Raw genomic sequence first — 115,343 nt, forward strand, 5'->3', positions numbered from 1 at the left:
TATGAATAATACAGGCATAAGTGTTTTTGTTATTCTTTCAATTCCATTTTTAACTCCTGCAATTAAGATTATTGAAACTACGCTGAGAACTATAAACTGCCATACTATTGGAGACAGTGGTCCAATTAAGGTTGACATGAATTTTGCCGAGGCAGTACTAGAAGTAACCTTCCTAAAATCGCCCTTTATTGCTTTGAATACATAGGAATAAACCCATCCTGCAACGCAGCTATAAAAAAATGCAATTAGAAAGGCTGTAGCTGACCCCATAAATCCAATAGTTTTCCAGCCTTTAGCAGCATTTAATTTTTTAAAAGCTCCAACTGCATTTTTTCTTGATTTTCTTCCAATGTAAAATTCACATGCCATAATGGGAATACCAACTAATACAACACATAAAAGATATACTAAGAGAAAAGCTCCTCCACCGTTAGTCCCTATTAAATAAGGAAATTTCCATATGTTACCTAAACCTACGGCTGAACCTAATGTTGCAAAAAAGATTGCAAAGCCTGTAGAAAACATCTCTCTTTTATTTTTCTCTGCCACTGCATATCACTCCTCTTAATATCTAGTGTAGCATATGCTACACTAATTGATTTTATTTTTATTTAAACAATTATTTGTATTACAAATTAGAGCACTATTAAAATGATATCAAATTTACATAAGTGGTAAACTTAATTTGTATTATTGAAGTTATACTTACTTTAACACTTTAGCACGTACATTTTAATATATCAATAAAAAAGTATTATGACAGAACATTATTTTTATTATTTCTCTTGTTTTCGTATATATTCACATTCTTATGAAGTTGTACAAATAAAGTAAATAAAGATAGAACCAAAATATAAAAAGTAAAACAATATGATTTTACTTGTTTATATAGTTAGTATATGTTTAAGAGTAGTGAAAATATGATAATTTTTAAGGGAATACAAATGCCTTACCTTAATTCACATATAGTAATGCTTTTAAAAAAACACTAAATTTTTTTAGAATAAAAACAAATAATTATAAAATTTAATAGAGAATATAAATCATAACTGTTTTTTACAAAACACATAATTTTCACATAAATAATTTAAAATGTTTTGAGAATTCTATGATAGAATATAATCTAATGAATATATATGGGATGCAATTAATTGAATTATTTTTATAAACTATAGAATTTAGTATACAATAAGTCGGGGGTGATACGTTTGTCAAAGAAAGTATATCTTGTTGAAGATGAAATAAGTTTAAATCTTTTGCTGGAAAAATATCTACAACGTGAGGGTTATGCCGTAACTACTTTTTCAAATGGTAATTCTGCAATAGAAAAAATTGAAGATTCACCAGATCTTTGGATACTAGACATAATGCTTCCAGATATTGATGGTTATCAAATTATTAAAGCTATCAAATCTTACAATAAAAATACACCTGTCATTTTTATGTCTGCAAGAAATGAAGAGCTTGATCGCGTGGTGGGACTAGAGCTAGGCAGCGATGATTATTTATCAAAACCATTTTTACCTAGAGAGCTTATTATTAGAACTAATAAACTTTTAGAAAGAATTTATGGAATATCTAAAGAGGATGCCACTCAAATAAGTGATGACTTAAATATGGGAGGATATTGCATTAGCAAGAAACAAAGAACGGTTTTTATAGGAACTGTAGAGGTTATTTTAACTAAAAAAGAATTTGAACTGCTCTATTATTTTATTGAAAACAAAAACAATTTAGTGTCTAGAGAACAAATACTAGATACTGTATGGGGAGATGATTACTTCGGTTCAGATAGAGTAGTTGACGACGTTATAAGAAGACTAAGAAAAAAGATAGATAAATTCACCATAGAAACTGTATATGGGTATGGCTATAAACTAGTGTACAAATCATGAGGAAACTTAAAGTTAAGTTCAAATCACTAACCATGAGAATATGGACAACATTTACAATCATAATACTTATAATAATTTCTAGCATTTCGTTTTTTTATCTCGTTGCTTTTAAAACCATAAATGAGAATGCTAGAATTCATGACCTAAAAGTATCTCATGATTATTTAATAAATACTAAAAATTTTACTCAGCCTAATAGATTTGAAGAGATGAAAAATCTATTAGGTAGCGATTATTATATTGTTAATGTGCATGAAAATAATAACGCTGAAATTATAAATATAAATAAAGGGCGAGGTTTGCCACCAGGTGATCCTAAAGATCTTAGCGTACCTTTTAGTGTAAATGATAAAAATATTAAACTGTGGATGTCAAGCTTTATTACACCAGGCACTCTTAATCAAAAAGAATTTAAAAAATCATACAATAACACAAAATTTATTTTCATAATAAGTTCAATCCAATATGGAAGGTCTGGAAAGTCATATTTAATAACCTACATGCCTGAAATCGAAGATAATAGGTTGCTTTATATGGTGATTTGGGTAGGAATAATATTTATAGCTATTGGTTTTTTAACTTCTAAATTAGTTGCATATTATATTTCAAAACCACTTAAAGAACTTGAAAATTGTACGGTTAGAATAGCACATAAAGATTGGAGTAATCCTATCAATGTTAAAACTGAAGATGAGATTGGAAGACTCGCAAACTCAATGAATATGATGCAAAAAGAATTAAAACGTACTGATGAAGAGGAAAAAATGTTCTTGCAGAGTATATCTCACGATTTAAAAACACCAGTTATGGTAATTATGAGTCATGCTGAGGCTATTATTGACGGTGTTTATGTGGAATCAGTTGAGAAAAATGCTGAAATCATAAGAGATGAAGCTTTGAGCCTAGAAAAAAAAGTTAAACAAATATTATATTTAAATACCCTTAATTATGTTTTAGAGAATAACATTGAGAGTATAGATATTAATTTACATCGCTTACTTATCCATATTATAAAGAGATTCGAATTAATTAATAATAATATTAAGTGGGATTTAAACATTGAGGAAGCTATTATATATGGAAACGTGGATAAAATACAGGTTTCTATTGAAAACATATTAGATAATTCCATTAGATACACTAAGAGTAAAATATGCGTAAGCTTAAAAAAAGAAGGTGCTTTTGCAGTAATCAGCATATATAACGATGGGCCTAATATTCCTGGTGAACATTTGTCTCATATTTTTGATAATTTCTATAAAGATAAGACTGGGAAATTTGGTCTGGGCCTTGCTATTTGCAAGAAAATTATAAATTATTACAATGGTGAAATAGAGGTTACAAATAGGGATATTGGTGTTAGTTTTTCAATTAAATTTCGTCTATAAATAAAAGCAATCAACAGAAATGTTGATTGCTTTTTGTGATTTGCACCCAATCACATAAAGCTCACACAATTATTTGATACTGCTACTACAATTAATGAGTATAATCTTATATATCGAGATATTCGTACTATACGTTTCAAATAATAGTAAATTTATATTCAAATAAAATGGGGGTGAAAAAATATCAAAACATTAAATAACTTTATAAATTATATTTTAAATGGAAAGCTCAAGCATATATCTAGGTTTTCACTAGTAGGGATAGCAAATACTTTAATAGATTTTTTAATATTTACACTGTTTCATGGATTAATTGGCCTAAATTACATTGCAAGCCAGATAATTGGGTATAGCTTTGGAGTTGCTAACAGTTTTGTGCTTAATAAAAAATGGACTTTTTCTACAACTAATTCCAATAAAAAAACTAGTCATGAACTTTTTCAATTTATTGTAGTTAACTTAATTTCGCTTATTATAACCCTTTTAACAATGAATTTTTTAGTAAAGAGCTTAAGTATTAACATATATATATCTAAAATAATTGTCACCTTTGTGGCTCAAATAACAAATTTTCTGTTTTATAAGCTATGGGTATTTAATAAAGTAGCCAGCAGAAATATATAATCTCAAATCAATTATGAGCATGCCTGTTATTATGGCTAATACTTATTCTAAAAAAGGAGCAAATTAAAATGAATAAATTAAAACTTTCAAAAGAAAAACTGTTATTATCATTAATATTATTATTGTCTGGAATATTAAATTTTACTAACTTAAGCATAGAGGGATATTCAAATCTGTATTATGCTGCTGGTGTAAAAAGTATGACTATGAACTGGAAAAATTTCTTCTTCGTATCTTTTGACCCAACTAGTTTTGTAAGTATTGACAAACCGCCTCTAGGTTTTTGGATTCAAGCAATCTCTGCTAAAATTTTTGGATTTAGTGGATGGAGCATTCTTCTTCCACAGGCTCTTGCAGGAGTAATCTCCATTTTAATAATATATATTATTGTTAAAAGATCCTTTGGAACTACAGCTGGTCTTCTTTCAGCATTATTTCTTGCAGTAACCCCAGTGTTCGTTGCATTGAGCAGAAATAATACTTGCGATAACTTGCTTGTTTTAACTCTACTACTCGCATGTTGGGCTATTTCTAAAGCAGCTGAGAAAGGCAAACTTAAATATCTACTTTTAAGTTTAGCTATTGTGGGTATTGGTTTTAATATAAAAATGCTTCAAGCTTATATGGTGATTCCAGCTATATATATAACATATCTTTTATCAAGTGCAGTTTCATTTAAAAAGAGGATAATTCATCTTATTTCAGGAACGATGGTTCTACTTGTTTTTTCATTCTCTTGGGCTATTATAGTAGATTTAATACCTACTGCAAACAGACCTTATGTGGGAAGTAGCACAAATAATTCAGAATTAGAACTGATAATTGGACATAATGGACTCGAAAGGCTTGGAATTGGAAGTAGTACCACCGATGGTATGGGTGGTGGTAAAACCCAAGGTGGAACTCCTCCAACTGGTAATGATGCAGTCACAGATGCTTCAAAAAACACTACCAATGATAAAAACGCTGAAAAAGGAATGCAAGGAGGTACTCCTCCTACAGATAATGGACTAGGTGGCACTCCCCCTACGGATAATGGACAAGGTGGCACCCCTCCTACAGAAGGTAGTCAACGTGGCACGATGCCAACGGGTGATGTCGGTCAAAGCGGTCAGTCTCAAAGAGGAAATGCTGGCGGCGGTAGCATGGGTGGCAGTGAACAATCTAGCATTACACGATTGTTTTCTAACAATAGTATGTCTGATCAAATAATTTGGCTATTCCCTATTGCTGTTTTCGGCTTTATAGCAGCTGCAATAAAAGAAAAACTTAAACCTGCTTTTGATAACAAGAAAAAATTAGCTTTAATTTTATGGTCAATGTGGTTACTACCCGAATTTATATATTTCAGCTTCACAACAGGTTTATTTCATCCTTATTATTTAACAATGCTTGCTCCACCAATCGCAGCACTCGCCGGAATCGGAATTGTGTCTATGTGGGAACTTCATAAAGAGGCTGGATTGAAATCTTGGATTTTACCATTAGCACTTGTTGTAGATGGATTAGTTCAGTTACTAATTTTATCTTATTTTTACAATAACTCAAGTATCACTAAGATTTTAATGATTTCGATGTCTGTTTTATGTTTTGTTTCGTCGATTATACTTGTTATTCTTAAACTGATAAAAAACGAAAATATAAAGTTAAAAAAGCTATTAGTAGCTACTGCTATAACAGGGCTTTTAATAACACCTACAATTTGGTCTGGAACTACTATATTTAACACTATGTCTGGAACATTCCCATCTGCAGGACTTAGTTTAATCTCTAGTTCTCAAAAGGGAGATTCAAAAATGAATGTTTCTAATAATACTAGTAGTTCAAAATTAATAGAATTCCTTATAAGTCATAAAACAACTGAAAAATATATCCTAGTTACATCATCTACCAATGGTAATGCAACAGATATAATACTTAAAACTGGTGAATCTGTAATGACAGGGGGCTTTTTCGGAACTGATAAAGCAATAACACTCGCTCAGTTTAAATCCCTAGTGAGTAAAGGAGAAGTTAGGTACGTAATGATAGGAGGCCAAGGTGGCGGCTCAAGTAACGAAATCATGACCTGGGCTAAAAAGGCCGGTAAAATCGTTAAAGAGAGTGAATGGAAAGATCCTACAAATTTAAAAAATCAGCAACCTGGTGGTGGAAGTTCCGAAGAGTTATATGATTTAAAAGCTGCTGATACTACAAAATAATAAACTTATGTTTAGGATAACGCCATAAACCAAAAAAATATTTTCTAGTTTTAATCCACCATTTACTATGCAGTAAAACTGTATAGTAAATGGTGGTTTTTATTCTTATACACTCCAACAGTAACTGGCTGCTTTTCTTAGGTAGCCTTTTTATATAACTTATCACATAAAGTTCACATATTAATTTGATACTGCTGATACAATTTGCCCTTATAATTTTAATTATGGAGAAACATTAAATAATTAAAGTGAAGGGAATGATAATAATGAGTAATGGAATTATTTATTCTGTAATAGTGCCTTTGTATAATGAAGAACTTGTTATAAATGAGAGTTACAAAAGATTAAAATCCGTTATGGATCGTACACTTGAAAATCATGAGATTTTATTTGTTAATGATGGAAGTAGTGACTCAACTGGGGATAAAGCAGAAAATATATGTAGAAAAGATAAGAGTATAAAACTTATAAATTTCTCGAGAAATTTTGGACACCAAGCTGCAATAACTGCAGGAATGAATAAGGCCTTAGGTGATGCTATTATTGTAATAGATGCGGATCTTCAAGATCCGCCTGAAGCTATTTTAGATATGATTAAAAAATGGAAAGAAGGCTATGCGGTTGTATATGGCAAAAGGGTTAAGAGAGTGGGTGAAACCTTTTTCAAGAAATTTACTGCTAAATCTTTCTATAGATTACTAAAAAGTATGACGAGTATTGATATTCCAGTTGATGCTGGAGATTTCAGACTTATAGATAGAAAAGTATGTGATGCCCTAAATTCATTACCAGAAAAAAATAGGTATATAAGAGGTTTAGTTAGTTGGGTTGGATATAAACAAACCTTTGTAGAATTTGTACGTAAAGAAAGATTTGCTGGTGAAACAAAATATTCTCTAAATAAAATGATGAAATTAGCTTTTGATGGGATAACCTCTTTCTCTTATAAACCATTAATGATTACTGGCTACTTTGGAGCATTTGCAGGTTTAATAGGTACTATTTTATTAATTAGTAGTATTACAACCTCACTGTTTAACCAAAGCAATATATTAAATTTAGGTCTAATACTTTCCATTAACTTAATTATGTTTGGCATTATGTTTTGCTTTCTCGCTATTATAGGGCAATATATTGGAAGAATATCTGATGAGAGTAAAGACAGACCTTTATATATAATTGCAAGTACAATAAGTTACAATGAACTTAAAAATAGTGTGATTTTTAAAGGTAATTGAGGATAGTATTGTAGAATATATAGAAGAAGGTATAAAAAGAGGAGCTAAAATAATCTCCTATGGAGAGCCTGTTGGCTCAATCAATATGGTTGGACCTAAGGTATATAAAGACATGAGCGGGGAAATAACTTGCAATATTTTAAAAAGAACATAAAAATCCCCCAAATCATAGTTTTCTTATCCTACAATTGGGGGGATTTTGTAATGTTCTTTTTTAGTGGTTCAGTTCATAGGCAAGGTAGGTTGTCCAACTAATATTGATTTTTTCTATGAAAGTTTATCAGTATAAAGAAAAGTTTTAGACACTTGACTACCGTTCTTATACATTATTCTAAAGACAGTTACCTTCTTGCCTGCAACTTCATTAACAATTTTATATTTTTCATCATTAAGAATTGAATTTGAGTAGATACTAAATGTTACATTTTTGTTATGTACTGCAGATTCTATATATATAGGATAAGAATTAGTATTTTTAAACCTATAATCTAGAAGGCCGTAGGCAACCGTAGCATCTAATCCTGCACCAATATAGCTAGAACGCATTGTATGTGGGTGTCTTTCTAGAGATGTTAAATTAGTTCTAAGTACTGCATTATAAAGTGTAGTTGAAACTTGGCATACTCCACCACCTATGCCATCTACATATTTATCGCCTATAATTTCTTTTGATGTTTTATATCCTCGTTCAATAGTTCTATCACCTACTACATCATTAAAACTAAAAATATCTCCTGGCATAACTATTTTCCCATTTATAGCACTAGAAGATAACCTAATATTTTCTGAACGATTTTCATTTGAATTTCTAAAGTTAGTTGTAACACTAGATATTTGAGCATTTATACCTTTTAAATCATTTTCTTTAATTTTAGGTTCAACTTTCTTTAATTTAGATTGGATTACTAAATCTTGATCTTTTTCAATATTATTAACTTTATTTATTATAGCTTTTTTTAAACTGTCAGAATCAACACTAAGACCATATTTATCTTCTGTTACAATTAATTGACCTGAATTGTTTCTGAAAATAGTTGCATCTGTTGCGTTTTTATTGTTGTCTTTAGCAATATCTTTAAGTAGTGTATCTACAATGGCATAATTGTAGGTATATTTAACATCAAAAGTTTGCTTTCCAGGGGACGTTATAGCAAAATAGTTTTTAAATAAATTGTCGTTTCTGCCGATATTGTAAGCTTTATCAATGACAGCATTATAATCATGTTTTATATCAAGTTTTGATGTATGAACGGTATATTGTTTGTCATTAAGGTTTATTGTTATATCTTTTTTAGCAATAATATTATTGCGATTTTTAATAACAGCATTTTTCGCTTCATCCTTAGTCATGCCACCTAAATTTATATCTTCTACCCACACCTCAGGATAGATTTTTAAGTCGTATTTTGATATAGTAGAACACATAATAAGCAATTGTATTCCTAGTAGAGACACAATTATTCCTACTATAATTAAGTTTCTCCTTAATCTTTTTTTTCTTTTTTTACTTGCTTTTGATACAATATTTAAACTCATGTTCTTTGCACCTCTCCTTACAATTATTGTGTTTCGACTATACTTGGTATATTAGTGCATATTTTGTTGTAACTAAGTATATTATAACTGATTTTTGAAAGAGAGTTATTACAAAGAAGTTACTTTTTTAAATAGTTTAGATTCAGATGTTAGGGATCTGAATATTATATCAAACTAATTTGAGTTATTAGAAAAGCTCAAAAGTTTCTATAAATAGATAATGAAAGGATGTATTTACATATAGTTATAAGATTCCTGTTGTAGAATAATTATAGATTGTTACAAAAAAAATAAGCCCACACAAGGGCTTGTATTTTTGATTATATTGTACCATTATTTTATATTAAAATTTCCTAAAGTTTGTTTTTTTACATTTAGGACAGGGAGGTAAAGTATCGGTATTATCATCTAATACTACCTTTTGACCGCAAATTTTACAAACATATTTACCATTTCCAGGTTTTTCACCAGTTGAGTATGCCATAAACAATTCACCTCTTTTTTTTATTAAATTATTGTTAATATAATTTTAGCATAGTAGAATTATTTTAACAATACTAGAAGAGGAAGTCGTCAATGCAGCTTCTGCGAAGCTGTTGCAGCTCCGCATGAGATGATTTAATTTATACGGATGTAACTTTACCATTTTCTCTAAGTTTAGCCCAGGTAACAAGTAACAATATCAATATTATTGCAGAAATACCTGATAATATGAAACAAGTGTCAGCACCGTATTTTTCAGCCACAAACCCTGAAAGAAGACTTCCAAGAGGGGTGAATCCAGCAAATACAAGTGAATAAACACTCATAACTCGTCCTCTGTATTCATCCTTAGAATTTAGTTGTAACATGGAATTTGCGGTGGTGGAAAAAAACATATTAAATATTCCTGTTACAGCTAAACTTAAGGCAGTAAAATAATATAAATTACTTATGCCTGTAAAAATTAACATTATGCCAATTCCAATAGAGCTACCAATCATAAGAATTTTATTTGGACCATTTTTACTTTTGAAAGACATGAGAAGTGCTCCAATGAGAGAACCTGCTCCAAGTGAAGAAAGTAAAATTCCATAGGTTTTTTCCTGCATATGTAGTACGGTTTTTGTAAATACAGGGATTAGAACGTTGTAGTTAAAAACAAATATTCCCATAATACTAATTAATATCAAGGTTTCGAGTAATATAGATTTGCTTTTTATATATTTAAGGCCATCCAATATTTCTTTAAGCATGCCTTTTTCAGAAGTTTTCTTTCTAACATAATTGATTGCTTCAATATGAACCAGCCCATAGATAACTGCCATAAAGCTAAAACCATTTAATAAAAAACACCATCCTGCTCCGAGATATCCCATAAGTAGAGCTCCAATAGCCGGTCCAATAATTCTTGCTAAATTAAAAGTGGCTGAGTTTAAAGCAATGGCATTCATTAAATCGTCTTTTCCTACTATTTCAACATTAAAGGCTTGCCTAGTTGGCATATCTAAAGTATTACAAAATCCAAGACATAAAGCTAAGGCGATTAAATGTTCATACTTTAACGTATTTGTAAATACTAATGCTGACAATATAAAAGCTAATATCATCGATACGCTCTGAGTGAAAATCAGTATTTTTTTCTTTGGAAACTTATCAGTTAGTACCCCAGCAAACAATGAGAAAAAGGTTATGGGTAAAAACTGCATTGCTCCGACAAGTCCAAGTAAAAATGGAGATCCTGTTAGAGAAAGTACTAGCCAGGATTGCCCTATATTTTGTGTCCAGGTACCTATTAAAGAAAGACACTGACCCATCCAAAAATATCTATAATTTTTATGTGTAAGAGCATGAAAGTTACTGTTGATAATCCTTTTAGTAGTAAACGCTATGTTTATTTTTATCATCTCCTAATGAACTGCATCATTGTTAAAATAATCATGTGTGTAAGTTGTGGCATTTTCTCCCATTCTTTCGAGTAGTGCTAAGGAGGTTTTCTTTTCATCTTCACTAAATCCTGAGAATAAAATATCCATCCAATCCATCATGGCTTTTCTAACCATAGGTTTTAGTTTCAATGATTTCTCAGTAAGATAAACATTATATGCTCTTTTATCTTTTGCATCTATTTTTCTAATGATATACTCATCATCTTCTAGCTTTTTTATAGCCTTTGCTGTGGTACCCTTATCAATTTTAAGGTAATCTGATAATTGTTCCTGACGTACTCCATCTTTTTTATATAATGCATTTAAAAATGTATACTGACCTTTACTTATATTATATTGCTTAAGTTGCCTTCCCACGTATACATGACCATGTCTATGCAAAAGAGAAATCCATCTTCCTAATGAGTTCTTATTTTCATCCATTGTCGCATTCCTCCTAAATTAGTTGCAATTCCTACTAATTATATAATAGAACAATATAGTTGCGAATGCAACTATATTTTATAATAGTACTGTAGTATGATTTAATTAAAGCGTTTTAAAATTTAAGGGCAACCTCTAGTTGACAAAAATGTTATGTTTAATTGGTAGCAATATGGTCGTTTTATTAGTAGACTTATGTAGGGGTGATTAAAAATGAGTTTTCAGGAACAATTGCAAATTCTTAGAAAAGAAAAAGGATTATCACAAGAAAAATTAGCTGAAATGCTAGGTATATCAAGACAGGCAGTTGCAAAGTGGGAAGTTGGACATTCATATCCTGACATTGCAAGACTAATTGCATTAAGTGATTTCTTTAAAGTAAGTATTGATAAACTAGTTAATGATTATGAAGAAAATTGCCGTTTATGTATAGAAGAGAATAAAGTTGCTTCTATAAATGAAAAAATAATAGAATTTTTATGTACTGCAAAGAGATCTACATATGCAGGAAAGGGTGCCGAGATCCAATCTTCAAGACCTAATTCACATGATTTAGAGTATGTAGAAGGAAATCTAAAATATATTGATACCTATTTAGGGGGAGGGCAATTCGCAGGAGAAGAGGCTTTATGGAAGGATGATATTCCATTTTGGTCAATGAATTATACAGGCAGAATTATAGGTGAAGGATTTTCAGGAAACTTTTTAAAAGAAGCCTTGAGCTTAGTACCAAAGGAAAATCCATATCGTGGACCTATGGTATATCAAAATGGACAATATAAATATCATTGCATTGTTAATGGAGAATTTAAATGGTTTCAAGGATATGAGGAAATTTATTTTGATGATACAAAGGTATATGAGTGCTTTTTTCATGGTGGAACTATTAAATAATAGATTAATACTAATATAGGAGCTACTAAACTGCTTAAAAAATCTAAATAATTTCAAACAAAAGTGAACATATTTAGTTGTTCATGCAGTGAACGTTGCTTTCAAGCTTAAGTGAGTGTAGCATCTGAAAAGATTGTAGCACGATGAACTACGTGAAATGACAGGTTAAAGACGTACCTTTAGATGTACTTCAGTCTGATGCTCTACGATAATGAGGAGGAAAATAATCTAAGGTTTTGCTACGGCTTAATTATGATTAGACACACCGAAATTCAGTGCACCATCATTTTACATTGGCAAGAAGAAAAATTTCCCGTAAGGAGGTTGACTAGAAATGGTCGAATATTCATTTGTACTGGACTTAGCTGGCAACAGACTAAGCCCATGCAACAAAAATAAAGCTTATTACCTTATTAGAAATAAAAAAGCAAAAATGCTTAATAAATTTCCGATGGTAATACAATTGTTTAAAATAGTTAAGGAGAATAACAATAATAAAACTAAAACCTATCTTGGAATTGACGATGGGAGTAAACATGTTGGACTAGGAATAATCCAAGATTGTAATAACAAAGTAAAACCAATTTTTAAGGGGACTATAGAACTTAGACATGACGTTTCTAAAAAAATGGCTATAAGAAAAGGGTATAGGACATATCATAGATATCATAAAAGGTATAGAGAAAAGAGATTTGATAATAGGAAATCATCTAAAAGAAAAAGTAGACTTGCTCCAACGATAATGCAAAAGAAACAATCCATTTTACGAGTTGTAAACAAAATAACCAAATGGATTAAGATAGATTCGATATATTTAGAAAATGTGTTAATAGACATACGAGTTCTAACTGAAGGTAGAAGGCTATACAAATGGCAATATCAAAAATCTAATAGACTGGATAATAACATTAGGATAGCGGCACTCGTGAGAGATAACTTTACTTGTGTTGATTGTGGTTCTAAAGAAAATCTACAAGAACACCACATTAAACCAAGACGTGCTAAAGGAGCCGACAGCATACATAATGTTGTAACATTATGCAAGTCATGTCACACAAAAACCTTTGGCAGAGAAATCGAGTTAATAGATCAATATTTAGCTATAATAAAAGGTAGAAAATTAAATCTTAGTGATGCCTTGCATGTTATGCAAGGTAAAAAAAATTTACAAACTGAACTTAAGAAAATAGCCCCATTATATTTAACTACGGGTGGCGATACTGCAAACCATAGAAATGATTGGGATATAGAAAAAACACACTCAAATGATGCTTTAGTTATATGTAACGTAGATATCAAAAAAAATAATATTGATATCAAAGACTGGCAAATATCACCTTTACGTAAAAAATCTAAGGGTGACGCGGAGCTAATTGTAAAAGGATTTAAGCATAGAGATTATGTAAAGTATACCAAGAAAAATGGAACCGAGTATATTGGATATATTACAGCATTATACCCAAATAAAAATCAATTTAACATGACACAAACAAATGGTGAGATATTAAAAAGATATGGTCTAAAAAGCTTGAAACTATTATCAAGACCAAAATGTATACGGTGGATATAATATTAAAAATAAGGAGGTGAACTGGTTAATTAAATCAAATGTACAATTATGTTCAGATTTAATTAACCAGGATGTATATGATTTTAAATAGAAATGATAAATGCTGGTGTGGAAGTGGACTAAAATATAAGAATTGCCATTTGGACTTTGATAAAAAACTAGAAACCTTGAAGAAACAAGGCTGCATAGTTCCAACAAGAAATCTTATTAAGAGCAAAGAGCAAATTGAAGGAATAAGAAAAAGTGCTAAAATTAATAATGCTCTTTTAGATTTAGTTAGTGAGAATATTAAAGAAGGAATGACCACAGAAGAAATTAATAAACTAGCTCATGAATATACAATATCCAAGGGTGGAATTCCAGCTACTCTTAATTATGATGGGTTTCCAAAAAGTATTTGTACATCTATCAATGATGAAGTGTGTCATGGAATACCAAGTAAAGATGTAGTACTTAAAAATGGTGATATTATAAATGTCGATGCAACTACTATACTTAATGGATATTATTCAGATGCATCAAGAATGTTTATGATAGGAGAAGTAAGTAATGAAGCTAAGAAGATAGTAGAAATAACTAAGGAATGTTTAAATAAGGGAATAGAATCAGTAAAACCTTGGGGCTTTCTAGGTGACATAGGAGCAGCTATTCAAAAATATGCAGAAAGTAATGGGTACTCAGTAGTTAGAGATTTTGGCGGACACGGAGTTGGGCTAAATATGCATGAGGATCCATTTGTTTTTCATTTTGGAAATAAAGGAACAGGTATGGTTTTAGCACCAGGAATGGTATTTACGATTGAACCAATGATAAATGGCGGAAGTCATAAAATATATATAGATGAAGATAATGGATGGACAGCGCTTACAGCTGATGGATCTCTTTCAGCACAATGGGAGCATACAATGCTTGTAACTGAGGATGGTATAGAGATAATATCAAAATAAATAATAATCAAATCATCTCCTGCTAAGCTGCAATATTAACGTTAGCAGACCATGGTGGTTATTAAAAAAGCTCTGATTTTCTTAAGAAAATCAGAGCTTTTTAGGAGAATCTAGGTAGCGTACGAGATACTAGTTAAATATTTCGTTTCTCAAAGACTAAATAACCTGCAAAACAGAATATTATAGAATATATAGCGGATACACCAATAGCAAATGCAAGTGTTGTGCCAACGATGAATGATTCGATATTATCATCGTAAAAGGCATCATAGTTCTCTGGGAGGGTTAACTCCCTTTGAGAAACGATATTCTAAATAATTAATTACACACAAGTGTTACAATTTTGCTTGACCATGTCAAGGGGAGCAATGGTAGTTCGATTTTGGAAAATAGTCAGTTGCAACTAAGGACACTCGGAAGGGTGTCTTTTCTTTTACATTAAAATATGGGTGTTACATAATGGCAGACAAACCTCTACCAATTTTCGCTATAATTGGTAGAGAAAGGAGGGGAATTATGACACAATTGGATGAAATATTACAACAAATTGAAAAACACAGAACTTTATTGCATCAGTTAATGGATGAAAAAGAAACCTTAACTGATCCCAGATTAGTAGTACTTAGCCAAGAGTTAGATGAACTACTAAATGAATACGATAAGCTATTAGATTAAATTTAATAGCTTATCGTATCAAACCAATTAAGGAGCCTAAGGGCTCCTTTTCATATTAAAGCCAGTGACAAGTATATGAATAGATCATAATATATGGTAATATTTTAACGATGGCCTAGTTAAGCTTCCTTCAAGAAATGTATCCATGAAAATGTGATACATGGTAACAAAATATCAAGCAAAAATGAAAGCGTAAAAGCGGAACTTTCAGATATTCATTTATAATTTTGAGGTAGTCGGGTGAAATATTTGTTGAATAATTATATTTGTAAGATTTCATTAATAATTTGAATGTTTTTCTTTAATTTTTCTTATGTATTATAGAATTAAGGAAAGGATGTAATTATATGTGGCTTAAAAAGTTGAAAAAGAAGAAACTTCAATGTTTTTTAATAGGAGTGTTATTATTTTTATCCTCTTTAATATTTACAAGTAGTTTGTCCATGTTAACTTCTATTCAAGGGTATGTTAATAAATTTTATTCTAATGATAAATTTTACGATATAATTTGTTATAACGCTAATGAAAGTTCTACAAATGATGTACTTAAGTGGGGTATGCGTAATTCAGAGGCTAAGGATGTTAAAGCTATCGAGGCATTCACCTCTGGTAATGACCTTTATCACAATGGTGAAAATTTAAAGATTTCAATGTACGATGTTGTTCCAATAGAAGATAGCAAAAATCTTCCCTTTGGCTTAAATAAGGGTAACACATCAAATAATGACAGTTGTCCTAAAGAAGGTGAAGTGTGGATTACTAAGATGCTCGCAGAAATTCATAATATTCACCTTGGAGATAGCTTAACCATCAAAACAAAGACAAAGGACGTTACTTTAAAGGTTTCTTCCTTAATTAATGACTCTCTTCAGCCCTCTTCTACTATGGGTATAATTAATCTATATACCAATAAGAATAGTGAACAGGAATTTTCTTCATTAAGGAAAACATCATTAATTTTTATAGATGTTAAAAGTGGGACTAATGTAGCTAATGTAGAAAAGGATTTGACAACTTCTATAAAAGTTGGTGGATTTGTATTTGATAAAGATTTGTTAATATTAAGTTCCACTATGGCTTCGTCTATGATGGGGGGCATTGCAACCTTAGCTTCAATTCTAGTGTTTATTGTTTCAGTATTTCTTATGCGATTTATTATATGGAATAATATTTTAAAAGAATATAAATCTATTGGAATATACAAAGCTCTTGGTTTTTCTAAAAGAGAAATCCTCAAATTCTATATTATAGGTTACTCAACAATTGCATTTATTGGAAGCATCCTTGGGGCGCTATGTAGTATCCCTATATTAAATTACACAGCCTCTAAAGTTTTAAAGTATATTGGTGATTTTCGAGGTGTAAGTATTAATGTAAGTGTTATTTTATCTACAATAATTTCATTTACATTAGTAGTAATTATTAATTTGTATTTTGTAATTAGAAAAACTAATAAGATCACCCCTGTGGAGGCTCTTAGAACTGGTATTACTTCTTCAAGGAAAAAGTTAACAAAATCATTGATCAAAAATAACACATCTCCATTAGCCTTAGCAATAAACGATGTGTTTAAATATAAAAAGGTTACCGCATTTATAACTTTAACCTTAACATTATCCCTAACTCTTGTACTGCTCTTTGGTAATGCAAATGCGTCTATGTCAAAGATGAAGGAAAATGCTCCTATTTGGTTTGGAATACCTAAAAGTAATGTAACCATCAGTGCTCCGCTCATGGTTAGCCCATCAGGAGTTTTGAAGAAGGTTTTGAATGATGTAAAGAAGGACAAAAGAATTAAAAATTATGTTTATGGATCTATGATGCTAACGGATGTAGTAGAACTGGACACTAAAAAACACCCTATAATGAGTACATTGTACGATGTGTTTGCAATGAATTCCTATAATAGCTCTTTAGGATTTACTATCATAGATGGGCATAATCCCAAAAATTCTAAAGAAGTAGCTGTTTCTTTAAAAATATTAAAAGATGCAGGGTTATCCTTAGGGGACTATATAGAACTATCTATAAACAATAAAAAAACAAACTATTTAATAGCAGGCTCATATAACTCAATGCTGAATAATGGATATGGTATAAGAATATTAAATTCTGCAATAGAAAAGAAAATTCCTGAATTTATAGGTAGTGAAATTTTTGTAAACCTTAAAACAGGTACTGATATAGAAGATTTTAAGAAAGAGATTAATAATAAATATCCGAACTTAGATGTCAGTGATATTCACCCTATGCTTAAAGATACTACAAGCTCTATACCTGGAACAATACTCCCAATTACAAATTTGTTAATTGTGGTATTTATAGTCTTTTGTTCAATAACAATACTAAATATTATAATAATGAATATTAGGGATAATAGAAGACACTTTGGAATAATGAAGGCACTAGGATTTACCTCTAAAGAAATAAGAAACAGATATCTATATAGGATATTAATATTAACATTATTTAGCACTATTATAGCTATCATATTTAATTTAACGATAGCAAGACCCATGATTGCTGCAGCAGTTAGTAAATTAGATGTGTTAATAATATCTCCAGTAACAATGTTGTTACTAATAATCATTATGGTTATTTTAATATTAGTAACAACACTTATATGCTGCAACTCTATAAAAAATACTAAGCCTACTGAATTAATGGAGGAGTGATTTGATGAAAAAAACAGTTATAGAAGCTAATAACCTTTGCAAATCCTTTGTCACAGGTAAAACTGCTCTTAATGTGATAAAAAATTTAAGTTTAGACATCTATGAAGGGGACTTTACTGTAATTATGGGAAGCTCAGGCTCTGGTAAATCTACATTATTATATACTTTAAGTGGTATGGACTCACTTACAAGTGGCAGTGTCAATCTCTTAGGCAATGATATTAGTTCAATGAAAGAGGAGGAACTTTCATCAATTAGAAAGAAAGATATATCCTTTGTATTTCAAAGTATAAATTTACTGCCGGACATAACGGTTTTTGAAAATATAGCTTATTGTGGTTATGGAGTAAATAAAAATAAAAAAGAAGTCAATGAGAAAACCTTAAAGCTTCTTGAAACCCTCAGTATAAAAGATGCTAAGAAAAAATACCCCTCAGAAATTTCTGGTGGTATGCAACAAAGGGCAGCAGTGGCAAGAGCTATAATTACATCCCCTAAAATACTATTTGGAGACGAGCCCACAGGAGCACTTAACTCCACTGCGGGAGAAGAGGTTCTAGACATATTATCGGACTTAAATAATAATGGTCAAACAGTAGTTGTGGTTACTCATGATTTAAAGGCTGCTGCTCGTGCTTCCAGATTAATATATTTAAAGGATGGTAGAATAGATGGAGAACTTGATTTAGATAAATTCTCTAAATCAGACGATGGAAATAGAGAGGGTTTAATATTTGAATTTTTGAAAGAAAGAGGGTGGTAAACTCTCTTTTTTATGATTTTATGGTAAAATGTAATTACAAAGTATTTGGAGGTATATTATGGCAAATGAAAAAATCCTTATCATTGAAGATGATATAGACATCAGGAATATATTAAAAGATTATTTAAAGAGTGAAGGGTTTATAGTTGATTATTGTGATAATGGAGGAAATGCACTTGCTGTTTTTAACTGTTTTAATCCGGATATTATTGTTTTAGATATAATGCTTCCTGAGGTGGATGGCATCGAAATCTGCAGAATTATTAGGAATTCCTCTCTAATACCTATAATAATGCTTTCTGCTAAAAGTGGAGATATTGATAAGATTTTATCCTTAGGGGTTGGTGCTGATGATTATATAACTAAACCTTTTTCCCCCATGGAGATAATAGCTAGAATAAAAGCTCATCTTAGGAGATATAAAACCTTTTCAATTCCATTAAAAGATGTTTATCCTTCAAAGAAGTATGCTTCTGAAATAAAAGAGTTTGGTAAGTTAGCTGTAGATAGTAAAAGCTATAAAGCAACCTTTAAGGGAAAAGAGATTCACTTAACCTCCAGAGAATTTGAAATAGTAGATTTTTTATCTGATTATCCATGTCAAGTATTCTCTAAGCAGCAGCTTTATGATAATGTTTGGGGAGTAAGCGACTTTGGAGATTTAAATACAGTTGCTGTTTATGTAAACCGAATTCGCGAGAAATTTTCTTTGAACAATATTAATTTTATTAAAACTGTTTGGGGAGTTGGCTACAAATGGGAGGAAGCAATAGATGGATAGGCAAAGCATAGCTTTGAAAGTAAAAGTTTTCGCTTTATCTGTAATTGTATTAGTAGCATTTGTAATTATTTATTCAACAAATCTTATATATAATAAAAACAGCTTTTATCCTACAGTTAATAAGGGAAGACTTTTAACAAGTTCCATAAAAATAAGTGTAGAAGAAACATTAGTAAGTAATAATTCTAAATTTCCTTTGAAAACTGATTTCCCTTATACTGTTATAGATTTAAATGGAAAGGTCTTGTACTCTTCTATAAGTATTTATAAAAAAGATGCTGTAGCTAATTTAAATGAATTTATGGAGTACGATAATAAAGCTTCTTTAGCCCAGCCGGGATTAATTAAATATTCTACTCCACTAATTGTAAATAGTACTCAAATTGGTACGGCAATTTTTTTAATTCCTAAGGAGGACTTTGTATCTACTTCACCTAAGTTAGTTACATTTATAGATGTACTGCCTATTATAATATCTTTATCTACAATAATTATACTGATAATCTTCACTTATATTTTACTGAAAAAGGATATTTTATTGCCCTTAGATTCTCTTCATGAAAGTGCCCGGAGAATTTTAAACGGTGATTTCACATATGAAATTCATTATGACTATGATACAGAAATGGGTCTTTTTTGCCATGATTTTGAAGCCATGAGAGACGAGCTTAAATTTTCAAAGGAAAAGGAAATGTCAATAAAGGTAAGTGAAAAGGAGCTTCTAGCTTGCTTATCTCATGATATTAAAACCCCTCTAACTGCCATTCACGGATATGTGTCTGGTATTAAGGATGGTATTGTTAAAGATAAGGCAGGTATTGAAAAATATTGTACAATAATATTAAATAGAGTGAAAATGTTATCTAAGCTTCTAGAGGATATACTAGAACATTCAAAGGCAGAGCTTAATAAAATGGACATATCATTAGTTGAGTTCTATTGTGGTGATTTTTTTAAGGATATATTAGAAGATTTATCTGTAGAGATAACTAGCAAGGAAATTAATTTTATTTTCCCTGATAAAATACCTAACCTTTTGTTAAATGGTGATAAGAAAAGACTTTCTCAAGTAATGTACAATTTAGTTTCAAATAGTATTAAGTATTCAAGAGAAGATGGAGCCATATCAATATATTTTGAAAACACTGGTAGGTATCTTAATGTATACATAAAAGACACCGGAATAGGGATATCCTCAGCTGATATTCCTTATATATTTAGTAAATTCTACAGAGGCGAGAAATGCAGAAATCAAAATATTCCCGGCTCCGGTCTTGGTCTCTCCATTTCTAAATATATTGTTGAGGCTCATGGTGGCTTTATAAATTGCGTTGAATCTTCATTAAATGGTACGATTATTTGCTTTGGAATACCAATATAAGACCAGTAGGGATCGCTACCCAGGGGGTTATATTTTCTTGACAATATAAAAATAAAAACAGTATAATATATATAGACCAATTGTTATAATTTAAGATAGAGGATGTGAGTAGATGAATAATAAAACTGATTCAAGAGAAAAAATACTTACTACTGCTTCTAGGCTTTTTCAGCTTAAAGGTTATAATGCCACAGGCTTAAATCAAATTTTAAAGGAAAGTGGTTCACCTAAAGGGTCTCTATATTACTATTTCCCAAATGGTAAGGAAGAGCTAGCTGTAGAGGCTATAAAACTAGCAAGTGAAGCTATAGAAAAAAGTATACGAACTGCACTCGGAAAGTATTCAAATCCAGTTAAGGCTATGCAATACAATATAAAAAACATAATAGAAGAATTGAATAGTGAAGGTAAGCTTCAGGATATTTCTATTAGCTTGTTATCTTTAGAAACATATCTTTTAAGTGAGAAGCTAAGGGAGGCTTGCAACGAGGCCATTATAGTTATGGAAAATGTATATGCAGAAAAGTTAATCCAAAGTGGGTTTAATAAAGAAAAAGCTAAGGAGCTAGGTATGGTCATTAATTTAATGATTGAAGGTGCAATTACTGTGTCTGTAACTAAGAGGGAAGTTTCCTCGCTTTTAGCAGTAAGTAAAGAAGTAGAAATATTATTAAATAATTAAATTCTTATAGTATATATTTTATGTGGGAGTTATTTTGAACTAAATATATAGACTGGTCTAATTAAGAAAAAGGAGAATACAATTTATGGAATTAGAAAGAGGTAATTTTGAAAAAGATAAGAAGTATAATGTAAAAGCCATTATGGCTGTATTGCTATTTGGAGGTTTTTTATCGCTATTTAATGAAACCATACTAAATGTAGCATTACCTAAGCTTATGGAGGAAATGCATGTAACTGCTACCACAGTGCAATGGCTTGCTACTGGTTACGTACTAGTAGTTGGTATTCTTATACCAATTACAGCTTTTCTTATTCATAGCTTCAATACAAAGCCGCTATTTTTAAGTGCAATGATATTATTCTTAGCAGGAACACTATCTGCTGTATTCTCTACTTCTTTCCCGGCCCTGCTTATTTCAAGAATGATACAAGCAACAGGAACAGGAATGCTAATACCTATAATGATGAATACAGCTTTGGTAATAAATCCGCCGGAGAAACGTGGCTCAGCCATGGGCTTATGTGTCTGTGCAATTTTAGTTGGCCCAGCATTAGGTCCAATAGTCTCCGGTACATTATTACATTTTTTTAATTGGCAATCCTTATTTATAATGTTGATTCCATTATCTCTTATATCAATAATTACTGGTGCACTATTTTTAGAAAATGTTTCTGTAATAACAAAGCCTAAAATTGATTACTTGTCTATTGTACTATCAACTATAGGCTTTGCTGGAACCATATATGGTATAAGTTCTATAAATGATTTAGATGCAAGTAAATTAACTATTATTATATCCTTTGCTGCTGGAATAATAGCATTAATTTTCTTTAGTAGGCGTCAATTATCCTTAAAACAACCAATGCTCGAAATACGTGTTTTTAAGAATCCTTTATTCACGTTATGTATAATGCTTCTTGTAATTACACAGATGATACAGTTCTCCATGAATATGATACTGCCACTTATATTGCAGAATGGGTTAAACACTTCATCTTTAACCGCAGCCCTTGTTTTACTTCCAGCTGCTATAATTGACTGCTTGATTACACCAATAGCGGGCAGATTTTTTGATAGGTTTGGAGGCAAGATACTAATACCTGTTGGTTTATTTATAATATGCATTTCCATGTGGTCATTATCTCATATTGGAGTATCTACATCTGTAGAGACAATTACCATATTATATTGTTTTGTATGCTTAGGAGTAGCTTTATCACTGTCACCTAGTCAAACAAATGCACTTAATCAATTATCAAGCGCGCAACAAGCGGATGGTGTTGCTATTACAAATACAGCAATTCAGATAGCCGCAGCAATTGGCTCAACACTATTTATAGGTCTTATGACGGCAGGTCAAAACAGTTTTTTTAATAATACACGCAATGGAGATACTCTTGAAATCAAGGTACAAGCGCTATATAGCGGTTTTCGTTATTCAATGAAAGTTGCAGTTATAATTGTTGTAATTGGTTTTATACTGTCCTTATTTTTAAGATATAAAAAAAACAAGGCTAAATATATGCAACGCCAAATATAAATTAATCACTATAGTAGCCTAAAATATAAGTTACTATAGTGATTATCTTCCCAATGATAGGTTTACGCATTATAAGCTTGCTATAGATTGGAAAAACGCATTACAGTGAATACTCATGACTTAAGTCACGAGTGTTCACTTCTGTACTATAAAATCAATTATATCTGAAATAAGTTGAATGTAATATTTTAGGCAAAGCGCAATTTGGGAAAAAACTTTACATTAATAGAAGATACATACCAACCAGAACAAGATAAACGTTGGGTGGTAGTGTCTCCACCAAGTTCGTCAGGAACTACAATATTGCTTGCAAGAGCTTCCAAACCTGAACAATTATCATTTATTGGGAATCAGGCAGGAGGACGAGTTTTCCTATTCCTTGGAACAGATGATTTTTGGAGAGACTATAACGAAATGATAGTAGAAGATATAGAATTCGTAAGAGAACCTAAAGAACAATCATAGGGTACAGTTGCAGTATTCAAAGATTTATACGGCAACTTATGGGATTTGGAGCAGTTTAAAGAGAACCATCCAATTGCTCAACGAGTAAAATAATTATAATCATAAAAATTATGAATTTGAGAATTCTTAGTCCATAATTATCTATCAAAAATAAATGAATTTATTACGGCTAAATACTCCCGAACAAAACAAGTAGGCACCAGAATTGGATGAAGTGGTGCAGGATACCCATATACTTTTAATCCCTGCCTTTCTGCTAAGAACTTAGCTCTAAACATATGGAAATTATTTGTAACAATAGTTACTTCTATATTTTCTTTTTTATCTAATCCTTTTAAAAGCGCTGCCGTAAATTTAAAGTTTTCTAAAGTATCGGTTGACTTTTCCTCCTGTATTATCTGCTCTTTTGCCACTCCATGCTTTATTAAAAATCTTTTCATAGCCGCTGCTTCCGTAATACTTTCACCAGGACCTATTCCACCTGAAACCACTACCTTAACATTAGGATTTAATTTAATATATTCTAAACTGGCATAAAGCCTTTGATAAAGTGCCGTTGAAGGAACTTCTCCTCTAATACCAGCCCCTAAAATAACTAGATAATCCGTTTTTTCTCTATGCTTTGATATAGCTGATTGAATTATGCAACCTTCAATAAATACAAAAGAAGCTAGTCCTATAAAAAAGCATATTTTTATCGCTGTTCTAATCTTTCCTGGTTTTATTAAAATATATTCACTTTTGCTTTTCCGTTTAATTAATCCTAGGGATATTAATAATACTCCGAGGCCTAGATAAAATTCTGCAAAAGTTACTCTCCCGCCAAATATTATAGTTCCTATAAAATAGACTTCACATAATACACCTAAAACTACATAAACATTGCCCTTATTTTTCATATTTTTGTAGCAAGGATACTCCCACTTCTAAAGCGGGGGAGGAATTGCTACTTGCTGATAAGCAACTCTCAACCTTGCTTTACCTCCTTTCTATTTTCTATTAATAAACTTTTTGAACTTTGTAACAATTTAAGTTCTGAAAATTTCGCACTCTTGTGGATTGAAGTACCATCTAATAACCTTATATCAAAATATCCAGTTGAACGTCTTCCAAATACAAAGCATTCAATATCTTTAAATAACACCTTATCAAATAGTCTGAAACCTTTTACCTCATAAGGTGATTGATTGTTTTTTCTTATTCCACCTTTTAGAATTTTAGCTTTGTGTATTTGTCTATTATGTTTTCTTACTTGTTTGATGTAATACCAATAGTCTAAAGATTTAGCCAATGGATTTCCAGTTATACATTTTGCATCTATTCTATGAGTTTTATGCAAATTGTTTATTATTCTAACATTCTTAGTTATATATCCATAAGAATTTTTCAAATTGGAATATATTCCTTTAAGTCTATTATAAAAAGTCCACCTCATTATCCCCATAAAAGTAGCATCTCTAAAACTTTGACATTTTGCAAATTTAACTTTTAATTTCCCTAAGTGATAATTGTTGTGACATTCTTTACATAATGTTATAAGATTACTAGGACTATCTCCACCAGTTTTTCTACTTTCTATATGATGAACATTAAGTATTTTGTTAGTACAACCTTTTTTACCATGACATTTATGGTTATCTCTAAATAATACATATTCTCTTATATTCCAAAAATCCATCATTTCACCTTGTTGATATTCTTCCCCTTGTATATTAGGATTTTTAATTTTTTGGATATCAAAACTAGCTGTTTCAACTATTATTTTGGTTATAGGCAAAATATTATGCAATTTATTGACTATTCTAATATGAGTATCTATTCTATTTTCTATTGAAGGAGCTAACCAACCTTTATGTTTAGAACTAACTCTATTTAGAAATCTAGCTTTCCTATATCTAGTTTTTCTATTTCTCCTAGTCCTCCTGTATTGTCTTCTATCTGCTAATAATTTTACTATATCAGTTCTTAACTGTAGTTCTGCTGAATATAATTCTTTTTCTTTTGTAGTAGCTGATAACCCAATATATTTACTTCCTGCATCTACTCCTAAAGTTATTTCTTGTTTATAATTACTAGAACCGTATAAAAGTTGAATTGTAAAAGGTTCTCTTTTGATTACTTTTGCTTTATTTGTTTTCAATAATTTTCTTGATTTTTGTGGTTTGCAAGGCATTAAAGCCTTTCCATCTTTGTTAATAACGTAAACTAACATTTAAGTTTACCTCCTTTCAGAGTTGTTAACCTTAGACAATGTTATCTAAACTTTTTACACTTAATACACTATTCCTACCCTCAGAATTGTTTAATATTAAGCAATAGAGCTACAAACTAGGTTAAATATTCGTAGGTATTATGATTTAGATAGCGTAGTAATTTAACACTTAGTCTAGTCAATCAAGGCTTAGAGTTTTATCTCCAAGCTCCACTTCTATAAGTGGGGGTTATTGACGATATCTCCTAGCCTGCTGTGTGCAGATAACACTTTTATTTATATAATATCATAAGTTGTCATATAAACGGTGTAATATTTATAACAATGTTACTCTGAAACTTAAAATGCTTTCATGTTTTTAACTTTGACCTTATTAATAGCAAACATTATGTCATCAGCATATGATGGAAGGAGTCATTATTGATTATACAAGGCTAAGTTGTAAAATGAAATGACCATAGAACAAAAAATAAAGACTCAAGAGAAAAAATCTTGTACAATGTTAAGTGACTAAACCAACACAAGTACAGGAGGATTTCAAATGAGTCAATTAAATTTTATCACAGAAAACAAAAAAGGTAAACACCTAACATATGAGGATCGTATAAAGATAGAGACATTATACAAAATGGGGCTAAATTCAAGCTGTATTGCGGAGCAAATAGGTGGACGTTCAGAGCGTACAATAAGGCGTGAAATTGCTAAAGGAATAGTAGAATTATTGAATAGTGATTTAACCACTCGAATGGAATATAGCGCAGAAATTGGGCAGTCAGAACATGACAGACAAGGCACAGCAAAAGGGCCTGCATTGAAAATAGGGAAAGATCACAAATTGGTGAAGTACTTAGAAAAAGCCATTGGTAAATATGGCGAATCTCCGTATGCAGCTATTCAAAATATAATAAATAAAGATCTACAATTCGAAACAACTATTTGCTTCAAAACTGTGTATAACTATTTGGATAATAATTTATTCTTAAACATAAGTAACAAAGATCTGCCTGTTAAAAAGAATGCCAAAAAGAGAAACTATAAAAAAATAAGGCCGGCGTATAACAATACCAAAGGGACAAGCATATCAGAAAGACCTACAGCGGTAGCTGCACGTGATGAGATAGGGCACTGGGAAATGGACACCGTAGTAGGAAAGCAGGGTACAAAGACTGTATTAATGGTGTTAAGCGAAAGAGTAACTCGCAAGGAGTTAATCTTTAAAATACCTTCTAAATCACAGGTCGCTGTTGTGAAGGAATTGGACAAATTGGAGCGTAAAATGGGAATGGCATTCTCAAAAACATTTAAAACAATCACCTGTGATAACGGCTGTGAGAACCTTGATTTCGAGGGTATTGAGACCTCAGTAAGGAATAAACGAAAGAGAACTAAAGTATATTATGCCCATCCATATAGTTCATGGGAACGAGGCACAAACGAGAATATCAATAAAATGATACGACGATTTATCCCAAAAGGTGTGGATATTTCAGCATTCTCTAAAAAACAAATTATGCAAATACAGCACTGGATCAACAATTATCCAAGAAGGATTTTTAACGGTCTATCTGCTAATATGATGGAACAGAAAACCATTATAACTTAACATTATATTTTTCTTGAAAATTTCGGACATTTTATATTGCAATCTACATTTCTTGTAATTTAGGAGAAAAACTATTGACAAAATAGGGTAAACGTTTTAAGATAAAACTATACCAAATGAATATACTTTAGGGAGAAATACAATATGAAAATAACACAAGAAGCAGATTACGCTCTTAGAGTAGTAATTTACTTATGCAAATTAGGCTATGGTGAAAAGATAGAGGCAAAAGTAATTTCAGAAAAAGAGGGTATACCGCTAAGATTTCTTTTAAAACTTTTGAGAAAACTTATTCAAGCAGATATTCTAAGATCTTATAGGGGAGTCAAGGGTGGATATGCTATAAATAAATTGCCAGAACAAATAACGTTAAAAGGTGTTATAGAAGCAATAGACGGTCCAATATGTGTCAATAGATGTGTAATTGAACCAAGCTTTTGTAATTTGAATAAAAGTGGTGTATGCATTGTGCATAGAGCTATGGCAAAAGTACAAAAGAATTTAAACGCGGAATTAGAAAGTATAAATTTTAAGCAACTAGTAGAGGGAGAAGTTTAGGTATGCATGACTAAGCGTACCAATGAAACTATACCGGAAAGGTGTAATATAAATTTAATATTAATATGTACATCAAAAGGGACCTGCTCATGAATTTTACCCATGAGCAGGTCCCAAATTTATATTTTTCTAAAATTACTTCATTGACTCGATAATGCTATCAGCAACGGCATCCATTGAATCCGCATCATCTTCTTTCATGCTGGAGTTCAATGACATCTCATTGTCTAAAATAGTCATTTCTTTCATCTCATCCAAAAGTTGACGCATCAATTTGCCGGATTGAGGAGCCCATGAGCCATTTTCTATAAGAGTGAAAGTTCTTTTTTGAAGATTTAATGATTTCATATCCATTATATAATTAAGCATCGGTGGATAAATCTTCAAATTGTAGGTTACAGAAGCAAGAACCACATGACTATATTTGAATGTCTCAGAAATCAAATAGGAGACATGAGTTTTTGAAACATCATACATAACCACATTCGTCATTCCCTTTTCCACAAGCCTTGTTGCCAAATCGCTTGCAGCAGCCTCCGTATTGCCGTACATTGTTCCATAAACGATCATTACGCCATTTTCCTCAGGCTCATACCTGCTCCACTTGTCGTACTTATCTAAGAAGTACCCCAAATCATTACGCCATACCGGTCCATGTAGCGGGCAGATGATCTTGATGTCGAGAGTGCCCGCCTTCTTCAAAAGATTCTGAACATGAGGACCATACTTTCCTACAATGTTTGTATAATATCTTCTGGCATCGTCAATCCAATCGCGGTCAAAGTTCATTTCGTCATTAAACAGCTGACCATCTAAGGAGCCGAAAGAGCCGAAGGCGTCAGCGGAAAATAGTACTCCATTTGTAGTATCAAATGTCACCATAGCTTCTGGCCAATGTACCATTGGAGCAGCCACAAATGTAACGTTATGTTTACCAAAGGACATTGTATCGCCTTCACTAACTTCTATTACTTTGCCATCAGTGCAGAAACCGAACTGATGCATGAACAAGGAAGCTTTTTGGGTGCATACAATTTTCACATCCGGATAACGAAGAATAATCTCTTCAATGCATGCTGCATGATCAGGTTCCATATGGTTAATTACCATATAATCTAAAGACTTGCCTTTTAGGATCGATTGAATATTCAGAATGAACTGACGGCAAATTGACCAGTCTACTGTATCAAAGAGTACTGTCTTCTCGTCCATTAGCAAATATGAGTTATAAGAAACTCCTCGTGGAATTGGATGAATGTTTTCGAAAAGGGAAAGGCGACGATCGCTTCCACCAACCCAATAAAGATCCTCAGTTATATTTCTAACACAATACATATATATAATCCTCCTTTATACTAAAAACACATTGTTATATTTAATTATTTAAAAATTAGACTTCTATAAACATATTTTTTTCTTCATAACAAGAAGGGCAAGTCCATTCTTCAGGTATGTTTTCAAAGAGAGTGCCTTCAGCTATTTCGCCTTCGGGATCACCCATACCAGGATCGTATTCATAACCGCATCCGTTACATACATAATGTTTCCAAGTTGGAGTAACTTTCTTAGGAGCGGTCGACTTCATCTTCACCATTGGTGGAGCCTCTTTCTTTGCTTCTCCATTATCTAAAGCGGCAGTTAGTAATGGTAATATCTCCATTAAATCGCCAACGATACCGTAGTCTGAGTTTTTAAAAATTTTCGCTTTGGAATCAATATTTATAGCAACTATTGTAGCAGCATCCTTTATGCCCTTCAAATGCTGACCTGCACCTGAAATACCACAAGCAATATAAAGATTTCCTTTAAATTTTTGACCAGACATACCAACATAACGATTGAGTGGCAAATATTTAAGCGTTTCAGCTACTGGACGCGAAGATCCTATAGCTGCACCAGCTTGAACTGCCAAGTCTTCTATAAGCTTCATATTTTCTTTTGCCCCTATACCTAGTCCTACGCTGACTACTCTTTCAGCCTTAGTTATAGGAGTGTCCATTGGAATTCCAACTGTAAAATCATATTTATCTGCCTTAAGAGCTTCCACAAGAGCATGTACCCTTTCACTCGCAGTTCCTTCATTGAAAATCACTTTCTTGCGGTAACCTGTAGCGGGTCCACGCTTAGCAGCTTTACCTGCACGCTCATTTTTTGGCATCTTGCCTATGATATGAGCAGCGATAACGACACGTTGAATCTCATTAGTTCCTTCATATATTGTACAAATTTTAGCATCTCTGTAAGCACGCTCAACTTCCATACCTTTCAAATAGCCGTTTCCACCAAATATTTGAAGAGCGTCGTTCACAATCTCAAGGCAAACGTCTGAAGCGTATTGTTTCGCCATAGCAGCTTCCATACTATAATTCTCATGATTTTCTTTAAGCTCTGCTGCACTGTAAATAAGTAATCTAGCTGCTCTAAGTTTTGTCGCCATATCAGCCAACTTAAAAGAGATAATCTGTTGCTGACAGATAGGTTTACCAAATTGAACCCTTTCTTTTGAGTACTCTAAAGCATTTTCATAAGCGCCTTGAGCTATTCCTAGAGCCTGAGCTGCAATACCAATACGACCACCATCCAAAGTTGCCATAGCAATCTTGAATCCGTCACTTTCATTACCTAGTAGATTTTCCTTAGGGACTTTCACATCATTGAATATTAGCTCTGCAGTTGCAGATGATCTAATACCCATCTTGTCGTAATGCTTACCGAAGGTAAATCCTTCTGTGTCTTTTTCCACAATAAATGCACTTATACCATGAATACCTATATCCGGTGTAGTAATTGCAAAAACAACGTAAATATCAGCCTTACCAGCATTTGTGATGAAGATTTTTTCACCATTCAAAATGTAATTATCTCCATCGAGTACTGCAGTGGTTTCCGTACCACCAGCATCACTACCAGCATTTTCTTCGGTGAGACCGAATGCGCCAATTTTCTCTCCCTTTGCCAATGGAACCAAGTATTTTTGTTTCTGCTCATCTGTTCCGTAGGCAGCAATTGGGTATGTACCCAAAGATGTATGAGCGGAAAGAATTACGCCTGTACCACCATCCACTCTTGATAATTCCTCGACGGCAATTGCATAGCTCATTACGTCCAGACCTGCTCCGCCGTATTCTTTTGGATATGGGATCCCCATCATCCCCATTTCACCTAACTTATTAATTGCTTCCGTAGGGAATTTATTTTCCTGATCCAACATAAATGCAATAGGTTTAACTTCCTCTTCTGCAAATTCCCTGATCTTTGTCCTCAAATTTTCATGTTGCTGCCTAGTCTTAAAAAACATAAATATACCTCCTTTTAATTAATGCGGTTTCATGAATGTCATTCTGTGAAATCTGTAAACCATACTAGTGAATATCTTTTTAAAAGTACACCTAAACCGTATACTTTTAGTATATACATAAAAGATATACATTACAAGCTTAATTCTAACCTTTTTTTCGTCATGATTCCCCATAAAAACGTGTTGTTTGTTATAAGGGTATAAGCCTTTAATTTTCTTAAGGCTACTCTGGAATGGCTGTTAGGAGTCATTCTAGTTTGCAGTAATTATCAGGTTTTAGACATTATATCTATTTATAAAGGGTTAGGAAAATTTTATGTGACACCATAATATTATTAGTGGTAAACTAAAAGTATGCACGGATTTCATTAACAAATGTTTTTAAAATATTAAACTAGGGAGAAATAAATATGAAATACAAAATATATATTGTAGAAGATGATTTATCAATAAGTACTTTATTACAAGAATACATAGCTAAGTATGGGTTTGAGGTAACAGTAGTAAAAAACTTTGAAGAAATAATGACAGGCTTTAATGAGTGTAATCCAGACTTAGTATTATTAGATGTTAATTTACCTAAATTTGATGGATTTTGTTGGTGCAGAAAGATAAGACAACAATCAAAGATTCCTATAATATTTATATCTGCAAGGGATAGCGGAATGGACCAGGTTATGGCCTTAGAGAGTGGAGCAGATGATTATATAACCAAACCATTTTATTTTGATGTTGTTATTGCAAAGATCAAAAGTCATATAAGAAGAGCCTTTGGAGATTATGCACCTAAGGTAGAGGAAAGAATAGTTGAGGCCTATAGTCTTAAGTTCTACCCAGAAAGGTCAGAAGTAGAATTTAATGGTGAAAAATTAATTATCACTAAAAGGGAAGGCGTACTACTAGAATGTCTTATGGAAAAGTATCCCAAGGTAGTTAGTAGAGATTTCCTTTTAGAAAAAATATGGGATGATATTGAGTTTGTAGAGGAAAACACATTAAGTGTAAATATTAGTAGAATAAGAAAAAGGTTGCAGGGTCTAGGAATAGATATGGGTATAGAGACTATAAGAGGAGCAGGTTATAGATTAAATAAAACCTGGTAGTGGAATGATGTGAAATTATTTTTAAAGGATAATAGAGGTTATATTTTTATATGTTTATTAAGTGTAGCTCTTACCGTTATGTATTGTAATACTATGGGTTTTATAGAATTCGGTGAAATCATTTATATATTGGTATTTAATACATTTATTCTGGTATGCTTTTTAGCTTTTAGATATTATCAAAATAGACAGTTATACAAATTGTTAAAAAATGGATTAGCTTGTCTGAATGATGCTTTCTTGGAACTTGATAGTTCGGATTTGAGTCAAAATATTTCTGAAATATTAAAGAAACAACATAATTTATATCAAGCTGAAATACAAAAGTGTAACAAGAATCATAATGAGCATTTAATTTTTATAAATCAGTGGGTACATCAAATGAAGACACCTCTTTCTGTAATACAACTTCTCCTTCAAGAATACGCGGGAGAAGAAAAGGCTCAAGATATAGAAGAAGAGGTTAATAAATTAAATAAAGGTTTAAATATGGCAATGCATTTTGCAAGGATAGATTCTTTCCAAAACGATTTCGTAGTAGAGCGAATTTCTTTGAGGCAGTTAGTTCTTGATACAGTGAATGAAGAAAAGAAGATTTTTATAAAAAATAGAATAATCCCTAGAGTTGAAATAGATGAAGATATTGAAGTATATAGTGATGTAAAGTGGATAAAGTTTGTATTAGATCAACTTATTATTAATGGTGTAAAGTATTCAAAAGGCACGGGAAAAGAATTGATTATAAAGGCATGGAAAGATGGAAAAGAAATTAAATTAAGTGTTATTGATGAGGGGATAGGAATCCCAAGGAAAGATATTAAAAGGGTATTTGACCTATTTTTTACTGGAGAGAATGGGCGTAGATATGGAGAGTCAACGGGTATGGGATTATATATAGCCAAAGAGGTATGTGTAAATTTAGGCCATAAAATAGAGATAGAATCTACTGTGCATGAAAGAACAGTGGTTACAATAAGATTTACAAAATGAAAAATAGCTTTATATATAGATTATAATGGGGTGGAATATGGATAAAAGAGCTAAGATTTTAGTAGTTGAAGATGAAAATGATGTTAATAAATTACTTTGTAGTATTCTTGAAAATAAGGGTTATAGAGCTCGCGCAGCTTTTTCAGGGACAGAAGCTTTAATGTGTGTAGAAAATGAACGTTGGGATATGATTTTATTAGATTTGATGATCCCAGGGATTAGTGGAGAAGAAGCTATATTAAAAATTAGAGAAATCACAAAAGCTCCAATAATTGTAGTAAGTGCAAAAACATTTAAAAAGACTAAGATAGAATTATTAGAAAGTGGAGCTGATGATTTTATTTGTAAGCCATTTGATCCAGATGAAGTGGTTGCAAGAGTAAATTCTAATTTGAGAAGATATTTAGAATTTTTCACCGATGAGGGAAAGAAAAATAGAGATAATATTTTGTGTTATAAAGATATTAGTTTAAATATAGAAAGTAAGGAAGTAAAAGTGGGACAAACTATTCTTACGTTAACTGCAAAAGAATTTGCATTACTAGAACTATTATTAACAAATCCCAATAAGGTATACAGTAAATCTAATATTTTCGAAAGTATATGGGGAGAAGAATTTTTGGGTGATGATAATACTGTAAATGTACATGTTAGTAGATTAAGGAATAAGCTATCTAGTGCAAATAATAGTGAAGATTACATAGAAACAATTTGGGCTATGGGGTATAAATTAAGAAAAATTAAGACTTTTGAAAGACTTTAGCAAAGTTTTCTTATGAAACATTAGTTATGATAAAATAATGATTCATAAGGAGGTAATAAAAATGAGTGAGTATGTAATTAGAGCTAGTAATATTACAAAAACATATGGTAAGCATAAAGTTTTAGATGATTTGTCCATAAAGATAAAAAAAGGTGATATATATGGAGTTATAGGAAAAAATGGTGCTGGAAAAACAACTATGATTAGAGTGCTTACAGGACTTGTTATACCTAATGCTGGACAAGTTGAACTATTTGGACATAGTGATGAGAAAGAGATTATAAAGGAAAGAAGTAGAATTGGTACATTAATAGAATCACCAGCTCTTTATCTTAACATGACTGCTAAGGAAAATCTTGAACTTGTTAGAATTCAAAGAGGAATTCCAGGAAACAAATGTATTAATGAGACTTTAAATTTAGTAGGACTTAAGGATGTAGAGAAAAAGAAAGCTAAAAATTTCTCGCTAGGAATGAAACAAAGACTGGGAATTGCTATGGCATTATTAAGTGAGCCAGAATTTTTGGTTTTAGATGAACCTATGAATGGATTAGATCCAATTGGAATAAAAGAAATAAGAGAGCTTTTAATTAAATTAAACAAAGAAAGAGGAACAACTATTCTAATATCAAGTCATATGTTATCTGAACTTACTCATATTTCCAATAGATATGGTTTTATAAATGATGGGAAATTAATTGAAGAAATGACGTCTAATGAACTTTCAAACAAATGTAGAACTTATCTTCATTTGAAAGTAAATGATTCTTCAGATGTCTCGGTTATTTTAGAAAATGAGATTGGAATAAAAGATTTTGAAGTTTTTCCGAATAATGTCATAAGAATATATGATGAATTTGATGGGGAAAAGATTACTATGGCTCTATCTAAACATAACATAGGAGTTAAAGAAATAATGCAAATGGGTGAATCTCTGGAGGATTATTTTACTAAGTTAGTTGGAGGAGAAGATAATGAGTAATTTAATTAGAGGAGAATTTTATAAATTAAGAAAAAGCAGATATTTTATTGGAATGATATTTATGGCGATAGTGCTTTCATTTTTTTTGATTACTGTATGGGATAAGGATATACAACGACTGCAGAAAGTACATCTTAATTTTCTTATGAATGGAGCATCTTCAATACAATACGGATTCGAATATATTATATATACTAGTTTTATATTTGCATTGTTAGGCGGAGAATTTATTGCTAAGGATTTTAAGAATAATAATATAAGTAAAAGTTTCAGTTATGGATATACGAGAAGTAAGGTTATATTAAGTAAATTAATAGTATTTATAATTGCTTGTTTATTTTTAGAAATAATTTATACAACAATTTTAGTTATACATGCTTCAATAATTTATGGATTTTGTGAAGTCTTAAATTTAAGTACTATTTTATATTTAACAAGGGTAATCATCGTTGGAATAATGTATAATGCAGCCACAATATGCATAATTGCTATGATTGCTATGATAACAAAGAGTGCTCTTTGTACATTCGTTTCACCAGTTATATTCTTTTTGAGTCTTCAATTGTCTTTTTCAAATATAGGTGCATATATTCTTCCTTATGTTGCTGGGCGAGGGGCAATATCGAGATTTGCACCTAAAGAAGATATTATACTTGGAATAATTTCATCGCTTTTAACTTTTATAATAACAATTGGAGTGAGTATGTTATATGTAGGGCGAGAAGATATTAAGTAAAAGATAAGTAAAAACTTTATTATATGAGTAGGAGAAATGAGATGTATTTAGCCATTATTTTAATAATTATTTTTCTAATATTAATTTCAACAGTAGCAATTATTAAGTTACATTTATATAAAAGAGAAATAAGAGATATAACTAAGCAAATTAGAAATTTTAGAGTACGAGAAACCAATAAAAAAGTTAATACTGAAATAAATGATAAATATATGGAAGACTTAGCTTTTGAAATTAATGAATATTTAGAACTTTACAGAAGGGATGAACAAGAAAAAGTAATGTTTGAAAATACATTAAAACAAGGTATAGCTAATATGTCTCATGATTTAAGGACCCCATTAACATCAATAATAGGATATTTAAAACTTCTTAAGCAGAATACGATAGGTAAAGAAGAGGCATTAGAGATAATTGAAAACAAAACTAATAAATTAAATGTTCTTATAAATGATTTTTTTGAGTTAGCTTCAATAGAGACTGAAGATTATGAATTAGAGATGACAAAAGTAAATTTAACTAATATAGTACGTGACGAAATTTTATCACTTTATGAATCTTTTGAGAGCAAAGGGATAGAACCAAAAATAAGCATTTCGGATAAGCCAATTTTCATAATGGGGGATAAGGATAGTCTAGAGAGAATAATAGATAATTTGCTATCTAATACATTAAAATATGCTGAGAAAGTTATTGAAATAAAATTAGAAGAATGTGATGCTAAAGTTATTTTTGAAATTTTAAATATATGTACAGGCATTGATGAAAAAGATGTAGTACGTATGTTTGATAGATTCTATATGGCAGACAAGGTGAGAACGGGAAATGGTGTAGGACTTGGGCTGTCTATTGTAAAAAGTTTAATGGAAAAGATGAATGGAGTTATAATATCAAAACTCGAAGAAAATAGGATTTCTATAATATGTGAATGGAAGTATATAAAATAGTATTATTTTATATACTTTTTTTTAGGTTGTTAAATCATCTCCAGCAGAGCTGCAACAACTAATAATTGCAAAGCTTACAACCATGTCACATTCCTGTAAGCTTTGCAGATAGTACCTTATACATTTTTATTATAAACTATATAAAAGTAATAATTAGTTTGTAAGGAGTGATAAGACATAGATATAATATTTTTATTAAAAGCAATCATAATAGCGATAGTAGAGGGCCTAACTGAATTTATCCCAGTATCCTCTACAGGTCATATGATATTAATTGGATGGGCAATTGGGTTTGAAGGGAAATTCGTAGAGATGTTTGAAGTTGTAATTCAACTTGGAGCAATAATGGCAGTTGTTGTTTTGTATTGGAAGAAGATTAAAGAAAGTATAATAGAATTTTTTAAGTTTATATTTACTAAAGGAAAAGAGGGAAAGAAAGGATTCAGATTTGGAATAAATGTTATTACAGCATCTATTCCAATGGGCATTGCAGGAGTATTATTATACGATAAAATAAAATTATTGTTTAAACCAGAAGCTGTTATAGTAGGATTTATAGTTGGTGGATTATTGCTACTGATAATTGAAAAGAAATTTGGAGATAGGAAGCATAAAGTAGCTAGTATAGATGGCATAACCCCTGTACAATCATTAAAAATTGGCATATTACAACTCTTTTGTGTGTGGCCAGGAATGTCAAGAAGTGCATCTACAATTATGGGTGGATGGATTGCAGGATTATCAACACCGATAGCTGCAGAATTTTCATTTTTCATAGCGATTCCAGCTATGATAGGGGCATCAGGAAAGGATTTATTTGAATTTGATTATTCTATAATGAGCCTAACATTATGGATTTCATTAATAGTAGGATTTGTTGTATCTTTCGTAGTGTCAATAATAGTTATGAGGAAATTTATTGATTTTTTAAAAAAGAAACCAATGAAAGTCTTCGCAGTATATAGAATAGTAGTAGGGATTTTACTTGGGGTACTAGTATTAACTAAAATTATCACGTTAACGACAATTTAGAAGGAAAGTCACCTACGTCTATAATTGTATGTTACATACTATAACAAAACAAAACTTCAGTGGGAGTATAAATCTCCTTCTGAAGTCGTTAATGCATCTTCGTAGAAGATGAGCAGCACCGCAGGTGATGATTTAATATAATAGGAGGAATAAGTATATGAAGATTTTAGATATAAAGAATTTAAGCAAGGTATATGGTAATAAAATAACATTCAGTGCTTTGGATAATATAAGTTTCACAATTGACGAAGGTGAATTTGTAGGGATAATGGGGCCATCAGGAAGTGGTAAAACAACATTATTAAATATGATTTCAACAGTAGATAAGCCAACATCAGGAGAAATAAGAATAAAAGATAAAAATCCACTAAAACTTAAGGGGGATGATCTGGCCTTATTTAGAAGAAGAGAATTAGGATTTGTATTTCAAGATTTCAATTTGCTAGATACTTTAACTATTGGTGAAAATATAGTGCTTCCACTTACATTAGATGGTGTACCAGTGAAAAATCAGGATGAGGAACTTAATAGAATATCAAAGATACTTGTAATAGAAAAACTAATTAACAAGAGAACTTTTGAAATATCAGGTGGAGAAGCTCAAAGGACATCTATTGCAAGGGCATTAATACATAATCCTACGCTGATACTCGCTGATGAGCCAACTGGTAATTTGGATTCAAAAGCAGCTAAGACAGTAATGGAATTATTTAAAAAAATAAATAAAGAGGAAAAAGTAACTACTATGATGGTAACTCACGATGCATTTTCAGCAAGTTATTGTAATAGAATTCTATTTATAAAAGATGGAACTATATATAATGAAATTTATAAGGGAGTTAGCAGGAAACAGTTTTATCAGGAAATTATTGACGTGCTTGCACTAATGGGAGGTGATAACTAATGAACTTTAGAGAATTTGCTACTAAAAATGTGTATAGAAATATAAAGGGTTATTTCGCTTACTTTTTAAGCAGCAGCATATCAGCGACATTATTATTCTCTTTTACTATGATTATAGTCCATCCTGACTTTGTGGTGCTTAAATTACCTAATCACCTAAGAAATACACTTTATGTTACAACTGTAATTGCATACTTGTTTTTATGCTTCTTTGTATTTTACTCAGTAAGTGTCTTTTTAAAAAGTAGATATAAAGAATTTGGAATACTTTATATCATAGGCTCATCAAAAAAACAAATACAGAGGATGATAAGTATTGAAAACATAATAATTAGTTCGGTATCAGCAGTGGTAGGGGTAATAGTAGGGATGGTATTTTCAAAAATACTTTTAGCGGTTAGTGGAAGAATATTAGGAGTTAATGCACTAGGATTTTATATTCCAATTAAAGCTATGATTATTACATTAATTGCATTTGTAATGATAGGAATAGTAGTTCCAATATTTTGTTCATTTATTATAAAAGAAGATATGGTTTTAAGATTACTTAAAGGAACTAAAAAACCCAAAACAGAACCAAAATCATCCGTTATTCTTTCAATTATATGTATAGTATTATTGTCAGAAGGATATTATCTATCAATTACATCAAGTGAAAAGACACTAGCCTATAGAATAATACCTGTCACAATAATGGTTATTGTTGCAACATACTTATTATTTTCTCAATTAAGTGTATTTATACTTAAGTTGCTTAAGAAAAATAGAAACTTCTATATGAATAAAACTACAGTACTATGGGTATCAAATTTACTATATAGAATAAAAGATAACACAAGAATGTTTTTCTTAATTACAATAACTTCAACAGTTGCCATTTCATCAATAGGGTCAGTATATGCTTATTGGAGAGATAAAGAGAACGAGGTAAATAAAAATTTCCCACAAGCATTTTTCTGTGTTGATACTTATAATAATAAAACCAAAGTTGATTATAAAGTCGATTTTATAGAAGATTCATTAAAAAATGAAAAGATAGATTATACTAAGGTTAATGGCGAAATGAAGTTTGTTATGCCTGAGGGTAGTAAAGATGAAGTAACTATAATTAAAGAAGACATTTATAATAAATTAGCAGTAGCATTATCTCTAAACACTATTGGTTTAAATGAAAATGAGACCATGTTAGTATCATATTTAGATAAAAATGAAAGAGAAAATGTTATTTTTGGCGATACAGAATTTCGAATTGTTAGGAGGAGTTATAAAGGAGTAATTCCAATATTGTATGGAAATGTATATGTGGTTAAAGATGATGTATATGAAAAAATGAAGGGTCCTAAGCTCCACTTTGGGGCACTTAATGTAAATAATTATAAGGATACATTAAGTGTAGGTAATAATTGTTATAATAAGTTTGGAGATGATAAAGGTGATAAATATTATAATAATTTTCTAAAAGCTTATATATTGGAAAGCACTAAAATAGCCTATGGGGTAATTTTGTTTATTGCAATATTTATAGGGCTTATATTCTTCGTAACAACAGGAAGTTTCTTATATAACAAGTGTTACATGGACCTTATAGAGGATAAAAAGAAATATAAACAGTTAAATAAAATAGGATTAACTTATAAAGAAATAAAAAAGGTATTAAATATTGAGATAGGGGTATTATTTTTACTCCCATATATAATTGCTGTGGTACATTTTATATTTGCTATTAGTTCATTAAAATCTGCTTTTAGAATTGAGATAACTGTACCAGCATTACAGGTGATGGGAATTATGTTGGTTGTTCAAACTATATATTTCCTTGTTATAAGAAAAAATTATTTATTAGAGATTAAAAAAAGTTTAGTGTAATTTATTTTAATTAAATTATCTTGTAATATACCACACATGTGTTGTTTGATGATAATTTAAATTATGTGGAAGGGAGAGCAACGAAGGGTGAAGGAGAAATCGCACTTTCCTATGCAAATGCGTCAAAAGACGGATTAAACAAGAAAGTGGGAGATGAAGTAGTAGTAAAGGTTGTCGGGACAGAAAAGACTATGAAAGTATGTGGTATTTATCATAATATTACAAATGATGGTAAAACAGCAAAGGCGGATACTAGTCTTGGTTTAAATGAAAATGCCGTTCTTTGGTATATTGTGAGCATGGAGGTGGCTCCAGGCGTTGATATTAGAAAGAAAATGGACTACTAGCAGAATACCTATGATTCTGCAAAAGGTAAATGATATCAAAGAATATACAGGGCAGACCCTTGGAAATATCATTGATCAGATGAGCACAATTGTTATAGACGGAATCGCAATTGCATTATTCCTTAAGATGTTATTGGCAAAGGATATGTTAAACCATCAAATTCTTCAATATGAGTAAACAAGACCTTCTTCGGCTTTAAATCATTAATAATTCTGAGATTATCTCTTTGAAAATTTGTTGAATCATCCTCAATGGTATTCATGTAACCTAACCCCATAATTATTAAATCTACATTATATAATTCATCCATAGTAGGTAAATACATAGAATGGCAAGGACAGTACAATACTTTTTTATTGGCTTCTTCAATTAAAAAAGCATAAGCAAAATTGTTAAGTAGCTTGATTCTTTTAACAGAAATCTTATCAAACATTATAGTAGTATCTATATTTATAATATTGCAATAACCTAGTTGTTCATAGAATAAAAATATAGAATTACTTTTGTTAAATGCAATGGCTATCTTTTCAGGTGGCATATAAATATTAATTGGGACTTTATCATTTTGTGTATGCTAGGTGTATCTCCATATAGAATAGGAATTTATGCACCAAGAAATGCATCAAGCTTTCAGATATTGATCTAACTGGTAAATATTCTCTATTTTAAAAATTTATATCTTGATTTTCAAGCATTTATATAAAGTTTACGGTATTATTGGGGTAGTGCTCGCAAAGCGTAAATCCACGCTTTGCGGTTACCACCCCATCTTTATAGGATATATTTAGAGATATTTCAATTCGAGTTGATTTTTCCGGTTATGTTTTATTTTTTGTCATTTCCTTTAAAGTGCTTATAAGTCAAATACACGATAGGAAACAGAACACATAATATTACTACTGGGGTTGGTAAAGCTTGCATAGTTATCGCTCCTTTCTCAAAATGAATAAGTTATACAGTTATAGCAATTCTTTCTTTGAGTAAATTTTTATAGATACATTTATAGAAATAAAGAGAATAGCAATTATAGCCACAATCAGTATCGGGTACTGGACAACCATAGGCAGTGCATACAATCCCGTAAAAGCGAGTTTGATATTGACTTTTATTAATAAAGGTATTAAAAATGGCGTTCCCATGACTACTATCATAAAGAAATACTTTGTTTTTTCAAAGCCCAATTTATATTGTATAGGTGTATATACGCCAAATAGGATTACTGAAATCAGCAGAGTAATAAGATAGCTAGATGGAGTAATATATTTAATTTTGGCAAATTGCAGTGCTAATACATTGTATGCCACACAGCAATAAGCAAAGATCAATAGGAGAAAAGCATATCTTGCTTTTACAAGAGTACAGCGGGAGTATGGAGTAGAACATAGCAGAGCTTCCGCTTTAGGGTATTTCATTTCTGCCATCAAAACATACTGATACAACATAAACACCGTAAAAATTACCGATACCACAAAAGCACTAAGCCCCAAAAGTTGGGATACTTGTATCATTATTATAACGGGTACAGCAAATGGCACAACCATCATAAGTGGCAAATATTTTTTTATAAGTAAGATATCTTTTTTAACAAGATGTAACATCATTATTTCCCCCCTCCTTCGACATAACCGAGCATAATATCTTCTATGGTAGGTTTTTCGACCAAAATGTCTTTCATGCTTTTTTGTATTTGAGATAATTTATTGGTGATGCCCGTAAATCCGAATCCTGTTTCTTGAATATTTAAGAATAGTTTTCTGGTTTCAACAGTCAAATCCTTGCTATCACCTTTTACTAGTCGATTGGTATCAAGCAATGTATCCTTTTCTTCATCGAACAAAATCTTGCCATTGTTGATAAGAATTATCATATCTGCAACTTTATCAAGATCTGAAGTGATGTGCGTTGAAAAGAAAACGCTTTTGCCACCTTGTTTCATGTAATCTGTCAGAATAGCCATAAGCTGGCTTCGGATTAAAGGATCAAGTCCACTTGTAGGTTCGTCCATAATAAGTAAGTCCGCCTGATGGGAAAGTGCCAAAGTCAATGCAAACTTCATACTCATACCTTTTGAAAGCGTTGAAATCTTCTGGCGTGGATTGAGTGAAAAACGTTCCATATAGGTTTTGTAATCATGTTCATTCCAACTGGAATATGCTGGTGCAATAATGCTTTTCATTTCTTTCATTGTCAATTCATCATAAAAGCAACCACCATCCATCACAACTCCAATACGATTTTTTAACTCATTCTCATGCTTATCCATATCCTTTTCAAAGAATTTGACAGTGCCGCAATTTCTCATAACAAGACCAAGAATGGTCCGTATAGTGGTTGTTTTACCTGCCCCGTTGATACCGATAAACCCTGTAATACAATCTTCCTGTAAAGAAAAACTAACATCAGAAAGGGCAAATTCACCATAAGATTTATTTAATCCTGATACTTCTAAGACATTGCTCATTATTCATCCTCCTCGTATAAAATATTCATCATTGCGTTTAATTCCTCTTTAGAAATTTTTAACGTCTTTGCTGTTTTAATTAACTCCTGCATTTTTTGTTCAACAATACGCCGTTTAGAATCACGAAGTAGCTCTAAATTACCCGCAGAAATAAAAGTGCCGATGCCCACCTGACTTGTAATAAAGCCCTCTTGCTCTAATTCATTGTAGACACGACGAATAGTAAGAACGCTTACTTTCAAATCAGTGGCAAAATTTCTGATAGATGGAAGTGGATTACCCTCAGACATCTCACCTTTAAAAATAATATCTTTTAGCTGGTCTTTTATTTGTTGGTATAGGGGTATATTAGATATATTTGAAATTAAAATCTTCATATCACATTATCGCCTTCCTAAGTACATAGTGTGTATCTGTATAATACACACTATGTACTTAGATTACTATTTTTGTCAACATGTAAGGAAGATATAACAATCTCATAGTGGATTCAAACTAAAGACTTTTCTATATAGGACATTTAGTTTTTATTTCGGATTCATATATAAAAGTTGAAACCTCAATTTTCATTATATTAATAGCAGCACTTATTAGCTTAATTACAATTATAATTTCTCTAAGAAAACCTAGTAAAATAGCTTCTAAAATATCTCCTATGAAGCAACTTTTGATAGAATTACTAATGATAAGCGAATAGCAAGAATATCAATAAATGTTAAAGAGGCTAAATACGAAAGTGTGGAAAAATCTATAAAAAAACCTTCCTCTAAAAATCAGCGAATATCTTTTTTATCTAAAAAAGAATTTAAAGAAAAAGATGAAAAGGATATGCTAGGAATGAAAACTGTTGGTATGAGCTTAGTTGGTATTATTGGCTTAATTGGGGTTATTAATTTAGTTAATACAATGATTACAAGTATAATGTCTAGGAAAACAAGCGGTAGGACTTACAAATTCTCAGTTGCGAGCTATGCTTCAAATTGAAGGTATGTATTATTCTATAATAAGCTTAATAATATCTATTGCTGGAGGAGTATCACTAGGGTATTTATCGTATTTGGCTAATAAAAATGGTAATGAACACATTATATATAGATTACCAATTGGATCAATACTTGCAGTATCAATAGGTTTTATATTGATTCAGTATATTATAACTTATATTGTAGAGAGAAAACTCCACGTGGAAACCATAATTGAAAGAATAAGGTGTAATGAATAATTAATATATTTCCTAATTATAAGTAAAAACTATTTATTAGGGATTAAAAAAGTTTAGTGTAATCTATTTTAATTGAATTATCTTACCATATACCTCATATGTGGAGTGATGTTTGATGCTAATAAAAAAAATATATATGCCATAATAAGAAAAGATAGCAAAGTGATTTATACTCCCACTTATAGAAGTGGGATACTATCCTTTTGAAATGTCGTTAAATATGGATAAAAGCAAAAAAAGATATTATAGGTAAAACAAAGATATTAAAGGTAAAATAAAGATAAAATGATAAAATTTGTAGTATAATGAAGATAGAATAAGGTTCAGGACTGCAAGGATTATTTTTGAAGAGAAAATATGAACAAAAAAATGAATTATGAATAAAATAAGGGGCTTAGAAAGCATGAAGAGAGAAAAAATACTAGAAAATTTAAAATCACAAATAAAAATGGGTAATCATATTATTGGGGTAGCTGCAGGTGCAGGAATAACGGCAAAGTATGCCAAACAGGGTGGAGCTGATTTTCTTTTGATGTTAAATTCAGGTAGGTTTCGCCAAATGGGGAGGGGCTCACTAGCAGGTTTTTTACCATTTTGTAATAGCAATGATATGGTAATGGACTTTGCTTCTAAAGAAATAATGCCTTTGGTAACTGACATACCTATTATTTTTGGCCTTAATGCAAACGACCCTACAAAAAACATAGATAGTTACATAGATGAAATAAAATGTATGGGTTTTTCTGGTATTAATAATTACCCGACAGTCGGACTAATTGACGGTCAATTTAGCGAAGCTCTTAAAGACAATGGACAGCATTATCTAATTGAAGTACAAGCAATAAGAATAGCCCATGAAAAAGATATGTTTACAGTTGCATTTGTATTTGACGAGATACAAACAGCTCAGATGATTGATGCTGGAGCTGATATAATTTGTGCACATTTAGGATTAACGGGAGGAGGGTTATTAGGGGCAAAAAAAATTTTCTCGCTGGAAGCTGCAAAGATTAAAGTGAACAAGATATTTAATAAATGTAATGAATTAAAGCCAGAAGTAATTAAGTTGGTTTATGGTGGCCCTGTAAAGACACCAATTGATATTCAGTATATGTATAGTAGTAATAAAAACTTAATGGGATATATAGGTGGGTCGGCGTTTGAGAGAATTCCATCAGAAAAGGCTATTATAAATATAACAAAAGCCTTTAAAATATCGGGTCGGCTTAATGAAGATGATTTAATGATTAAGATGCTGGACGGAGTTACAAAACACTATGATTATGTTGGATTTGTGCAAGAATACGTTTCTAAAAATTATATGAATGATATTTCGTTTGTGGATTTAGCTATAGTAGCGCATGTATCTAGGAGTTACTTAAGCAGTCTATTCAAAAAGAAAGTTGGTTGCAGTTTTCCAGAGTATATAGTTAAATTCCGTATAAATAAAGCAGTAGAAATTTTAGAAAGAGAAAATATCCAGTTATCAGAGTTAGCATCATTAGTCGGTTATCATGATTATGCACAATTTAGCAAAATGTTTAAAAAGTATAAGGGATTGTCTCCAAAACAATATAAATCTAAAAAAAATACATAAGCACAAAAACATAAGACATAAAAGCATTTACGGTAAGAAGCTATGGCAGTATGATTAATTTGTAATAAATCATACTGTTTTTTAATGAGAACATTCTTAAAATCATTTATCTAGTATTGTGAAGGATAGATAAAACGAAAGTTGTACAGGGGGCTAAAAAATTGAAAACAATTGCAATTGCAGGAACATTTGATACGAAAGGTGATGAGTATTTATATTTAAAAGAATTGATTGAAAGTTTGGGGTTAAGTACTTTTACGATTCACACAGGTGTGTTTAAGTCAACATTTAAACCCGATGTATCAAACAATGAAGTAGCAGAGGCAGCAGGCATAGACATTAAAACTCTCGTTGCTAAAAAGGACAGATCATTAGCAACTGAAATATTATCAAAAGGTATGGAAAAATTAGTACCTAAATTATATAAAGAAGGTAAATTTAATGGAATTATATCCCTTGGAGGTAGTGGAGGAACTTCGCTAGTCACACCAGCTATGAGGGCACTTCCTATTGGGGTACCAAAAGTTATGGTATCGACAGTAGCATCGGGAAATACTGCTCCATATGTAGGAACAAGTGATATTGTTATGATGCCATCTGTAGTAGATGTTTCAGGGCTTAATTCAATTTCAACTAAGATTTTTGCAAATGCAGCATTTGCAATCGCAGGTATGGTTAAATTTGAAAACATAAAAGTGGTAGAGAAAAAAAAATTAATTGCTGCAACTATGTTTGGGGTAACAACTCCATGTGTAACGGCAGCCAGAAAATATCTTGAGGCTAGAGGATATGAAGTGCTTGTGTTTCATGCAACAGGTATAGGCGGACAATCAATGGAAGCACTTATTGAGGCCGGATTTATTGAAGGGGTATTAGATCTTACAACAACAGAGTGGGCAGATGAAGTTATTGGTGGAGTTTTGAATGCAGGGGAACATCGTTTAGAGGCAGCAAGTAAAAATCATGTTCCACAGGTTGTATCAGTAGGGGCACTTGATATGTGCAACTTTGGGCCATACGATACAATACCAAAAAAGTTTGCGGGACGTAATTTTTACAAGCACAACCCGACAGTGACACTTATGAGAACAACTGTAGGAGAAAATGAAGCAATTGGGAAGAAACTTGTTGAGAAATTAAATATGGCGAAAGAGAAAACAGCTTTATTTTTACCGCTTAGAGGCATATCAGGCATTGATGTAGAAGGTCAAGCGTTCTATGGTGTAGAAGAAGATAAGATGCTATTTGACACCTTAAGAAATGGTGTGAGCAGAAACATTGTAGAAGTAATTGAAATGGATTGCGAGATTAATGATGTAGTATTTGCAGAAGCAGCAGCACAAAAATTAATAGAGTTAATGAATAAATAGGAGGAATTATAAATGAATAAAATGACGAGAAAAGAAATCATTACAAAGTTTAAGGATGAAGTTAAAAATGGAAAGATACTATTAGGAGTAGGAGCAGGTACAGGTATTACTGCTAAAAGCAGCGAAGCTGGCGGAGCTGATATGCTAATTATATATAATTCTGGAAGATATAGAATGGCAGGTCGTGGATCACTTGCAGGATTATTATCTTATGGTGATGCAAATCAAATTGTGGTTGAGATGGGTTCGGAAGTATTACCTGTTGTAAAACATACACCAGTTTTAGCAGGGGTATGTGGTACTGATCCTTTTAGAATTATGGAGGTATATTTAAAACAACTAAAGGAGCAAGGGTTTAGTGGAGTTCAAAATTTTCCAACAGTAGGCTTAATTGATGGCGTATTCAGACAAAATTTAGAGGAAACGGGTATGGGATATGGATTAGAAGTAGAAATGATTAGAACAGCACATGAATTAGACATGCTTACGACTCCTTATGTATTTAATCCAGATCAAGCAAAAGCGATGGCAGCAGCAGGAGCAGATATCTTAGTCGCACATATGGGTTTGACTACCAAAGGTACAATTGGAGCAAAAACAGCTCTTACATTAGATGATTGTGTTAAGAAGATTGAAGCTATTATTAAAGCCGGTAGAGAAGTTAATCCAGATATTATGGTAATTTGTCACGGTGGACCGATTGCAGAACCAGAAGATGCTACATATGTAATTGAAAGAACAGAAGGAATTGATGGTTTCTTTGGTGCATCAAGTATTGAAAGATTTGCAGCTGAGAAAGGTATTAAAGAACAGACAGTATTATTTAAATCAATAGCAAAATAAATTATTAAGATTATAATTTAACGGAAAACAAAATATATAATACTAAAGAAATATAATGACAAACGAATGAGTTATGAGATGCTTATAAATAAGAGTGTGTTGCACCTCGTTCTGAAAAAAAAATTAAATGAGGTGATTGTTTAATGTTATTGGAATTTGTAACAGATGAAATTATGAAATATAAAGAATTATTAGACGAAGGAATTATAACAGAAGAAGAATTTTTTATTAAGGAAAAAGAATTATCAAGAAAAAAGAATTATAAAGAAAAATAATAAAATAAATATGAAATAATAAGGAGCCTAAAAATTTGGCTTCTTTTTTACTATGTAATATAGTAGTTTAATTTAATGTCATATAAATTGGGTTTAGGTTCTTTAACGAAATAAATTCAAAAGAAAATAATGGTTGAATCGAGATGTGGAATTAATTGTTCAAAATGCAAATATAGGGAATATGCTGGGTGTAAAGGTTGTGTAAATAAAGAATAAAATTTGGATGTGGTAATATTTATATTTTACAAAAAGTTAGAAAAGCATAAGTATAGTTTAAGACTCATGCTTTTCTAATTTTAACTACTACATACTAATTAATTTTTCCTGCATTTATTTCTTATCCATATTATCCATCTTATTCATTTTATCCATCATTTTCATAGTATTCATTTGCATGGTTATACACATTTGCATCATGAAATGCATGTGCATCATTTGCATATGCTCAGGCATAGTCATAGGCATAGCACTGTTAGATATAGGCATAATGGGCATAGGAATATTGGGCATGTTTGGCATGTTTGGCATATTAGGCATAGGTGCAGGTGCCATCCTCCACGGCATCATGGGTTCTTCCATATTGTACATTTGATTCATATTGTTCCTCCAAAAATTATTATGTTACCCTATTATATATATTCAAATGAAGTCAAAATGTGTTTGTATGATAGAAAAATATAAGTAGTAATTTATAGAAGAAGCTCGGATGCATTTAATTTAAGCTCTGAGTTTTGCTTTTCACTTTGCACTGCACCTGTAAGTTGGGTATTTTTGCCCATCCCCCCGGAAATGGGGAATAAGCAAATTACTTGTCAGGTAATACCTGAAACTGAGCTAGCTCCTAAATGATTACATCCATGTTGATAAGCTCAGGTTTTTTATTAAACTGATATCGACCATAGAGATTAATATGCTGGCATTATAATAAATGATGCAATTTGCTAACAAGCGACTGCATTCACCCCATATTTGTTGCTCTTGTTCTGTTTTGAAGCGCAATTTTCCGAAATTTGTATGGGATACAGCTCTGCGCAATTTGTGATAACCCTCTCCCCTATTTAGTGCACGTTGCGCATTTCTGCGTAGTGGCAAAGAATCAATGTAATTAAACTAAATCCACTATGTTTTTGTGAACGCGCCACGTATGTCGGAAGTACACGTTATTGTTTATATGATATTATTAAATATATTTTGTTAAGTAGTTATGAAAAAATAACTTAACAGATCGATTAAATAACAAAGGAGAATTTATATGAAAAAATTAGTAAATTCAAAATTCAAGGTAAATAAGTTTAAAATTGCTATACTTATGCCGATTATGATCTTTTCTCTTACTAGCTGTGGAAAGGTAGCAACTCAGCCACCTGTAAACACGAAGTCTGACACACAATATAATTCGTCATTTTCACAACTTGAAAGTGATTATGGTGTTAAACTTGGTGTATATGCTTTTGATACAGAGACGCATAAAGAAGTCGTATATCGTGCTGATGATAGGTTTGCTTACTGTTCTACATTCAAAGCTTTAGCCGCTGGTGCTGTTTTAAAACAAGATTCATTAGAGCAGCTTAAACAAGTAGTTAAATATAACAAAGAAGATGTTCTCTCTTATGCTCCAATTACAAAAGATAACGTTGATAAAGGCATGACCATTGAAGAACTTTGCAATGCAGCAGTACGTTTTAGTGATAATACAGCTGCAAATCTTTTATTTGATCATATAGGTGGACCTAATGGTTTTAAATCATCACTTAATCAATTAGGGGATAACGTTACGCAACCTACACGTATAGAACCAGATCTAAACGAAGCCATACCTGAAGATATTAGGGACACTAGCACACCACGACAATTGGCAACTGATTTGCAAGCATACACAACTGGAGATATATTAACAGATGATAAGAAAAAAATTCTTATTGATTGGATGACAGGAAATGCAATAGGTAATACACTAATTCGTGCAGGATCACCAGAGGGCTGGGTAGTTGCTGACAAAAGTGGAGCTGGTTCTTACGGAACAAGAAATGATATTGCCATAGTAATGCCACCAAACAAAAAACCTATAATTATTGCAATATTGTCAACTCACGATACAAAAGAGGCTAAACATGATGACAAACTAATTGCTCAAGCTTCTAAAATTGTATTCGATTCTTTTACCACAACTGAAAATAACAAAAAGTAAGTTTGTTTATATTAGGGGTAGGGCTCACAATTTGTGCAAAAGTCCCATTAAGAAAAAACAGTTACCATAAATTCAATTTAATTGAAATAAGTAACTGTTTTTTTTCTTGAATTGCTTTTAATGGTTTCATATTACTTTATAATTTTCATAAAGTTCGTCATAAACAACTGCAAGAATTCTTAAAGAATAACGGGGGTATGTCAAACTTATATTCTTATAAGAAGCAAGGCTAATTTATATTTTAAGAGGTGATGCAGTGAAGTCAATAGCAAATTATATATCAATTGCGAGAATATTTTTTTCCATTACATTGCTTGTGGCAAAACCATTAAGTATAGTGTTCTTCGCAATCTATCTCGTTTGTGGAATTAGTGATGTTTTTGATGGATATATAGCAAGAAAAACAGATACCGCAAGTAAATTGGGTGAAAAACTTGACTCTGTTGCAGATTTGATAATGGTCGTGATACTGACAATCGTGCTATATCCAATTATTAATTCAACAGTTCAAATCATTGTTTGGGTAGTTATCATCGGAATAGTTAGAGTAGTGTCAATGATAGTGATGTTTGTAAAGTATAAAACATTTGGGATACTTCATACTTATGGGAATAAAATTACAGGGCTTGTGCTATTTACATTCCCACTATCACTTGCTTTTTCCCAATCAGATGTGCTGATGTATATAATTTGTATGGTTGCAAGTACCGCTGCTATTGAAGAATTATTCATTCATCTATTATCAAATGAACTGCAAGTAAATAAGAAAGGCATATTCTTAAAATGAGCATTATCCATATCAATTAACAGTTAAGACAAATCATTCTTAAGGTTCGTCATAAACAACTGTAAGAGAAAATGATGGTGCAAATATATAGTATTAACCATTACTAATAAATAATAAAAAGGGGTTAGATATAGATTATGGGAGAAATAAAAAGTCCCTATATAAGATTAAGAGAAAGATTAAATAAAAATGACTATGAAGATATATATGCTCTTCAAGGGATTTGTTTAGAAATGGATAGAGTAAAACTAAAATTAGAGATTGATTATAAGCTAAGCAGGGCAGAAGGAAAGATTGATACTTTAAGCAAAATTAGTGAATTCATGTACTATGATGGAGATAAGCTTATAGGTTATGCTGGTATATGTAACTTTGGGGGAGCTGTACTAGAAGTAAATGGTATGGTGCACCCCGGGTATAGAAGAATGGGTGTATTTAAAAGGTTATTTTCTTTAGTTAAAGATGAATGGAGAAGAGGCGATGCAACAAAAATGCTTTTGCTAAGTGATAATAATTCTAGTTCTGGACTGGAATTTATTAAATCCACAGGTGCCAGCTTTGATAACTCTGAATATGAGATGTTTTTAAGAAATAAATTAAAACAAAATACAATAGCGCATGATGTAGTTTTAAGAAAAACTACAAATAAGGATGCAAAATAAATTGCAGTGCAGGATTATATATATTCAAATGTGGAATTCAAAGAAGAGGATATTTGTATGTTTGAGGAAGAGGAAAAATGTGGCGCAATTACTTATATAGCAGAAATTAATAATAAAATCATAGGAAAAGTTCGTTTAGAAATATGTGATGGTGTAGGAGGTATTTATGGATTTGGTGTGCTTCCAGAATACCGTGGTAATGGTTATGGGAGAGACATTTTACTCTCATCAATAGAAAAATTGAAAGAGAAAAACTCAAAGGATATTATGCTTCAAGTGTCTGTAAAAAACAAAAATGCTTTAAATCTTTATGAATCATGTGGCTTTGAAGAGACTTATACTATGGATTACTATGAAATAAGAAAGTAAATATTGCATTTGTGAAAAAACACATTTTTAGACGTAGTACTATCGGAATGCTATGAACGTAAAACACTAATCATAAACATTGAATTGTTTGGTTTTATAGTTATGACGTTTCATACGCAGTATTATCAACAATTTCATGCCCTATTTGTTGTGTTTATTATGGGAATTCTATTGGGGTATTTGTATATAATAACAGAATCTTTATATTTGCCTATAGGGTTACATTTCGTAGTAGATTTTTATAGTTTCATAACAGGTGAATCTAACAATTTTTTACTTTTCGATATAAGAATTAGTAACTTGGTTTTCAGTTTATATTTTGATTATGTAGCAATTATTGTAATTATAATACTGATTTTAATTTTAGCAGTATATAGATTTAAACATAAAAAATTAAGTGCCAATACTTAAAAACAAGCTTAGGATTTATTATAAACGCTTATTTTTTTTATAGGTCGTGAGTAGAAATTACTGGACCAATAGTTATTATATTATCGCTTTTAGGTTTATTTAATATGATTAATATAAAAATTATAATGCCAATTGAATTACTATTATTTGGTATCTTGAGCATATCAAATGGGTATGACTCATATATTAATAACAAAAAAGGAGAATCAATTTTGTTAATTCTAAGTGGAATATTCGTAATCTTTGTTTCTGTAATTATAACAATTTTTTAGTGAATTTAAGACTAGTAAGATAAGTTATACGATAAAGAGCGTGGTTCTCACTTTTTGTTTAAATAAAAGATAAGATTATCAAAGGTGATCCGCACCATAAATGACGTAGATTTTTTTAAGTTCTTCAATATTTATTAAATTTTTCATTCATAGTTAATTACTCCTCTTGACTATACGGTAACTGTATACTTTATTATAATATTATTGCAACAAGATTTCAAGTGTACTTAAAAAAGGAGTGAATACAAGGAATGAAACTTATATTAAAATATATAAAAAAATATAAACTGCTTCTAGTGCTGAATATAATATCCGTTTTTGGATTTGCATTAGTGGAATTAGGAATTCCAACAATAATGGCTAGAGTGATTGACACAGGAATAGCGAATAAGGATATAGAATTTACAAAACATATGGGTATTATAATTGTAGGAATATCTATAGTTGGAGCCATGGGTACAATATTATTAGGGTACTGTTCTTCAAAAATCTCTACTAGTATGATTAGAGATTTAAGAAACGATATTTTTAAAAAATCTCAGGAATTTTCACATAGTGAATATGATAAGTTTGGGATATCATCAATGATAACCAGAACAACCAATGATGTTTTTCAATTACAACAATTCACAAATACATTATTAAGAACAGCATTACTTGCACCAGTTATGTTTATTGTAAGTTTGGTAATGATTATAAGAACGAGCTTACATTTGTCTGTAGTATTAGCAATAACGGTGCCATTCATAGTGCTTGGGGTAATTATTATATCTAAGATATCTTATCCAATATCAGAAAAACAACAGAAAAAATTAGATAAATTAAATAGAATATCAAGAGAGAATTTAACTGGAACGAGAGTAATTAGGGCATTTGGTAACGATGATCATGAAAATCAAAGATTTGAAGAAGTTAACAATGACTATACAAATCTATCTAAGAAGTTATATAAGCTTATGGCAATTTCTCAGCCAACTTTCTTTTTCTTGTTGAATTTAGCAGTGCTCGCTATTTTTTTGGTTTCTAGCAAAATGATAAATGTAGGAACGCTACAAGTTGGACAACTGGTAGCATTTATAGAATATTTGTTTCATGCAATGTTTTCAATTATGCTTTTTTCAATGATGTTTATCATGTATCCAAAAGCACAAATTTCAGCTGATAGAATTAATGAGATGATAGATGAAGAGCCTATTATTAAAAATCCGAAATATGGTGTTAAAAATACAGCTATTAGGGGGATTGTGGAGTTTGATAATGTTACCTTTATCTATCCAGATGGAGAGATTCCAGTTTTAAGTGATATATCCTTTACAGCAGTAAAAGGAGAAAAAGTTGCATTTATAGGAAGTACAGGCAGTGGGAAAAGTACGTTAATTAATTTAATTCCAAGATTTTATGATGTTACAAAAGGTAGCATAAAGATAGATGGCGTAGATGTGAGAGAATATGATTTAAAAGCACTACGTGAAAAAATGGGGTTTATACCTCAGAAAACATTGTTGTTTACTGGCAGTATAGGTACTAATATTAAATTTGGTAAAGATGCTGCAGATAAACATGAACTTGAACATTCTGCTAAGGTAGCTCAGGCTTATGATTTTATTAATAGTAAACATAAAAAATTTGAAGAATTAATAAGTGAAGGTGGATCTAATATGTCAGGAGGCCAAAAGCAAAGATTATCTATTGCAAGAGCATTAGTTAGAAAGCCTGAAATTTATATTTTTGATGATAGCTTTTCCGCTCTAGATTTTAAAACAGATGCAATGCTTAGAGAAAAGTTAAAGGACGAAACTAGAGATTCCGTAGTTTTAATGGTTGCACAGCGGATAGGATCCATAATTGATGCTAATAAGATTATAGTATTGAATGAAGGAGAGATAGTAGGAATAGGAACTCATAAAGAATTACTAAAAACCTGCGAAATCTATTATGAAATTGCATCATCTCAACTTACAAAGGAGGAACTGGAACAATGAAAAAGTTAACGGATAATATAAGAAAAATTTCTCCCTTCGTAAAACCATATAGGAGAGCACTTATTGGTGCAATTTTATTTATAGTAGTAGCGTCTATTTTTACTGCTATTGCTCCAAAAATAGAGGGTTTAATTACAACTAGTCTTGCCAAAGATGTTGTGAATATAGCAAAAGGCGTAAAAGGAGCTTCAGTTAACTTTAATTATATTTTAAGGGTATTGGTAATATTGGCTTTTATTTATATATTTGGAACATTATCAACATATGCAGCAAGTTTGTTGTTAACTAATTCTATTCAAAACACTATGGAAGATTTAAGAAATGCTGTACAATGTAAAATTAGAAAATTACCTATAAGTTATTTTGATAAAAATAGCTATGGGGATATGCTGAGTCGCATAACAAATGATATAGATACTATCTCTAATGCACTTCAACAAAGTTTTAGCCAAGTTATAAATTCAATATTGGCAATAACTCTAGCTATTGCGATGATGTTTACAATTAATATAAAACTTGCATTGTTAGCTATACTTATAATACCGATAAGTTATTTAGTTTCAAAATTTATAGTCAGTAAATCACAAAATTTATTTTATAAACAGCAAAATGTTTTGGGGGAATTGAATGGTAAAGTGCAAGAAATATATACTGGTTTTAATGAAATAAAACTGTATGGAAAGCAAGAAGATGCTATAAAAGATTTTGAAAATATTAATGAAGAACTTTTTAATACTGGATTTAAGGCGCAATTTATATCAAGTATAATGTCTCCATTAGTTTCATTAGTAAGTTATTTAGGGATTGCAGCCATTGGAATTCTTGGCGCAATATATGCCATAAATGGAATAATGACAGTGGGTAATCTCCAAGCATCTATTCGTTATATCTGGCAAATAAATCAACCAATTTCTCAAGTAACTCAATTATCTGCTGCAATACAATCAGCCTTTGCAGCAATTGAACGTGTATTTGAAATATTAGATGAAAAGGAGGAGATTCCAGATAAAGTTGATTCTATAAAGCTCGCGAATGTACGTGGAAATGTTACTTTTGAGCGTGTCAAATTTGGATATAGTGAAGATAAGATTTTAATTGAGGACCTAAACGCAGAGATAAAAAGTGGTCAGATGGTCGCTGTAGTAGGTCCAACAGGAGCAGGTAAAACAACATTAATAAATTTATTAATGAGATTTTATGATATTCAAGGGGGAGCTATAAAGATAGATGGAGTGGATACTAGAGATATGAAACGTGAAGATTTACGTTCTATATTCGGTTTGGTTCTTCAGGATACTTGGCTATATAATGGAACAATTTATGAAAATATTGAGTATGGTAGATTTGGAGCTAGCAAGGAAGAAATTATTGAAGCGGCTAAAATAGCTAACGTACATCACTTTATTAAAACACTTCCAGATGGGTATAACATGTTTTTAAATGAAGAGGCTTCTAACATATCTCAAGGGGAGAAACAACTTTTGACTATAGCAAGAGCTATAATATCAAATCCAGCAATATTAATATTAGATGAAGCAACTAGTTCAGTTGACACTAGATTAGAAATATTACTTCAAAAAGCTATGAGGAATATAATGAAAGGAAGAACTAGCTTTGTTATTGCACATAGACTTTCAACTATTCGTAACGCAGATTTAATATTGGTTATAGATGAAGGAAATATTATAGAACAAGGAACCCATAATGAGTTAATGAAAAAGGGTGGGTTTTATGAAAAACTCTATAATAGTCAGTTTGGCAGTCAGGTAGCAAATTAAATTAATTATTAATGAATATTTAAACCTTTATATAAGCACTGACATAATTGTTGGTGTTGTTCTTTTATGCTTTTTTAATGGTTATTAAGTAATATATAAATGTATACAGCACGATGTAAAATAATGTTATAATCTTCATAAGACTTGTTTCGCAAGTGTACAAAAAAATTATATGGAGAAAGGAAGGTTAGTATGTTTGAAGAACTTAACAGGGAAATTATAAATGTCAAAGAGAAATTGTTGAGAAAAAAGAAATTTCAAAGTTGGCTTAACCAGACTAGGGAAGTATTGCAAAAAGAATTAGATAGAAAGATAGAGCTCGAAAATATTCTTAAAGATGAGGATAAGGATGTTAAAAAACTTGAATCATTAAGTATTACTAATATATTTTATTCGATACTTGGGAGTAAACATCAACAGCTTGAAAAAGAGAGGCAAGAGTTGCTTTCTGTTAGGCTAAAGTATGATGAGTGTTGTAAATCAGTTATAGCATTAGAGAGGGAAATTGTATCTTATAAAGATTCATTAAACAGTCTACTTGGCGTAGAGTGTGAATATGAAACTGTATTGAAGCACAAAGAAGAGTTTATACTGCGATTAAATGATGGTAAATCTCAAAAGTTACTTCAACTTATGGACAACTTAGTTGACCTTGAAGCACAGAAAAAAGAATTGAAGGAAGCAATTGAGTCAGGTGAGGCTGTACAAATTGAACTTGGACGTGTAAAAAATTCTCTTGGAAGTGCTGAAGGCTGGGGAACATGGGATATATTAGGGGGAGGCTTACTTGCCACTGCAGCTAAGCACTCACATATTGATGAAGCTAAGGAATATGTACATCATACAAAAATTGCATTGATACGATTCCAAAATGAATTATCTGATGTAAATTTAATAATGAATATAGATATAAATATTGGTTCTTTCGAAACATTTGCAGATTATTTTTTTGATGGTCTTATATCTGATTGGGTTGTACAATCAAGAATTTGTGAATCATTAGATAGTGTACATCTTGTCGCAAACGATTTAGAAAATGTAATAGGTTCATTGAAAGAAAAGTTCAATAGTATAGAAAACGACTTGTTTTCAACGGAAGAAAATATTAAATTGCTTGTTGAACAAGCATAAATGTAGTTTGAAGAAACCTATTAGAATAAGGTTGAGGAGTACAAGTATTATGTTTGAAGGGGAAATAAGGAGAGTAAAATATGGGGGAAATTAATGTTTTAAAAGAATTTGGCGGATCATTGCTAAGTTTCTGTGTACTAGGTGTAGTAATATATTTTAATGTTTGCGCTGTCAGGTTTTGAATCAGTTTATAGATTAAAACACACAATAAGGAGTGGTTTTTTGAATGTATTAATCGCAGAAGATGAAAAGGACATCAGAATCCTTTTAAAGTTAGAGCTTGAGCAGGAGGGATACTCTGTATTTGCTGTAAAGGATGGCATAGAGGCTTTAGAGGTCTTACAAAACAAAGCAATCGATATCGCCATCCTTGATGTTATGATGCCACGACTGGATGGATTCAATCTGCTACGAAAAATCCGTCAAACAAGCAATCTTCCTGTCATATTTCTAACCGCTAGAGGTGATGATATGGACAAGATTTTAGGACTTGGGATTGGTGCTGATGATTATCTAGTAAAGCCGTTTAGTATGCCAGAACTGCTTGCAAGAGTTAGTGCACAGCTTAGGCGAAACCTTGAATATTCGTCCCAAAAGCCACACGCCTTCTCCAAAATAAAGTATGGCAGCTTGTGCTTGGATAAAGACGCCTGCTGCGTATATAAAGAGGATGTGCAGGTGGTACTGAATGCAAAAGAATACATGTTGCTTAAGTACCTTATGGAGAATCCGGAAAGGGTTTTTACCAGGAAGCAGTTATACAAGGCAGTATGGGGTGAGGATATTTATTGCGACAATAACACCATAATGGTTCATATAAGTCATATCAGAAATAAGATTGAGACTGATCCAAGAAATCCGGAATATGTAAAAACCATTAGGGGTATTGGTTATAAGTTTCATAAACAGAGCACGGTTAGCCTATGAACAGAAAAATAGAAAGCAGATTCTTAGCAAATTATGTCCTTATGTTTATTATTTCCATAATGATAGCTCTATTTTCACTTATGCTTTTGGGTTTTGCAAACGATGTTATATCCAAGACCCTTATTAAGAATAATTATACTGCAGAAAGCCTAATGAAGGATGATTATAAAAGGATTGACGCAACACAGGTTATTGATAACGGTGGCGGTGTACAGGTAATTGACACCGATTATGAAGTTACATATTCTGCAGGTATTAACACTATTTCAAAAAACAAACTCACCACAGCGGAGTTCACTGATTTTTTGATGAAGAGTAGAAGTGTTGAAAGACGTTATAGCTATAGTATTAAATATAATTCTAAGAAGCAGTTTTGGCTGGTAGTGACGTTTCCAACTTCTATTAGAATTGATTTGCATTTAGTATATAACAAAGAATTCAATTCCGTTGATAAACAGGGAGTAGTTGGTGTTATTGTTGCTGTTGTTTTGTTTTACTTCATACTGCTTGCAATATGCACTGTGATATATTCAAAGCTATCATCTATAAGCATTATAAACCCTTTAAAAAAACTTTGTAACAGTGCTGGCCGATTGAAAGATGGAGATTATTCTTCAAGAGTTGAGCTTAATTTGAAAAATGAGTTTGGAGAATTAGAATTTATATTTAACGAAATGGCAGAACAAATTGAACATGAAATATATCTTAGAAAACAGTCTGAAGAAAACCGTAAAAGGCTTATACTTAATATTTCTCATGATCTTAAAAACCCTCTTGCAAGTATTATGGGTTATGCAGAGTTTAGCTATAACAAACCTGATTTATCAAAAGAAGAACACCGTACATACATGAAAGTAATATGTGAAAATAGCTTAAGAGCAAACAATTTAGTTACTGACCTATTTGAGCTGTCTAAAATGGAAAGTTCGGAATATTCATTGAATAAAACCAGAGTTGATATATGTGAATATATGAGGGAAGAAATAGGCTTTTTTATAACTGCCTTTGATAAGGCCCAATTTAAATATGATTTTGAGATACCAGAAAAAGAAATCTTTATTGACATTGATTTAAAGCAGATGAATAGAGTAATCCAAAATCTTGTTTCTAATACAGTAAAATATAATCCAAAAGGAACACTCTTAATGATCAGCTTATTTGAGGAGGGTGATGGAGTCGTTATTATCTTTAAGGATAATGGGATTGGAATACCTTCAGAAATTGCAAAAGATATATTTAATCCATTTGCACGCGCGGATAGTGTAAGAAACTCACAAACAGGTGGCACAGGCCTCGGACTGGCCATAGTTAAAAAAATTATTGTAAGACATGGAGGTAGTATTTGCCTAAACACAGAGGCCAACTGTGGGTGTGAGTTTATTATCAATATCCCCCAAATTTAAGATGGATTTAAGATTAGAAACAGCTCCAGTTAAGTATACCTTGTTATAGTAATAGCAAGTGGTACTTAATGGGGCTGTTTTCCATTATTTTGTACCAAATAAAGAATTGGAGGTATCTGAAAAAACAGACTGAATATTTATAGAAGGGAGAATAATATGAAATCATTATTAAAAAAAGATACAACTTTTCGTGGGTTAAAAACCAATTTGTTGCTTCAGCTACGTTTTCTTTTACCGCTGCTAGCAGCAGTTATAATAGCTTTGTATGTTATTGTTATACGCCCATATCTTATGATTACAATGAAAACTGTCCCTATAGAGTTAGGGTTTGCGTTAATATTGATACTTTCTTTGTTTGTAGCAATCTCAACCCTTTTCATCTCAATTTTGATTACAGTAATTCTTGCTGTTTGTACACGTACAAAAGCAAGAATAACGCCCTGGATTTTGAAACTGCGGAGTCAGTTGATTGTAACAGTAGTATTATTATTTGTGAATGTTGTTTCTATACTATGTAGCCAGTGGATGGCATACACGCCGCCTATACTTGGAGATAATGGCAAACCATTAGTGGGTAGTATTGCAGTGTTAGAAAAAGTAACTCTAGGTGGAAGTGAGCAATGGATAACTATTCGTGGAAAAAATAAAAATAATCCAGTGTTGCTTTTTCTAGCTGGTGGGCCCGGTGGAACTCAGCTAGCCGCAACCAGAGAGCAACTAAAAAAGATTGAAGATAACTTTGTGATTGTTAACTGGGAGCAACCAGGGTCGGGTAAGTCAATTAATGCTGTACCTCTTAAATCAATTACCCCTGAGCGATATATTTCTGATGGAGATGAGTTAACACAGTATCTGTGCCAGAGATTTAAACAGGAAAAGATATATGTACTCGGTGAGTCATGGGGGAGTGCACTAGGGATATTGCTTGCACAACGTTCTCCAGAACTATATCATGCATTTATTGGTACTGGTCAGATGGTTGCATTCGCTGAAACCGAAATTCGTGACTATGAACTAGCGTTAAAGATAGCAAAAGATCGCGGAGATACAAAATTGGTTGAAAAACTTAGGAAGCAAGGGCTGCCACCATACTATGGTAAGAATGTAGTTCAGAAAGTAATGCCATACAATCAGTACTTAGGTGATTATATGACAAAAAATCCTGAAATTGAACGAGCAGGATATAATACATTTACTGACCTAGCAGGTACTGAATATGGGTTATACGATAAAACAAATTTTCTAATTGGTTTAGTTACTACTTTTAATCAAGTATATCCACAGTTATACAATATTGATCTACGAAAACAAGCTATAAAATTAGATGTCCCAGTTTACTTTATGGAAGGCCGCCACGATGTCAACGCACCACCAACATTGACTAAGGAATATTTCAATATATTAAAGGCGCCTCATAAAGAGTTTATCTGGTTTGAACACTCAGGACACAGTCCGTGGATTAACGAACGAGACAAGTTTGTTGACTTGATGATAAATTTGGTATTGAAGAAAACAAAGATGAAGTAACAGAATTATTGAAATGAATTAATTCAAATTATGAATAAGGAATGGAGGTATTTACTAATGGAATCATTAGGGGGTCATTTTCACAATTGGTTTGGGGTATTGTTCTTTGTTGTGATTTACAGCATGGTTCTTCTATTTATCCCTTTTTATAAAAAGATGGATAAAAAACCTAGAGGAATATATATCGCATTTTTAATAGCTTTTGCAATTGAAATGCATGGTATACCATTTAGCATGTACGTTATTTCATGGATTGCCGGAAAAAATCTACCTGAAGGCATTCTATGGGGACATACATTAGTTCAATCAATTGGTTTTGGGGGTATGTATATCAATTACGCATGTGCTACAGTTGCACTTTTGCTTATAATAAATGGTTGGTACAACATCTACAATAAATACTGGTCAAAGGAAACAGGAACAGGTTCTCTCGTAAAGAAAGGTGTATATAGATACATCCGTCATCCACAGTATACGGGTCTGCTACTCTTATCTTTTGGAATGATGGTAGAGTGGGCAACATTACCGATGCTTATACTGTATCCAATAATGATAGTAACGTATGTCCGCCTTGCAAAACGGGAGGAAAAAGATATGCTCATTGAATTTGGAGTTGAGTATAGTGAGTATATGAAGGCTACAAAAATGTTCATTCCATTTATAGTATGACACGTAAATATATTAGAAAAAGGAATATTAGCGTGCTAAATGCAACTCTTTGAGTTATGTATATATTATAGCATTTAATGAAGTTAAGCTTATTTTAAGGGTGTGTATAAGTATGAGAATAAAAAGTTTATGTGTTTATTTAATTTTGGTAGCAATGCTTTTAATAGTTAGTACAGGGTGTGAGGTTAATGACACAATAAAAGAACTTAAAATGGAGCCTGAAGTAATGGATGTATCTATAAATATTGAGAAAAACGTTGTTAATGTGGATGTTATTCTTAATAGTAGTGTAGATGTTACAACTACAGTAAAGCTTGCAGAGAAGTACGCACTAATAGTTAAAAAGAATTATAAAAAGGAAGATGTTTATCTGATGATAATTAAAAACAAAGAGGAAATAAGTAGCTATAGTATAAAGACTTGATCTTCTTTGGGGATAACATTTAGGTATCACTACTCAGGCATTCCCTATAGGGAATGCCTATGATAATATAAAAACATGGTGGTAGACCTCTCATGTCTAAAAATAGGTATTACAATTAAATATGGTTATACATTTTCAGGTATGAATGGTTCACCTTTTAGTGCGCTCTTCAGTGATTCCATTACATCTTGCTCGTTCTTATTGCAGATAAAAATATAACTCCTTATTCTACACAACAAGAAGTCTCCATAATCACTCCTGAAGCATCTTGACATTTTTTGTCTCAGTTTTATCATTCGAATATCACACTCAACGCGTTATTAAAACATCAGAATATGGTGTTAGTATAATATTGTAGACACGGAAAGCCGAACACATTAAAATATAAATAAGATAAGGATGTGTTTATAATGGCAAGAGGTCAAAAACAATATACAGATGAATTTAAAAACACAATAGTAGAGCTATATAACTCTGGAAAAAGCTTAGCAGAGTTAAGCAGTGAATATGCCCTTTCAAAATCAACGGTAACAGGTTGGATAAATAAAAATAAGCCAATAGCTGTGGATAAAAATATAACTTTAACAGCAGAAGGATACAAAAACTTATTAAAGAAAAATGCTAAGCTTGAAGAAGAAGTTGAAATATTAAAAAAAGCAATGGGTATATTCGCAAGGAAATAACTACTGTATTTGAATTCATTACTAACAACAAAAAATATCATGATATCAAACTAATGTGTGAGGTTTTAGGTGTTGTACGAAGCTCTTATTACAATCATTTACACAAGAAACCAAGCAAGCGAGAAATTGAAAACAAGAATATAGAAAAAGAAATTATAAATATCCACAGCACAAGCAAAAATCGATATGGGGCTCCTAAAATAAATAAATCACTAAATGCACTGGGGATAACTATTAGTTTAAAAAGAACACAAAGATTGATGAAAAAATTGGGGATAAGATCTTTAATAGTAAAAAAATATAGACCAACTTCATCTAAAAATAAAATAATAGAGCAGGAAAACATTTTAAAGAGAGATTTTACAGCTACTACAGTTAATGAAAAGTGGGTAACAGATATCACTTACATCCATACTATTAAAGATGGTTGGTGCTATTTAGCATCAGTCATGGATCTTTATAGCAGAAAAATAATAGGTCACGCTATGTCTAAATTCATTGATACTACATTAGTTCTACAGGCTGTTAAAAATGGTATACAGCTACAAAAACCAACTAAGCCTCTAATACTTCATAGCGATTTGGGATGCCAATATACAAGCTCCGCTTTTAAAGAATATATAGAGAACACTAAAATTATTAAACACTCATTTAGTGCCAAAGGTTGCCCATATGATAATGCTTGCATTGAATCATTTCATGCCTCATTGAAAAAAGAAGAAGTTTACCATGTTAAATATTTTGATTATGACGCTGCAAGATTAGGAATATTTGAATATATAGAAGCTTGGTACAATATAAAAAGGATACATAGTAGTATTGGATATATTACTCCTCAACAGTGTGAAGATTTGGTTAAAAAGGCTTCATAAAAAGTTCGACTTTTTATGTCTAAGATATTGACATAGATCCAATAACGAGCTCAAAGAGGCATTAAATCTTTTGTAATCGGTCGAAAAAACTGGTTATTTTCAAACACTTCAAAAGGTGCAACATCGAGTGCTATTATCTATAGTATTATTGAAACAGCCAAAGGAAATGGGGTGAGTCCATGCCCGTATCTAACATCTATATTTGGGCAGTTACCTAATATAGATGTGAAGAATGTAGAAAAACTAGATGATTTACTTTCATGGTCCAAGGATTTACCGGACAGCTGCAGAAAGCCACTAAAGAAATAATATCATAGTCTTCATCTTAATTTAAGGTGGGGGCTATTTGACGCTTACTTTGCAATGAGGGTAGCGAGCATGTTTTTTTGTTATCTTGAAAACGTGAAAATTAATTACATAAGCAATCTTACAGCTAAAAATGTATCAGACTTTTGGGGACGTAATGAGTTCTCGAGTAGAAAACCAATGGATGTGCAGGCATAAGCATATAAATTAAAAAAACTTCTAATCTTCCTCGAGGATAATAAACACCTACATCTCGCAATTCCGAAAGTTTTTGCAAAACAGGTCTCAATAGTTACAACGATATATCATAAGGCTGAGCAAAAGATTATTTCCAACGAGAAGCTTTCAGACCCATTAGGAAAAAGAAATCAGGCAATGATTCTTTTGGGATTGCGCCTTGGAATGCGGCGTTCTGATATAGTTGGTTTAAAAGTTAGTAACATAAACTGGCATAATTGTATATGTTACTATAAATGAGCGATAATGGGTCCATTAATTTCCATATATCAAAAAAGAAAAACATCTATGCATTCTCCTGTTATAATTAAGTCACTACACAAAAACATAACTAAGGAGAAAACATAAATGTTTAACAACTCAATTGTAACAAAATCATCGGCAATATACAAATTTTTAATTGAATTAAAGATAACTTTTATCTTACAACGCCCCAAATTCATCATCTGATATTATTTATAAATTCGATGGTAACAAAAGGCTACTGCGGGAAAGTAACTGACGTTTCAGACTTTATGCCGGTTAGGCATCGGACTAATATTGGAAAGTTCTTATCTGAGAGTCCATGGGATGAAAATTTTGTTGAAAAAGCTCTTAAAAAACGTGTAATTATGAAAATATGAGAAACATCTAAAATAACTGGTAAGCCTATTTATATTGTAATAGATGACACTATTTCAGAGAAGACTGTGCCCTCGTCAAAAGCTAAGAAACCTACTGAAAAATGTGGATTTCACCATTCTCATTTAAAAGGTAAAACAGTTTATGGTCATCAATTAGTTACAGTTATGTTATTGTGCGATACTCTTGTGCTACCATATACTATGGCAATCTACGATAAAGAAAACATGAGTAAAATCCAAATGGCAATTGAGTTTATAAAATCCTTACCACAACCAGCGAATAAAGGTTATGTTTTATGTGATAGTTGGTATAGTAATAAAAAATTGTTCGCTGTTTCTAAAGCATCAGGCTACGCCTATATTGGTGGTTTAAGAACAAATAGAGTGATATATCCAACTGGTCGTGAAACGCTTGGAATTAAACTCAACCACATGTGTGAGCTATTAACTAAAGATGATGTCGACCTAGTCAAAGTTGGCAATCATGAATATTATGTCTACACATACAGGGGCAAACTTAATGATGCAAAGGATTCGTTGATAGCTCTTTGTTGGCCTAAAGAAGCTCTATTTAAAACTGGTTGCTTAAGAGCATTTATAAGTCTAGATACCACTATCACAACTGAAGAACTCCTAAATCACTATAAATTCAGATGGCCAATTGAGACCTTTTTCAGAGAAACTAAAAACATCTTGGTTTAAATCATTACCAAGTAAGAAGTAACCGTAGTATAAATAGATATTTCTTGTTACTAATGATTACCTACGTATACTGTGAATTAGAAGTAAGTAATGGTACGTTGAATTTCAACGTTGGAATTAAGAGTGCAAGAAATCAATCTAAAAAAGAACGAGTATCCTGGATCTTTAACCAAGCTGACCTAGGAAGTTCCCTTGAAGCTATTTTTAAAACACTAAAAATAGCTTAGGATAATTGACATTAATTTTTAATGGAATAATTTGTTAGATAATTCGCTCATTTATAGTATGTTAATCTAAAATTGGTTCTTTCCAATGTTAGTTGATTCTGCGTCTTTTTTCAAGCCATAATATCTATATTTAGAAACAACTTGGATATTAGGATATGATTTTAAACACTGTACTACAGCTTCACGATCTCGTGAATAATTAAATCTATAACTCGATACCTTTTAATATCTATCATTATGGTTCCATATGATCTCTTTTTTAATAACAAAATCATCGATACATATTTTTGTGATTTTTTCCTTATTAATGATTGGTGTATCTTCTTTTTAAAAGATTGCAAATCATACTTTTACCTACGTCTGCAACAATATTTCTTAAAAGATCTGTAGTTGATGGCTATAAGTTATATTCGTACCTTACAGAAACTAAAAAGCAAAATTGGTAGTTATAGGACGAAGTCTAATAAATAACTAACCAAGAAAAGATGCGAAAAAATCAAATTATTGACATAACATTATTTTGATGAAGGGGGGTAAGTTGTAAAATGAAATGACCATAGAACAAAAAATAAAGACTCAAGAGAAAAAATCTTGTACAATGTTAAGTGACTAAACCAACACAAGTACAGGAGGATTTCAAATGAGTCAATTAAATTTTATCACAGAAAACAAAAAAGGTAAACACCTAACATATGAGGATCGTATAAAGATAGAGACATTATACAAAATGGGGCTAAATTCAAGCTGTATTGCGGAGCAAATAGGTGGACGTTCAGAGCGTACAATAAGGCGTGAAATTGCTAAAGGAATAGTAGAATTATTGAATAGTGATTTAACCACTCGAATGGAATATAGCGCAGAAATTGGGCAGTCAGAACATGACAGACAAGGCACAGCAAAAGGGCCTGCATTGAAAATAGGGAAAGATCACAAATTGGTGAAGTACTTAGAAAAAGCCATTGGTAAATATGGCGAATCTCCGTATGCAGCTATTCAAAATATAATAAATAAAGATCTACAATTCGAAACAACTATTTGCTTCAAAACTGTGTATAACTATTTGGATAATAATTTATTCTTAAACATAAGTAACAAAGATCTGCCTGTTAAAAAGAATGCCAAAAAGAGAAACTATAAAAAAATAAGGCCGGCGTATAACAATACCAAAGGGACAAGCATATCAGAAAGACCTACAGCGGTAGCTGCACGTGATGAGATAGGGCACTGGGAAATGGACACCGTAGTAGGAAAGCAGGGTACAAAGACTGTATTAATGGTGTTAAGCGAAAGAGTAACTCGCAAGGAGTTAATCTTTAAAATACCTTCTAAATCACAGGTCGCTGTTGTGAAGGAATTGGACAAATTGGAGCGTAAAATGGGAATGGCATTCTCAAAAACATTTAAAACAATCACCTGTGATAACGGCTGTGAGAACCTTGATTTCGAGGGTATTGAGACCTCAGTAAGGAATAAACGAAAGAGAACTAAAGTATATTATGCCCATCCATATAGTTCATGGGAACGAGGCACAAACGAGAATATCAATAAAATGATACACATTTTATATTGCAATCTACATTTTGATGAAGGGGTCATGAATATTATGTACAAATATGAAATAATGTGATAATATAACTGTATATGTAAAATAAAGCATTAGAAAAAAGATGAAAATAGGCTAATTAGGTGATATACATAATATTAGATTATTGAATAATAACATAAGATAGATTAAAAATATGATTTAATTGGTGGTGAATCATAGGCATTCGCTATTGGGTAGAAAAAGGAATTATAAAAATCCACAGAACAAGCAAAAATAGATATGGATCTCCTAAAATAAACAAATCACTAAATGCACAGGGATAGCTATTAGGTTATAAGAACATAACTAGTGATAAAAAAATTGGGATGAGATCTTTAATACTAAAGAAATACAGACCGATTTCATGTAAAAACAAAATAATATGGCAAGTGCATTAAAATTATTAAACATTCATTTAATGCTAAAGGTTGTCCATATGATAATGCCTGCATTGAATCATTTCACGCCCAATTAAAAAATAAAGAAGTTTACCATGTTAAATATTTTGATTATTATGCCGCGAGATTAGGAATGTTTGAATATATAAAAGCCTGGTACAATATAAAAAGGATACATAGTAGTATTGGATATATTACCAATAAACGGTGTGAAGAATTGGTTAAAAAGGCTTCATAAAAAGTTCAACTTTTGTGTCTAAGATATTGACATAGATCCAGTTTCACGTGTTTAAAAGAAACTGAACTGAGGGAATTAAGATGCGCAGGCTATATCACCAGAAGTAGGAGTAGGGAATCAACCGTTTATAGAGGTTGGTATCCTGAAATTTTTAAAATAGGAAACTAAGAAAATATATATTTTATATAAAGAGTATTTTAGAAAATAAATATGGATAGTTGATAAATAAATCAAATAATCGATTAAATATTTTATAGAATAGTAATTTAAAAATATTTAATTGATTAATAGAACTACATATTTATTTAGTTTAAATATATTTAAACTAAACTACTTATTTAAAACATAAAAATAGAATGTTTTAAAAGCATAGCTTATTAACGAGGTGTAAAATGGATATTGCATTAATCAAGGAATTGATCTCCGTGGTGGAGAGGTCTAGTCTTTATCTCTTTCAGATAGAAACAAATGGATATAAAATTTCAATGAGCAAAAAAAACGATAAAAACAATATTATTAAAGAAAATGATGGGAATGTTAATTCTGAAATAACTTCCAAACTACCAAAAGAAAGTATAGAAGAAACTTGTTGCACATCCTATGAGAATGGTTCAATAGACACTTTTAATAGAGACAATGAAGAAGGTGGAGTAAGACAAATTAAATCTTTATTAGTAGGTGTTTTTTATAACTATATACCAACGAATACTAATTTCAAACTAAAAATCGGATCAAAAGTAAAAAAAAATGAGATAATTTGCACCATTATGTATCTAAACATACCAATTTATATAAAATCAGATATAGATGGAGAAATTATAGATATATGCGTTAGAGATGGTCAAGTCATTGAATATGGGCAAATACTTTTTAGGGTTAGATTCTAAATTATAACAGCGTTTTAACAATTATTTGAAGAAATTGATATTAACTGATTTAGATAGTACACTTGAGCTATACTCAAGAAAGCAGACAAATAAATGAAATGTACAGAAAGAGTGATAAAATTAATTATCAATCTTTCTGTTTATGCGCCCAGTGTTTATACTAATTGAAAAATCCTCAACCTAATTTGTAATTAAGAATTTTAAAGTGGTTTGGCGAAGAGTATCATTTACATTGAGGGTGCATATGGTAGCATAATACATTGCTAAGCCATTATTTATAATGGCCATTAAATGGCATATAACCATATGCACAGAGGCTCAATACTTCATCAGATAATCTTTACAATAGGATGCTGTAAAATTCATACAGAGGCTAAATTAATAGGTTACTTAGTTAGGATTACGACTATGTAATAAATTCAAAATTTAATTAAATAATGAGTTTACAGAAAATTATTTTATTAATAATTATGAAATAGAAGTAATAAAGGTTAAGGTGATAATATGGCAATACAAATTATGACTGCTGCTTTTACAGGAATAAAAGGGGTTATAGTTACTGTTGAAATTGATATCACTCGCGGGTTGCCTGCTTTAAACATTGTTGGACTTGCAGATATTGCAGTTAAAGAATCAAAAGAGCGAGTACGTTCTGCAATACTAAACTCAGGGTTTGATTTTCCAGTAAATAGAATAACTATAAATTTAGCATCAGCAGATCTGAAAAAAGAAGGTTCTCTATCTGATTTGCATATAGCTATAGGGATACTTCTGGAAACTAAACAAATAATTGTTAATCATATTAACGATTATCTTTTTATAGAAGAATTATCTCTGTCTGGAAAATAAATGAAAGAAAGAGGCTCATTACCTGTAGTTATGGAAGTAATAGAAAACGGAATTGAAAAATTTATTGTTCCTAGTAAAAATGCAAAAGAATGTAGTATTGTTAAATCCGCAAAGATATTTTCTTAGATAATTTAAATCAAGTAGTAAGTTTTTTAAATTATAAGGACCTATTGCCCTATAAGCAGTGCAATGATTTAGAGATATTAATAGATGAAGAGTTAGATTATGTATGGTCCATCTGGTTCAGGTAAATCGATGATGGCTAAGAGAAATCCTACTATACGACTGTCTTTAAGTCAAGAGAAATCACTTGAGGTTACTATAATTTATAGTGCTTTTAAAAATTTTGGTTTTAATGAATATATTATCCTGAAAAAACCATTTAGGAGTCCAAATAATTGATAGCTACAAATCTTTTAAGAAAAAGTGTTGTAGACGTACGTAAAAGTACCATTTGGATCTAAGTTAACAATGAAGGCACATTTATTCATACTCTTTAAGAAATCTTTCTAGTTAGATATTCACATTTTTGTGGACAAGTATAGCCAATATTTCAGTGAAGCATGAAAAGACTTAATATAAACGATATCATAAGGACATCCTTCACCATTAAAAGAGGGGGTTATTAGTTTTAACATATAATCTTTAAATTCTAAGCTTGTGTATTGAGTGCCGAGGTCACTATGAAGAATTAGGTTGCTAGTTGGTCGTTGTAGCTCTAATGCGTTCTTAACTGACTGTAGGACAAGGCTATATCCATATATTTAGACATAGAATGTCCTATTATTTCTCTTATGTGCAGGTCTATAACTGAGGCTAGGTAACACCAACCATATTTAATTGTATATATGTAAGTTACATCAGATACCAATTTTTAACTTATTGTATTTATAAAAAAAGTTTATAACATTTACTTTTTATACAGCTTCGTCTTTTGATTAAGTTATTTTATATTCTTTAACAATTATATATCTTATCTCAAGTTTTCTCAGAATTCGTTGAGTCTTTTTAAAACTAATATTCGTCCCAGATATTTAGGACTATATCGATTTTAGGAGATCTATAGTGTTTTTTACTGGAAGTGTTTATTTCTAAGATTTGATTCTAAACAGTTTTATTTTCAATTTTACGTTTGATTTCCTTCTTAATGAGAGTCTTGTAGTAGGGGATCCTGCCGACATTTAGAACCTTGCACATAATTTTAATATGGTACTGTTTCTTATTATTACTAATAAAATTAAATATGTAGTTATTTCCTCGCGAAGTCGAGTAGACTGGGTAATTTTATCCCTAACCTCTCATGAAGCCGTACGTCACAATATCATGTCATATGGCTCCTATTATCCAGTCGATGGTAAGATTCATAATTCCCAGTGAGTAAATAAAAAATTTAATCTCATTGATATAGGCTTAGACATTTCCTAGTTTGATAATGTTTATACTTATATTTTTGTGCTTTTTTCTTAACCAAAAGTAAAAATGTAAGTTTATATTACATTAGTTGAAAATTAAACCATCTTTAGTGCGATTTCGATTAAGCGGTGTGGAAATAAATTAAAATGGAGAGAGAATTATGCGGTGAGTTAATGACGAAGCTTTCTAGAGGGGAGATTGCAGAGATAAAATATATACTTCGATAATGTCTTTGGAAACGTTGATTTCGAGGATATAAAGAGCCCAGTAAGGAGAACTAAAGTGTATTATTCCAATGTGTATAGTTCATGTGAGAAAGGAATAAATGAGAAAATTAATAAAATAGTACGCCTACTTATCCCATAAGGTTCTATTATTTAAGCATTTTCTTAAAGAAAATCATGTAAACGCAGCATTGGATTAACAAATATTATTAAAGGATTTTTAATAGTTTGTCTTTACTATGTTGAAAAGAAAACCATTAAATCTTAATATTAATATTTTTTAAAATTTTTATAAATTATATTGCATTATACAGATATGGTATGAAAGTGTATATATTTGTATACAAATATATGAAAACTATGTTATAATTTTCATATATTGTGGGGTGCTAAAAAGTGAGATTTCCTCTTGAAATTTAATGAATAAATTTTATTAGTATGTTATTAACATAAAGTAAAAAACTCCTATCAGGAAAGAGCCAACTAACCACCTTTACTCAGGTAACATTAGGTTTAGAAGTAGGGAGGTGGCAAACGAGCCGAGACGAAAGTGAAGTTATTATTAAATGAAGAGTCGATACTGTTATTGGTGTTAGTATAATATTGTATACACGGAAAGCCGAACACATTAAAATATAAATAAGATAAGGATGTGTTTATAATGGCAAGAGGTCAAAAGCAAAAAATATCATGATATAAAACTAATGTGTGAGGTTTTAGGTGTTGCACGAAGCTCTTATTACAAGTATTTACACAAGAAACCAAGCAAGCGAGAAATTGAAAATAGGAATATAGAAAAAGAAATTATAAATATCAACAGCGCAAGCAAAAATCGATAGGGGCTCCTAAAATAAATAAATCACTAAACGCGCTGGGGATAACTATTAGTTTAAAAAGAACACAAGGATTGATGAAAAAATTGGGGATAAGATCTTTAATAGTAAAAAAATACAGACCAACTTCATCTAAAAACAAAATAATAGAGCAGGAAAATGTGTTAAAGAGGGATTTTACGGCTACTAGAATTAATGAAAAGTGGGTAACGGATATCACTTACATCCGCACTGTTAAAGATGGTTGGAGCTACTTAGCATCGGTCATGGATCCTTATAGTAGGAAAATAATAGGCCATGCTATGTCTAAATTCATTGACACTACATTAGCTCTACAGGCTGTCAAAAATAGTATACAACTACAAAAACCAACTAAGTATCTAATACTTCATAGCGATTTGGGATGCCAATATACAAGCTCCGCTTTTAAAGAATATATTGAGAGCACTAAAATTATTAAACACTCATTTAGTGCCAAAGGTTGCCCATATGATAATGCTTGCATTGAATCATTTCATGCTTCATTGAAAAAAGAAGAAGTTACCATGTTAAATATTTTGATTATGACGCTGCAAGATTAGGAATATTTGAATATATAGAAGATTGGTACAATATAAAAAGGATACATAGTAGTATTGGATATATTAATCCTTAACACTGTGAAGATTTGGCTCAAAAGGCTTCATAAAAAGTTCGACTTTTTATGTCTAAGATATTGGCATAGATCCAATAACCGGCTTACTGGTCGAAGAGTGTCATAAGGCTATTGCAGATTGAAGATGCAAATCGAAATCCGAAACTTAAAATGGCATTTATATAAGACATTTCAATGGGCACTAAGCGGTGAAGAGGATTGTCAGTCAGATTATCAGATTTTATGTGGTTCTGCACTTGGAGCGTTTAATCAATGGGTTAAGGGTTCTGAATTTGAAGATTGGAGAAATTAGTATAATGCTAATGCAAGAAACTGCAAAATACCTAAGTGAATATTGTAAAAAGATGTTAGGAAAACACTAAGATATTGTGATTTTACAGGATATGCTGATGTAGATTTTGTAAAGGTAATATTAGAACTAATAATATTGAAAATAATTTTGATGAATAATTATTAGGGTGGTATTAAAGTGGTGCATACTAGTTTATGAAAGGATAAATTAATGACAGAAGTATTTGCAATAGATGTTAATGAAGTAATTGACAGTAAAATGTTCAATGATTTATATAATGTACTTTCAGAAGAACGAAAAGAGAAAACAAAAAAAATTAAATTTGAAATTGATGTGAAACGAAGTATATATGCGGAAATATTAATAAAATATATGGCATGTTGTAAATTGAATATAGCATATACAGATATTGAATTTACATACAACTCATATGGAAAGCCATATCTTAAAGGTATTTCTGACTATTATTTTAATATTTCACATTCTGGTAAATGGGTAGTTTGTGCGTGGAGTGAAAATGAAATTGGTGTTGATGTTGAAATAATTAAAGATATAGATATAGATATAGCAAGAAGGTTTTTTAATAAGTCAGAGTATATGGAAATAATAAGCAAAGAGCCTAAAAACAGAAAAAAAGGATTAATTGATTTTTGGACATTAAAGGAAAGTTATGTAAAATATAAAGGCAAAGGATTAAGCATTCATTTGGATAGCATTATGTTTTATTTTGAAAATGGCGAAGTACAATATAATTGTGAGAATGAAAATGAGAATGAGATATTTTTTTACAGATTGGATATTGATAATGAACATAAATTGGCTGTGTGTTCAAAGGATTTAGATTATAAAGATTTATGCTTTGTTTCGTTAAAAAAAATATGGAGAAAATTGTGTAAATGATTCAAATTTAAATTATAATGGTTTGTTTTAATTCAATATAGAAAAAAATATAAATAGATAGAAGCTAAACCACATTTGCGGTTTAAAAATGGGAGATGAATTATGAACGAACGTATAGTTGGAATTGAAGCTATTAATTTTTACGGAGAATCGGCTTATATAGATGTCTAAAAGTTAGCAAAATATAGAAATCTTGATAATGAGCGTTTTGAAAATTTGTTAATGAAAGAGAAAATGGTACCTCTTCCATACGAAGATCCTATATCATTTGCAGTTAATATTGCAAAGCCTCTTATAGATGCTCTTTCTAAACCAGAAAAAGAACATATAGAAATGGTTATAACTTGCACAGAATCAGGTTTTGATTTTGTCCGTGTAAATTATTTTGTGTATACTCTCTCTCTAGACAAAAAATTGATTTATTAATTTTTTTTGTAAAATAATGTTATTTAAAGTCGATTAAAGTTTTTTATCTATAATCACTATACAGTATATTATTGCCATTTTAAGTCAATAATATACATGCATAAAGTCTGAAACGTCAGTTATTTTCCCGTAGTAGCTTTTTGTCACCATAGAATTTATAAATAATATTAGATGATGAATTTGGGGCGTTGTAAGATAAAGAGCTATCTTTAATTCAATTAAAAATTTGTATATTGCCGATGATTTTGTTACAATTGAGTTGTTAAACATTTATGTTTTCTCCATAGTTATGTTTTGTGTCGTGACCTAATTATAACAGGAGAATGCATAGATGTTTTTCTTTTTTTAATATATGGAAATTGATGGAATCATTTTCGCTCATTTATAGGGGATGTTATTTTTTTACAGTTTTTAGTGGAGGAGTTTTGGATTAGAATATGGGGGAGTTTTCACTTGACAAATACACAAAATTCTATTTGTTATATTTGATATCATTTCAGCAGATATTTCAACATCATATAAGTTTTTGACCTGCTCTGATATGTCTCTTGTAGTCATTCCAGCTGCATATAAAGCCATTATTTTATCTTCGATACCAGTTATATTTCTTTGATACTTAGGTAAAATATTAGGCTCAAATTCGCCATTTCTATCACGTGGTATATTAAGTTCTACTGTTCCAAGTTCAGATTTCACAGTTTTTTAGAGTAACCATTTCTACTATTTAGAGTTTGCTTTTCAGATATATCATATTTGTCATATCCAAGTTGTAAATCCATTTCTGCTTCCAATGCTTCCTGAAGAACATCTTTGAACATCCCTTTCATAGCAGTTAGAACCTCATTTGGACTTGAAAAATTTTGATCGTTGATATAATTCCTTGAAATTTCCTTTGTAATATTTTATTATTTACAGGCTCTTGATTTGGAAAATCATTAAGTATATATGTTCATCAGTACTTGTGTATTTGTAAAGTGAAAAAAGGCTTGTTCTATTAGCGAAGCTTCATACGAAGGTACTATATTTAGTATTACTCCAAATTGATCCTTACAGTATCTTGATTTTTCTCGTCTTATGCTATCTAAGAGTATCTTTGCATTATCAGCTTTATCAGCTTTAGCTGTAAAATATATCTCTAATTGTATCAGAGCAGTTGGAGATCGAAATCCCATGAGCAGATTTATCAAGTGGACATTAACACATTCACATCCTTTTGGTAAGGATATCCTTCCCAAAAGAATAAGTGAATTGTTTGGTTCCATTGAAGAAGATGGTATTTATAAATTAAGTTGACTTAATTTATAAATAGGTGTTTAATTGTATTAAAGTAAAAAATCTGTAATTATGTGTCTTAATATATATATATATATATATTACCTTTTAAATGAGAATGGTGGAATTCACATTTTTCAGTAGGTTTCTTAGCCAATATCATGATGAAAATAAAAAATGATAAGGAGTGACAGATGTGAAACTTGCAATATTATTTCCAGGTCAAGGTTCCCAATATATTGGAATGGGAAAAGTATTATATGATCAATATGAAATCGCTAAAAGGACTTTTGAGGAAGCAAACGATGCTTTAAATTATGATATTCAGAAGCTATGTTTTCAAGGTAGTTTAGATGAATTAAGCAAAACCGAAAATTGCCAGCCAGCTATTTTAGCAACAAGTGTTGCGGCTTTTAGGGTTTATATGAAGGAAATAGGCATTAAACCATCCATTTTAACAGGGCATAGTTTAGGTGAATATTCAGCTTTAGTATGTGCAGGAAGTATGAACTTCATAGATGCATTAAAGATAGTTAGACAGAGAGGGGTATTAATGCAAAAGGCAGTCCCAGTTGGTATTGGAGCAATGGCGGCTGTAGGCAATGTTAAGATGAGTATTATTGAAGAAGAATGTAAAAATTATATGAAGTCCTATAATAAAATCGTAAGCGTTTCTAATTATAATTCATCAGGTCAAATTATTATTTCAGGACATAAAATGGCAGTTGAGGAATTGTGCATGAAATTCTCTGGTATAGGTGGAAGAATTCATCATCTTAAGGTAAGTGCTCCGTTCCACTGTTCATTAATGCAACCAGCAGCAAATAATTTAAATCAAGAATTACAAAAGTATTTGTATAAGGATTTTAAATATCCGGTTTTATCTAATGTAAATGCACTACCGTATAAAACAAAAGACGTGATAGTTGATAATTTAACATCACAAGTTGTTAGCCCAGTTAGATGGATTGACTCAATGTTATATTTGAAAAACCAGGGAATAGACATTGCCATAGAAATGGGATCCAAAGGTATTTTAAAAAATTTAATGAAAGTAAATGTAAAGGATATTACTGTTTATACATCTGAAAGTATGAAAGATTTTACACATGTAAAAGATGAAGTTTTTAGTATGCAAAAGCAACAAAATAATAATAATGGCCTTTCAACATTAATAACAAGATGCGTGGCAATAGCGGTGTGTACTAAAAATAGTAACTTGAATAATGATGAGTACCAGAAAGGTGTTGTAGTACCTTATAGAAAAATTAGAGACATGCTGATGAAGCTGGAAGAGAGTTCTCTAGAGCCTACATTGGGACAAGCAGAAGAAGCGCTTAATATGCTTATATCAGTATTTAAAACAAAGGGAACGCCAATTGATGAGCAGAATGAAAGGTTTAATAAATTATTTAGTGAGACAAGCACAAGACAATTGTTTCCGAACTTAATAACGCAATAATAACGATTTATAAAATAGCTATAAAGTTAAAAAAATATTGTTAATGGAGGTTATTATGGGAAAATTAAAACTATTTTGTATACCTTATGCAGGTGGATCTGCAACAATATACAATCAATGGAAAAAACGGGTTAATGGCAATATTGAAATATGCCCAATAGAATTACCAGGTAGAGGTAACAGATTTAATGAATCTTTATGCTTTAAAATGGAACATTTGGTGAATGATACATTTAATCAAATAAAAAACCACATAAATAACCAGCCATATGCATTCTTTGGATATAGTATGGGTAGTGTGATTTCTTATGAACTAATACGTAAACTTGAAAAGGAGGGATATGCACCACCCCTTCATGCATTTTTTGCAGCAAGGCAGGCTCCACATGTAAATAGTTGTGAAAAAAAACTACATCTTCTTGAACAAGATGAATTTTCAAGTGAAATTTATAAATTAGGAGGTACTCCAAAAGAATTATTTGAAAATATAGAGCTTAGAAACATATTTATTGAAATATTAAAAGCTGATTATCAAGTAGTTGAGACATACGATCATGACGCACAAGACAATAAGATTAATTGCAATATTTCAGTTCTTTATGGTAATGAAGATTGTTTCACAAATGAAGAGATAAAAGAATGGTCTAAGCTTACTAATAAGAATTCTTCTTTTTTTAGTTTTAATGGAGGTCACTTTTTTATAAATGATAAATTGGATGATGTAATAGAAATAGTAAACGCTACCATTACAAAATAATGGGTTACGATGATTTAAAGGTGGATAAATAAGACTAATGAATTTATGCTGAAGTTGCTACCATAATAATCTGAGGTTAAGGTGAAAAAAATGCTGAAATATAATAATTTAGTTGAAGTGATACAAAGTGTAAGTAAAATGAAGGATAGAGGGATATCCTTTATTAATAATAATGATAGTGATACATTTGTTTCATATGAAGAGTTTTATAAAAAGGCTCTGGGTGTTCTAGATTATCTACAGTCAAAAGGAATACATCGTGGACATGAATTAGTATTACAAATACAAAAGAATGAACAGTTCTTGTACATATTTTGGGCCTGTATCTTAGGTGGTATAACCCCGGTGCCACTTACAGTTGGTAATAATGACGAACATAAACTTAAGCTCTTTAAGATATGGAATATTTTGAAAAGACCAAACCTAGTAATTGATTCAAAACGGATTTCTATTTTGGATAAATTTTGTGATGATAATTTGCAAAATGAATTTGATAACATAAAACATAAGATAATATATACAGAGGACATTTTTGATAAGGAAGAAACTATTATATCAATTAACGCTATTGTTAATACACCAAAACAAAATGATACTGCTTTTATACAATTCTCTTCAGGATCTACAGGAGAACCAAAAGGTGTGGTACTAACCCATGAAAATCTATTGTCTAATATTACTGCTATCTCAAAAGCTATGAAACTTAAAGAAAATGATTCATTTCTATCTTGGATGCCAATAACACATGATATGGGTATTATAGGTTTTCATCTAGTACCTATTGTAAATCAATTAAATCATAGTTTAATAACTATTGGCTTGTTTATTAGAAACCCTACTTTATGGATGAAAAAGGCAGATGAATACAAGGCTACAATACTTTGCTCACCAAATTTTGGGTATTCATTTTTTTTATCACATTTTTCACATGAGATTGCAAAAGAATGGAATTTGTCTCATGTACGTTTGATTTTTAATGGGGCAGAGCCTATTTCATATGATTTATGCAATAAATTTCTAAATGTTATGATAGAATATGGGCTTAACAGAAAGAGCATGTTTACAGTATATGGAATGGCAGAAGCTAGTTTAGCTGTGGCATTTCCTAAGCCAGAAGAAGAATTTAAAATAGTATTTGTTGATCGTCGTCATTTGGGCATAGGAGAACAGGCCATGGAAATCGATAAAAACGATGAAAATGCAGTAGGGTTTGTAGAAGAGGGAAGTGCTGTTGATTATTGTGAATTAAGGATATGTGATGAAAAAGATCAAGAATTAGGAGACAATGTAGTTGGGCAGATTCATATTAAGGGCAAGAATGTTACATCTGGTTATTATAATGATGCTGAAGAAAATGAAAGGGTAATAACAAAAGATAAATGGTTAAAAACAGGAGATCTCGGATTTTTAATAAATGGATGCTTAGTTGTAACAGGAAGATTAAAAGATATTATATTTGTCAATGGTCAAAACTATTATTCACATGACATAGAGCGTGTTTTAGAGGAACTTGAAGAAATTGAATTAGGAAAAGTAGTAGCTACTAATGTATTAAATATAAAAACACAATTAGAAGAAATCATAATATTCGTTTTGTTTAAAAAAAAGCAGGATGAATTTGTATCATTAGCTTCAAAAATAAAACTATTTATAAGAGAAAGAATTGGGATTTTTGTTAAGGATGTTATACCTATTAAAAGAATACATAAAACTACAAGTGGGAAGGTGCAAAGGTTTAAACTTGCTAGTATGTATGAAGAAGGAATGTTTCCAACAATTAATAATTTATTTGAAACAAATAAAGAGAAAATTGCTTCTACAAAGGAACTAGAAGTTATAGACAATGAGATTGAATTAATTGTTTGCGACATTTGTAAAAATATCTTACAGATTAATGCAATTGGTGTTTCTGATAATTTTTATGAGTTTGGTATGAACTCCCTAAAAATCACTTTATTGGTAGACACTTTACATGAGATTTTCAATGTGGAAATACCGTTGGTAGAAATGTTTAAGTTATCTACAATAAAGAATTTATCAAAATATATAGCTAATTGTCAGGGTAAAGATATATATTCTTCTATAGAAATTATTACTGATAAAACATGTTATTCTAAAGGATGTTACGAGGCTTCAGCAGCTCAGAAAAGAATTTATGTAGTTGATGAGATAGCTGATGATACAGTGGGGGAAAACATTGGGTATAATATGCCTGAGGCGATTCTTATTGAAGGAGATTTAGATATTGATAAGATTGATAAAGCATTTAACATATTAATAAATAGACATGAATCGTTAAGGACATCCTTTGAAATACATAATGGAGAACACGTACAGAAGATTCATGATGTGGTTCCATTTAAAGTAAGTTATTTTGATGCTTCCGAAGACAAAATAAACGAGCTTATGGATAGGTTTATAAAACCTTTCATGCTTGATATACCTCCACTTATTAGAGCATCACTTGCTAAAATTGGAGAGAATAAGCATGTAATAATGATTGATATGCATCATATTATATCCGATGGTTGGTCCTTATTGGTACTTCTTGAAGAGCTAGTTATGCTACTTCAAGAGATTGAGCTCCCGGAATTAAGAGTCCAATATAAAGATTTTACTGCATGGCAGAATAAGCTGTTTAAGTCAGATAACATGCAAGTCAAAGAAAGATATTGGATGAGTAAATTTCCGGAAAAGGAAAGCAATATGATACCAATATTGAATTTTCCCACTGATTTTCCAAGACATTTAAAAAAGACTTTAAAAGGTGATAGAGTAGTAGTAACCAGTAGCAGAGATATAATTGATCACCTCAATAAAGTTGTATTAAATACATCAAGCACTTTACATATAGTCATGCTAGCGGCATATTATGTACTGCTTTCAAAATACTCTGGTCAAGAAGACATTATAGTAGGTTCTCCTACAGTAGGAAGACCCCACAGAGATTTACAAAATATTATAGGAATGTTTGTTAATATGCTTGTTAATAGAAACACACCTAAACATGATATAACTGTTAGGCGGTTTATTGCTGAGGTCAAAGAGAACTGTCTGAACGCTTATCAAAACCAGGACTATCAGTTTGATGAATTAGTAAACAAGTTAAAACTAAAGAGAGATATGAGCAGAAACCCATTGTTTGACTATGTTTTTGCAGTTCAAAATTTTGATACACAAGTACTAGATAATAACAAAATTAAGTTAACTCCATACGATTTTAATTATAAAATCTCAAGGTTTGATATGTTTCTTTCAATAATGAAAATAGGTGATTCGGTAAGGTTTATGCTTGAGTATTCAACCGAGCTATTTAAAAGAGCCACAGCTGAAAAAATGATGGATCATTATATGGAAATTTTAAATCAAATAAATGAAAGCATTGATATCAGGTTAGAAGATATTGTTTTAAGTAACAGTCTGTCGGTAGCTAATAATATACTAAAATCCGATGAAGAGGATTTCTGCTTCTAGGCTTTTAACTTCATTTAATTAAACAATTGGAGGTATTTATGAATACAAGTTGTGAATTTGAAAATGAAAACAATTCTAAGAGAATAATTTTGGGAATGTTACCTTATTGGACACCACTCGTACCACCCCAAGGAATAGGTATGCTTAAAACCTATCTTCAGAAGTTCGGTCACTATGTCAAAAATTTTGACCCAAACGTTGAGGAAATTTTCAAGAAGGTTTATGAAGACTATTTTAATAAACTAGAAGAGTATGTTCCTTTAGAAAAAAGAGGTAATTTTAACAACATGGGTCATGATGTATTACACAATCATATGATGGCAGCATTTAAGTATAAAGATGAAAAACAGTATATTGAACTTACAAAACAACTTGTTTATCACACTTACTATGTAAATATTGATGAAAAACAGGCTGAGAAAATAAATGAGATAATGGCATACTTTTATAAAAACCTCAAAGAATACTTTGTTGATATTCTAGAAAAAGAAACTCCTGATGTTCTTGGACTTAGCGTATTAAAGGGGAACATTCCAGCATCTATTTTTGTTGCAAGGCTAGCAAAGAAAAGGTGCCCAAATATAAAAGTGGTAATGGGGGGGGGGGCTTTTGCTGACTCTCATGCTGTAGGTTCACCAAATTTCGAAGCTCTTTTGAGTGAAACAGAAGATTGTGTTGATTTAATAATGGTGGCTGGTCAGGGAGAACAGTTGTTTAAAATGTTTTTGGAGGGGGAATTAAATGACAGGAGAGTAGTATCTCTAAAGGATGTTGGTTTAGATGCTATACCTTTTGATCAGATGGATATCGCAGATTTATCTGACTTTAATATATCGTATTATCCGTACATAACTGCGACAGGTTCTGGTAGTTGTCCCTTTGAGTGTAGCTTCTGCAATGCATCAACCTTTTTTGGAAAATTCCGTAAGAAAAATGTAAAGCAGTTAGTGAAAGAAATGTTAAAAACATATAAAACATATGCTAATCAGCTATTCTTTTTGTCGGATTCATTGGTAAACCCATTTGTCGCTGAGCTTTCAGTAGAATTAATTAAAGCTAATGAAACTATGTATTATGACTGTTATTTTAGAGTAGATGATGCATCTGCTAATTTAGATAACACCATTTTATGGCGACGAGGTGGATTGTATAGAACAAGGATAGGAGTTGAAAGTGGTTCTCAAAAGATATTAGATTTAATGCATAAAGGTATTACTATTGAGCAAACCAAAGCGTCATTGTATGGCCTTGCCAGTGCGGGGGTGAAAACTACAGCATATATAGTTATAGGTCATCCAGATGAAACAGAAGAAGATTTCCAAATGACACTTGATCTTTTGGAAGAGATGAAGGATTCTATCTACCAGGCCGAGCCGAATCCGTTCTACTATCATTTTTCTGGACAGGCTGATTCAGACCAGTGGGCAGATAAAAGAATGCTTCTGTATCCAAAAAATATGAGCGATATGCTTGTGTTTGAAACATGGACATTAAATTGTGAGCCTTTGAGGGAAGAAAGATTTGAAAGGGTGCAACGATTTAGTGCACACTGCAAGAAACTGGGTATTCCAAATCCATATAATGCTGAAGGGCTTTATGAAGCTGATGAACGTTGGCAGAAACTCCATAAGAATGCTGTTCCTTCAATATGGGATTTTGAAATAGGTGGAAAACAAGTTGCTGAAGCAAAAAATGTTGTTAAGATAACTGAAGCTGAAAATGTATTAGATTTAGAAGACGATTTTAATTTTTAATTTTAAGTATTTGAAGAATATATAGGTATTAAAAGTACTTTTGGAGGAGGAAAATTATGAGTAAATCTGGAATAACAGCAGTAGCCGCGAGCCAGCATATAAAAGAAGGAGCATATTGGCTTAAGAAGTTATCAGGAGAACTTGTTAAAAGCTATATTCCCCATGATTATAAAGAGGCTACAACAGGTAGTGATGAAGCAAGTACATTTGAGTTCTTCTTTTCGGGGGATATTTATACAAAGCTTATAAAAATAAGCAATGGATCTGATCCATTGCTATTTATGATTCTTGTAGCTGGAACTAACATTCTTCTTTATAAATATACAGGAAATGAAGATATTGTAGTAGGAGCACCCATATTTAAGCAGGAAGAAGAGGCTGAATTCATAAATACGGTAGTTGCATTAAGAAATAAAATTGACAGAGAAGCTACATTTAAAGAGATTCTATTAGAGGTTAAGGATACTGTATTTGAAGCTTCTGAAAATCAAAATTATCCAATAGCAACACTTCTCTATCAGCTTGGAATGGACGTTAGTAAAAATCGATTTCCAATTTTTGATGTGGCTTTACTTCTTGAAAACATTCATGATATTGAGTATTTGAGTGAGATTAAAACGAATATAGTAGTACAATTTAACAATAATGGGGACTGTATTAAAGGAGTAGTTAAGTATAATTCATCACTTTATGAAAAAAATACTATTGAAAGAATGATTAATCATTTGAAGAATATTTTAGTTAGTGGAATATCCAATATTAATTTGAAACTTAAAGAAATTGATATAATACAAGAAAATGAAAAAAATACGTTGTTATATGATTTTAACAATGTTTTGGAACCTAAATCTTTTTCCAAAGAGGCTACAATTAATAGACTTTTTGAGGAACAAGTTAAACTGACACCAAACAATATTGCAGTTAAAGGAAAGAATAGAGAGTTTACTTATAGCCAACTAAATGATAAAGCAAACCAACTTGCAAGAGTTTTAAAGGAAAAAGGAGTAGGAGTTTCAACTCAAGATAGCATAGTTGGGATTATGATTGGCAGATCAATAGAGATGGTTGTAAGTATGATAGCAGTATTAAAGGCAGGGGGAGCATATTTACCTATTGACCCAGAATATCCTACAGAAAGAAAACAATTTATGATAGATGATAGTAGTACAAAAATCTTACTAGTAAAGAGCGCTCTTGATAAAGACATTAAATTTAAGGGAAATGTAATATCATTAAGTAAGGAAGATTCATTTAGTAATAATGGTGTAAACCTTGAAGAAAGCTGCAAAGTGAATTCCTTAGCATACATTATATACACTTCAGGATCTATGGGACAACCTAAGGGTGTAATGATAGAACATAGTTCTATTGTAAATACTCTGTCATGGAGAAGAGATTATTATAAATTTAATGAAAAAGATGTTGTGCTACAAATTCCTTCTTTTTCTTTTGATAGTTCAGTTGAAGATATATTTACCCCTCTTATCAGTGGATCAAAGCTTGTACTTATAGAACAACAAAGCAGATTTGATATAGTATATCTAAAGAATATGATTAATAAACACGAAGTAACAAATTTCTTAATTACTCCTGGTCTTTACAAAACGCTACTAGATGAGGCTCCTGATTGCTTAAAGAAAATGAGAATTGTTACAATTGCAGGAGATAATTTTAATGAGGAATTCGTGAAAGAACACTTTGAAAAATTGAATAATGTTAGATTAATAAATGAGTATGGACCAACTGAAAATAGCGTGTGTACTACTGTATATGAATTTACATCTCAAAATACGAAGGTTATAATTGGAAAACCAATTAACAATGTTAAGTGCTATATATTAGATAGGCACAATACCCTTTGCCCTATAGGAATTCCTGGAGAATTATGTACATCTGGAGTAGGACTAGCAAGAGGATATTTAAATATGCCTGAACTTACAGAAGAAAAATTCATTAAAAACCCTTATTCAGCAGATGACAGAATGTATAAAACCGGTGATCTTGCAAAATGGCTACCAGATGGTAATATAGAATTTTTAGGCAGAACAGATCATCAAGTGAAAATAAGAGGCTTTAGAATAGAACTTGGTGAAATAGAAAGTCAGCTATTAACTCATGAACAGGTAACGGACACAATAGTTATTGCAATGGATAATACAGATGGTAGCAAATACCTTATACAGTATTTTGTTGCAGCTGAAAGGATTCCTACACCTGAGCTAAAATGGTGTTTAAATGATGCATTACCTGACTATATGATTCCTTCTTACTTTGTCCAGTTGGATAAAATGCCCTTAACTTCAAATGGTAAAATTGACAGAAAAGCTCTCCCAAAGACATTTGAAGGTATTTCTTCAAGCACCGGATTTGAAGAGCCATCAAGTGATACAGAAATTCAGTTGGTTGAAATTTGGAAGAAAATTTTAGACCTCAGTAAGATTAGCGTAAATGATAATTTCTTTGAAATTGGTGGTCACTCTCTAAGGGCTACTACACTTGTATTTAGGATTCGTAAGAAGTTGCATGTTGAATTACCATTGAAAGAAATATTTAGAAATCCAACTATAAGGGAACTTGCAAGTAACATAGATCACAGTGAGAAAAAATTATATGTTTCAATTGAATCTATTGATGAAAAAGAATACTATGCTGCATCTTCTGCTCAAAAGAGGATGTATCTTGTAAATAAGGTAGAAGGCATCGGAGACACATATAATGTTCCTATGGCAATGTTTATTGATGGAATGCTTGATATGGAACGTACACAAAAGGCTTTAAATACTATTGTGGAAAGACATGAGTCCTTCCGTACATCATTTGATTTTGTAGATGATGAACTTGTTCAAAGGGTTCATAAAGATGTTGTATTTAATATGAATTATATAGAAAGCGATAAAGATCAACTTAGTAAAATTGGAAAAACGTTTGTAAACACATTTGACTTTAAAGCTGCTCCTCTCCTTAGGGCTTTGCTTGTTAACTTAAAGGATGGTAAAAGTGTACTGATGTTTGATATGCATCACATTATATCAGATGGAGTTTCTATGGATATTCTCATAAAAGAGTTTGTGGCATTATATGAGGGAAAAGAGCTTCCTAAACTAAACATTCAGTATAAGGATTTTATGGCATGGCAGGAGAGCTTTTTAACAAGTGATGAAATGAAAAAGCAAAAGGAATACTGGTTAGATGAACTATCAGGTGAGCTCCCAGTACTAAATATGCCTACTGATTATCCAAGACCTTCAGTACAGAACTTTGAAGGGGACAAGGTAAGAACTACAATAGATGCACATGCTACTAAATCTTTAAAAGAGTTAGCAAATAAAACAGGCACAACTTTATTTTCAGTATTACTTGGAGCATATAATGTACTGTTGTCAAAATATACAGGACAAGAAGACATAATAGTAGGATCACCTATAGCTGGAAGAACTAATCCTGACCTTGAAAACATAATAGGTATGTTTATAAACATGCTTGCATTGCGTAATTACCCAGAAAGTGGTAAGTCATTTAGAGATTTTTTGAAAGAAATTAGTGAAAGATCTATAAAGGCTTTTGACAATCAAGATTATCAGTTCAATGACCTTGTGGATGAACTTAACATAGACAGGAATATGAGCAGAAGTCCACTGTTCAATACTATGTTTGCTTTACTTAACATGGAATTTAGACAGACTGAAATAGCTGGTTTGAAATTTAAACTTGAGGATGTAGAAACCCAAACATCTAAATTCGACATTACGGCTATTGCAATAGAGCGAAATGACGAAATAGAATTGATTTTTGAATTTTCTACAAAAATTTATAAAAAGGAAACAGTTGAAAGATTTTCAGCTCATTTTCTTAATATTGTGAATAGGATTACGGAAAATCCTGATCAGAAGCTCCATGAAATACTATTATTAAACGAAAAAGAACAGATGATTTTATTAAAAGATTTCAATAATACAACTGTTGAATACCAGAAGGACAAAACAATACTTGATCTTTTCGCAGAACAGGTAAAAAATACACCTGACAATGCCGCAGTAGTATTTAAGGGGAAAACTCTTACTTACATTGAATTAGATAATAAATCAAATCTTATAGCTAACACATTAAGAAATAGTTTGTCTGTTAAACAAGAAGATATAGTTGGGATAATGGTAGAAGGTTCCTTTGAAATGTTTGTAGGCATATTAGGTATATTAAAAGCGGGTGGAGCATATTTGCCAATAGACGCTAGCACTCCATATGAAAGAATTAAATACATGATTGAGGATAGTAAAACAAGTATTTTGCTTACTAATAGCTCAATTGCCAATTCACAATTGGTTGAGAATTTAACAAGTGATAATAAGAAAACTGTTACAGTAATAAATCTAGATGATGAAGAAATATATACTGGAAATGGTTTTAAGCTTGAAAGTGTAAATACCTCAAAGGATTTAGCCTATATAATTTATACATCTGGTACAACAGGAAAGCCAAAAGGGGTTATGGTAGAGCACAGGTCACTAGTTAACTTATGCAATTGGCATATAAAGAATTATGGAATAACAGCAGATGATAGTAGTACAAAGTACGCAGGGTTCGGGTTTGACGCTTCTGTTTGGGAAATATTCCCATATATTATTACCGGTGCTTCAATTCATATAATAGAAGATAATATTAAGCTAGACACTATAAAACTTAATGATTACTTTGAGTCAAATAATATAACCATCAGCTTTTTGCCAACACAGATTTGTGAGCAGTTTATGGATTTAAATAACACATCTCTAAGAAAGCTATTAACTGGAGGGGATAAACTCAATCAGTTTGTTAAAAAAAATTATGAACTTGTTAATAATTACGGACCAACTGAGAGTACCGTTGTTGCAACAAGTTTTACTGTGGAGAGTAATCAAAACAATATACCTATCGGTAAGCCTATATATAATACTCAAATTTATATTCTTGATAAAAATAACAAACCTCAACCGACTGGGGTAGTGGGTGAATTGTTCATAGCAGGTGATAGTTTAGCTAGGGGTTACTTAAACATGCAAAAACTTACAGATGAGAAATTTGTATGTGATCCCTTTAAGGAAAATGGCAGGATGTATCGCACAGGAGACAATGCTAGATGGATTGATGACGGTAACATTGAATTTATGGGTAGAACAGACTATCAAGTTAAGATCAGAGGCAACAGGATAGAACTTGGAGAAATTGAAGATATGCTTTTGAATCATATCCAAATAAAGGAAGCGGTAGTGACAGCTAAATTAGATAATGGAGGGAATAAATGCCTCGTTGCATACATTGTATGTGAAAAAGAAATATCTGTAATTGATATAAAGAAACATCTTTCGAGTGAGCTACCAGAGTACATGATACCATCATTCTATGTACAACTTGATAAGGTTCCACTTTCTCCTAATGGAAAAGTAGACATAAATGAATTACCACAACTTGATGCAACAATTAATACAGGAGTTGAGTATACTGCCCCAGATGATGAAACAGAAAAAAAACTTGTAAGTATATGGAACGAAGTGCTTGGAGTAGAGAAAATCGGAACAAATGACAATTTCTTCGACATAGGTGGAAACTCTCTACTTATAATGAAGGTTGTAAGCAAGATATGGTCACAATTCAATATAGGTGAAGATAAGATAACAGTGATGACCATGTTCAAGTATCCAACTATATCATTAATGGCTAAACAACTAGGTGAGGATAATGAAGTAGAATCATCCTCCTTTGAAGAAGTCTCGAGTAGGGCACGGAGAAGAAACCAAGCAGCAAAAGGAATGGGAGATAGGAGGACCTTAAATGAGTAATTCGGCAGAAGAGGTTATTGGTGAAGATATAGCAATCATTGGAATTTCAGGAAGATTCCCTGGAGCCAGTGACATGAATGAATTATGGGAAAATATAAAGAATGGTGTTGAGTCCATAGAATTTTTCTCGGATGAAGATATGAAAAAAGCTAATGTGGATCCTACTCTATATAATGACTCAAATTATGTAAAGGCTGGAGCGATTATAGAAGACATTGAGATGTTTGATTCACAGTTTTTTGGGCTTAATCCAAAGGAAGCTGAGATTTTTAATCCTCAGCACCGCATTTTCCTGGAATGTACGTGGGAAGCTTTAGAAAATGCAGGATATAATTCTGAAGCTTACGATGGAAGAATTGGAGTTTATGGTGGGGAAGGCTTTAATACATACTTAATGAATATTGCTTCAACCACTGATTCGGCAAAAAAAATAAATGAGATTCAATTGTTGATAGGGAATGAAAGAGATTTCCTATCAACAATGGTATCTTATAAGCTTAATCTCAAAGGTCCGAGCATGACTGTTCAATCAGGATGTTCTACATCCCTTCTTGCCATTTCACTAGCATGCCAAGGGTTAAGAAACTATCAGTGTGATATGGCATTAGCAGGAGGGATAAGCCTTGGTATTCCTCAAAAAAGCGGATATTTGTACATGGAAGGTAGCATACTTTCTCCCGATGGGCATTGCAGACCATTTGATGAAAAGGCAAATGGTACTGTAGGTGGAAATGGCGCAGCAGTTGTATTACTTAAAAGACTTGAAGATGCAGTAGAGGACGGAGATTATATATACGCTATTATAAAAGGAACGGCAGTAAACAATGATGGATCATTAAAAATTGGTTATACTGCCCCTAGTGTAGATGGGCAAGCGAATGTTATATATGAAGCACTAGAAGTAGGCGGAGTAAAGCCTGACACTATTGGATATATAGAAACACATGGTACAGGGACCACATTAGGTGATCCTATTGAATTTGAAGCTCTAAATAAGGTATTCCGTAGTAATACTAAAAGAAAAGGGTTTTGTGCTCTTGGCTCCGTGAAAGCTAATATGGGACATCTAGATATTGCAGCAGGTGCAGCAGGAGTCATAAAAACGGCCCTAGCACTTAAAAATAAGACAATTCCTCCATGCGTTAATTTTGAAAAGCCTAATCCAAAAATGAAATTAGATGAAAGTGCCTTTTATATACCAAAAGTGGCAGCTGAGTGGAAAGTTGATGGAATACCACGCAGGGCTGGGGTTAGTTCGTTCGGTATTGGAGGAACAAATGTTCACGCTGTTTTAGAAGAAGCGCCAGAAATAGAAAAATCACACTCAAGCAAGTCTTGCCATACTGTACTGCTATCAGCAAGGTCTGAAAAAGCATTAGGGGATATGACTACTAATTTGGCAAATCACCTCAAAAAAAATCCTCATATTGATATAGCTGATGCAGCTTATACATTGCAGATGGGGAGAAAAATGTTTGACTTTAGAAAAGCAGTAGTTTGCAGTAGTGGAGATGATGCGGCAGATATAATGAGTAAATCCAATCATGAACGTATAATAGCGGGAAGTGGGGAAATAGGTACTAAAAATATAGTATTTATGTTCCCAGGTCAAGGAGCCCAATATGTTAATATGGGCCTGGAACTTTATGAAACTGAAGATACATTCAAAGAACAAGTGGACATATGTTCTCAAATATTTGAACCTCATATAGGCGTTGACCTTAGAAAAATCATATATCCAAGCCAAAATGACTTGGTAAATGAACAGATAAATCAAACATATTTAGCGCAGCCAGCTTTATTTACTATTGAGTATGCATTATCTAAAACATTGATGAAATATGGAATAATACCAAATGCTATGATTGGACATAGCTTAGGAGAGTATGTTGCCGCTTGTATTTCAGGAGTGTTTTCCCTTGATGAAATCGTGCCATTGATAGCGGCAAGAGGAAGGATGATGCAAGGACAACCTCATGGGGCTATGACCTCAGTATCTGCAAATGAAGAAGATGTAAAGTCGCTTCTTTGCGAGGGAGTTTCAATTGCCGTAGTAAATAGCCCTACTTCATGTGTAATATCGGGACCAGAGGAGAAGGTGAAGGGTATTGAGTTAGAACTTAAAAAAAATAGCATATGCTTTGTTCGCTTACATACATCACACGCATTTCATTCAGAAATGATGAATTCTTTATTTGAACCATTTATTGCAAAACTTAAAAAGGTTAAGTTGAATGCACCTAAAATACCAATAATATCTAATTTAACTGGTGAATTCTTAAAAAATGAGGAAGCGACAGATCCAGAATATTGGGCAACACATTTAGTTGGGATAGTGAAGTTTTCTCAAGGAATAAAAGAACTACTTAGAGATACTAGTTCATTATTGGTCGAGGTTGGACCAGGGAATAACTTAGTCACATTAGCAAGGCATCAAATGGAAAAAATTAAAAGTTCCCGTGTTATATCCACTATGAGGCATCCACGGTATAAAGGTTCAGATTCTGCATTATTATGTTGTGCTTTCGGGAAATTATGGACAGAGGGTGTTTCGGTGAATTGGGCTGAAATATATAAAGACGAAAAGCGTCTACGAATACCATTACCCACTTATCCTTTTGAGAGACAGAAGTATTGGATTGAAGCTGATAAAAGTATAAAAACAAGTACAGGTATTATTAAAAAAATATCAAAAAACCCTGAAATCTCGGAATGGCTTTATACTCCTTACTGGAAACCTTCTATCCCTATTGGAGTTAAGGATGCTAGTGAATCTAAGTGGTTGATTTTTGCTGATTCATATGGATTAGGTAACAAAATTGCTACAAAACTAGGAAATAAAAATAATGAAGTAACATTGGTATTCTTAGGGGATAGGTATGAAATTAAAGGTGATGGGAACTATTTACTAAATCCTAATAAAAGTGAAGAGTATGTAGAATTGTTTAAATCTCTTTTAGAGACAGATAAATTGCCTGAAAAAATCATACACATGTGGAGTGTTTATGACACAGAAAAAGGAAACAAAGGTTTTGACGAATCTCAAGACAAGGGTTTCTACAGTTTAATTAATATAACAAAAGCAATTAGTAAACTAAATATTATTGATTTTGTGAAAATATCTGTAGTAACCAGTAATATGCAAGAAGTCTGCATTGGGGAGGCATTATGCCCAGAGAAGGCTACGGTAATGGGACCTTGTAGGGTAATACCGCAGGAATATATAAATTTATCATGTTTAAACATTGACATTAATATTACTGAGTCTGAAAAAATACAAAGTGAAGAGTATGTTTTAGACAGCATTATAAATGAGACGGCTGTAATTAGTAGTGAATATGCTGTTGCCTACAGGGGAAATACAAGATGGAAACAGGATTTCGAAAAGGTTAACCCAGCAGAGAATAATGTAATGGGCTATCTTAAAAATGAAGGCGTTTATCTTATTACTGGAGGAATTGGAAATATAGGTCTTGTATTTGCAAGGTACCTTGCAAAGGAATATAAGGCTAAATTGATATTAGTTGGAAGATCTAAGTTCCCCGCAAAAAGTGAATGGGAACAGTGGATTGATTCAAAAGGACCAGAAGATGCAACGAGTATTAAAATAATTAATATGAAGCAGATGGAAGATATGGGTGCCGAAGTATTGGTGTATTCAGCAGATGTTACAAATGAAGAACAGATTAAGGAAGTTATAAAAAATACAATTATGAAATTCGGTAAAATAAATGGTGTAATACATGCAGCAGGTGTTGTTGGTGAGGATACGTATAATTCTATTCAAGAGATTGAAAGGATTAAAGTGGAAGAACAATTTAAATCTAAAATACATGGAACGTATGTTTTGGAAGAAGCCTTAAGAGATACAGATATTGATTTTTGCCTCTTGGTATCATCTTTATCAGCAGTATTAGGAGGACTTGGACTCACTGCTTATTCAGCTGCAAACTTTTTTATGGATGCATTTGTAAGAGATAATAATGCTAAAAAAATTATTTCATGGGTAAGTGTAAACTGGGACGGATGGGCATTTTCAGACAAGTTTGAAAGTCCAGATGGACTTTATATAGCTCCTGAGGAGGGGACTGAAGTTCTTGAACATATACTAAAATGCTGTATGATGAAAAACATTGTGGTTTCTGTAGGAGAATTGAAACAGAGAATTGAGCAATGGGTAATCGGTAATAATACTAATAATGAAAAGAAACTTCGTTTAAATAAAGGAAGTATTAACAAATATGAAATAGTAGGAAATGATTTAGAGCAAAGGATCGCATATATATGGAGTGATTTACTGGGAATAGATAATATTAGCATAAACGACAGCTTCTTTGAACTAGGTGGGGATTCTCTCTTAGCATCACAGGTTATTTATCGTATGAGGGTTGAACTACAAATGGATATACCGATAAAAGAATTCTTTGAAACTCCAACAGTTAGAGAGATAGCAGAAAAATTAGAAAATAGTAAAGATAAAGATAAAGATAAAGAAAGAAAGATTGCTGAAGCATTGAATAGGGTAATGGCACTCTCTAAAACAGAAGTGCAAAAGCTTTTAGAAGAAGTAAAGAATGATAGGAGCAAAGAATAATGGATACATTGAATAGTCTTAATGAGTTGACGCTTGAACAGAGAGAGTTACTTGAAGAGTTATTAAAAAAACAAGGTATTGATGTGTCTCAATATTTAGACAGTAAGGAAAAGTATTGTCCAATAGAGGCTACAATAAAAAAGGAATATTATTCCATGTCATCGGCACAAAAAAGATTATATGTATTAAATCAAATAGAAGGTTCTAATATAAATTATAATATGCCTGTATATTTAGAAGTTACAGGCTTTCTAGATAATGAAAAATTTCAGGAAGTGTTCAACAAACTAGTACAAAGGCACGAAGCATTAAGGACTTCCTTTGATATGGTAGATGGCGAATTGATACAGAGGGTTAACGAAGAGTTTATAATCAAGGTAGAGCACGTACAAGCCAATGAGGATGAACTATCAAAGATATTAGAAGAGTTTATACAACCATTTGAACTTGATAAAGCACCGCTTATGAGAGTGAAAATAATTAATATAAGTGCTGAGAAACATATATTCGCGTTTGATATGCATCATATAATATCAGATGGGATAACCATGAGTATAATAATTGATGAAATAAGCAGACTTTATAGCGGAGAAGAATTAAAGCCATTGAAACTACAGTACAAGGACTTTGCAGAATGGCAGAATAACCAAATAGAAACAGGCAAAATTAGAAATCAAGAAGCATATTGGTTAGATGTATACAAAGGTGAGATACCTGTACTAAATATGCCAATAGATTATCCAAGGCCAACAATACAGAGTTTTGAAGGGGAGAGTGTAAGTCTTTCTTTAGAAGGGGAATTAATCGAAAAATTAAACGCTCTTGCAAAACAGACCGGTTCCACGCTTTATATAATTATGATTGCAGCTTACAATATACTATTATATAAATACACTGGTCAGGAAGATATTGTAGTTGGAAGCCCTATTGCAGGGAGATCTCATGCATACCTAGAAAAAATTGTTGGCATGTTCATAAACACGCTTACCATGAGAAATTATCCTGACGGGGAAAAAACTTTCAACAAGTTTGTAGAGGAAGTTAAAGAAAATTCATTAAGAGCATATGAAAACCAAGATTATCAGTTCGAGATGTTGGTTGAAAAATTAGGTATAAAGAGAGATTTAAGTAGAAACCCTTTATTCGATACAGTGTTTGTAATGCAGAATACAGGTAATAGGGAAATAAATATTGAAGGACTTAAATTTACTACATTTGAAGTTAATAACAAGGTGTCCAAATTTGATCTAACCATGAATATTGAAGAGATAAAGAACGGGATAATTTTTGATGTTGAGTACAGTACAAAATTATTCAAGAAAGAGACTATCAATAGGTTAATTGGCCATTATATAAACATATTGTATAGGGTAATTGAAAACTCAGAAATTAAAATATCAGAAATAGAAATGCTTCCTGAGAATGAAAGAAGGCAGATCTTATTCGATTTTAACGATACCAAAGCTGATTATCCGAAGGATAAGACAATAAATCAGCTATTTGAGGAACAGGTTGAGAGAACTCCAGACAATATAGCAGTTACATTTGAGGATAATCACCTAACATACAGAGAATTAAATGAAAAATCAAATAGACTGGCAAGAGTGCTGAGAGGTAAGGGAGTACAATCAGAAACAATAGTGGGCATAATGGTAGATAAATCTATTGCTATGATAGTGGGGATAATGGGTATATTAAAGGCTGGAGGAGCATATTTGCCTATAGATCCAAGTTATCCTGAAGAACGAATAAACTATATGCTTGAAGATAGCAAAGCAACAGTGCTATTGGTTGATACAAAACAGTGCGTTATAGAAAATGAGCAGTTTATTCAAGTAATAGATTTAAGTAATGAAGATATATTTTTTGGTAGCGAGTTGAATATTGAGAGTATAAATTTTAGTAATAACTTAGCTTATATAATTTATACATCAGGTACAACTGGTAAACCAAAGGGGTCAATGATGGAACACCGCAATGTAGTGAGGTTAATGTTTAATGAAAGAATGCAATTTGACTTCAATAGCAATGATATATGGACAATGTTCCATTCAATGAGTTTTGATTTTTCAGTATGGGAAATGTACGGGGCACTTTTGTATGGAGGAAAACTCGTAATAGTGCCAAAGCATATTGCTCAAGATCCAGCAGAGTTTCTTAATTTACTTAAAATCGAAAAAGTGACAGTATTGAATCAGACACCTACTGCTTTCTCAAACTTGATAATAGAAGAAATGAGAAATGAGGAAAAGGAACTAAATATTAGATATATTGTATTCGGCGCTGAAGCATTAAAACCAGCAGTATTAAAACCCTGGAGAAAGAAATATGCTAAAACCAAATTGATTAATATGTACGGAATAACAGAAACAACGGTACATGTTACATACAAAGAGATAACAGACCAGGAGATAGATTGTAATATTAGCAACATAGGAAGGCCTATACCTACACTAACTACATACATAATGGATAAAGACCTTAACCTTTTACCAATAGGGGTTCCTGGAGAAATATGTGTTGGTGGAGATGGAGTTTGTCGAGGATATATCGGAAGACCAGGGCTTACTAAGGAGAAATTTATAGAAAATCCTTATGTACCTGGAGAAAGATTATACAGATCGGGAGATTTGGCTAAATTTTTGTCTAATGGTGAAATGCAATATCTTGGTAGAATAGATCATCAGGTGAAAATAAGAGGACATAGGGTAGAGCTTGGAGAGATTGAAAATCAACTTCTTAAACATGCTTCAATAAAGGAAGCTGTAGTTTTAGCTGGTGAGCGTATAGATGGAGAAAAATATCTTTGCGCATACATAGTAGGTGGAAAAGATATAACTGTCTTAGATATAAGAAAGCACTTATTAATAGAATTACCTGAGTACATGATACCGTCCTATTTTGTGCAACTTGATACCATACCTTTAACATCGAATGGTAAGGTTGATAGAAAGGCATTACCAGAACCTGATAACAGCATAAATATAGGGGTAGAATATTCAACAGCTGAAAATGAAATTGAAGAGACGTTTGTGGATATTTGGCAGACAACTTTAAAATTAGAAAAAATAGGAATAAATGATAATTTCTTCGCAATTGGTGGAGATTCTATAAAGGCTATTAGTATTATATATAGTATGAATAAAGCACTAAAAAGTAATTTTCAAATAAAAGATATTTATATTAACCAGACAATAAGGGAGATTGCAGCTACTGTTGATAATACATTAAGTATGAATAGAAATAACGAAATGGAAAGTGGATTAAAGCTTATAGAAGAAATAAAGCAAGGAATATTAAGTGACGAGAGGCAGATATCTATGTTGCCTAAGGAGTGGGAGGATTTCTATCCTTTAAGTCAGATTCAAAACGGAATGGTTTTCTATTCAAAACTTAGACCAGATGAGCCAATATATCATGATCAATTTATATTCAAAATAAAATTTGAAATGTTTGATATGGATATCTACATAAAGGCTTTAAAGTTGCTAGTTGATAGGCATCCAATATTAAGAACTGTATTTATTACAGAGGATTTCAGTATGCCAATTCAGGTTGTACTTAAAAATGTAGTTCCAGACGTAATTATGAAGAATATTGTAGGACTATCTAAGAGTAATCAGGAAGAAAATATCAGGGATTACTTAAGAGAAGATATAAATAATAAGTTTAAATTCCATAATGATCTATTATGGAGAATGAGATTATTTAAAGTAGATGCAAATGATTTTTTCATAATTTTAAGTTTTCAGCATGCAATACTAGATGGGTGGAGCGTGTCTATATTTAATAAAGAATTTATTGAAATATTTAGTAAGCTAATAAAAGGCGAAACATGTCAAATGAAAAAATTGAATAGCGGCTATAAGGATTATGTAGCTATAAATTTGATTAGAAGAACATCAGAAAAGAGTCAGGGATTTTGGAAGGAATTTCTTCAAGATTATTCACGTAATAAAGTGCCATTTAACCTCTCAGGTAAAAGGATAAGCGGTATAAGCGGAGGTAGAATATATAAAGGAGATCTTGGAGAAATCTTACTTAAAAAATTAGAAGAGCAAGCAAAGAAGTACAGTTGTTCAGTGAAGGATATTTGTTTCGGCGCCTATATATATTTACTTGGAATAACATCAACTGAAAGAGATGTTATAACTGGACTAGTAACACATGACAGGCCTGTAATAGAAGATGCAGAAGGAATTCTAGGATGTTTCTTAAACACAATACCTGTAAGGATTACGCTTGACGATTCTGGTGATAAATCTAAAATGATTGAGGATGTAAAGAAATGCCTTAGAGACCTAAAGGAACATGAATTATTCCTATCGGACATTGCGAATATCACAGGTGACGGCGGCAGTGTCGGAAACCCAATTTTTGATACATTATTCAACTTTACAGACTTCCATGTGTTAGAGGATGTAGAAGGCGAAGCTTCTTTAGGAGAATCAGATTATGATCTTCATATAGAATCAAATGAGATGACAAACACATTATTTGACCTAGAAGTATCAAAAACAATGGATATATTCAGTATGCAAATAAAATATGATCCTGGTTATTTCTATGAAGAGGATATAGATATGGCATTGAAGCTGTATACTAGAATACTTGAGAAATTTGCAGATGATAACGTAAATACAATAGATGTTGAAGAACTTATGACCTTAAAAGAAAAAAATGAAATAATATATGAATTCAATAATACAATTGTTGAATATGCTAAAGAAAAAACAATGCATCAGATATTTGAAGAACAGACAGTTAAGACGCCAGATAATACTGCGTTAGTATTTGAAGACAAAACAATGACCTATAAGGAATTGAATGAGAAATCCAACATGCTTGCTAGGATGCTAGTAGACAGAGGAGTAAGGCCCGGGGAAAATGTAGGACTAATAGTACAAAGGGGCTGCGAGATGATAATAGGGATGTTTGCAATCCTAAAAGCTGGCGCTGCTTATGTACCAATAGATCCAGAATATCCAATTGAAAGGAAGTCCATTATCGCAAGTAATGCAAAAATAACTGCAATGGTTATAGAGAAGGGCTACGATCTAAAGGATGATAAAATCCTTAGCAAAATAGAGATTGACTATGAACAAATGAGCAGTTATTCTACGAAAAATTTGAACATGTACAAAGATTCAAAAGAGCTTGCATACATCATATACACATCTGGATCCACAGGTGTTCCTAAAGGAGTAATGATTGAACATCATTCAGCTGTAAACTTAATAGCTTGGGTAAACAAGGAGTTTCAGATAAACGAGCAAGACACTCTGCTATTCATAACATCAATGTGTTTCGATCTGTCCGTATATGACATATTTGGTATTCTTGCATCCGGGGGAAAAATAGTTATCGCTAAGAAGGAACAGATTCAAAATCCTAATGAATTAACAAATATTATTTTGAAAGAAAAAATAACTTTCTGGGACTCAGTTCCGACAACAATGAATTATCTTATTAACGCACTTGAGGAAAATGGAGAAGAGTATACTCAGTGTAGTTTAAGGCTTGTGTTTATGAGCGGTGACTGGATTCCTGTAAAACTACCTAAGAGACTTAAAAAATTTTTTCCAAATGCTAGAGTAATAAGTCTTGGTGGAGCTACGGAAGGTACTGTCTGGTCTAATTATTATCCAATAGATAAAGTAATAGAATATCAAACTAGTATTCCTTATGGTATACCTATAGATAATAATTATTTCTATATATTGGATGATAATCAAAAGGTGTTACCTCGAGGAGTTGCAGGAGAATTATATATTGGTGGCGTAGGAGTTGCACGTGGCTACATGAATAATGAAGAAAAGACAATGTCGTCGTTTGTAATTGACAGGTTTCAAAATACTGAAGGAAGTATGATGTATAGGACTGGAGATTTAGGCAGAATGTTGCCTGATGGGAATATTGAATTTTTAGGAAGAAAAGATCACCAGGTAAAGATAAGAGGATATAGGGTAGAACTTGGTGAAATTGAGAGCCAATTACAAAGGCATGATCTTATAAAAGATGCAGTAGTAATCGATAAAACAGATACTGAAGGTAGTAAATATCTTTGTGCATATATAGTTTCCGAACAGGAAATCACAGTATCTGAATTAAAGGATTACCTTTCCAATAAGCTTCCAGATTATATGATACCTTTATATTTCATAAATTTGGACAAGTTACCATTAACAACAAATGGGAAAGTAGACAGGAAATCACTTCCTGACCCTGATGGTAACATTGTAACTGGTGTAGAATATGAAATGCCTACAAATGAGAATGAGGAAAAGATAGTGGAAATCTGGCAGAAGATATTGGGTAAGGAAAAAATTAGTATAAACGATAGTTTCTTTGACCTTGGAGGACATTCTCTAAAAGCCACAACATTAGTATTAAAAATATATAAGGAATTGCATATTGAAATTCCTCTTAGACAGATATTCAGTACACCTACAGTAAAAGGAATTGCGAAGTATATAGAAAATGAACAAAGTAGTATGTATATTTCTATAGAACCTGTGGAAAAAAAGGATTTTTATTTTCTTTCACCGGCACAGACAAGAATGTATTTACTAAGTCAAAAGGACGGAGCAACGGTAAGTTACAATACTCCTGATGCTGTTGAAATATTAGGAAGTATTGATAAAGAAAAAATCGAAAAAACCTTCAATAAACTTATAAAAAGACATGAAGCTTTTAGAACAACATTTGAAATAATAGAGGGTGCACCTGTACAAATAATACACGATAAGGTTGAGTTCAGTGTTAAATACGTTAAGGTAGAGGACATAGAAGTACCAACTATATTAAAGGAGTTTGTTGGTCCCTTTGACTTAACAATGGCTCCGCTTTTAAGGGTCATGGTAGTAAGTATAAATGACAACAAGCACATACTCTCATATGATATGCATCACATAATATCTGATGGTATATCTATGAAAATAATGATAGAAGAGTTTGTAGCGTTATACAACGATGAATATCTTAAAATACCAAGAATACAGTATAAGGATTTCTCAGAATGGCAGAATGCTCTTATAACTGATGGGAAAATGGGTAAGCAGGAAGAATACTGGTTAGATTTGTTTAAGGATGGAGTGCCTTCATTAAATATGCCTACAGATTACCAAAGACCAGAGGTGCAAAGTTTTGAAGGAGATAGCGTAATTTTAACTTTAGATAGTAAGCTAGTTCTAAAGCTAAATAATATCGCAGTAGAAACAGGTTCAACTATGTTTATGGTCTTGTTGTCTGCATACAATATACTTCTTTCGAAGTACACAGGTAAGGAGGATATAATTGTCGGAAGCCCAATATCGGGAAGACCACATGCTGACCTTGAAAATGTAATTGGAATGTTTGTAAACACTCTTGTAATGAGGAATCATCCCGTAGGAAAAAGAGGTTTTAATGAATTCCTTAAGGAAGTAAAGGAAAGCTCTCTAATGGCATTTGAAAATCAAAACTATCAGTTTGAAGAATTGGTAGAGAAATTGAATATAAAAAGGGATACGAGTCATAATCCGCTATTCGATGTAATGTTTGTAATGCAGAATGTTAGTGATGGCAATAGTGATGGGGTGCAGATAGAAGGTTTAAGTATAAAGCCATATAGTATGGATAAAAAAATATCTAAATTTGACCTTACACTTGAAGCGGGAGAAATGAATAAAGAGATGGTTATGAGATTTGAATATTGTACAAGGATCTTCAATAAAAAATCTATTGAAAGAATGGCTGATGATTATTTTAAAATTATTAACTATATAGTCCAAAATCAATACATGGAAATAAACGATATGGTTTTGGAAATCAAATACAAACAACAAGATAGTGTTATATCAGAGGATATAGATTTCAATTTTTAAGCGCCAGATTTTGCAGAAAAGTAACTAGGGGGTAAAAACTATGTTAGACAAATACTCAGAAAATATAATGTTAGCAACTGAAAAAGGTAAAGCTGAAAGAGATTATTGGATAAATAAATTGAATGGTGAAGTGACAGTAAGTCGTTTTCCAAAAGATAATAAGTGCTTACAACTACAGCCATATAATTTTTCTAAGGTAAATTATAAATTTCCAGATGACTTGTATAAGCGAATATCTTATTTGTGTAATAATTCAAAGTATGCAACTTATATTTATCTGTTGTCGGGGGTAAAGTATTTGTTGTATAAATATACTGATAATCAAGATGTAATAATAGGAATGCCAGTATTTAAGCAGAACGCTAATGGTGAGTTCGCTGAAAATATTTTAGCATTAAGGACGCATATTGAAGATAATGATACTTTCAAAATGTTCTTAGGAAAAGTTAAAATTACTGTACTTGAAGCTGATAAAAATCAGAATTTCCCCCTTGGTAAAACTGCTGAACTTTTGGGTTTATTAGTTGAAGGTGACAAATACAGGTTTAATACAATTGTAAAGTTGGATGATATTCACACAGAAGAATGCCTAAATTCTATTAATTCTGACATAGTGTTTTCATTTGAAATATTCAATGATAGTTTGCAGGTTAATATTGAGTATGATAGTTCACTTTTTAGTGAACTATCAATTAAACAAATAAATGATCATTTAATTAATTTCTTTAACATTACAACCAATGATACTAATAAAAAACTATCAGAAATAGATATATTTTCCGAAAACGAAAAACAACATATTCTTCATGATTTTAATGACACTTTATTAGATTATCCGAAAGACATGACTATACATGAACTATTTGAGGAACAGGTAAAGATGACACCAGGCAACATTGCCGTAGTATTTGAAGATAAAGAAGTAAGTTATAAGCAACTTAATGACAAGGCAAACCAAGTTGCACACATATTAAGGCAAAAGGGAGTTAAGCCAGATAGTATAGTTGGAATACTGGTAGAACGCTCAATAGAAATGGTAGTAGGTATATTAGGAGTATTAAAATCAGGAGGAGCATATCTTCCCATTGAACCCAAATATCCGCAGGAAAGAATTAAATTTATGCTTGAGGACAGTGGGGCAAAAATATTGCTTACATTGAAAGATATAGAATCAAAATATTCTGTTGACAATGAAAATCCTATTATTGTTATAGATTTACTAGGTAAGGATTTGGATGCTGGGAATAAAGAGAACCCGATGCATGTAAATAAATCTAATGACCTTGCTTATCTAATTTATACCTCAGGATCAACAGGAAAGCCTAAGGGCGTTATGCTTGAACATAAAGGAATAGCTAACTTAAAGGAATTCTTTAATAAGGAATTTTGTATAAATGATAAAGACAAGATAGTTCAGTTTGCAAATTTTTCGTTTGACGCTTCGGTGTGGGAAATGGTTATGGCTTTACTGTCAGGGGCTTCATTACATATAGTTTCAGAAGAGACTATAACCGATACTGAAAAATTTCAAGAGTTTTTAAACAAACATGAGATTTCGGTTATAACTCTTCCTCCTATATATCTCGCAAATTTAAGTCCTGACAGTATAAGTACTGTTAAGAAAATTATAACTGCAGGCTCTGCTACTACTATTAAACTTGTAAAACAATGGAATAGAAAATTTGTATATATTAATGCTTATGGACCTACGGAAACTACCATATGTGCTACGTCTTATGTAGCTGATGCAAGAGTAGAGAATTACAATGCAGTCCCTATTGGAAAGCCAATAAATAATAGCAGTCTATTGATTTTGGATAAAAACAACAAACTTGTGCCTGTAGGAGTCGCTGGTGAATTATGCATATCTGGAGACTTACTTGCAAGGGGATACATAAACAAACCAGAACTTACAAAGGAGAGATTCATACCAAATCCCTTTACTTTAGGTGAGAGAATGTATCGCACTGGTGATCTTGCAAGGTGGCTTCCCGATGGTAATATTGAATTTTTAGATAGGATTGACCACCAGGTAAAGATAAGAGGTTATAGAATAGAGATAGGAGAAATAGAGTCTAGATTACAAATGAACGAAAATATTGCAGAAGCATTTGTTTTAGCTAGGAGTGAAAAGGAGGGTGATAAATACCTCTGTGCATATATAGTTGCTAATCAAAAGATTGATAAACTGGAGATAAAAAGATACTTGTCCGAGGTATTGCCTGAATACATGATACCCTCATTCTTTGTACAAATTAAAAGTATGCCATTAACAGCAAATGGGAAAATAGACTTAAAAGCTCTTCCAAATCCTACATTAGGGTTGTACTCTGAACATGAGTATATCGCCCCTAGAAATGAAGTCGAAAAAAGCGTTATTGCGGTGTGGGAGGAAGTTTTAGGGCTTGAACGTGTTGGTATAAAGGATAATTTTTTTGAACTAGGTGGAGATTCCATTAAGGCAATACAGGTTTTAGCACGTCTTAATAAGTTTAAGTTGAAACTTGAACTAAAAGATTTATTTCATTATAAGTCTTTAGAAGAACTAGCAAAATTGGTTGTTAAAAACGATATTCTAATAATTGAACAGGGACCAATAAAAGGAAAGGTTAATTTAACACCTATACAAAATTGGTTTTTTGAAAAAGAATATATAAACATGAACCATTGGAACCAAGCTGTTATGCTGTGGGGTAAAAATGGGTTTGATTCCATTGCAGTGGAAAAAGTATTTAAAAAAATAATTGAGCACCATGACGCATTGAGAATGTTCTTTAAAATAGAGGGTGAGGATATTGTTCAATATAATGGTGGGGTTGAAGAAGATGTAGTAATACCATTAAAGGTATATAACCTAACTAATGATGAAAACTATGCTCTAACAATAGACAGAGAAACAAATGATATACAAAGTAGTATAGACCTTGAAAATGGGCCGCTTGTAAAACTTGCATTATTTAGAACCATAGAAGGGGATCACCTACTTATTGTAATACATCACTTGATAATTGATGGAATATCCTGGAGGATTTTATTCGAGGACTTTGCTACTGGATATGCTCAAGTTGGAAATAATGAGGAAGTATCTTTTCAGGATAAGACTCATTCATTCAAGGAATGGTCTTTGCAACTTAAGAAATATGCAAATGGCAAAGAAATAAAAAAAGAAAAAGAGTATTGGAGCAGGCTGGACCAAGTTAATATACCAAAGCTTCCAGTAGATAATGAAAAAATTGAAAACTTCAGGGTAATGGATAGTCAAACGCATAAATTTGAGCTAACAGAAGAAGATACCCAAAAACTTTTATTAAATGTTAACAAAGCGTATAATACAGAAATTAATGATATATTACTCGCAACCCTAGGTATGACAATAAAAGGGTGGACTAAAGAGGAAAAAATACTTGTAAATCTTGAAGGACATGGAAGAGAAGATATTATAAAAGATATTGATATTTCAAGAACAATAGGGTGGTTTACTTCACAATATCCAGTACTATTTGACATAAGTGAGACGCAGGATATTTCTTATATCATAAAGTCCGTTAAAGAGGATCTTAGAAGGATACCAAAAAGAGGTATTGGGTATGGTATATTGAAGTATTTGCTGCAAGAAGATAGGGATTTGATGTTTAAAAACAACCCTGAGATAAGCTTTAATTACTTAGGTCAGTTTGGACAGGATATAAATACAGAGACCTTTGGTTTATCACATTTTAGTACAGGACAATCAATGAGTCCTGAGTCTGAAATTATGTTTAAGTTGAATATTAACGGAATTATTGTTAATGGAAGATTGGGAATTGCAGTTACTTATAACAAGAATCAGTATGAAGAGAACAATATATTAAAACTAATGGAAAATTATAAAAATAACCTTAATTCTATTATTGAACATTGTGTATCAAAGAAAAAGACAGAGCTTACACCATCCGATGTTGGTATTAAAGAACTATCTATTCATGAATTTCAGAAAATATATGATGTATGGGGAGATAATATAAAGAACATTTATAGATTATCACCAACGCAGAAAGGGATGCTATTCCATACTGTTCTAGATGAAGGTTCCCATACTTATTTTCAACAGATAATTTTTACAATCAATGGAATTATTGACTTGAAATTATTAGAGATTGGCTTTAATTCGCTGCTAGAAAGACATGATATTTTAAGGACAAACTTTATTTATAAGAATATGGAAAGTCCATTGCAGGTTGTATTAAAAGGTGGGCAAATAAAAATGCATTTTGAAGATATATCGTACCTTGATGAAAACAGTATTAATTCTTTTATAGAGGATTTCAAGATAAAAGATAGGAACAAAGGCTTTGATTTATCAAGAGGTAATCTAATAAGACTGGCGGTGATAAAGACCGATGAAGATTCTTACAAATTAGTTTGGAGTTTTCATCATATACTTATGGACGGTTGGTGTTTGGGTATTATAAATAAAGAACTTTTTGACATTTACACTTCATTAAAAAACAATATTATCCTAGAAATTGGTGAAGGGCCTAGATATAGAGATTATATTGAATGGCTTGAAAAGCAGGATGAAGAGGATGCAAAGGATTATTGGGCGCACTATCTTGTGGATTACGATAATAAGGCTGGTATTCCTCAAAAGGGGCCTAATAGAAGTGGCGATGAATTTATTAGAGAAGAAACAAATTTTGTCCTTGACAAAGGAATTACTGAAAATTTAAATGCTATTGCTAAGAAAAACAATACAACTCTTAATATAATATTACAGTCTATATGGGGAGTAATGTTACAAAAGTATAACAATACCGGAGATGTAGTATTTGGGGCTGTTATGTCTGGCAGACGAGCTGAAATAGAAGGCATTGAAAAAATGGTTGGGCTTTTTATAAACACTATACCAATAAGAGTTAAGTGTGAGCTTAATATGAAATTTAATGATTTGCTTAGGATAATGCAAGAGAATGCTATTATGTCTGAAAAGTATTCATATTATCCGCTCTTTGAAATACAGGGTTTAAGTGGATTTAAAAATGAATTACTTGATAATATAATGGTTTTTGAAAACTATCCTTTAGAAACATCAGCATTTAGCACAGATGATGAAAATAATATAGGGTTTACAATGAGCTTTAGTGAAGCCTTTCAACAGACAAATTATGATTTTAGTATTACTATTTTTCCTAAAGAGGAAATTGGAATTAGATTAACATTTAATTCTAATATTTATAATAGAAGCTTTATAGAAAATATAGAGTCACATTTAAAGGAAGCTGTAGGGAAAGTTATCGCTAATGAGAATTTACTTGTAGGAGATATAGATATATTATGCAATGAAGATAAGAAAAAAATCTTGCGTAACTTTAATGATACTAAGGTAGATTATATAGTAGATAAAACTATAGGTGAGCTATTTGAACAGCAAGTAACAAAAACTCCAAATAATATAGCAGTAGTATTTGAGGAAGATCATTTAACATACAATGAGCTGAATCGTAAAGCAAATCAATTAGCAAGAAAATTAGTAACAAAGGGTGTAAGTTCAGATAGCATAGTTGGAATAATGTTAAATCCTTCAGTAGAAATGATTATAGGTATATTAGGTATATTAAAAGCTGGAGGCGCGTACCTTCCAATAGATCCACTAGTCCCTATTGATAGAATAAAACAAATAATTGATGATAGTGATAGTAAAATACTGTTAACACAAAAGAATATGGTCGCCGAGGAAATTGAGATTAATATAGAGCTAGTTAACTTAGATGATAAAAGTATTTATATTGGAGAATCTACTAACTTAAGCATAGAATGTAACCCAAATAGTCTTGTTTATGTAATTTACACTTCAGGAACCACTGGAGTACCTAAGGGAGTATTAATTGAAAATAGAAATCTTGTTAATTATGTACACTGGTTTTCAAACTTAGTGAACTTAACAAGTAGTGATAAAACAGTGTTACTTTCATCATTTTCATTCGATTTAGGTTATACAGCAGTGCATACATCATTATTGAATGGTTGTGAATTACATTTATTAAAGAAAGAGAAATATTCCGATCCAAATATATTAATAAACTATCTTGAAAAAAATAAAATTACTTATATAAAAGCAACTCCTTCATTATTTAATATTATTGTTAATAATAAAAACTTTGGTGTGGTTGATTTTTCAACAGCACTACGATTAGTAGTATTAGGTGGAGAAAAAATAAATACAGAAGATGTAGAGAAATTCCATAATCAATTTGAAGCAGTGAAAATACTCAATCATTATGGACCTACTGAGACTACGATTGGTGCAATAGCACATTTGATTGATTTTAGCCAAGTTAATTCATTTAAACAATCACCAGTTATAGGTAAACCTATATCTAATACAGAAGTTTATATATTAGATGAACGATTAGAACTTGTTCCAGTAGGTATATCAGGTGAGATATTTATATCAGGGGCAGGTGTAGCAAGGGGCTATCTAAATAGACCGGATATGTGCAATGAGAAATTCATACTAAATCCTTATGATACAAAAATGAAAAAGATGTATAAGACAGGTGATATAGGAAGATATACCAAAGATGGTAGGATAGAATTTTTAGGAAGAAAGGATCAACAAGTTAAAATTAGGGGTCACAGAGTTGAGCCTGGAGAGATTGAAATCCAATTATTAAAACAAGAAAATGTTAAGGATGCAATAGTTATAGGCAGGGAAGATAAAGATGGTAGTAACTATCTTTGTGCATATATTCTGCAAGGAAATTTAAATGTATCTGACATTAGGGCAAGCCTTATCAAAGAATTACCTGAGTATATGGTTCCATCATATTTTATTTTATTAGATAAGTTTCCACTAACACCAAATGGCAAGGTTGATAGAAAAGAGTTACCTAAACCTAATGGAATTATAAATACTACGGTGGAATATGTAGCTCCAAGAAATGAAATTGAAGAAATATTGGCTGGTATATGGGAGGAAGTTTTGGATATAGAAAAAATAGGAATTGACCATGACTTTTTCGAAACTGGTGGACACTCTCTAAAGCTAATAAATCTTATATCTAAAATTTATGAAGCCTTTGAAGTGGAACTTTCTCTTAGACAAGTATTTGAATCACCTACAATAAGGCAAATATCCCAACACCTAATTAATAAAGATTATAGGGAGCAAGATGCCTTAATGCTACTAAATCGAAAAATGGAAAACAAAATATTCTTCTTTCCACCTGTAGGAGGATATGGACTTGTTTATAAAAATTTATCAGATTTATTAAGTGAATATTCATGTTATAGCTTTAATTACATTGATGGTGGCAGCGATAAGTTATCAATGTATGTAGAGTATATTTTAAAGGAGCAAAATGAAGGCCCATTTGTTCTGATGGGCTGGTCAGCAGGCGGAAATCTTGCTTTTGAAGTGGCTAAAGAGCTAGAAAGTCGTGGACATGAAGTATCTAATATAATTTTTGCGGATACTCATAGAATGATAAATAATATGAATATAGCAAAAGAAGAAATCCAAAGCATGGTAAGCGAAAATTTAAAATTAGCTGAGCAAGATGAAGTTTATAAAGAGTATTTAAGTAAAAATGATTTTATAAGAAAACGTGTAGCTGATAAGATGGAGGATTATTTCACATATCTCCGAAATGGTATGATAAATTCAGGGAAAGTAAATTCCAATATTCATTTGATTTTGTCAACTGACGAGATACCTGGAGAACAGGACCTAAGAGGAGACTGGTACAAGGTTACATCTAAGAAGTTTAATAAATACCAAGGAATAGGTAGCCATCCATATATGCTTTATAAAGGGTTCGTTGAAGAAAATGCAGAAATAATCAAAAAAATTCTCATATCTGTGTTTGAATAAAAAGTAAATTAGCAAATGGCATACTAAGTTTATTTAAAATCTAATTTATGGGGAGAGGTCTATTATGCAAATTCATAATAAAAAGTTATCAGGTTATGATCGCAATAAGACATATTTTTGGTCGCCTGCGGTAGAATGGGTAAAAAACGGTGAGAAGTTATTAATAGATACATTTAGCTACACAGGCGTGGGTGTTGCAGCTTTTCCTGAACTTTATTTTAAGACGCAAAACGGTGCGACACCAGAAGAACTTCTGCAAGGGTTTTCATCACTAAATCCTGCAGAATTTGAAGAGTTTATACAGGACTTAGTAAAAAACAGACTACTTGTATCTTCAATTTTAACACCACAGGAGATTTTTAAGGTACAAAACAAAATGTACTTAAGCAAATATAGTGAGGATACTTTTCTTGATGCAAGCGAACTGCACAAATTTAAAATGAAGCAACTAGGTAGGGTAATTCATACAAACCAGAGCAAAGATATTTCACTAACACAAAGAGGTGAATATCCTGCAATAATAAGTGAGCGTAGGTCTTATCGGGAATTCGATTCTTCTACCATAATTAAAAAAGATGACTTCTCGCAGTTGATGTCAATATTCAAGCAGAGTTGCAGGGATGATGAAGTTAAGTATCTTTATGCTAGCGCTGGAGGACTTTATCCAATTGATATATATGTATATGCCAAGGATAATAGGATTGAAAATATTCAAGGTGGATTATACTACTATTCTCCTATTAACAATGCACTTGCACTAATTAGCAGTGCTTGTGTAATTACTGATGAAGCACATGTATATACAAACAAAGGGATTTATAAAAGCTCGGCATTTTCTCTCTTTTTCATATACAATGCTGATGTTACTATGCCTAAATATGGTGGTATGGCGTACCTCTACGCATGTATTGACGCGGGAATAATGGTTGGATTATTAACATCCGTTTCTGAAATGGTTAATATGGGATTATGCTCTATTGGAAATATGAACTTTGAAAAAATAAAAAAGTATTTTAAATTAAATGAAAATCAGACATTAGTTCATTCTATAGAAGTTGGATTAAAGGCAAACGTTCCAAATAGAAATCAATAGATTATAAACTTTGAGACTTTATAATCTATTTAACGAGGAGGAATGACTATTATGGAAGAAATTTCATTAAATATTCAAAAGAAAAAAGTAAATTTTAAAATAAATTACACTATTTTTTGCTTATCTCGGTTGGTTTCCGATTTGGGAACTTCAATATTTAATTTTTCACTAAGTTTGTATATTTTAGATATGACCGGCTCTGTAAAATTATTTGCTACTATACTAACTTTGACTATGGTTCCAGGAATACTAGTAAATGCATTTGGAGGAGTTATTATAGATAGAAGTAACAAGAAAAAGATTGTAATATTGTTTGATTTACTTTGCGGGTTAGTAATGTTATCATTTGCTGTAATATTTAAATTTAGCAACCAAAATATTCAAATATTTACTGTGTTTTCAGTAATTCTTGGTACTTGTCAATCTATTTTCATGCTTGCTCTCACCGCGTCTATACCCAATATCGCGGCTAAAGAAGATGTAACAAGGGTTAATTCTGCTTTCCAAGGCATAGGAGCAGTAGTGAGAATTATTGGACCAATCATTGGTGCTTTTATGTACAAGATGATTGGATTGCATATGGTTATTATCATTGATGGAATCAGTTTTGTAATTTCTGGATTACTTGAGTTTTATCTACGGTATGACATAGACTTTAAAAAGAATAAGAATAGAAAACCATATTTTGAAAGTCTTAAAGAGGTATACGGATATTTTAACAGTAAAACTGGTCTTAAAATATTGTTAGCAACTACGCTTTTAAGTACATTGGTATTCAGTGCACTAAATGCAGTTGTACTTCCTTATATAACATATAAAAAGCTTAATCTAACTGGGTATCAGATTTCACAAGTAATGGCCGCTGGATTTGTGGGTATGATAACGGCAACTGTCTTTCTTACTATAAAAAATAAATCTGGTGAAATGTTTAAAAAAATACTCCTTTTCTTTAAGCTTCAGTTGGGAGTGTGCATTTTATGGGCATTTCCATTACTTCCATTCTTTAATGGTGTTTCAAGATGGATTATTACAAACATATTCTGCTTATTAATGTTTTTGATTGGTATTTTAGTAGGATTTATTAATATACCCGTTTTAAGTTATATACAAACTTCAACACCAGAGGGATCAAGGGCGAGTATCTTAGGAGTTATTAATACCATGGGACAAATAGCAATGCCTTTAGGAATATGGATTTATGGATTGATGTTAGACAACTTCGATTGGGGATATGTGGTAACAGTTCCTACAGTAATATTTATAATAGCTATAATTTTTATGGGAAAAATTAAATCTTTAAAAGAATTTTTACAGAATGCATAAAATCTAAATTAAGAAATTAATACTAACAATTTAATTACAGAGAGAGGAGCAGATAATTTTGTACGAAAATTTATGTGAAAAATTAAAACATATTGCTAAAAGTAGTTCAAATGGTATTATTTTCATAAATAGTCTTCATGAAGAAAATAAGATTACGTATGAGGATTTATATAATAAATCACTTTTAGCACTACATTTATTACAGTCAAGGGGAATTGGAAAGAATGACGAGGTGGTTTTTCAAGTAGAAGATAGCGAAGCATTTTTAATATCATTTTGGGCATGTCTTCTGGGCGGGTTTATTCCAGTTCCAATAACTGTAGGCAATAGTGAAGATCATTTGCTTAAAGTATTAAAGATATGGGGAATTCTGGATAATCCATATTTAATTGCAAATAAAAAAACATTATCAAGAATTGAGACCTTTGCAATGAATACACAGTTTGCAGAGCAGGGTGAAGAGGTTACACGAAAATCAGTATTTATTGAGGATTTTGAGACTGCTAGCCAAAAGGGTATAGAGATAGACAGAGATATTAAGGATATTGCTTTTATCCAATTTTCATCTGGTTCTACAGGTGACCCAAAGGGAGTTGTTCTAACACACGAGAACCTGCTTTGTAATGCTAATTCAATAATAGATCGTACAAAAATGAATTCTGAAGATACTTTTTTAAGCTGGATGCCTTTAACTCATGATATGGGCTTAATTGCATGTCATTTAACACCATTAGTTACAGGAATGGATCATATAATAATTCCTACAACACTATTTATTAGGCACCCTATTTTATGGTTTGAAAAAGCAAATGAACATAGAGCAACGTTTATGGCATCTCCTAACTTTGGATTTAAGTATTTCTTGAATTTTTATAAACCAGAGATTGCTGCTTTATGGGATTTATCTAGTGTGAAAATGATTTTTAATGGCGCTGAACCCATTTCTTCGGAATTATGTCATGATTTCCTTGATACAATGAGCAAACATGGACTTAAAAGCAGTTCTATGGTTACAACGTATGGTATGGCCGAAGCATGTATTGCAGTAACTATTCCTTCATTAGGAGAAGATTTTAAAACCTTATTTATTGATAGAGGGTTTTTAGGTGTTGGTGATGAAGTAAAGGAAATAAGCCAAGAGGAAAATAACTGCGTAAGCTTTGTGGATGTAGGATACGCTGTCGATAATTGTGCGGTAAGAATTTGTGATAATAAAAACAAAGAAATATGTGACAATGTAGTCGGAAATATACAAATAAAGGGCGAAAATGTAACAAAAGGGTACTATAACAACTCAGAGGCTACAAAGAAGACTATATCAAAAAATGGTTGGTTAAAAACAGGTGATCTTGGATTTATGAGAAATAAACGCCTCGTAATAACTGGAAGAGCAAAGGATATTATTTTTGTAAATGGACAAAATTATTATCCTCATGACATTGAGAGAGTTGTAGAAAACTCGATAGGTATTAAGATGGGTCAAATAGTCGCAAGCGGTGTACGAGACGACTTGAATCAGAGCGAGACATTTATTATTTTTGTATTGTTCAAAAAAAATGTGAAATACTTTACTGAAATTGCTTTGGAAATAAAAAAATGTATAAATATTACTATAGGTTTGGATGTTGATGCTATAATCCCTGTGAAAAAAATACCTAAAACAACTAGCGGTAAAGTGCAGAGATATATACTATCAAACATGTACCAGAATGGCGAGTTCATTGAAACATGGGCAAAAATTAAAGATTTGATGAATCTAAATAATAGTATTACAGATAATCAAGGGGATCTAACTGCGATTCAGGGAAAACTGCTTGATATATGTAGACAGGTACTTGATAACGGGAAAGTATCCATTAATGATAATTTTTTTGAGTGGGGTATAAACTCTATTAAATTTGCGTCTTTTTCTCAAAAATTGGATGAGGCGTTTCCAAATAAGGTGACAACAACGGATTTATTTGCATATCCAACCATATTAAAGCTTTCAGAATATATGGAAGATGGGGGTAAGAGTAGTCCTCATTTTGGCGAAAAAGTGACAAAGACTTATGAAAATGAGGATATCGCAATTATTGGAATGGCACTTAGATTCCCACATGCGGATGGTATTGATGAATATTGGGATAATATCAGAAATGGGATAGATTGCGTTACTGATTTTCCTAAATCAAGACAAAAGGACACAGACTCCTATTTAAACTTTTTAGGGCGAGATATTGACAACATAGAATATTCAAAAGGTGCATATCTAGATGAGATAGATAAATTTGACTCTAAGCTTTTCAAAATAATTCCAAAGGAAGCCAGTTTAATGAATCCGAATCAGAGAGTTCTGATGGAGACAACTTGGCAAGCAATAGAGAATGCGGGTTATGGAGGGAATAAACTCATTGGAAGTAAGGTAGGAACTTATATCGGATATATTGGAGATATTGAAGGTTACAAATACAAACAGATGATATGTGATGTAGATAGTACTTTAA

The 115,343-nt window shown here is 31.6% G+C and carries 88 protein-coding genes and 4 pseudogenes (2 of these 92 cut by a window edge); 74 read left to right on the top strand and 18 right to left on the bottom strand.

Annotation, left to right across the window (positions count from 1 at the left end; genetic code table 11):
• On the bottom strand, nt 1-525 hold the 5' portion of the coding sequence (locus ACWJJ7_RS02095; protein ID WP_462964917.1) for a sodium-dependent transporter. Its footprint begins 825 nt before the window's first position; the window shows 525 of its 1,350 coding nt (coding positions 1-525); the start codon lies at nt 523-525; the stop codon falls past the left edge of the window.
• A 683-nt stretch (nt 526-1,208) separates the two neighbouring features.
• Here ACWJJ7_RS02095 and ACWJJ7_RS02100 point away from each other — a divergent pair.
• From ACWJJ7_RS02100 to ACWJJ7_RS02120, 5 genes are all read left to right on the top strand, one after another.
• A complete protein-coding gene (locus ACWJJ7_RS02100) occupies nt 1,209-1,895 on the top strand; it encodes a response regulator transcription factor (protein WP_462963719.1) in 687 nt (228 codons plus the stop codon).
• Nucleotides 1,889-3,283: a HAMP domain-containing sensor histidine kinase gene (locus ACWJJ7_RS02105; RefSeq protein ID WP_462964918.1), complete on the top strand. Its 1,395-nt coding sequence runs from the start codon at nt 1,889-1,891 to the stop codon at nt 3,281-3,283. The genes ACWJJ7_RS02100 and ACWJJ7_RS02105 overlap by 7 nt, the downstream gene beginning before the upstream one ends.
• 183 nt (nt 3,284-3,466) lie before the next feature.
• The gene (locus tag ACWJJ7_RS02110) at nt 3,467-3,907 is read left to right on the top strand and encodes a GtrA family protein (protein ID WP_462964919.1); all 441 of its coding nucleotides are present in this window, start codon (nt 3,467-3,469) and stop codon (nt 3,905-3,907) included.
• A 68-nt stretch (nt 3,908-3,975) separates the two neighbouring features.
• On the top strand, nt 3,976-6,108 hold the full coding sequence (locus ACWJJ7_RS02115; protein WP_462963720.1) for a glycosyltransferase family 39 protein: 2,133 nt from the start codon (nt 3,976-3,978) through the stop codon (nt 6,106-6,108).
• A gap of 266 nt (nt 6,109-6,374) precedes the next feature.
• The gene (locus ACWJJ7_RS02120; protein WP_462963721.1) at nt 6,375-7,346 is read left to right on the top strand and encodes a glycosyltransferase family 2 protein; all 972 of its coding nucleotides are present in this window, start codon (nt 6,375-6,377) and stop codon (nt 7,344-7,346) included.
• A 267-nt stretch (nt 7,347-7,613) separates the two neighbouring features.
• On the opposite strand, the gene ACWJJ7_RS02125 is transcribed toward ACWJJ7_RS02120, so the two are convergent.
• The 4 genes from ACWJJ7_RS02125 to ACWJJ7_RS02140 form a co-directional block, all read right to left on the bottom strand.
• On the bottom strand, nt 7,614-8,882 hold the full coding sequence (locus ACWJJ7_RS02125; RefSeq protein ID WP_462963722.1) for a VanW family protein: 1,269 nt from the start codon (nt 8,880-8,882) through the stop codon (nt 7,614-7,616).
• 343 nt (nt 8,883-9,225) lie between these two features.
• Entirely contained in the window at nt 9,226-9,366 is a 141-nt protein-coding gene (locus tag ACWJJ7_RS02130) for a zinc ribbon-containing protein (protein WP_462963723.1), read from the bottom strand.
• Between the two features lie 139 nt (nt 9,367-9,505).
• A complete protein-coding gene (locus ACWJJ7_RS02135) occupies nt 9,506-10,768 on the bottom strand; it encodes an MFS transporter (RefSeq protein WP_462963724.1) in 1,263 nt (420 codons plus the stop codon).
• Nucleotides 10,769-10,771: 3 nt separating this feature from the next.
• Nucleotides 10,772-11,233 (bottom strand): MarR family winged helix-turn-helix transcriptional regulator, encoded by a 462-nt coding sequence (locus ACWJJ7_RS02140; RefSeq protein ID WP_462963725.1) that lies wholly within the window; start codon nt 11,231-11,233, stop codon nt 10,772-10,774.
• A gap of 213 nt (nt 11,234-11,446) precedes the next feature.
• On the opposite strand from ACWJJ7_RS02140, the gene ACWJJ7_RS02145 reads away from it, so the two are divergent.
• The 11 genes and pseudogenes from ACWJJ7_RS02145 to ACWJJ7_RS02195 all read left to right on the top strand — a co-directional run.
• Complete coding sequence (locus ACWJJ7_RS02145) at nt 11,447-12,127, top strand: DUF5680 domain-containing protein (RefSeq protein ID WP_462963726.1); 681 nt, start codon at nt 11,447-11,449, stop codon at nt 12,125-12,127.
• Between the two features lie 334 nt (nt 12,128-12,461).
• A complete protein-coding gene (gene iscB / locus ACWJJ7_RS02150) occupies nt 12,462-13,697 on the top strand; it encodes an RNA-guided endonuclease IscB (protein ID WP_462963727.1) in 1,236 nt (411 codons plus the stop codon).
• A gap of 77 nt (nt 13,698-13,774) precedes the next feature.
• On the top strand, nt 13,775-14,644 hold the full coding sequence (locus ACWJJ7_RS02155) for a methionyl aminopeptidase (protein WP_462964920.1): 870 nt from the start codon (nt 13,775-13,777) through the stop codon (nt 14,642-14,644).
• Between the two features lie 459 nt (nt 14,645-15,103).
• The gene (locus ACWJJ7_RS02160) at nt 15,104-15,319 is read left to right on the top strand and encodes a Spo0E family sporulation regulatory protein-aspartic acid phosphatase (protein WP_462963728.1); all 216 of its coding nucleotides are present in this window, start codon (nt 15,104-15,106) and stop codon (nt 15,317-15,319) included.
• A 347-nt stretch (nt 15,320-15,666) separates the two neighbouring features.
• Nucleotides 15,667-17,994, top strand: coding sequence for an ABC transporter permease (locus tag ACWJJ7_RS02165; protein WP_462963729.1), 2,328 nt, complete (start codon nt 15,667-15,669; stop codon nt 17,992-17,994).
• 4 nt (nt 17,995-17,998) lie between these two features.
• Entirely contained in the window at nt 17,999-18,757 is a 759-nt protein-coding gene (locus ACWJJ7_RS02170; protein WP_462963730.1) for an ABC transporter ATP-binding protein, read from the top strand.
• A gap of 58 nt (nt 18,758-18,815) precedes the next feature.
• Nucleotides 18,816-19,538, top strand: a complete 723-nt coding sequence (locus tag ACWJJ7_RS02175) for a response regulator transcription factor (protein WP_462963731.1) — start codon at nt 18,816-18,818, stop codon at nt 19,536-19,538.
• Nucleotides 19,531-20,919: a HAMP domain-containing sensor histidine kinase gene (locus ACWJJ7_RS02180; protein ID WP_462963732.1), complete on the top strand. Its 1,389-nt coding sequence runs from the start codon at nt 19,531-19,533 to the stop codon at nt 20,917-20,919. Before ACWJJ7_RS02175 ends, ACWJJ7_RS02180 begins: the two co-directional genes overlap by 8 nt.
• Nucleotides 20,920-21,031: 112 nt before the next feature.
• Nucleotides 21,032-21,601, top strand: a complete 570-nt coding sequence (locus ACWJJ7_RS02185) for a TetR/AcrR family transcriptional regulator (protein WP_462963733.1) — start codon at nt 21,032-21,034, stop codon at nt 21,599-21,601.
• An 85-nt stretch (nt 21,602-21,686) separates the two neighbouring features.
• Nucleotides 21,687-23,144, top strand: a complete 1,458-nt coding sequence (locus ACWJJ7_RS02190) for an MDR family MFS transporter (protein WP_462963734.1) — start codon at nt 21,687-21,689, stop codon at nt 23,142-23,144.
• Nucleotides 23,145-23,357: 213 nt separating this feature from the next.
• Nucleotides 23,358-23,702: pseudogene (locus ACWJJ7_RS02195) on the top strand (VOC family protein); the annotation flags it as partial.
• 44 nt (nt 23,703-23,746) lie between these two features.
• Here the strand turns inward: ACWJJ7_RS02195 and ACWJJ7_RS02200 are convergent.
• Both ACWJJ7_RS02200 and iscB (ACWJJ7_RS02205) read right to left on the bottom strand, forming a co-directional pair.
• Nucleotides 23,747-24,508, bottom strand: a complete 762-nt coding sequence (locus ACWJJ7_RS02200) for a YdcF family protein (RefSeq protein ID WP_462963735.1) — start codon at nt 24,506-24,508, stop codon at nt 23,747-23,749.
• A gap of 68 nt (nt 24,509-24,576) precedes the next feature.
• Nucleotides 24,577-25,821 carry an RNA-guided endonuclease IscB gene (gene iscB / locus ACWJJ7_RS02205; RefSeq protein ID WP_462963736.1) on the bottom strand — a complete coding sequence of 415 codons (1,245 nt, stop codon included), beginning with the start codon at nt 25,819-25,821 and terminating at the stop codon, nt 24,577-24,579.
• Between the two features lie 541 nt (nt 25,822-26,362).
• On the opposite strand from iscB (ACWJJ7_RS02205), the gene ACWJJ7_RS02210 reads away from it, so the two are divergent.
• The gene (locus ACWJJ7_RS02210) at nt 26,363-27,424 is read left to right on the top strand and encodes an IS30 family transposase (RefSeq protein ID WP_462963737.1); all 1,062 of its coding nucleotides are present in this window, start codon (nt 26,363-26,365) and stop codon (nt 27,422-27,424) included.
• A gap of 144 nt (nt 27,425-27,568) precedes the next feature.
• On the top strand, nt 27,569-27,982 hold the full coding sequence (locus tag ACWJJ7_RS02215; RefSeq protein WP_462963738.1) for an RrF2 family transcriptional regulator: 414 nt from the start codon (nt 27,569-27,571) through the stop codon (nt 27,980-27,982).
• Nucleotides 27,983-28,117: 135 nt separating this feature from the next.
• On the opposite strand, the gene ACWJJ7_RS02220 is transcribed toward ACWJJ7_RS02215, so the two are convergent.
• Nucleotides 28,118-29,317 carry an FprA family A-type flavoprotein gene (locus tag ACWJJ7_RS02220; RefSeq protein WP_462963739.1) on the bottom strand — a complete coding sequence of 400 codons (1,200 nt, stop codon included), beginning with the start codon at nt 29,315-29,317 and terminating at the stop codon, nt 28,118-28,120.
• 55 nt (nt 29,318-29,372) lie between these two features.
• Nucleotides 29,373-31,280, bottom strand: coding sequence for an acyl-CoA dehydrogenase family protein (locus tag ACWJJ7_RS02225; protein WP_462963740.1), 1,908 nt, complete (start codon nt 31,278-31,280; stop codon nt 29,373-29,375).
• 410 nt (nt 31,281-31,690) lie between these two features.
• Between ACWJJ7_RS02225 and ACWJJ7_RS02230 the strand changes: the two genes are divergently transcribed.
• The 10 genes from ACWJJ7_RS02230 to ACWJJ7_RS02275 all read left to right on the top strand — a co-directional run bounded on the left by ACWJJ7_RS02230 (nt 31,691) and on the right by ACWJJ7_RS02275 (nt 40,949).
• A complete protein-coding gene (locus tag ACWJJ7_RS02230; protein ID WP_462963741.1) occupies nt 31,691-32,383 on the top strand; it encodes a response regulator transcription factor in 693 nt (230 codons plus the stop codon).
• Between the two features lie 9 nt (nt 32,384-32,392).
• Nucleotides 32,393-33,373, top strand: a complete 981-nt coding sequence (locus tag ACWJJ7_RS02235; protein WP_462963742.1) for a sensor histidine kinase — start codon at nt 32,393-32,395, stop codon at nt 33,371-33,373.
• Nucleotides 33,374-33,410: 37 nt separating this feature from the next.
• A complete protein-coding gene (locus ACWJJ7_RS02240) occupies nt 33,411-34,136 on the top strand; it encodes a response regulator transcription factor (RefSeq protein ID WP_462963743.1) in 726 nt (241 codons plus the stop codon).
• Between the two features lie 61 nt (nt 34,137-34,197).
• Entirely contained in the window at nt 34,198-35,118 is a 921-nt protein-coding gene (locus tag ACWJJ7_RS02245; RefSeq protein ID WP_462963744.1) for an ATP-binding cassette domain-containing protein, read from the top strand.
• A complete protein-coding gene (locus ACWJJ7_RS02250; RefSeq protein WP_462963745.1) occupies nt 35,111-35,854 on the top strand; it encodes an ABC transporter permease in 744 nt (247 codons plus the stop codon). The genes ACWJJ7_RS02245 and ACWJJ7_RS02250 overlap by 8 nt, the downstream gene beginning before the upstream one ends.
• Before the next feature lie 23 nt (nt 35,855-35,877).
• Complete coding sequence (locus ACWJJ7_RS02255) at nt 35,878-36,801, top strand: sensor histidine kinase (RefSeq protein ID WP_462963746.1); 924 nt, start codon at nt 35,878-35,880, stop codon at nt 36,799-36,801.
• A 177-nt stretch (nt 36,802-36,978) separates the two neighbouring features.
• Nucleotides 36,979-37,833: an undecaprenyl-diphosphate phosphatase gene (locus ACWJJ7_RS02260; RefSeq protein ID WP_462964921.1), complete on the top strand. Its 855-nt coding sequence runs from the start codon at nt 36,979-36,981 to the stop codon at nt 37,831-37,833.
• Nucleotides 37,834-37,990: 157 nt separating this feature from the next.
• A complete protein-coding gene (locus ACWJJ7_RS02265) occupies nt 37,991-38,737 on the top strand; it encodes an ABC transporter ATP-binding protein (protein ID WP_462963747.1) in 747 nt (248 codons plus the stop codon).
• The gene (locus ACWJJ7_RS02270) at nt 38,737-40,602 is read left to right on the top strand and encodes an FtsX-like permease family protein (protein ID WP_462963748.1); all 1,866 of its coding nucleotides are present in this window, start codon (nt 38,737-38,739) and stop codon (nt 40,600-40,602) included. The genes ACWJJ7_RS02265 and ACWJJ7_RS02270 overlap by 1 nt, the downstream gene beginning before the upstream one ends.
• Nucleotides 40,603-40,667: 65 nt before the next feature.
• Nucleotides 40,668-40,949 carry a hypothetical protein gene (locus ACWJJ7_RS02275; RefSeq protein ID WP_462963749.1) on the top strand — a complete coding sequence of 94 codons (282 nt, stop codon included), beginning with the start codon at nt 40,668-40,670 and terminating at the stop codon, nt 40,947-40,949.
• A gap of 122 nt (nt 40,950-41,071) precedes the next feature.
• On the opposite strand, the gene ACWJJ7_RS02280 is transcribed toward ACWJJ7_RS02275, so the two are convergent.
• The 4 genes from ACWJJ7_RS02280 to ACWJJ7_RS02295 form a co-directional block, all read right to left on the bottom strand.
• On the bottom strand, nt 41,072-41,488 hold the full coding sequence (locus ACWJJ7_RS02280) for an MBL fold metallo-hydrolase (RefSeq protein WP_462963750.1): 417 nt from the start codon (nt 41,486-41,488) through the stop codon (nt 41,072-41,074).
• Between the two features lie 421 nt (nt 41,489-41,909).
• Nucleotides 41,910-42,551: an ABC-2 transporter permease gene (locus ACWJJ7_RS02285; RefSeq protein ID WP_462963751.1), complete on the bottom strand. Its 642-nt coding sequence runs from the start codon at nt 42,549-42,551 to the stop codon at nt 41,910-41,912.
• Nucleotides 42,551-43,411 (bottom strand): ABC transporter ATP-binding protein, encoded by an 861-nt coding sequence (locus ACWJJ7_RS02290; protein WP_462963752.1) that lies wholly within the window; start codon nt 43,409-43,411, stop codon nt 42,551-42,553. The genes ACWJJ7_RS02285 and ACWJJ7_RS02290 overlap by 1 nt, the downstream gene beginning before the upstream one ends.
• Nucleotides 43,411-43,788: a GntR family transcriptional regulator gene (locus tag ACWJJ7_RS02295; RefSeq protein WP_462963753.1), complete on the bottom strand. Its 378-nt coding sequence runs from the start codon at nt 43,786-43,788 to the stop codon at nt 43,411-43,413. The genes ACWJJ7_RS02290 and ACWJJ7_RS02295 overlap by 1 nt, the downstream gene beginning before the upstream one ends.
• A 361-nt stretch (nt 43,789-44,149) precedes the next feature.
• Between ACWJJ7_RS02295 and ACWJJ7_RS02300 the strand changes: the two genes are divergently transcribed.
• The 6 genes from ACWJJ7_RS02300 (at nt 44,150) to ACWJJ7_RS02325 (ending at nt 48,718) form a co-directional block, all read left to right on the top strand.
• On the top strand, nt 44,150-44,395 hold the full coding sequence (locus tag ACWJJ7_RS02300) for a hypothetical protein (protein WP_462963754.1): 246 nt from the start codon (nt 44,150-44,152) through the stop codon (nt 44,393-44,395).
• Nucleotides 44,382-44,633 (top strand): hypothetical protein, encoded by a 252-nt coding sequence (locus ACWJJ7_RS02305; protein ID WP_462963755.1) that lies wholly within the window; start codon nt 44,382-44,384, stop codon nt 44,631-44,633. The genes ACWJJ7_RS02300 and ACWJJ7_RS02305 overlap by 14 nt, the downstream gene beginning before the upstream one ends.
• 403 nt (nt 44,634-45,036) lie before the next feature.
• Entirely contained in the window at nt 45,037-46,230 is a 1,194-nt protein-coding gene (locus ACWJJ7_RS02310) for a phosphoenolpyruvate hydrolase family protein (protein WP_462963756.1), read from the top strand.
• 161 nt (nt 46,231-46,391) lie between these two features.
• The gene (locus ACWJJ7_RS02315) at nt 46,392-47,600 is read left to right on the top strand and encodes a Tm-1-like ATP-binding domain-containing protein (protein WP_462963757.1); all 1,209 of its coding nucleotides are present in this window, start codon (nt 46,392-46,394) and stop codon (nt 47,598-47,600) included.
• A gap of 12 nt (nt 47,601-47,612) precedes the next feature.
• Nucleotides 47,613-48,443, top strand: a complete 831-nt coding sequence (locus ACWJJ7_RS02320) for a phosphoenolpyruvate hydrolase family protein (protein ID WP_462963758.1) — start codon at nt 47,613-47,615, stop codon at nt 48,441-48,443.
• Between the two features lie 143 nt (nt 48,444-48,586).
• Nucleotides 48,587-48,718, top strand: a complete 132-nt coding sequence (locus tag ACWJJ7_RS02325) for an SHOCT domain-containing protein (protein ID WP_462963759.1) — start codon at nt 48,587-48,589, stop codon at nt 48,716-48,718.
• Nucleotides 48,719-49,048: 330 nt separating this feature from the next.
• On the opposite strand, the gene ACWJJ7_RS02330 is transcribed toward ACWJJ7_RS02325, so the two are convergent.
• Both ACWJJ7_RS02330 and ACWJJ7_RS02335 read right to left on the bottom strand, forming a co-directional pair.
• The gene (locus ACWJJ7_RS02330; RefSeq protein WP_462963760.1) at nt 49,049-49,315 is read right to left on the bottom strand and encodes a hypothetical protein; all 267 of its coding nucleotides are present in this window, start codon (nt 49,313-49,315) and stop codon (nt 49,049-49,051) included.
• 252 nt (nt 49,316-49,567) lie between these two features.
• On the bottom strand, nt 49,568-49,819 hold the full coding sequence (locus ACWJJ7_RS02335) for a Tn3 family transposase (protein WP_462964922.1): 252 nt from the start codon (nt 49,817-49,819) through the stop codon (nt 49,568-49,570).
• 151 nt (nt 49,820-49,970) lie between these two features.
• On the opposite strand from ACWJJ7_RS02335, the gene bla reads away from it, so the two are divergent.
• From bla to ACWJJ7_RS02475, 28 genes and pseudogenes are all read left to right on the top strand, one after another.
• Complete coding sequence (bla, locus tag ACWJJ7_RS02340; protein WP_462963761.1) at nt 49,971-50,906, top strand: class A beta-lactamase; 936 nt, start codon at nt 49,971-49,973, stop codon at nt 50,904-50,906.
• A gap of 256 nt (nt 50,907-51,162) precedes the next feature.
• Nucleotides 51,163-51,693, top strand: a complete 531-nt coding sequence (locus ACWJJ7_RS02345) for a CDP-alcohol phosphatidyltransferase family protein (protein WP_462963762.1) — start codon at nt 51,163-51,165, stop codon at nt 51,691-51,693.
• Between the two features lie 137 nt (nt 51,694-51,830).
• On the top strand, nt 51,831-52,355 hold the full coding sequence (locus ACWJJ7_RS02350; protein ID WP_462963763.1) for a GNAT family N-acetyltransferase: 525 nt from the start codon (nt 51,831-51,833) through the stop codon (nt 52,353-52,355).
• A 57-nt stretch (nt 52,356-52,412) separates the two neighbouring features.
• Nucleotides 52,413-52,724 carry a GNAT family N-acetyltransferase gene (locus ACWJJ7_RS02355; RefSeq protein ID WP_462963764.1) on the top strand — a complete coding sequence of 104 codons (312 nt, stop codon included), beginning with the start codon at nt 52,413-52,415 and terminating at the stop codon, nt 52,722-52,724.
• Nucleotides 52,725-52,802: 78 nt separating this feature from the next.
• Nucleotides 52,803-53,135 carry a CPBP family glutamic-type intramembrane protease gene (locus ACWJJ7_RS02360; protein WP_462964923.1) on the top strand — a complete coding sequence of 111 codons (333 nt, stop codon included), beginning with the start codon at nt 52,803-52,805 and terminating at the stop codon, nt 53,133-53,135.
• A gap of 523 nt (nt 53,136-53,658) precedes the next feature.
• Nucleotides 53,659-55,389: an ABC transporter ATP-binding protein gene (locus ACWJJ7_RS02365; RefSeq protein ID WP_462963765.1), complete on the top strand. Its 1,731-nt coding sequence runs from the start codon at nt 53,659-53,661 to the stop codon at nt 55,387-55,389.
• Nucleotides 55,386-57,167 carry an ABC transporter ATP-binding protein gene (locus ACWJJ7_RS02370; protein ID WP_462963766.1) on the top strand — a complete coding sequence of 594 codons (1,782 nt, stop codon included), beginning with the start codon at nt 55,386-55,388 and terminating at the stop codon, nt 57,165-57,167. Before ACWJJ7_RS02365 ends, ACWJJ7_RS02370 begins: the two co-directional genes overlap by 4 nt.
• A 192-nt stretch (nt 57,168-57,359) precedes the next feature.
• On the top strand, nt 57,360-58,298 hold the full coding sequence (locus ACWJJ7_RS02375; protein WP_462963767.1) for a hypothetical protein: 939 nt from the start codon (nt 57,360-57,362) through the stop codon (nt 58,296-58,298).
• A gap of 222 nt (nt 58,299-58,520) precedes the next feature.
• The gene (locus ACWJJ7_RS02380) at nt 58,521-59,225 is read left to right on the top strand and encodes a response regulator transcription factor (RefSeq protein ID WP_462963768.1); all 705 of its coding nucleotides are present in this window, start codon (nt 58,521-58,523) and stop codon (nt 59,223-59,225) included.
• Entirely contained in the window at nt 59,222-60,628 is a 1,407-nt protein-coding gene (locus tag ACWJJ7_RS02385) for a HAMP domain-containing sensor histidine kinase (protein WP_462963769.1), read from the top strand. Before ACWJJ7_RS02380 ends, ACWJJ7_RS02385 begins: the two co-directional genes overlap by 4 nt.
• A gap of 465 nt (nt 60,629-61,093) precedes the next feature.
• On the top strand, nt 61,094-62,155 hold the full coding sequence (locus ACWJJ7_RS02390; RefSeq protein WP_462963770.1) for an alpha/beta fold hydrolase: 1,062 nt from the start codon (nt 61,094-61,096) through the stop codon (nt 62,153-62,155).
• A gap of 57 nt (nt 62,156-62,212) precedes the next feature.
• Nucleotides 62,213-62,824 (top strand): methyltransferase family protein, encoded by a 612-nt coding sequence (locus ACWJJ7_RS02395; protein WP_462963771.1) that lies wholly within the window; start codon nt 62,213-62,215, stop codon nt 62,822-62,824.
• A 112-nt stretch (nt 62,825-62,936) separates the two neighbouring features.
• Entirely contained in the window at nt 62,937-63,248 is a 312-nt protein-coding gene (locus ACWJJ7_RS02400) for a hypothetical protein (RefSeq protein WP_462963772.1), read from the top strand.
• Nucleotides 63,249-63,658: 410 nt separating this feature from the next.
• A protein-coding gene (locus ACWJJ7_RS02405; protein WP_462963773.1) for an IS3 family transposase occupies nt 63,659-64,803 on the top strand; the annotation gives its coding sequence in 2 pieces (ribosomal slippage) (nt 63,659-63,908 and nt 63,908-64,803; 1,146 coding nt in all).
• A gap of 171 nt (nt 64,804-64,974) precedes the next feature.
• On the top strand, nt 64,975-65,112 hold the full coding sequence (locus tag ACWJJ7_RS02410) for a hypothetical protein (RefSeq protein WP_462963774.1): 138 nt from the start codon (nt 64,975-64,977) through the stop codon (nt 65,110-65,112).
• Nucleotides 65,113-65,181: 69 nt separating this feature from the next.
• The gene (locus ACWJJ7_RS02415; RefSeq protein ID WP_462963775.1) at nt 65,182-65,307 is read left to right on the top strand and encodes a hypothetical protein; all 126 of its coding nucleotides are present in this window, start codon (nt 65,182-65,184) and stop codon (nt 65,305-65,307) included.
• Between the two features lie 387 nt (nt 65,308-65,694).
• Nucleotides 65,695-66,898, top strand: a pseudogene (locus ACWJJ7_RS02420) (IS701 family transposase).
• A 640-nt stretch (nt 66,899-67,538) separates the two neighbouring features.
• Nucleotides 67,539-68,525, top strand: a complete 987-nt coding sequence (locus ACWJJ7_RS02425; RefSeq protein WP_462963776.1) for an IS30 family transposase — start codon at nt 67,539-67,541, stop codon at nt 68,523-68,525.
• 360 nt (nt 68,526-68,885) lie between these two features.
• A complete protein-coding gene (locus ACWJJ7_RS02430; RefSeq protein ID WP_462964924.1) occupies nt 68,886-69,119 on the top strand; it encodes an integrase core domain-containing protein in 234 nt (77 codons plus the stop codon).
• A gap of 392 nt (nt 69,120-69,511) precedes the next feature.
• The gene (locus ACWJJ7_RS02435) at nt 69,512-70,006 is read left to right on the top strand and encodes an acetyl-CoA carboxylase biotin carboxyl carrier protein (protein ID WP_462963777.1); all 495 of its coding nucleotides are present in this window, start codon (nt 69,512-69,514) and stop codon (nt 70,004-70,006) included.
• Between the two features lie 504 nt (nt 70,007-70,510).
• Entirely contained in the window at nt 70,511-70,855 is a 345-nt protein-coding gene (locus ACWJJ7_RS02440; RefSeq protein WP_462963778.1) for a magnesium chelatase domain-containing protein, read from the top strand.
• Complete coding sequence (locus ACWJJ7_RS02445) at nt 70,856-70,981, top strand: hypothetical protein (RefSeq protein ID WP_462963779.1); 126 nt, start codon at nt 70,856-70,858, stop codon at nt 70,979-70,981.
• A gap of 99 nt (nt 70,982-71,080) precedes the next feature.
• Nucleotides 71,081-71,257: an ATP-binding protein gene (locus ACWJJ7_RS02450; protein WP_462963780.1), complete on the top strand. Its 177-nt coding sequence runs from the start codon at nt 71,081-71,083 to the stop codon at nt 71,255-71,257.
• 2,064 nt (nt 71,258-73,321) lie between these two features.
• Nucleotides 73,322-73,906, top strand: a pseudogene (locus ACWJJ7_RS02455) (IS3 family transposase); the annotation flags it as partial.
• A 2-nt stretch (nt 73,907-73,908) separates the two neighbouring features.
• Nucleotides 73,909-73,980, top strand: coding sequence for a hypothetical protein (locus tag ACWJJ7_RS02460; protein ID WP_462964925.1), 72 nt, complete (start codon nt 73,909-73,911; stop codon nt 73,978-73,980).
• A gap of 124 nt (nt 73,981-74,104) precedes the next feature.
• The gene (locus ACWJJ7_RS02465; protein ID WP_462963781.1) at nt 74,105-74,272 is read left to right on the top strand and encodes a hypothetical protein; all 168 of its coding nucleotides are present in this window, start codon (nt 74,105-74,107) and stop codon (nt 74,270-74,272) included.
• Nucleotides 74,273-74,482: 210 nt separating this feature from the next.
• Nucleotides 74,483-75,172, top strand: coding sequence for a 4'-phosphopantetheinyl transferase family protein (locus ACWJJ7_RS02470; protein WP_462963782.1), 690 nt, complete (start codon nt 74,483-74,485; stop codon nt 75,170-75,172).
• A gap of 222 nt (nt 75,173-75,394) precedes the next feature.
• A complete protein-coding gene (locus tag ACWJJ7_RS02475) occupies nt 75,395-75,598 on the top strand; it encodes a hypothetical protein (protein WP_462963783.1) in 204 nt (67 codons plus the stop codon).
• Between the two features lie 84 nt (nt 75,599-75,682).
• On the opposite strand, the gene ACWJJ7_RS02480 is transcribed toward ACWJJ7_RS02475, so the two are convergent.
• From ACWJJ7_RS02480 to ACWJJ7_RS02490, 3 genes and pseudogenes are all read right to left on the bottom strand, one after another.
• Nucleotides 75,683-75,868: a hypothetical protein gene (locus ACWJJ7_RS02480; protein ID WP_462963784.1), complete on the bottom strand. Its 186-nt coding sequence runs from the start codon at nt 75,866-75,868 to the stop codon at nt 75,683-75,685.
• A 195-nt stretch (nt 75,869-76,063) separates the two neighbouring features.
• Nucleotides 76,064-76,470, bottom strand: a pseudogene (locus ACWJJ7_RS02485) (transposase); the annotation flags it as partial.
• A 63-nt stretch (nt 76,471-76,533) separates the two neighbouring features.
• On the bottom strand, nt 76,534-76,770 hold the full coding sequence (locus tag ACWJJ7_RS02490; protein ID WP_462965061.1) for a hypothetical protein: 237 nt from the start codon (nt 76,768-76,770) through the stop codon (nt 76,534-76,536).
• On the opposite strand from ACWJJ7_RS02490, the gene ACWJJ7_RS02495 reads away from it, so the two are divergent.
• The 12 genes from ACWJJ7_RS02495 to ACWJJ7_RS02550 all read left to right on the top strand — a co-directional run.
• A complete protein-coding gene (locus ACWJJ7_RS02495; RefSeq protein ID WP_462965062.1) occupies nt 76,769-76,891 on the top strand; it encodes a hypothetical protein in 123 nt (40 codons plus the stop codon). The two genes, ACWJJ7_RS02490 and ACWJJ7_RS02495, sit on opposite strands and share 2 nt — an antisense overlap.
• A gap of 175 nt (nt 76,892-77,066) precedes the next feature.
• On the top strand, nt 77,067-78,332 hold the full coding sequence (gene fabD / locus ACWJJ7_RS02500; protein WP_462963785.1) for an ACP S-malonyltransferase: 1,266 nt from the start codon (nt 77,067-77,069) through the stop codon (nt 78,330-78,332).
• A gap of 55 nt (nt 78,333-78,387) precedes the next feature.
• Entirely contained in the window at nt 78,388-79,089 is a 702-nt protein-coding gene (locus ACWJJ7_RS02505) for a thioesterase II family protein (RefSeq protein ID WP_462963786.1), read from the top strand.
• 90 nt (nt 79,090-79,179) lie between these two features.
• On the top strand, nt 79,180-82,563 hold the full coding sequence (locus ACWJJ7_RS02510) for a condensation domain-containing protein (RefSeq protein ID WP_462964926.1): 3,384 nt from the start codon (nt 79,180-79,182) through the stop codon (nt 82,561-82,563).
• 38 nt (nt 82,564-82,601) lie between these two features.
• Nucleotides 82,602-84,317 carry a B12-binding domain-containing radical SAM protein gene (locus ACWJJ7_RS02515; RefSeq protein WP_462963787.1) on the top strand — a complete coding sequence of 572 codons (1,716 nt, stop codon included), beginning with the start codon at nt 82,602-82,604 and terminating at the stop codon, nt 84,315-84,317.
• Between the two features lie 56 nt (nt 84,318-84,373).
• Complete coding sequence (locus ACWJJ7_RS02520; protein WP_462963788.1) at nt 84,374-90,130, top strand: amino acid adenylation domain-containing protein; 5,757 nt, start codon at nt 84,374-84,376, stop codon at nt 90,128-90,130.
• The gene (locus ACWJJ7_RS02525) at nt 90,123-94,724 is read left to right on the top strand and encodes an SDR family NAD(P)-dependent oxidoreductase (protein WP_462963789.1); all 4,602 of its coding nucleotides are present in this window, start codon (nt 90,123-90,125) and stop codon (nt 94,722-94,724) included. Before ACWJJ7_RS02520 ends, ACWJJ7_RS02525 begins: the two co-directional genes overlap by 8 nt.
• Entirely contained in the window at nt 94,724-102,589 is a 7,866-nt protein-coding gene (locus tag ACWJJ7_RS02530) for an amino acid adenylation domain-containing protein (protein WP_462963790.1), read from the top strand. The genes ACWJJ7_RS02525 and ACWJJ7_RS02530 overlap by 1 nt, the downstream gene beginning before the upstream one ends.
• 40 nt (nt 102,590-102,629) lie before the next feature.
• Complete coding sequence (locus ACWJJ7_RS02535) at nt 102,630-110,441, top strand: amino acid adenylation domain-containing protein (RefSeq protein ID WP_462963791.1); 7,812 nt, start codon at nt 102,630-102,632, stop codon at nt 110,439-110,441.
• 64 nt (nt 110,442-110,505) lie between these two features.
• Nucleotides 110,506-111,534: a SagB/ThcOx family dehydrogenase gene (locus ACWJJ7_RS02540; RefSeq protein ID WP_462963792.1), complete on the top strand. Its 1,029-nt coding sequence runs from the start codon at nt 110,506-110,508 to the stop codon at nt 111,532-111,534.
• A 51-nt stretch (nt 111,535-111,585) separates the two neighbouring features.
• Nucleotides 111,586-112,857: an MFS transporter gene (locus ACWJJ7_RS02545; protein WP_462963793.1), complete on the top strand. Its 1,272-nt coding sequence runs from the start codon at nt 111,586-111,588 to the stop codon at nt 112,855-112,857.
• Nucleotides 112,858-112,915: 58 nt separating this feature from the next.
• A protein-coding gene (locus ACWJJ7_RS02550; protein WP_462963794.1) for an SDR family NAD(P)-dependent oxidoreductase crosses the window boundary here: on the top strand, nt 112,916-115,343 show its beginning. It continues 14,321 nt past the right edge of the window; 2,428 of the gene's 16,749 nt are visible here — the first part of the coding sequence; the start codon lies at nt 112,916-112,918; its stop codon lies off the right edge, out of view.

The organism is Clostridium sp. CM042 (genome assembly GCF_055080995.1).

Excerpts from the sequence above, each read along its gene's own strand:
- ACWJJ7_RS02115 (WP_462963720.1), top strand. The coding sequence starts at position 3,976 with ATGAATAAATTAAAACTTTCAAAAGAAAAACTGTTATTATCATTAATA.
- ACWJJ7_RS02120 (WP_462963721.1), top strand. The coding sequence starts at position 6,375 with ATGAGTAATGGAATTATTTATTCTGTAATAGTGCCTTTGTATAATGAA.
- ACWJJ7_RS02125 (WP_462963722.1), bottom strand. The coding sequence starts at position 8,882 with ATGAGTTTAAATATTGTATCAAAAGCAAGTAAAAAAAGAAAAAAAAGA.
- ACWJJ7_RS02130 (WP_462963723.1), bottom strand. The coding sequence starts at position 9,366 with ATGGCATACTCAACTGGTGAAAAACCTGGAAATGGTAAATATGTTTGT.
- ACWJJ7_RS02135 (WP_462963724.1), bottom strand. The coding sequence starts at position 10,768 with ATGATAAAAATAAACATAGCGTTTACTACTAAAAGGATTATCAACAGT.
- ACWJJ7_RS02140 (WP_462963725.1), bottom strand. The coding sequence starts at position 11,233 with ATGGATGAAAATAAGAACTCATTAGGAAGATGGATTTCTCTTTTGCAT.
- ACWJJ7_RS02145 (WP_462963726.1), top strand. The coding sequence starts at position 11,447 with ATGAGTTTTCAGGAACAATTGCAAATTCTTAGAAAAGAAAAAGGATTA.
- iscB (WP_462963727.1), top strand. The coding sequence starts at position 12,462 with ATGGTCGAATATTCATTTGTACTGGACTTAGCTGGCAACAGACTAAGC.
- ACWJJ7_RS02155 (WP_462964920.1), top strand. The coding sequence starts at position 13,775 with ATGATTTTAAATAGAAATGATAAATGCTGGTGTGGAAGTGGACTAAAA.
- ACWJJ7_RS02160 (WP_462963728.1), top strand. The coding sequence starts at position 15,104 with ATGGCAGACAAACCTCTACCAATTTTCGCTATAATTGGTAGAGAAAGG.
- ACWJJ7_RS02165 (WP_462963729.1), top strand. The coding sequence starts at position 15,667 with ATGTGGCTTAAAAAGTTGAAAAAGAAGAAACTTCAATGTTTTTTAATA.
- ACWJJ7_RS02170 (WP_462963730.1), top strand. The coding sequence starts at position 17,999 with ATGAAAAAAACAGTTATAGAAGCTAATAACCTTTGCAAATCCTTTGTC.
- ACWJJ7_RS02175 (WP_462963731.1), top strand. The coding sequence starts at position 18,816 with ATGGCAAATGAAAAAATCCTTATCATTGAAGATGATATAGACATCAGG.
- ACWJJ7_RS02180 (WP_462963732.1), top strand. The coding sequence starts at position 19,531 with ATGGATAGGCAAAGCATAGCTTTGAAAGTAAAAGTTTTCGCTTTATCT.
- ACWJJ7_RS02185 (WP_462963733.1), top strand. The coding sequence starts at position 21,032 with ATGAATAATAAAACTGATTCAAGAGAAAAAATACTTACTACTGCTTCT.
- ACWJJ7_RS02190 (WP_462963734.1), top strand. The coding sequence starts at position 21,687 with ATGGAATTAGAAAGAGGTAATTTTGAAAAAGATAAGAAGTATAATGTA.
- ACWJJ7_RS02200 (WP_462963735.1), bottom strand. The coding sequence starts at position 24,508 with ATGAAAAATAAGGGCAATGTTTATGTAGTTTTAGGTGTATTATGTGAA.
- iscB (WP_462963736.1), bottom strand. The coding sequence starts at position 25,821 with ATGTTAGTTTACGTTATTAACAAAGATGGAAAGGCTTTAATGCCTTGC.
- ACWJJ7_RS02210 (WP_462963737.1), top strand. The coding sequence starts at position 26,363 with ATGAGTCAATTAAATTTTATCACAGAAAACAAAAAAGGTAAACACCTA.
- ACWJJ7_RS02215 (WP_462963738.1), top strand. The coding sequence starts at position 27,569 with ATGAAAATAACACAAGAAGCAGATTACGCTCTTAGAGTAGTAATTTAC.
- ACWJJ7_RS02220 (WP_462963739.1), bottom strand. The coding sequence starts at position 29,317 with ATGTATTGTGTTAGAAATATAACTGAGGATCTTTATTGGGTTGGTGGA.
- ACWJJ7_RS02225 (WP_462963740.1), bottom strand. The coding sequence starts at position 31,280 with ATGTTTTTTAAGACTAGGCAGCAACATGAAAATTTGAGGACAAAGATC.
- ACWJJ7_RS02230 (WP_462963741.1), top strand. The coding sequence starts at position 31,691 with ATGAAATACAAAATATATATTGTAGAAGATGATTTATCAATAAGTACT.
- ACWJJ7_RS02240 (WP_462963743.1), top strand. The coding sequence starts at position 33,411 with ATGGATAAAAGAGCTAAGATTTTAGTAGTTGAAGATGAAAATGATGTT.
- ACWJJ7_RS02245 (WP_462963744.1), top strand. The coding sequence starts at position 34,198 with ATGAGTGAGTATGTAATTAGAGCTAGTAATATTACAAAAACATATGGT.
- ACWJJ7_RS02250 (WP_462963745.1), top strand. The coding sequence starts at position 35,111 with ATGAGTAATTTAATTAGAGGAGAATTTTATAAATTAAGAAAAAGCAGA.
- ACWJJ7_RS02255 (WP_462963746.1), top strand. The coding sequence starts at position 35,878 with ATGAGTAGGAGAAATGAGATGTATTTAGCCATTATTTTAATAATTATT.
- ACWJJ7_RS02265 (WP_462963747.1), top strand. The coding sequence starts at position 37,991 with ATGAAGATTTTAGATATAAAGAATTTAAGCAAGGTATATGGTAATAAA.
- ACWJJ7_RS02270 (WP_462963748.1), top strand. The coding sequence starts at position 38,737 with ATGAACTTTAGAGAATTTGCTACTAAAAATGTGTATAGAAATATAAAG.
- ACWJJ7_RS02280 (WP_462963750.1), bottom strand. The coding sequence starts at position 41,488 with ATGCCACCTGAAAAGATAGCCATTGCATTTAACAAAAGTAATTCTATA.
- ACWJJ7_RS02285 (WP_462963751.1), bottom strand. The coding sequence starts at position 42,551 with ATGATGTTACATCTTGTTAAAAAAGATATCTTACTTATAAAAAAATAT.
- ACWJJ7_RS02290 (WP_462963752.1), bottom strand. The coding sequence starts at position 43,411 with ATGAGCAATGTCTTAGAAGTATCAGGATTAAATAAATCTTATGGTGAA.
- ACWJJ7_RS02295 (WP_462963753.1), bottom strand. The coding sequence starts at position 43,788 with ATGAAGATTTTAATTTCAAATATATCTAATATACCCCTATACCAACAA.
- ACWJJ7_RS02305 (WP_462963755.1), top strand. The coding sequence starts at position 44,382 with ATGCTTCAAATTGAAGGTATGTATTATTCTATAATAAGCTTAATAATA.
- ACWJJ7_RS02310 (WP_462963756.1), top strand. The coding sequence starts at position 45,037 with ATGAAGAGAGAAAAAATACTAGAAAATTTAAAATCACAAATAAAAATG.
- ACWJJ7_RS02320 (WP_462963758.1), top strand. The coding sequence starts at position 47,613 with ATGAATAAAATGACGAGAAAAGAAATCATTACAAAGTTTAAGGATGAA.
- ACWJJ7_RS02325 (WP_462963759.1), top strand. The coding sequence starts at position 48,587 with ATGTTATTGGAATTTGTAACAGATGAAATTATGAAATATAAAGAATTA.
- ACWJJ7_RS02330 (WP_462963760.1), bottom strand. The coding sequence starts at position 49,315 with ATGAATCAAATGTACAATATGGAAGAACCCATGATGCCGTGGAGGATG.
- bla (WP_462963761.1), top strand. The coding sequence starts at position 49,971 with ATGAAAAAATTAGTAAATTCAAAATTCAAGGTAAATAAGTTTAAAATT.
- ACWJJ7_RS02350 (WP_462963763.1), top strand. The coding sequence starts at position 51,831 with ATGGGAGAAATAAAAAGTCCCTATATAAGATTAAGAGAAAGATTAAAT.
- ACWJJ7_RS02355 (WP_462963764.1), top strand. The coding sequence starts at position 52,413 with ATGTTTGAGGAAGAGGAAAAATGTGGCGCAATTACTTATATAGCAGAA.
- ACWJJ7_RS02365 (WP_462963765.1), top strand. The coding sequence starts at position 53,659 with ATGAAACTTATATTAAAATATATAAAAAAATATAAACTGCTTCTAGTG.
- ACWJJ7_RS02370 (WP_462963766.1), top strand. The coding sequence starts at position 55,386 with ATGAAAAAGTTAACGGATAATATAAGAAAAATTTCTCCCTTCGTAAAA.
- ACWJJ7_RS02375 (WP_462963767.1), top strand. The coding sequence starts at position 57,360 with ATGTTTGAAGAACTTAACAGGGAAATTATAAATGTCAAAGAGAAATTG.
- ACWJJ7_RS02385 (WP_462963769.1), top strand. The coding sequence starts at position 59,222 with ATGAACAGAAAAATAGAAAGCAGATTCTTAGCAAATTATGTCCTTATG.
- ACWJJ7_RS02395 (WP_462963771.1), top strand. The coding sequence starts at position 62,213 with ATGGAATCATTAGGGGGTCATTTTCACAATTGGTTTGGGGTATTGTTC.
- ACWJJ7_RS02400 (WP_462963772.1), top strand. The coding sequence starts at position 62,937 with ATGAGAATAAAAAGTTTATGTGTTTATTTAATTTTGGTAGCAATGCTT.
- ACWJJ7_RS02415 (WP_462963775.1), top strand. The coding sequence starts at position 65,182 with ATGTTTTTTTGTTATCTTGAAAACGTGAAAATTAATTACATAAGCAAT.
- ACWJJ7_RS02425 (WP_462963776.1), top strand. The coding sequence starts at position 67,539 with ATGAGTCAATTAAATTTTATCACAGAAAACAAAAAAGGTAAACACCTA.
- ACWJJ7_RS02435 (WP_462963777.1), top strand. The coding sequence starts at position 69,512 with ATGGATATTGCATTAATCAAGGAATTGATCTCCGTGGTGGAGAGGTCT.
- ACWJJ7_RS02440 (WP_462963778.1), top strand. The coding sequence starts at position 70,511 with ATGGCAATACAAATTATGACTGCTGCTTTTACAGGAATAAAAGGGGTT.
- ACWJJ7_RS02445 (WP_462963779.1), top strand. The coding sequence starts at position 70,856 with ATGAAAGAAAGAGGCTCATTACCTGTAGTTATGGAAGTAATAGAAAAC.
- ACWJJ7_RS02450 (WP_462963780.1), top strand. The coding sequence starts at position 71,081 with ATGTATGGTCCATCTGGTTCAGGTAAATCGATGATGGCTAAGAGAAAT.
- ACWJJ7_RS02465 (WP_462963781.1), top strand. The coding sequence starts at position 74,105 with ATGCAAATCGAAATCCGAAACTTAAAATGGCATTTATATAAGACATTT.
- ACWJJ7_RS02470 (WP_462963782.1), top strand. The coding sequence starts at position 74,483 with ATGACAGAAGTATTTGCAATAGATGTTAATGAAGTAATTGACAGTAAA.
- ACWJJ7_RS02475 (WP_462963783.1), top strand. The coding sequence starts at position 75,395 with ATGAAAGAGAAAATGGTACCTCTTCCATACGAAGATCCTATATCATTT.
- ACWJJ7_RS02480 (WP_462963784.1), bottom strand. The coding sequence starts at position 75,868 with ATGTTTAACAACTCAATTGTAACAAAATCATCGGCAATATACAAATTT.
- ACWJJ7_RS02495 (WP_462965062.1), top strand. The coding sequence starts at position 76,769 with ATGAGCAGATTTATCAAGTGGACATTAACACATTCACATCCTTTTGGT.
- ACWJJ7_RS02490 (WP_462965061.1), bottom strand. The coding sequence starts at position 76,770 with ATGGGATTTCGATCTCCAACTGCTCTGATACAATTAGAGATATATTTT.
- ACWJJ7_RS02505 (WP_462963786.1), top strand. The coding sequence starts at position 78,388 with ATGGGAAAATTAAAACTATTTTGTATACCTTATGCAGGTGGATCTGCA.
- ACWJJ7_RS02510 (WP_462964926.1), top strand. The coding sequence starts at position 79,180 with ATGCTGAAATATAATAATTTAGTTGAAGTGATACAAAGTGTAAGTAAA.
- ACWJJ7_RS02515 (WP_462963787.1), top strand. The coding sequence starts at position 82,602 with ATGAATACAAGTTGTGAATTTGAAAATGAAAACAATTCTAAGAGAATA.
- ACWJJ7_RS02520 (WP_462963788.1), top strand. The coding sequence starts at position 84,374 with ATGAGTAAATCTGGAATAACAGCAGTAGCCGCGAGCCAGCATATAAAA.
- ACWJJ7_RS02525 (WP_462963789.1), top strand. The coding sequence starts at position 90,123 with ATGAGTAATTCGGCAGAAGAGGTTATTGGTGAAGATATAGCAATCATT.
- ACWJJ7_RS02530 (WP_462963790.1), top strand. The coding sequence starts at position 94,724 with ATGGATACATTGAATAGTCTTAATGAGTTGACGCTTGAACAGAGAGAG.
- ACWJJ7_RS02535 (WP_462963791.1), top strand. The coding sequence starts at position 102,630 with ATGTTAGACAAATACTCAGAAAATATAATGTTAGCAACTGAAAAAGGT.
- ACWJJ7_RS02540 (WP_462963792.1), top strand. The coding sequence starts at position 110,506 with ATGCAAATTCATAATAAAAAGTTATCAGGTTATGATCGCAATAAGACA.
- ACWJJ7_RS02545 (WP_462963793.1), top strand. The coding sequence starts at position 111,586 with ATGGAAGAAATTTCATTAAATATTCAAAAGAAAAAAGTAAATTTTAAA.